Source organism: Clostridium sp. AF29-8BH, assembly GCF_003478145.1.
GTDB classification, from domain to species: domain Bacteria; phylum Bacillota; class Clostridia; order Lachnospirales; family Lachnospiraceae; genus Otoolea; species Otoolea fessa.
In genome coordinates this window covers 1-115,343 of the sequence record NZ_QUEL01000008.1, presented here as the reverse complement: position 1 = coordinate 115,343, position 115,343 = coordinate 1, and the positions used below count along the sequence as shown (strand labels likewise).

Annotated in this window: 102 protein-coding genes and 7 pseudogenes; 87 read left to right on the top strand and 22 right to left on the bottom strand. The window is 49.1% G+C overall.

The features are described from left to right. The first annotated feature begins 90 nt into the window (after positions 1–90). Positions 91–294: a hypothetical protein gene (locus DWZ16_RS07420; RefSeq protein WP_118522524.1), complete on the top strand. Its 204-nt coding sequence runs from the start codon at positions 91–93 to the stop codon at positions 292–294. Here DWZ16_RS07420 and DWZ16_RS07415 read toward each other — a convergent pair. Continuing rightward, positions 271–1,635 (bottom strand): MATE family efflux transporter, encoded by a 1,365-nt coding sequence (locus DWZ16_RS07415; protein ID WP_118522523.1) that lies wholly within the window; start codon positions 1,633–1,635, stop codon positions 271–273. The two genes, DWZ16_RS07420 and DWZ16_RS07415, sit on opposite strands and share 24 nt — an antisense overlap. 327 nt (positions 1,636–1,962) lie before the next feature. Here DWZ16_RS07415 and DWZ16_RS16705 point away from each other — a divergent pair, with 327 nt between their 5' ends. The 21 genes and pseudogenes from DWZ16_RS16705 to DWZ16_RS07310 all read left to right on the top strand — a co-directional run bounded on the left by DWZ16_RS16705 (position 1,963) and on the right by DWZ16_RS07310 (position 22,827). Then, positions 1,963–4,017 carry a GNAT family N-acetyltransferase gene (locus DWZ16_RS16705; RefSeq protein ID WP_118522522.1) on the top strand — a complete coding sequence of 685 codons (2,055 nt, stop codon included), beginning with the start codon at positions 1,963–1,965 and terminating at the stop codon, positions 4,015–4,017. A gap of 102 nt (positions 4,018–4,119) precedes the next feature. Next, complete coding sequence (locus tag DWZ16_RS07405; protein WP_118522521.1) at positions 4,120–4,842, top strand: NAD-dependent protein deacylase; 723 nt, start codon at positions 4,120–4,122, stop codon at positions 4,840–4,842. 23 nt (positions 4,843–4,865) lie between these two features. Continuing rightward, positions 4,866–5,060: a DUF951 domain-containing protein gene (locus DWZ16_RS07400; RefSeq protein ID WP_118472507.1), complete on the top strand. Its 195-nt coding sequence runs from the start codon at positions 4,866–4,868 to the stop codon at positions 5,058–5,060. 240 nt (positions 5,061–5,300) lie between these two features. Next, complete coding sequence (gene rpsF, locus DWZ16_RS07395) at positions 5,301–5,588, top strand: 30S ribosomal protein S6 (protein WP_107001800.1); 288 nt, start codon at positions 5,301–5,303, stop codon at positions 5,586–5,588. Positions 5,589–5,613: 25 nt separating this feature from the next. After that, a complete protein-coding gene (locus tag DWZ16_RS07390; protein WP_022358894.1) occupies positions 5,614–6,075 on the top strand; it encodes a single-stranded DNA-binding protein in 462 nt (153 codons plus the stop codon). A gap of 77 nt (positions 6,076–6,152) precedes the next feature. Further along, the gene (rpsR, locus tag DWZ16_RS07385) at positions 6,153–6,419 is read left to right on the top strand and encodes a 30S ribosomal protein S18 (RefSeq protein WP_022358893.1); all 267 of its coding nucleotides are present in this window, start codon (positions 6,153–6,155) and stop codon (positions 6,417–6,419) included. Positions 6,420–6,709: 290 nt separating this feature from the next. Continuing rightward, a pseudogene (locus DWZ16_RS07380) lies at positions 6,710–7,566 on the top strand (amino acid ABC transporter substrate-binding protein). 199 nt (positions 7,567–7,765) lie between these two features. Beyond that, positions 7,766–8,416 (top strand): amino acid ABC transporter permease, encoded by a 651-nt coding sequence (locus tag DWZ16_RS07375; protein ID WP_333489850.1) that lies wholly within the window; start codon positions 7,766–7,768, stop codon positions 8,414–8,416. Between the two features lie 20 nt (positions 8,417–8,436). Continuing rightward, positions 8,437–9,201 carry an amino acid ABC transporter ATP-binding protein gene (locus tag DWZ16_RS07370; protein ID WP_022358890.1) on the top strand — a complete coding sequence of 255 codons (765 nt, stop codon included), beginning with the start codon at positions 8,437–8,439 and terminating at the stop codon, positions 9,199–9,201. Positions 9,202–9,707: 506 nt separating this feature from the next. Further along, positions 9,708–9,974 (top strand): TM1266 family iron-only hydrogenase system putative regulator, encoded by a 267-nt coding sequence (locus DWZ16_RS07365; RefSeq protein ID WP_022358889.1) that lies wholly within the window; start codon positions 9,708–9,710, stop codon positions 9,972–9,974. 90 nt (positions 9,975–10,064) lie between these two features. Then, positions 10,065–11,120: a [FeFe] hydrogenase H-cluster radical SAM maturase HydE gene (hydE, locus tag DWZ16_RS07360; RefSeq protein WP_243015261.1), complete on the top strand. Its 1,056-nt coding sequence runs from the start codon at positions 10,065–10,067 to the stop codon at positions 11,118–11,120. A gap of 165 nt (positions 11,121–11,285) precedes the next feature. Beyond that, positions 11,286–12,713, top strand: a complete 1,428-nt coding sequence (gene hydG, locus DWZ16_RS07355; protein WP_022358886.1) for a [FeFe] hydrogenase H-cluster radical SAM maturase HydG — start codon at positions 11,286–11,288, stop codon at positions 12,711–12,713. Positions 12,714–12,732: 19 nt separating this feature from the next. Beyond that, positions 12,733–13,931, top strand: a pseudogene (hydF, locus tag DWZ16_RS07350) ([FeFe] hydrogenase H-cluster maturation GTPase HydF). Between the two features lie 469 nt (positions 13,932–14,400). Further along, positions 14,401–15,354 (top strand): biotin synthase BioB, encoded by a 954-nt coding sequence (bioB, locus tag DWZ16_RS07345; protein WP_118522518.1) that lies wholly within the window; start codon positions 14,401–14,403, stop codon positions 15,352–15,354. 18 nt (positions 15,355–15,372) lie between these two features. Continuing rightward, positions 15,373–15,948 carry a biotin transporter BioY gene (locus tag DWZ16_RS07340; RefSeq protein ID WP_118522517.1) on the top strand — a complete coding sequence of 192 codons (576 nt, stop codon included), beginning with the start codon at positions 15,373–15,375 and terminating at the stop codon, positions 15,946–15,948. 319 nt (positions 15,949–16,267) lie between these two features. Next, positions 16,268–16,882, top strand: a complete 615-nt coding sequence (locus DWZ16_RS07335; protein WP_107001807.1) for an AAA family ATPase — start codon at positions 16,268–16,270, stop codon at positions 16,880–16,882. Between the two features lie 608 nt (positions 16,883–17,490). Beyond that, the gene (locus tag DWZ16_RS07330) at positions 17,491–19,539 is read left to right on the top strand and encodes a DHH family phosphoesterase (RefSeq protein ID WP_107001808.1); all 2,049 of its coding nucleotides are present in this window, start codon (positions 17,491–17,493) and stop codon (positions 19,537–19,539) included. Between the two features lie 2 nt (positions 19,540–19,541). Next, positions 19,542–19,988 (top strand): 50S ribosomal protein L9, encoded by a 447-nt coding sequence (gene rplI / locus DWZ16_RS07325; protein WP_022358874.1) that lies wholly within the window; start codon positions 19,542–19,544, stop codon positions 19,986–19,988. Positions 19,989–20,004: 16 nt separating this feature from the next. Beyond that, entirely contained in the window at positions 20,005–21,336 is a 1,332-nt protein-coding gene (dnaB, locus tag DWZ16_RS07320; RefSeq protein ID WP_118492760.1) for a replicative DNA helicase, read from the top strand. A gap of 78 nt (positions 21,337–21,414) precedes the next feature. Beyond that, positions 21,415–21,897, top strand: a complete 483-nt coding sequence (locus DWZ16_RS07315) for a GNAT family N-acetyltransferase (protein WP_107001809.1) — start codon at positions 21,415–21,417, stop codon at positions 21,895–21,897. A gap of 207 nt (positions 21,898–22,104) precedes the next feature. Next, positions 22,105–22,827 carry a helix-turn-helix domain-containing protein gene (locus DWZ16_RS07310; RefSeq protein WP_107001810.1) on the top strand — a complete coding sequence of 241 codons (723 nt, stop codon included), beginning with the start codon at positions 22,105–22,107 and terminating at the stop codon, positions 22,825–22,827. Positions 22,828–22,910: 83 nt separating this feature from the next. Here DWZ16_RS07310 and DWZ16_RS07305 read toward each other — a convergent pair whose 3' ends face one another. Together DWZ16_RS07305 and DWZ16_RS07300 are read right to left on the bottom strand one after the other, a co-directional pair. Continuing rightward, positions 22,911–23,081, bottom strand: a complete 171-nt coding sequence (locus tag DWZ16_RS07305; protein WP_107001811.1) for a DUF362 domain-containing protein — start codon at positions 23,079–23,081, stop codon at positions 22,911–22,913. Positions 23,082–23,220: 139 nt separating this feature from the next. Then, on the bottom strand, positions 23,221–23,970 hold the full coding sequence (locus DWZ16_RS07300) for an adaptor protein MecA (protein WP_107001812.1): 750 nt from the start codon (positions 23,968–23,970) through the stop codon (positions 23,221–23,223). A gap of 323 nt (positions 23,971–24,293) precedes the next feature. Between DWZ16_RS07300 and DWZ16_RS07295 the strand changes: the two genes are divergently transcribed. The 4 genes from DWZ16_RS07295 (at position 24,294) to DWZ16_RS07280 (ending at position 28,697) form a co-directional block, all read left to right on the top strand. Further along, positions 24,294–25,715, top strand: a complete 1,422-nt coding sequence (locus DWZ16_RS07295) for a serine/threonine protein kinase (protein ID WP_118522516.1) — start codon at positions 24,294–24,296, stop codon at positions 25,713–25,715. Between the two features lie 72 nt (positions 25,716–25,787). After that, the gene (locus DWZ16_RS07290; RefSeq protein WP_118482014.1) at positions 25,788–26,405 is read left to right on the top strand and encodes a hypothetical protein; all 618 of its coding nucleotides are present in this window, start codon (positions 25,788–25,790) and stop codon (positions 26,403–26,405) included. A 91-nt stretch (positions 26,406–26,496) separates the two neighbouring features. Continuing rightward, entirely contained in the window at positions 26,497–26,751 is a 255-nt protein-coding gene (locus DWZ16_RS07285) for a hypothetical protein (RefSeq protein WP_022358865.1), read from the top strand. Between the two features lie 260 nt (positions 26,752–27,011). Continuing rightward, on the top strand, positions 27,012–28,697 hold the full coding sequence (locus DWZ16_RS07280; RefSeq protein ID WP_107001815.1) for a glycosyl hydrolase family 18 protein: 1,686 nt from the start codon (positions 27,012–27,014) through the stop codon (positions 28,695–28,697). A 322-nt stretch (positions 28,698–29,019) separates the two neighbouring features. On the opposite strand, the gene DWZ16_RS07275 is transcribed toward DWZ16_RS07280, so the two are convergent. Then, a complete protein-coding gene (locus DWZ16_RS07275; RefSeq protein WP_181357266.1) occupies positions 29,020–29,904 on the bottom strand; it encodes a gamma-glutamyl-gamma-aminobutyrate hydrolase family protein in 885 nt (294 codons plus the stop codon). Positions 29,905–30,315: 411 nt separating this feature from the next. On the opposite strand from DWZ16_RS07275, the gene DWZ16_RS07270 reads away from it, so the two are divergent. Then, on the top strand, positions 30,316–32,277 hold the full coding sequence (locus DWZ16_RS07270) for an aconitate hydratase (RefSeq protein WP_118522515.1): 1,962 nt from the start codon (positions 30,316–30,318) through the stop codon (positions 32,275–32,277). Positions 32,278–32,507: 230 nt separating this feature from the next. On the opposite strand, the gene DWZ16_RS07265 is transcribed toward DWZ16_RS07270, so the two are convergent. Beyond that, positions 32,508–33,653 (bottom strand): Fic family protein, encoded by a 1,146-nt coding sequence (locus tag DWZ16_RS07265; protein ID WP_118522514.1) that lies wholly within the window; start codon positions 33,651–33,653, stop codon positions 32,508–32,510. 487 nt (positions 33,654–34,140) lie between these two features. Further along, a complete protein-coding gene (locus DWZ16_RS07260; RefSeq protein ID WP_107001820.1) occupies positions 34,141–35,694 on the bottom strand; it encodes a PucR family transcriptional regulator in 1,554 nt (517 codons plus the stop codon). Positions 35,695–35,898: 204 nt separating this feature from the next. Between DWZ16_RS07260 and DWZ16_RS16070 the strand changes: the two are divergent. The 18 genes and pseudogenes from DWZ16_RS16070 (at position 35,899) to trmL (ending at position 54,277) form a co-directional block, all read left to right on the top strand. Then, positions 35,899–37,085 (top strand): annotated as a pseudogene (locus DWZ16_RS16070) (amidohydrolase family protein). A 39-nt stretch (positions 37,086–37,124) separates the two neighbouring features. After that, entirely contained in the window at positions 37,125–38,534 is a 1,410-nt protein-coding gene (locus DWZ16_RS07245; RefSeq protein WP_182427311.1) for a sodium:solute symporter family protein, read from the top strand. 427 nt (positions 38,535–38,961) lie between these two features. Further along, positions 38,962–39,180: a hypothetical protein gene (locus tag DWZ16_RS07240; protein ID WP_118522510.1), complete on the top strand. Its 219-nt coding sequence runs from the start codon at positions 38,962–38,964 to the stop codon at positions 39,178–39,180. 411 nt (positions 39,181–39,591) lie between these two features. Next, on the top strand, positions 39,592–40,761 hold the full coding sequence (locus DWZ16_RS07235; protein WP_118472522.1) for an alanine dehydrogenase: 1,170 nt from the start codon (positions 39,592–39,594) through the stop codon (positions 40,759–40,761). 153 nt (positions 40,762–40,914) lie between these two features. Continuing rightward, positions 40,915–41,508, top strand: coding sequence for a sodium/glutamate symporter (locus tag DWZ16_RS16065; protein ID WP_243015251.1), 594 nt, complete (start codon positions 40,915–40,917; stop codon positions 41,506–41,508). Beyond that, complete coding sequence (locus DWZ16_RS16060) at positions 41,505–42,281, top strand: hypothetical protein (RefSeq protein ID WP_243015252.1); 777 nt, start codon at positions 41,505–41,507, stop codon at positions 42,279–42,281. The genes DWZ16_RS16065 and DWZ16_RS16060 overlap by 4 nt, the downstream gene beginning before the upstream one ends. A gap of 149 nt (positions 42,282–42,430) precedes the next feature. Further along, on the top strand, positions 42,431–43,885 hold the full coding sequence (locus DWZ16_RS07225; RefSeq protein ID WP_118293786.1) for a sigma-54 interaction domain-containing protein: 1,455 nt from the start codon (positions 42,431–42,433) through the stop codon (positions 43,883–43,885). Positions 43,886–43,995: 110 nt separating this feature from the next. Further along, positions 43,996–44,466 carry a YitT family protein gene (locus DWZ16_RS07220; protein WP_284525736.1) on the top strand — a complete coding sequence of 157 codons (471 nt, stop codon included), beginning with the start codon at positions 43,996–43,998 and terminating at the stop codon, positions 44,464–44,466. After that, positions 44,466–44,867 (top strand): YitT family protein, encoded by a 402-nt coding sequence (locus DWZ16_RS16055; RefSeq protein WP_284525737.1) that lies wholly within the window; start codon positions 44,466–44,468, stop codon positions 44,865–44,867. Before DWZ16_RS07220 ends, DWZ16_RS16055 begins: the two co-directional genes overlap by 1 nt. Positions 44,868–44,954: 87 nt before the next feature. Continuing rightward, the gene (locus tag DWZ16_RS07215) at positions 44,955–45,692 is read left to right on the top strand and encodes an N-acetylmuramoyl-L-alanine amidase (RefSeq protein WP_333489847.1); all 738 of its coding nucleotides are present in this window, start codon (positions 44,955–44,957) and stop codon (positions 45,690–45,692) included. Between the two features lie 204 nt (positions 45,693–45,896). Then, positions 45,897–46,949 (top strand): L-threonylcarbamoyladenylate synthase, encoded by a 1,053-nt coding sequence (locus tag DWZ16_RS07210; RefSeq protein WP_242995804.1) that lies wholly within the window; start codon positions 45,897–45,899, stop codon positions 46,947–46,949. A gap of 4 nt (positions 46,950–46,953) precedes the next feature. Further along, complete coding sequence (locus DWZ16_RS07205; RefSeq protein ID WP_118522509.1) at positions 46,954–48,756, top strand: B12-binding domain-containing radical SAM protein; 1,803 nt, start codon at positions 46,954–46,956, stop codon at positions 48,754–48,756. A 263-nt stretch (positions 48,757–49,019) separates the two neighbouring features. Next, positions 49,020–49,745: a PolC-type DNA polymerase III gene (locus DWZ16_RS07200; RefSeq protein ID WP_022358853.1), complete on the top strand. Its 726-nt coding sequence runs from the start codon at positions 49,020–49,022 to the stop codon at positions 49,743–49,745. 127 nt (positions 49,746–49,872) lie between these two features. Beyond that, a complete protein-coding gene (locus DWZ16_RS07195) occupies positions 49,873–51,390 on the top strand; it encodes a VanW family protein (RefSeq protein ID WP_243021951.1) in 1,518 nt (505 codons plus the stop codon). Between the two features lie 115 nt (positions 51,391–51,505). Beyond that, on the top strand, positions 51,506–52,123 hold the full coding sequence (locus tag DWZ16_RS07190; RefSeq protein WP_243015256.1) for an AIR synthase-related protein: 618 nt from the start codon (positions 51,506–51,508) through the stop codon (positions 52,121–52,123). A 14-nt stretch (positions 52,124–52,137) separates the two neighbouring features. After that, positions 52,138–52,620, top strand: coding sequence for an Lrp/AsnC family transcriptional regulator (locus DWZ16_RS07185; RefSeq protein WP_022358850.1), 483 nt, complete (start codon positions 52,138–52,140; stop codon positions 52,618–52,620). Then, positions 52,617–53,791 (top strand): annotated as a pseudogene (locus DWZ16_RS07180) (aminotransferase class I/II-fold pyridoxal phosphate-dependent enzyme). Before DWZ16_RS07185 ends, DWZ16_RS07180 begins: the two are co-directional and overlap by 4 nt. Further along, positions 53,785–54,277 (top strand): annotated as a pseudogene (trmL, locus tag DWZ16_RS07175) (tRNA (uridine(34)/cytosine(34)/5-carboxymethylaminomethyluridine(34)-2'-O)-methyltransferase TrmL). The pseudogenes DWZ16_RS07180 and trmL overlap by 7 nt, the downstream one beginning before the upstream one ends. Positions 54,278–54,328: 51 nt before the next feature. Here trmL and DWZ16_RS07170 read toward each other — a convergent pair. Further along, the gene (locus DWZ16_RS07170) at positions 54,329–54,760 is read right to left on the bottom strand and encodes a NifB/NifX family molybdenum-iron cluster-binding protein (protein ID WP_117796726.1); all 432 of its coding nucleotides are present in this window, start codon (positions 54,758–54,760) and stop codon (positions 54,329–54,331) included. Positions 54,761–54,871: 111 nt separating this feature from the next. Here DWZ16_RS07170 and DWZ16_RS15430 point away from each other — a divergent pair, with 111 nt between their 5' ends. Beyond that, positions 54,872–55,012, top strand: coding sequence for a hypothetical protein (locus tag DWZ16_RS15430; RefSeq protein ID WP_181986255.1), 141 nt, complete (start codon positions 54,872–54,874; stop codon positions 55,010–55,012). Positions 55,013–55,094: 82 nt separating this feature from the next. Here DWZ16_RS15430 and DWZ16_RS07160 read toward each other — a convergent pair whose 3' ends face one another. Genes DWZ16_RS07160 through DWZ16_RS07145 form a run of 4 tightly spaced genes read right to left on the bottom strand, consistent with a single transcriptional unit; the run spans position 55,095 to position 59,509 of the window. Further along, entirely contained in the window at positions 55,095–57,023 is a 1,929-nt protein-coding gene (locus DWZ16_RS07160; protein WP_118522508.1) for an extracellular solute-binding protein, read from the bottom strand. Continuing rightward, positions 57,023–57,844, bottom strand: coding sequence for an ABC transporter permease (locus tag DWZ16_RS07155; protein WP_022358845.1), 822 nt, complete (start codon positions 57,842–57,844; stop codon positions 57,023–57,025). The genes DWZ16_RS07160 and DWZ16_RS07155 overlap by 1 nt, the downstream gene beginning before the upstream one ends. An 18-nt stretch (positions 57,845–57,862) precedes the next feature. Next, complete coding sequence (gene potA / locus DWZ16_RS07150; protein ID WP_107001835.1) at positions 57,863–58,939, bottom strand: spermidine/putrescine ABC transporter ATP-binding protein; 1,077 nt, start codon at positions 58,937–58,939, stop codon at positions 57,863–57,865. Positions 58,940–58,975: 36 nt separating this feature from the next. Then, complete coding sequence (locus DWZ16_RS07145) at positions 58,976–59,509, bottom strand: helix-turn-helix domain-containing protein (protein ID WP_107001836.1); 534 nt, start codon at positions 59,507–59,509, stop codon at positions 58,976–58,978. A gap of 397 nt (positions 59,510–59,906) precedes the next feature. Here DWZ16_RS07145 and DWZ16_RS07140 point away from each other — a divergent pair, with 397 nt between their 5' ends. The 14 genes from DWZ16_RS07140 (at position 59,907) to DWZ16_RS07075 (ending at position 72,452) form a co-directional block, all read left to right on the top strand. Beyond that, positions 59,907–60,983: a lactonase family protein gene (locus DWZ16_RS07140; protein WP_107001837.1), complete on the top strand. Its 1,077-nt coding sequence runs from the start codon at positions 59,907–59,909 to the stop codon at positions 60,981–60,983. A 25-nt stretch (positions 60,984–61,008) separates the two neighbouring features. Next, on the top strand, positions 61,009–62,112 hold the full coding sequence (gene aroC / locus DWZ16_RS07135) for a chorismate synthase (protein ID WP_118522507.1): 1,104 nt from the start codon (positions 61,009–61,011) through the stop codon (positions 62,110–62,112). A gap of 91 nt (positions 62,113–62,203) precedes the next feature. After that, positions 62,204–62,794 carry a TIGR01440 family protein gene (locus DWZ16_RS07130; protein ID WP_022358840.1) on the top strand — a complete coding sequence of 197 codons (591 nt, stop codon included), beginning with the start codon at positions 62,204–62,206 and terminating at the stop codon, positions 62,792–62,794. A gap of 30 nt (positions 62,795–62,824) precedes the next feature. Next, the gene (gene rlmD, locus DWZ16_RS07125; protein ID WP_118522532.1) at positions 62,825–64,327 is read left to right on the top strand and encodes a 23S rRNA (uracil(1939)-C(5))-methyltransferase RlmD; all 1,503 of its coding nucleotides are present in this window, start codon (positions 62,825–62,827) and stop codon (positions 64,325–64,327) included. 45 nt (positions 64,328–64,372) lie between these two features. Beyond that, on the top strand, positions 64,373–64,684 hold the full coding sequence (locus DWZ16_RS16050) for a hypothetical protein (RefSeq protein ID WP_227589665.1): 312 nt from the start codon (positions 64,373–64,375) through the stop codon (positions 64,682–64,684). Between the two features lie 207 nt (positions 64,685–64,891). After that, the gene (locus DWZ16_RS16700) at positions 64,892–65,026 is read left to right on the top strand and encodes a hypothetical protein (RefSeq protein ID WP_255646893.1); all 135 of its coding nucleotides are present in this window, start codon (positions 64,892–64,894) and stop codon (positions 65,024–65,026) included. A 156-nt stretch (positions 65,027–65,182) separates the two neighbouring features. Further along, positions 65,183–65,776, top strand: coding sequence for a type IV toxin-antitoxin system AbiEi family antitoxin domain-containing protein (locus DWZ16_RS07115; RefSeq protein ID WP_118469317.1), 594 nt, complete (start codon positions 65,183–65,185; stop codon positions 65,774–65,776). 492 nt (positions 65,777–66,268) lie between these two features. Continuing rightward, positions 66,269–67,135 carry an NYN domain-containing protein gene (locus DWZ16_RS07110; protein ID WP_022358838.1) on the top strand — a complete coding sequence of 289 codons (867 nt, stop codon included), beginning with the start codon at positions 66,269–66,271 and terminating at the stop codon, positions 67,133–67,135. A gap of 159 nt (positions 67,136–67,294) precedes the next feature. Next, positions 67,295–67,933, top strand: a complete 639-nt coding sequence (gene nth / locus DWZ16_RS07105) for an endonuclease III domain-containing protein (protein WP_107001840.1) — start codon at positions 67,295–67,297, stop codon at positions 67,931–67,933. Positions 67,934–67,994: 61 nt separating this feature from the next. After that, positions 67,995–68,801 (top strand): CPBP family intramembrane glutamic endopeptidase, encoded by an 807-nt coding sequence (locus DWZ16_RS16045; protein WP_243021950.1) that lies wholly within the window; start codon positions 67,995–67,997, stop codon positions 68,799–68,801. A 113-nt stretch (positions 68,802–68,914) separates the two neighbouring features. Next, positions 68,915–69,970 carry a threonine aldolase family protein gene (locus DWZ16_RS07090; RefSeq protein ID WP_118492809.1) on the top strand — a complete coding sequence of 352 codons (1,056 nt, stop codon included), beginning with the start codon at positions 68,915–68,917 and terminating at the stop codon, positions 69,968–69,970. 2 nt (positions 69,971–69,972) lie between these two features. Next, positions 69,973–70,716, top strand: coding sequence for a YkgJ family cysteine cluster protein (locus DWZ16_RS07085; RefSeq protein ID WP_118522505.1), 744 nt, complete (start codon positions 69,973–69,975; stop codon positions 70,714–70,716). Positions 70,717–70,811: 95 nt separating this feature from the next. Further along, a complete protein-coding gene (locus DWZ16_RS07080) occupies positions 70,812–71,627 on the top strand; it encodes a histidinol-phosphatase HisJ family protein (RefSeq protein ID WP_118522504.1) in 816 nt (271 codons plus the stop codon). Between the two features lie 234 nt (positions 71,628–71,861). Further along, positions 71,862–72,452 carry a 50S ribosomal protein L25 gene (locus DWZ16_RS07075; protein WP_118522503.1) on the top strand — a complete coding sequence of 197 codons (591 nt, stop codon included), beginning with the start codon at positions 71,862–71,864 and terminating at the stop codon, positions 72,450–72,452. 172 nt (positions 72,453–72,624) lie between these two features. Here the strand turns inward: DWZ16_RS07075 and DWZ16_RS07070 are convergent, their stop codons facing one another. The 5 genes and pseudogenes from DWZ16_RS07070 to DWZ16_RS07045 all read right to left on the bottom strand — a co-directional run bounded on the left by DWZ16_RS07070 (position 72,625) and on the right by DWZ16_RS07045 (position 78,057). Next, positions 72,625–73,671 carry a TRAP transporter substrate-binding protein gene (locus DWZ16_RS07070; RefSeq protein ID WP_118522531.1) on the bottom strand — a complete coding sequence of 349 codons (1,047 nt, stop codon included), beginning with the start codon at positions 73,669–73,671 and terminating at the stop codon, positions 72,625–72,627. Positions 73,672–73,871: 200 nt separating this feature from the next. Further along, positions 73,872–75,092 (bottom strand): TRAP transporter large permease, encoded by a 1,221-nt coding sequence (locus DWZ16_RS07065; RefSeq protein WP_412694215.1) that lies wholly within the window; start codon positions 75,090–75,092, stop codon positions 73,872–73,874. Beyond that, on the bottom strand, positions 75,092–75,712 hold the full coding sequence (locus tag DWZ16_RS07060) for a TRAP transporter small permease (protein WP_118492817.1): 621 nt from the start codon (positions 75,710–75,712) through the stop codon (positions 75,092–75,094). Before DWZ16_RS07060 ends, DWZ16_RS07065 begins: the two co-directional genes overlap by 1 nt. A 335-nt stretch (positions 75,713–76,047) precedes the next feature. Beyond that, positions 76,048–76,811, bottom strand: a pseudogene (gene aroD, locus DWZ16_RS07050) (type I 3-dehydroquinate dehydratase). Between the two features lie 31 nt (positions 76,812–76,842). Beyond that, complete coding sequence (locus tag DWZ16_RS07045; RefSeq protein WP_107001849.1) at positions 76,843–78,057, bottom strand: MFS transporter; 1,215 nt, start codon at positions 78,055–78,057, stop codon at positions 76,843–76,845. A gap of 458 nt (positions 78,058–78,515) precedes the next feature. Here DWZ16_RS07045 and DWZ16_RS07040 point away from each other — a divergent pair, with 458 nt between their 5' ends. The 5 genes and pseudogenes from DWZ16_RS07040 to aroE all read left to right on the top strand — a co-directional run bounded on the left by DWZ16_RS07040 (position 78,516) and on the right by aroE (position 84,412). Continuing rightward, positions 78,516–79,472, top strand: a complete 957-nt coding sequence (locus DWZ16_RS07040; RefSeq protein WP_118492819.1) for a LysR family transcriptional regulator — start codon at positions 78,516–78,518, stop codon at positions 79,470–79,472. A 72-nt stretch (positions 79,473–79,544) separates the two neighbouring features. Continuing rightward, a pseudogene (locus DWZ16_RS16695) lies at positions 79,545–81,564 on the top strand (FAD-dependent oxidoreductase). A 98-nt stretch (positions 81,565–81,662) separates the two neighbouring features. Beyond that, a complete protein-coding gene (locus DWZ16_RS07030) occupies positions 81,663–82,550 on the top strand; it encodes a shikimate dehydrogenase (protein ID WP_022358823.1) in 888 nt (295 codons plus the stop codon). Positions 82,551–82,714: 164 nt separating this feature from the next. Next, positions 82,715–83,494: a shikimate kinase gene (locus tag DWZ16_RS07025; protein ID WP_118522530.1), complete on the top strand. Its 780-nt coding sequence runs from the start codon at positions 82,715–82,717 to the stop codon at positions 83,492–83,494. A gap of 48 nt (positions 83,495–83,542) precedes the next feature. Continuing rightward, positions 83,543–84,412: a shikimate dehydrogenase gene (gene aroE, locus DWZ16_RS07020; RefSeq protein ID WP_117796709.1), complete on the top strand. Its 870-nt coding sequence runs from the start codon at positions 83,543–83,545 to the stop codon at positions 84,410–84,412. Positions 84,413–84,481: 69 nt separating this feature from the next. Here the strand turns inward: aroE and DWZ16_RS07015 are convergent, their stop codons facing one another. Further along, entirely contained in the window at positions 84,482–86,401 is a 1,920-nt protein-coding gene (locus DWZ16_RS07015) for a hybrid sensor histidine kinase/response regulator (RefSeq protein WP_118522502.1), read from the bottom strand. A gap of 260 nt (positions 86,402–86,661) precedes the next feature. On the opposite strand from DWZ16_RS07015, the gene clpB reads away from it, so the two are divergent. From clpB to glyA, 4 genes are all read left to right on the top strand, one after another. Beyond that, positions 86,662–89,253: an ATP-dependent chaperone ClpB gene (gene clpB / locus DWZ16_RS07010; RefSeq protein WP_118522501.1), complete on the top strand. Its 2,592-nt coding sequence runs from the start codon at positions 86,662–86,664 to the stop codon at positions 89,251–89,253. 210 nt (positions 89,254–89,463) lie between these two features. After that, positions 89,464–89,907 (top strand): ribose 5-phosphate isomerase B, encoded by a 444-nt coding sequence (rpiB, locus tag DWZ16_RS07005; protein WP_022358818.1) that lies wholly within the window; start codon positions 89,464–89,466, stop codon positions 89,905–89,907. Between the two features lie 129 nt (positions 89,908–90,036). Continuing rightward, positions 90,037–91,185: an FprA family A-type flavoprotein gene (locus DWZ16_RS07000; RefSeq protein ID WP_117796706.1), complete on the top strand. Its 1,149-nt coding sequence runs from the start codon at positions 90,037–90,039 to the stop codon at positions 91,183–91,185. A gap of 150 nt (positions 91,186–91,335) precedes the next feature. Beyond that, the gene (gene glyA / locus DWZ16_RS06995; RefSeq protein WP_118522500.1) at positions 91,336–92,583 is read left to right on the top strand and encodes a serine hydroxymethyltransferase; all 1,248 of its coding nucleotides are present in this window, start codon (positions 91,336–91,338) and stop codon (positions 92,581–92,583) included. Between the two features lie 156 nt (positions 92,584–92,739). On the opposite strand, the gene DWZ16_RS06990 is transcribed toward glyA, so the two are convergent. Next, positions 92,740–93,726, bottom strand: coding sequence for an ornithine cyclodeaminase family protein (locus DWZ16_RS06990; protein WP_181986253.1), 987 nt, complete (start codon positions 93,724–93,726; stop codon positions 92,740–92,742). 85 nt (positions 93,727–93,811) lie between these two features. On the opposite strand from DWZ16_RS06990, the gene DWZ16_RS06985 reads away from it, so the two are divergent. The 3 genes from DWZ16_RS06985 to DWZ16_RS06975 all read left to right on the top strand — a co-directional run bounded on the left by DWZ16_RS06985 (position 93,812) and on the right by DWZ16_RS06975 (position 95,699). Continuing rightward, on the top strand, positions 93,812–94,183 hold the full coding sequence (locus DWZ16_RS06985; protein ID WP_107001857.1) for an L-serine ammonia-lyase, iron-sulfur-dependent, subunit alpha: 372 nt from the start codon (positions 93,812–93,814) through the stop codon (positions 94,181–94,183). Between the two features lie 225 nt (positions 94,184–94,408). Then, on the top strand, positions 94,409–95,086 hold the full coding sequence (locus DWZ16_RS06980) for a DUF3990 domain-containing protein (RefSeq protein ID WP_107001858.1): 678 nt from the start codon (positions 94,409–94,411) through the stop codon (positions 95,084–95,086). Further along, the gene (locus tag DWZ16_RS06975; protein WP_022358806.1) at positions 95,067–95,699 is read left to right on the top strand and encodes a helix-turn-helix domain-containing protein; all 633 of its coding nucleotides are present in this window, start codon (positions 95,067–95,069) and stop codon (positions 95,697–95,699) included. The genes DWZ16_RS06980 and DWZ16_RS06975 overlap by 20 nt, the downstream gene beginning before the upstream one ends. A gap of 29 nt (positions 95,700–95,728) precedes the next feature. Here DWZ16_RS06975 and DWZ16_RS06970 read toward each other — a convergent pair whose 3' ends face one another. From DWZ16_RS06970 to DWZ16_RS06960, 3 genes are all read right to left on the bottom strand, one after another. Then, positions 95,729–97,147, bottom strand: a complete 1,419-nt coding sequence (locus DWZ16_RS06970) for a sensor histidine kinase (protein WP_118522499.1) — start codon at positions 97,145–97,147, stop codon at positions 95,729–95,731. Between the two features lie 52 nt (positions 97,148–97,199). Further along, positions 97,200–97,913 carry a response regulator transcription factor gene (locus DWZ16_RS06965; RefSeq protein ID WP_118522498.1) on the bottom strand — a complete coding sequence of 238 codons (714 nt, stop codon included), beginning with the start codon at positions 97,911–97,913 and terminating at the stop codon, positions 97,200–97,202. A gap of 65 nt (positions 97,914–97,978) precedes the next feature. After that, positions 97,979–100,384 carry an endonuclease MutS2 gene (locus DWZ16_RS06960; protein ID WP_118522497.1) on the bottom strand — a complete coding sequence of 802 codons (2,406 nt, stop codon included), beginning with the start codon at positions 100,382–100,384 and terminating at the stop codon, positions 97,979–97,981. 279 nt (positions 100,385–100,663) lie between these two features. Between DWZ16_RS06960 and DWZ16_RS06955 the strand changes: the two genes are divergently transcribed. The 14 genes from DWZ16_RS06955 (at position 100,664) to DWZ16_RS06890 (ending at position 114,267) form a co-directional block, all read left to right on the top strand. Then, positions 100,664–101,938 (top strand): S1C family serine protease, encoded by a 1,275-nt coding sequence (locus DWZ16_RS06955; RefSeq protein ID WP_243021948.1) that lies wholly within the window; start codon positions 100,664–100,666, stop codon positions 101,936–101,938. Positions 101,939–101,961: 23 nt separating this feature from the next. Further along, positions 101,962–102,912 carry a 3'-5' exoribonuclease YhaM family protein gene (locus DWZ16_RS06950; RefSeq protein WP_118522496.1) on the top strand — a complete coding sequence of 317 codons (951 nt, stop codon included), beginning with the start codon at positions 101,962–101,964 and terminating at the stop codon, positions 102,910–102,912. Positions 102,913–103,304: 392 nt separating this feature from the next. Continuing rightward, on the top strand, positions 103,305–104,969 hold the full coding sequence (locus tag DWZ16_RS06945) for an ABC transporter substrate-binding protein (protein WP_118522495.1): 1,665 nt from the start codon (positions 103,305–103,307) through the stop codon (positions 104,967–104,969). Continuing rightward, positions 104,962–105,948, top strand: a complete 987-nt coding sequence (locus DWZ16_RS06940) for an ABC transporter permease (RefSeq protein WP_182427308.1) — start codon at positions 104,962–104,964, stop codon at positions 105,946–105,948. Before DWZ16_RS06945 ends, DWZ16_RS06940 begins: the two co-directional genes overlap by 8 nt. Continuing rightward, positions 105,945–106,754 (top strand): ABC transporter permease, encoded by an 810-nt coding sequence (locus tag DWZ16_RS06935; RefSeq protein ID WP_118522494.1) that lies wholly within the window; start codon positions 105,945–105,947, stop codon positions 106,752–106,754. The genes DWZ16_RS06940 and DWZ16_RS06935 overlap by 4 nt, the downstream gene beginning before the upstream one ends. Positions 106,755–106,844: 90 nt before the next feature. Beyond that, a complete protein-coding gene (locus tag DWZ16_RS06930) occupies positions 106,845–107,684 on the top strand; it encodes an ABC transporter ATP-binding protein (RefSeq protein WP_243021947.1) in 840 nt (279 codons plus the stop codon). Position 107,685: 1 nt separating this feature from the next. Next, entirely contained in the window at positions 107,686–108,315 is a 630-nt protein-coding gene (locus DWZ16_RS06925; protein ID WP_118522493.1) for an ABC transporter ATP-binding protein, read from the top strand. 134 nt (positions 108,316–108,449) lie between these two features. Then, positions 108,450–109,223, top strand: a complete 774-nt coding sequence (gene larB / locus DWZ16_RS06920) for a nickel pincer cofactor biosynthesis protein LarB (RefSeq protein WP_117796697.1) — start codon at positions 108,450–108,452, stop codon at positions 109,221–109,223. Positions 109,224–109,302: 79 nt separating this feature from the next. Beyond that, a complete protein-coding gene (gene larC / locus DWZ16_RS06915) occupies positions 109,303–110,703 on the top strand; it encodes a nickel pincer cofactor biosynthesis protein LarC (protein WP_243021946.1) in 1,401 nt (466 codons plus the stop codon). 67 nt (positions 110,704–110,770) lie between these two features. After that, the gene (gene larE / locus DWZ16_RS06910; RefSeq protein WP_207663378.1) at positions 110,771–111,625 is read left to right on the top strand and encodes an ATP-dependent sacrificial sulfur transferase LarE; all 855 of its coding nucleotides are present in this window, start codon (positions 110,771–110,773) and stop codon (positions 111,623–111,625) included. Positions 111,626–111,707: 82 nt separating this feature from the next. Continuing rightward, a complete protein-coding gene (locus DWZ16_RS06905) occupies positions 111,708–112,346 on the top strand; it encodes a DUF5714 domain-containing protein (RefSeq protein ID WP_333489846.1) in 639 nt (212 codons plus the stop codon). Positions 112,347–112,550: 204 nt separating this feature from the next. Then, positions 112,551–113,381, top strand: coding sequence for a 4Fe-4S binding protein (locus DWZ16_RS06900; protein WP_118522526.1), 831 nt, complete (start codon positions 112,551–112,553; stop codon positions 113,379–113,381). Between the two features lie 29 nt (positions 113,382–113,410). Further along, on the top strand, positions 113,411–113,854 hold the full coding sequence (locus DWZ16_RS06895; RefSeq protein ID WP_118522490.1) for a GNAT family N-acetyltransferase: 444 nt from the start codon (positions 113,411–113,413) through the stop codon (positions 113,852–113,854). A 149-nt stretch (positions 113,855–114,003) separates the two neighbouring features. Beyond that, positions 114,004–114,267 (top strand): VOC family protein, encoded by a 264-nt coding sequence (locus DWZ16_RS06890; protein ID WP_243021952.1) that lies wholly within the window; start codon positions 114,004–114,006, stop codon positions 114,265–114,267. A 112-nt stretch (positions 114,268–114,379) separates the two neighbouring features. Here the strand turns inward: DWZ16_RS06890 and DWZ16_RS06885 are convergent, their stop codons facing one another. Beyond that, positions 114,380–114,733, bottom strand: a complete 354-nt coding sequence (locus DWZ16_RS06885; RefSeq protein WP_118522489.1) for a cupin domain-containing protein — start codon at positions 114,731–114,733, stop codon at positions 114,380–114,382. 142 nt (positions 114,734–114,875) lie between these two features. Here DWZ16_RS06885 and DWZ16_RS06880 point away from each other — a divergent pair, with 142 nt between their 5' ends. Beyond that, entirely contained in the window at positions 114,876–115,208 is a 333-nt protein-coding gene (locus DWZ16_RS06880) for a winged helix-turn-helix transcriptional regulator (RefSeq protein ID WP_008373705.1), read from the top strand. The last annotated feature ends 135 nt before the right edge of the window (positions 115,209–115,343 follow it).

Below are 115,343 nucleotides of genomic sequence, written 5' to 3'. Positions count from 1 at the left end.
GCGGGTGATCTCACGGTAGAATCCGGTGATGGGGAGAGAATGCTCCCGGATAAATTGCAGAAGAGTTTTATATGGGGCAGGAGCTTCCTGATGTCTGCCGCGAAAGCGGACAACCATGCAGGTAGTTTCCTGCCATTTGTCTGTGCTCGGAATGGAGGGAGCTTCCGGCGAAATGCCGACACCGACCTTTCCAGGCCAGACCGCTGTTTCAGTCTGAGACTTGTCGAACTGGCGGATGGAAGTTTCAAGATCCAGATGGGAATGCAGCATTTATTCAGTTTCAACTGGATGTAAATTCATAACCAGATTTTCCGGATGCCGTCTAATCCACCGCAATGCAATCAGGCAGATGGCAACGGAGATGAGAGATCCGATCGGCGCGGCGAGTCCCATTGGATACAGTGTTTCCGGGAAATAGCGGCATGCGAGCCATGCGAGCGGGATGCGCGCTACCACGATCGAGATGCAGTTGTGCAGGAACGACAGCCCGGACAGTCCGCAGGCGCAGAAGAAACCGCTGCAGCAGAAATGGATACCGGCGATCATGCAGTCCAGCACATAGCTCTTCATATACTGGGTTCCGAGCCGGACAACCTCTGCCTCATCAGTAAAGAGGGAGACGGCGGCACCGGCAGCAAACTGCATGGCGATTGCGATGATCAGCCCGAAAGAAAATGTGATGCAGATCGCGTAGCGCAGCGTCTGACGGGCACGCTCAGGTTTTCCGGCACCCAGATTTTGAGCGGAGAGGGCGGAAACCGTGGAGAGAAGCGAGGATGGAACCAGAAACAGGATTCCGATCAGCTTTTCAACGATTCCGACCGCCGCCGCATCATTTAATCCGCGCTGGTTGGCAAACATGGTAATAACCAGAAAAGAAACCTGTATAAAGCCGTCCTGAACTGCAACTGGGATTCCGACCTGCAGGATGGAGGCTATGGTAGTCTTATGTGGATGGAGGTCACGGAGACGAAAACCCGGAAACATCCGTTTTTTAATGATTACGACCAGGGCGATCAGGACACTGCACATCTGTGACAGGGTCGTGCCGAGCGCCGCGCCGGACGGACCGAGCGAAAACACGCCCATTAAAAGGTAATCAAGCGCAATATTGATAATACAGGCGATTGCAACGAAATACATCGGACTTTTGGAGTCTCCCATGCCGCGGAAAATAGAGCTGATGATATTGTAGGCGGTGATGAACGGGATGCCGGCAAAGCAGATCATCAGATATGCCGCGGTGCCGTTTACCGCTTCCTCCGGGACAGACAGCAGCCTGATAATGCCGTGAACCGTCGTCAGCAGAAGTCCGGTCAGAAGAATGGACAGACCTGCAAATAAGGAAATCGTGTTACCGATGCCGCGCGCCGCAAGCTTCCGGTCACCCGCGCCGACCGCGCGTCCGATGAGAACCGTTGCGCCCATCGCCAGACCAACGATCATAACCGTCAGCATATGCATGACCTGACTGCCGACCGAGACCGCCGTCGTCCCATCCACACCGCCAAACTGCCCGATAATAAACAGATCCGCCATGCCGTAGAGTGTCTGCAAAAAATAAGATAACAAGTATGGCAGGGAAAAATAGATAACTGTTTTCAGCACACTGCCGGAGGTGAGATTCTTTTCCATGAATAAATCCTCGTCTTTCTGGTAAAAATAGATGACTCCGCCGTCGGCCGTCAGAAAGAAAACGCCGTAGAAATCATTTTCTGAGTATAGTTTATCAGAAATAACTATAATGTCTACAATAATTATAGAGTCAGGGAAGAAAATCCTTGTTTTTAAGTAGGAAATTTGTGGTATAATATGAGCACTTAGCGAGGTGTTTTCGAGCTTAGTGCGAGTCATACCTAAATACTTAATGAAGCAGAGCCAAAGGCGATAGCTGAATTTAGTATTTATGGTATAATATGAGAAGGCAAATAAAACCCACTTTGATTTTACACAGGAGGTTTCATGAGTTTAGAGTTTAAAAAAATTGAAGTTAACAGTATCCAGGAGATGCTTCCGTTTTACGCGATGCGCCACAATATGACGTGCGACAGCGTATTTCTGGAGAGCTATGTCTGGAAAGATTATTATAATGTCCGTTATGCAATCTGGGAAAATAAGGCGCTTTTATGGCTGATGGAGAATGAAGGACGTTGTTTTTCCGCGATGCCGCTGTGCCGGGAGGAAGACCTGCCGGGGGCGTTTGCGGCGATTGAGGAGTATTTTAATGAAGAACTGGGATATCCGCTGGTTATCAATCTGGCGGATGAGTATGCAGTGAAATATTTAAATCTGCCGGAGGACAAATATCTGGTGGAAGAGCAGGTCGATTCGAGGGATTATCTCTACAACGGCGATGCGATGCGTTCCCTGGCGGGAAAGAAACTGCATAAGAAGAAAAACCGCGTCAACGCATTTAAGCGCGAATATGAGGGGCGCTATGAGTACCGCCGTCTGTGCTGTTCGGACAGCCACGATGTCTGGGTTTTTCTGGACCGCTGGAGACAGCAGAAGGGCGAGGAGGTCGAGGAACATCTCGATTATGAGGTAAAGGGCATTCACGATATTCTGAAAAACTGTTCAGAATTCAGCATCCACATGGGCGGTGTGTATATCGACGGTCAGATGGAGGCATTTACGATCGGAAGCTACAATCCGGTGGAACATATGGCGGTTATCCATATTGAGAAGGCAAACCCGGAGATCAACGGTCTGTACCAGTTTATCAACCAACAGTTCCTGATAGAGGAATTTCCTGAGGCTGAGTGGGTCAACCGCGAGGACGATATGGGCTTAGAGGGGCTCCGGAAGGCGAAAATGACGTATTATCCGGCGGATTATGCACGCAAATATCTGGTAGAACAGCTGTTAAACGGCAGCAAGGGCTATCACTGGGCGGAGCAGATCGCCAATACGACGGCGGGAAGTGTGCTGACGTATCTGGATGCGGAGGATAAGGACGAGACGAAGCATCTCTGGCATATGTGTTTCCCGGAAGATTCGGAGAGTTTTATCGAGTATTACTATAAGGAAAAGACGAAGGATAACGAGATTCTGGTGAAAAAGGATAATGGACTTCTGATTTCGATGGTGCAGTACAATCCGTATGCGGTGAAGTTGCGTGGACGCCTCTGGAAGCTTGATTACCTGGTCGGAGTAGCAACCGAGGAGAGCCGCCGCCGCGAAGGACATTTCCGGGACGTATTTGTGAAAATGCTTCACGACGAGGAGGCAGCCGGAAAGCCGATCACGTATCTGGTTCCAGTCAACCCGGCTGTGTATGCGCCGATGGGATTTACCTTCATCGGAAATGTGGCATCCTATGAGCTGACCGAGGAGGCGAAAAAGACGCTGACGCGCACGGTGTGCCAGGATACGCCGGAGGACTGCGGGCGGGCTGCTGTCTATATGGAACAGTGGCTGGGCGCACGGTATGAGATGTATACGCGCCGGGATGCGGCGTATGTGAGCCGTCTCATCAAGGAGCTGGCTTCTGAAAATGGCACGTTGGAATTCCTGGAACAGGACGGCAGGCTGGTTGGCCTGGATGCCTACTGGGGCTGGGAAGTCCGTGAACACCGGCTTTTGTATGCGGAGGACGCATACACGGTCAAGACGGGCGAGAAACCGTGGAATATGGCGCGCCTGACGAATATCGGGGCGCTGCTGGCGGCATTTGGCTTAAAACAGGCAGAGCAGCAGGGAGAAGAAAAACGTATGCTCACACTGGGCATCCGTATGAATGATCCGATTCTGGAAATGAACAACGGTGAGTTTGTCTGGACGATTGGGGAGACAGGTTCCAGCCTGAAGGCGCGGAAGCCGGAGCCGGATACCTGCGGCTGCACGGAAAATGTTTCCATATGGCTGGAGACGAAGCCGGAAGAGCTGGTGAGCTGGCTGTTTGGCTGCCGGAAAGCGGAAGAAATCTGGGGCGGACAGCTTGAAAATAAGGGGCTGGCAGAGATTCTGGCACAGGTGGATACGGTGAACGGCGTGTATCTGGATGAGATTGTGTAGAGTACGTGCTGTAATTGTATAGGATAGAGAATATGCTGATTTTATGTAAACTAATAGCAACCGCTTTTATGTTTTCAGAAAAAGGAGAGGAGAGTGCGTCAGATGGGAGAGACAGACACATTAAAAAAATGGATTAATGAGTCAAATTATATTGTATTTTTTGGCGGGGCGGGTGTTTCGACCGAGAGCAATATCCCGGATTTTAGAAGCACGGACGGGCTGTACCATCAGGAGTATGACTATCCGCCGGAAACGATTTTAAGCCACAGCTTTTATATAAGAAAGCCAGAGGAATTTTACCGGTTTTACCGCAATAAGATGCTGTTCCCGAATGCAAAGCCGAACCGGGCGCATCTGGCGCTGGCGAAGCTGGAGCAGGAAGGAAAGCTGAAAGCGGTCATTACCCAGAATATCGACGGGCTGCACCAGGCAGCAGGCAGCAAAGAGGTGCTGGAGCTGCACGGATCGGTGCTCCGCAACCATTGTACGCGCTGCGGCAGGTTTTACGGATTGGATGATATTTTGAAGATGAAGGGCGTGCCGAAGTGCGGCTGCGGCGGCGTGATCAAGCCGGATGTCGTGCTGTATGAGGAAGGACTGGACAATGAGGTAATTGAGCGGTCAATTGCCCATATCCGCAAGGCAGATATGCTGATCATCGGCGGCACCTCGCTGGTGGTGTACCCGGCAGCGGGGCTGATTGATTATTATCATGGAAATAAACTGGTTCTGATCAATAAATCAGCGACCTCGCGCGATGGTCAGGCGGATCTGGTTATCAGCGACACCATCGGGAAGGTGCTGGGGGACGCGGGCGGAGTATAAGGTAGTAACAGGGGAGAGAGGAAATGGTATACGAGGTTGGAGATATTGTAAAACTCAAAAAGCCGCACCCGTGCGGCAGCCATGAGTGGGAGATCCTGCGGGTTGGCGCGGATTTCCGTTTGAAATGTGCCGGCTGCGGGCATCAGGTGATGATGGCACGACCATTGGTAGAAAAGAGTACCAGAGGATTGAAAAAAGCGGGAGAGAAGCCCGAATAAGAGCGGCGGGTGGGCGTACAGATGCAGGCAGCTTCATGATCTGGCAGCCAGTAAAAGAATGCTGCAAGAAGGGGCAGAAAGCCCGGAAAAAACGAGAAAATTTACATAGAAAATCTCGAAAAAGTGCTTGCCAAGCCGTTCCTTTTTTGGTATCATAGATATTCGGTAATATATAACACAAAAATCCTTACTCCCTGCTGGAGTCAGGGGGTCAGTGACCACAAGGAGGTAAGAAAGAGCATGAACAAATATGAATTAGCAGTTGTTCTTAGCGCAAAACTCGAGGACGAAGAGAGAGCCGCAGCGATGGAGAAAGTAACAGGTTACATCACACGTTTCGGCGGTACAGTAACTGACATTGATGAATGGGGCAAGAAGAGACTTGCTTACGAGATTCAGAAAATGAAAGAAGGATTCTACTACTTCGTACATTTCGAGTCTGATTCCGTATGCCCGAATGAGGTGGAGAACCACATCCGCATCATGGAGCCGGTTATCAGATACTTATGCGTAAGACAGGATGCGTAAGAGTAGATAAAGAAAGAGTGATCGTATGAATAAAGTAATTCTGATGGGCAGATTAACGAGAGATCCGGAAGTGAGATACTCTCAGGGCGAGAGAGCTATGGCAATCGCCAGATACACGCTGGCAGTAGACCGCAGAGGCCGCAGAGGCGGAAACGGAGACGACAGCGCACAGACAGCGGATTTCATTCCGTGTGTTGCATTTGACAGAGCAGGCGAATTCGCTGAGAAGTATTTTCATCAGGGAACCAAGCTCGTAGTAACCGGAAGAATTCAGACTGGCAGCTATACCAATCGTGACGGCCAGAAAGTATATACGACAGAAGTGATTGTAGAGGATCAGGAATTTGCAGAGAGCAAGAATGCGGCATCTGGCAACAGCGACGGCGGTTACCGTCCGGCAGAGCGCCCGGCTCCGTCCAGCGCAATCGGCGATGGATTCATGAATATTCCTGATGGAGTAGAAGACGAAGGCCTTCCGTTCAACTAGGTTCGGGAATCGGTCCCCCGGCGGACGGAGTGCGCGAGAGCGCCATCAGGCTGATGTGTGTGAAGGAGGAAAGACCAATGGCATTCAATAAAGGCGATAAAACAGACGCTTCCAAGATCAGAAGAGGCGGTATGCGTAGAAGAAAAAAAGTTTGTGTATTCTGCGGCGAGAAGAACGGCGAAATCGATTACAAAGATACAAATAAATTAAAGAGATACGTATCTGAGAGAGGAAAAATCCTTCCGAGACGTATCACTGGCAACTGTGCTAAACATCAGAGAGCTCTGACTGTAGCTATCAAGAGAGCAAGACATCTGTCCCTGATGCCGTATGTTTGCGAGTAATCCTTGTAAAATAAGGGTTTTTTAAGGGTAAAGGAAGATTTTTACTCAAATTTCACTCAATTATTGAGGATAAAAATGATTGGGATTCCATGTGAGAGATCATATGGGATCCCTTTTTGTATAATAGGAAATTCCATGGAATTCCCTATTACACAAAAAAACAGATTTCGAAAATAAGTGCTTTACAAAAACACTTTAGTATGCTAATATGGTAGCATATTAAAAAGCAAGACGGAAACCGGCAAAGGGAGAACGGCTTCCACTGTCTGAAAATGAGGAGGACACTAATTATGAAAAAGAGATTTGTGAGCGCGGCGCTGGCTGCAGTAATGGCACTTTCCATGACCGCATGTGGCAGCAGCAACAGCGCAGCAGAGACAACCGCAGCAGACACAGAGGCGGCTGAGAGCCAGGCAGAGGAAACCACCGCAGAAGAGGCGAAGACAACCGACGGCGGCACTCTGATTGTTGGTTTTGATCAGGATTTCCCGCCGATGGGATTTGTAGGCGATGACGGCGAGTACACCGGATTTGACCTGGAGCTGGCACAGGAAGTTGCAAAACGTCTGGGTCTGGAATATAAGGCACAGCCGATTGCCTGGGATTCTAAAGATATGGAGCTTGAGTCCGGCAATATCGACTGCATCTGGAATGGATTTACGATGACGGGTCGTGAGGATGATTACACCTGGACTGAGCCGTACATGGCAAACCAGCAGGTATTTGTCGTAGCCAATGATTCGGATATCAACAGCCAGGCGGATCTGGCAGGCAAGATCGTAGAGGTTCAGGCAGATTCTTCCGCAGAGGCAGCTTTAAAAGAGGCACCGGAACTGACCGCTACTTTCAAGGAGCTTCTGACAACCGCTGATTACAACACCGCATTCATGGATCTGGAGCAGGGCGCCGTTGATGCCATTGCGATGGACGTAATCGTAGCTGGCTATCAGATTCAGCAGAGAAACGCTGATTTCAAGATTCTGGACGATTCCCTTTCTGAGGAAGAATACGGCGTAGGCTTCAAGAAGGGCAACACCGAGTTAAGAGATAAAGTTCAGAGCACTCTGGAAGAGATGGCAGAGGATGGACCTTACAGGAAGTTTCTGAGAAATGGTTTAGCAAGGACGTAACTACCATCGGCAAATAGTAATTAATCGTTGATTGTAAAAACGAAACATTATTAAATAATAGGAATAGGGACGGCTGTGAATGATTTCATGGCAGTCCCCATTCGCGGTTTATGTGTTTAACTGTGAAGTCACAGCACATTCCGTTACCGGGCACGTATGCGTGAACAGTAACGAATCTACATTTTAGAAAGCAGGTATGGAATAATTATGGGTAAGATGACACTCCAGCAGATGATTACACAGCTTGCGGGTGGTATGGCAGTCAGCACACAGATTTTTGTGATCACACTGCTATTTTCACTTCCGTTAGGACTCGTGATCGCGTTCGGGCGTATGTCGAAGAACAAGCTGATCCAGACGATTGTAAAAGTATATATTTCGATTATGCGAGGCACGCCGCTGATGCTGCAGCTGATGGTGGTGTATTTTGGACCGTATTATCTGTTCCGCATCAAAGTCGGCAGCAGTTACCGTCTGTGGGCTACCTTCATCGGTTTTGTCATTAACTATGCGGCATATTTTGCCGAGATTTACCGCAGCGGCATCCAGTCGATGCCGGTCGGACAGTATGAGGCAGCGGAGATTCTGGGTTATGGAAAGGCACAGACCTTCTTCAAGATCATCCTGCCGCAGGTAATCAAGCGGATTCTTCCGTCGGTGACGAATGAGGTCATCACGCTGGTAAAAGATACGTCTCTGGCGTTTACGTTGAGCGTGGCGGAGATGTTCTCAATCGCCAAGGCGCTGGCGGCATCCCAGACGAATATGATGCCGTTTGTAGCAGCAGCCGTCTTTTACTACATTTTCAATCTGGTTGTGGCAGTTGCAATGGAATGGATTGAGAAAAAGCTGGATTATTACCGATAGAAGCGGGAGGAATGTGGAAAATGAACTTGTTAGAATTAAATCATGTGGAAAAATCATTCGGCGATCTGTCGGTTTTAAAGGATATTTCACTGAGTGTGAGCGAGGGCGAGATCGTGTCCATCATCGGACCGTCCGGTTCGGGTAAATCGACGCTTCTGCGCTGCGCGACGATGCTGGAGACGATGGACCACGGCGAGATCGTATATTTAGGAAAGAGAGCAGCCTGGACGGGCGCGGATGGCAAGGTCAGCTATGCGGACAAGAAGGACATGAAGGAGATCCGCAGCCAGTACGGTCTGGTATTCCAGAATTTTAACCTGTTTCCGCACTATTCTGTGCTGAAAAATATCACAGACGCGCCGATCCATGTGCAGAAGCGCGACAAGGAGACGGTTTATAAAGAGGCGCGCGAGCTTCTGAAAAAAATGGGTCTGGAGGATAAGGAGGACTATTATCCGTACCAGCTCTCCGGCGGTCAGTGCCAGCGTGTGGCGATCGCCCGTGCATTGGCACTGAATCCGAAGATTCTGTTTTTCGACGAGCCGACCTCCGCACTGGATCCGGAGCTGACGGGAGAAGTATTGAAGGTTATTAAGTCGTTAGCGGATCTGCACATCGCGATGGTGATTGTTACCCATGAGATGGCGTTTGCGAAAGATATCTCCCACCGCGTGATCTTCATGGCAGACGGACTCATCGTCGAGGAGGGCGCGCCGGAGAAGGTGTTTGCTTCGGATAATGAGAGAACGAAGAGCTTTTTGGGACGGTATGGGAAGATTCTGTAAGAAATAATTAGGAAAATGGAAGATGGGCGTTGCTGGTTTTGGAGTGGAAAATCGGCGACGCCCGTTTTTTATGGGGAAGCATTTTATGGGGAAGCATATAAGTCTTATTTGCAATTTTACAGTAAATGTGATACGCTTTTATCAAGTATTCCGATTTGCGAGGCAGTAGATACCTTTCAAAAAGGAATGGAACAGAAATAATCGAGTGTTCCGGTGATGCTGGAAGTGGTGAAAAGCGATGCTGACGTTTGAGACGGGTCTTGAAGGAAAGGGGAGCGGTTCATGGAGATTCGTATACCCTTTTTGAGATGGATGGAGTCCGCGTCTGCGCGGGCTCTTTTTGATCCATTTGCTCTATAGAAAGGCGGGGCTGGAAAAAGTGGTGCCTGTGGATGGAAGATTTTGCAGGACAGGATCGCAGCATGGTTTTTAGCGGAGATATTTGAAATGGTATCTGTTGTAGAGAAAAATTTGGACAGATAAACAGGAAGATATGAGGGAAAAACATGGAGACAGAATCAAGAGTTGCCGTGATCGGTATTGTGGTCGATCAGACGGGAGATACGGAAGAGTTGAATAAGGTGCTGCACCAGTACGGGCAGTATATCGTAGGGCGGATGGGGATTCCTTACCACAAACGGAACGTGAATATTATCAGCGTCGTGATTGACGCGCCGGGTGATGTGATCAGTGCGCTGTCCGGGAAGCTGGGGATGCTGCGAGGGATTTCTTCGAAGGCGCTGTATTCGAAGGCGCCGGAAGCACAGGAATGAAAACGAGGTGACGGAATGGCAGATTTTACACGCGCGGGGCTTCGACCGTCTGACTGGTGGCGGGAGGCGGTCCGTCCAGGCGCTGAACAGATAGAAACGATTACAGAATTAAAGAGATTGATTGACCGTCTGGAAGCGGGGGAGTCCCTGACGGAGGATGAGTGGGTCAGTCTGATCGAGGGACGTTCACCGGAGCTGGCGGACTACCTCTTTGAAAAAGCGCGCTGCATCCGGGAAAGAGAGTACGGAAAAGCGGTGTATGTGCGGGGACTCATTGAGTGCAGCAATTATTGCAAAAACGACTGTCTTTATTGCGGCATCCGAAGGAGCAATCGAAATGCAAGCCGGTACCGCCTGAGTCGGGAGGAGATTCTTTCCTGCTGTGAGAATGGTTATCAGCTGGGATTCCGCACCTTTGTTTTGCAGGGCGGTGAGGATCCGGCGATGACGGACGACTGGGTGCTGGAGATGGTGCAGGCGATCCGGGCGGAATTCCCAGATTGTGCGATTACTTTGTCGCTCGGAGAAAAGAAGTATGATACGTTGAAACGCTGGAAAGAGGCAGGGGCGGACCGGTATCTGCTGCGCCATGAGACGGCGGACGCGTGCCATTACGCGAGACTGCATCCGGCAGAGATGTCATTTGAACACCGGATGCAGTGCCTGCGTGATTTAAAGGCGCTTGGTTATCAGACCGGATGCGGTTTTATGGTCGGTTCTCCGCACCAGACGGCGCGCTGTCTGGCGGGAGATATGCGTTTTATCGAAGAACTGGATCCGGAAATGGTGGGAATCGGTCCGTTTATTCCGCAGCACGACACTCCGTTTGGCGGGAAGGCAGCAGGAACGTTGGAAGAGACACTGTTTCTTTTAGGGCTGCTTCGCCTGCTGAAGCCGAAAGTGCTGCTTCCGGCGACGACAGCGCTCGGAACGATTCATCCGATGGGACGCGAACTGGGGATTCTGGCAGGCGGAAACGTCGTGATGCCGAACCTGTCTCCGGTCGGGGTGCGCGCCAAATATATGCTTTATGACAATAAAATCTGTACGGGAGACGAGGCGGCGGAGTGCATCAACTGCATGAAGAGGCGCATGGAAAGCATCGGGTACGAGGTAGTCATCGACCGGGGAGATTATAAGGGGTAAAAGCCTGCGATTTGGTTTGTTGGCATCGAAAAATGCTTACAGATAAATAAACTGACGGGGAAGGACGCGATGGACGGCTGATCATGCTGGCATTTTTGAAATTGATAATTCCGGAGGAAAACATGACAGCTATCATCCTGACCTGTAAGAAAAGGAGAAGAAACTATGAGTTACAATTACAACCCATCATCCCAAAAGGCAGAGGAATTTATCAACCATGAGGAAATTTTAGAGACTCTTTCCTATGCCGAGAAGAACAAAAACAACGTGGAACTGATTGACCAGATTCTGGCGAAGGCGCGGCTTCGAAAAGGGCTGAGCCACCGCGAGGCGGCAGTGCTTCTTGACTGCGAGATCCCGGAAAAGGTGGAGGAGATCTTTGAGCTGGCGCGCCAAATCAAGCAGGATTTCTACGGAAACCGGATCGTCATGTTTGCGCCGCTGTATCTGTCGAATTACTGCGTGAATGGCTGCGTGTACTGTCCATACCACATGAAAAACAAGCACATTGCCAGAAAGAAGCTGACGCAGGAGGAAATCCGGCGGGAGGTAATTGCGCTTCAGGATATGGGACATAAACGTCTGGCGCTGGAGACGGGCGAGGATCCGGTTAACAATCCGATTGAATATGTGCTGGACAGTATCAAGACAATTTACAGTATCAAGCATAAAAACGGGGCGATCCGCCGGGTCAATGTCAATATTGCGGCGACGACGGTGGAAAATTACCGGAAACTGAAAGAGGCGGGAATCGGAACATACATCCTGTTCCAGGAAACGTACCACAAGGAGAGCTATGAGCGCCTGCATCCGACGGGACCAAAGCACAATTACTGTTATCACACGGAGGCGATGGACCGCGCGATGGAGGGCGGTATCGACGATGTAGGAATCGGCGTTTTATTTGGTCTGGAGTTGTACCGGTATGAATTTGCAGGACTTTTGATGCACGCGGAACATCTGGAGGCAGTTTTTGGCGTTGGTCCGCACACCATCAGCGTGCCGCGCATTCGCCGGGCGGACGATATCGACCCATCGACCTTTGACAACGGCATCAGCGACGATATTTTTGAGAAGATCGTAGCCTGCATCCGGGTGGCAGTTCCGTACACGGGCATGATTATCTCAACGAGAGAGAGCAAAGCCTGTCGGGAGCGGGTGCTGCGGCTGGGCGTATCGCAGATCAGCGGCGGTTCCCGCACCAGTGTCGGCGGATATGCAGAGGAAGAGCCGGAGGAGGAAAATTCGGCGCAGTTCGATGTGAGCGACAACCGGACACTCGACCAGGTGGTCCGCTGGCTGATGGAATTAGGCTATATCCCAAGCTTCTGTACGGCGTGCTACCGGGAAGGACGGACGGGCGACCGATTTATGAGCCTGTGCAAGAGCGGGCAGATTCAGAACTGTTGTCATCCGAATGCGCTGATGACGCTCAAGGAGTATCTGGAGGATTATGCGGCGCCGGGGACGAAAGAGATTGGAGAGAAGCTGATTCAGGCGGAGATCGGTTCGATTCCGAAAGAAAAAGTGCAGGAGATCGTGAGAAAAAATCTGGTTGAAATTGAAAAGGGGCAGCGGGATTTCAGGTTTTAACTAAATCAGGAGGATCAAAATGGGAATGAATGAGACGCCGTCCGGCGAGCGGGTACATATCGCGTTTTTTGGACGGAGAAATGCGGGAAAATCGAGTCTGGTCAATGCGGTGACCGGGCAGGAGCTGGCGATTGTGTCGGACATCCGGGGGACGACGACCGATCCGGTCTATAAATCGATGGAGCTTCTGCCGCTCGGTCCGGTGGTTATCATCGACACGCTGGAATCGACGATGAGGGCGAGCTGGGCTTAAAGAGAGTTGGCAAGACTCGTCAAGTCTTAAATAAGGCGGATCTGGCAGTCCTGGTGGTGGATGCGGTGGAAGGAATCAGCAGCTGGGAAGAAGAGATGATCCGGCTGTTTGAGAAGAAGGAAATCCCGTATCTGGTGGTTTACAATAAGATGGATTTGCTGACGGGAAAATCGGAACAGGAACCGGTTGTGGAACATACCGCCTATGTGAGTGCCCGGACGAGAGAAGGAATCCAGCAGTTAAAAGAGCAAATGGCACGTCTTACGTCACAGGAGACGGATGAAAAACGGCTGGCTGCTGATCTAGTAAAACCGTTTGATACGGTAATTCTGGTTGTTCCGATTGACAAGGCGGCGCCGAAGGGGCGGCTGATTCTGCCGCAGCAGCAGGTCATCCGGGATCTGCTGGACATCGGTGCGATGCCGTTTGTCTGCCGGGAAAGTGAACTTTCGGAGACGTTTGCAAAATTGAAAGAAGCTCCGGCATTGGTAATCACGGACAGCCAGGTATTTCCGCTGGTAGACCGGCTGACGCCGCCGCAGGTGCGTCTGACTTCCTTTTCCATTTTGTTTGCGCGGTATAAGGGGGATCTGAAACAGGCAGCGGAGGGCGCCAAAGCGCTGGAAATGATACAGGACGGAGATCCGATTCTTATTTCTGAGGGCTGTACGCATCATCGCCAGTGCGGAGACATCGGCACGGAGAAGTTGCCGGACTGGATCCGCCAGTACACGGGAAAAGCGCCGGAGTTTCATTTTACATCGGGGACGGAATTTCCAGAGGATGTGTCCGGTTATAAGCTGATCGTTCATTGCGGCGGCTGTATGCTGAATGAGCGGGAGATGAAGAGTCGTCTTCGAAGCGCTGCCGATCAGGAGATCCCGATGACCAATTATGGGATTTTGATTGCCTATATGAAGGGAATTTTGAAACGGAGCATGGGGGCACTGGAGCCGGTCAGGTAGGAAATTTTTAATGGATTTTTGCGCGTGACTGTGAAGATACTGAACAGTTACGAAACTTAGAAATAAAGGCTGACAAAGCTGCTGGACGATGGGAATGCCTGTCGGACAACAGCTTTGTTTCATAGGAAATTCCCTATTACACAAAAAGGCACTAACGTGCCAATGATGCGCACTCGTGCGAAGATGTAGGTTGTCGCAAGCGACCGCGCGAGACGCCCGGATGTGCCAAGGCACATTTTTTTTGCTGCCATGAGTCTGGAAAATAGCTGGAGAATATTTGGAAAAATGCAGGTTTTTTGGATTTAGCAGATGCCAGAATGTAAACTATATTAATCTGGTATGTTGACATTTAAAAATCAACGGTTTATAATAGCGAAAGTTAGCTAAATGAGAAAAATGGGATATTTTTGAGTTTGACCGAAGGATAACTAAAGAAAAAGTGTTTTGATTTTGATAAGGAGTAGAAGATATGAGTTTACAACTGGCAGAAGAGATTATAAAAGGACGCCGTCTGAAACGGGGCGAGGATTTAAGCTTTTTATTGAGTGAGGATCTGGATGAGCTCTGTGCGGGAGCTGATAAAATCCGAAAGGAGCTCTGCGGCAACCATGTGGATCTGTGTTCTATCATTAATGGACGAAGCGGACGCTGCGGCGAGGACTGCAAGTTTTGCGCGCAGTCAGCCTGTCATCATGCGAAGGTGGAAGAATATCCATTTCTGGAGCCAGAGGAGATTCTGGAGGACTGCAAGCGTCATGAGGCGAAGAAGGTACATCGTTACTCCATCGTGACGGCGGGACGTGCGCTGACGGGAGCGGAGATGGAGAAGGCGCTTCAGGCATACCGCGCTATGAAGGAGGAATGTAAGGTAGAGCTCTGCGCCTCCCATGGACTTCTGTCACAGGAAGATTTCAACCGTCTGAAAGAGGCGGGCGTGGGACGGTATCATGCTAATATTGAGACTTCCCGGAGAAATTTCCCGAATATCTGTACCACACATACATTTGAGGACAAGCTGGAGGTCATCCGGCGTGCGCAGGCGGCGGGACTTTCCGTTTGTTCCGGCGGTATCATCGGCATGGGAGAAACCTGGGAAGACCGGATCGACATGGCAATCACGCTGAGCGAGCTTGGAATCAAGTCAATTCCGATCAATATCCTGCGTCCGATTCCGGGCACACCGCTGGAACATCAGGCAGCGCTTTCGGAGAATGAGATCCTGCGGACGATTGCTATTTTCCGCTATATCAATCCGACTGCGATGGTCCGTCTGGCAGCAGGACGAAATTCAATGGAACATTCCGGCGAACGGGCATTCCGCTCCGGCGCGAATGCAGCCATCACCGGAGATATGCTGACAACTTCCGGAAACCGCATCAGCGAGGACCAGGAGATGCTGGCGGCTATGGGTTTCACATTATAAAAAAGGAGTATCCATATCATGAGTAAAACACTTTCCGCAGAAGCGGAGCACAAACCTTACTTTACAACCAAACGGATGGCGCTGATTGGCGTGATGACGGCGGTAACCTGTATTCTGGGACCGTTCTCGATTCCGCTTCCATTCAGCCCGGTTCCGATTTCCTTTACAAATCTTGCCATTTATCTGGCAGCATATGTGCTGGGAATGAAAGCCTGCACGGTGAGTTACCTGATTTATATGCTGCTTGGCATGGTGGGCGTTCCGGTATTTTCCGGATTTACAGCAGGAGTCGGTAAGCTGGCAGGACCGACCGGTGGCTATCTCGTCGGATTTATCCTGATGGCGCTGATTGTTGGATTTTTCGTGGATCATTTTCCGGGCAAAGTAGCCCTGCATATCGTTGGCATGGTACTGGGACTGGCGATTTGCTATATTTTCGGAACGGTATGGCTGGCAGGTCAGCTTAACATGACCTTTGTAGCCGGACTGGGTGTGGGCGTTATCCCGTATCTGCCGGGCGATGCAGTCAAAATCATTTTCACAGCTTTGATCGGACCGAAGCTGCGCCGGGAAATTTACCGGTTAGGAGACTAAAAAGCGTTTGGCTGTAAAAACGACAGTTTAGATAAAATGATAATTTAAAATGAAGACCAGATGGGTGAAAGTGGAATACATAAAACGCTTTCACCCATCTTTTTTGTGAATGAAACGAAGAAGTTAGTTGGAATTTCATAGAAAGTAAGAAGAAAAGAGAAAAATAAAAGCAAGAGAAAACAGAAATAATTACATATATGGAATAAAATACAGAAAAATAAGAAGGGTGTGCGACTAAACTTGAACAATTTTGAGGCATATGTTATACTAAAGACAGAAAAAGAGGGAGTCCACGGAGGAACAGGGAGGAGGCAGTTGTATGGAAAAAAAGATTATCACTATCAGTCGTGAATATGGAAGCGGAGGTCGTCAGATTGGTCTGACAGCGGCAAAAAAACTGGGAATGGAATTTTATGATAAGGAATTGATCGATGCTGCTGCGAAGGAGATCGGTTTTCCGGCGGAAATTATTGCGGATCGTGAGCAGCGCCTGACAAATAGTCTGCTTTACAATTTCGCGATGGGAACTTTGTATGGACTTTCCTATCCGAAGGAGCCGAAGCTCAGTGAACTGCCATTGACAGAGCAGATCTATGTGGCGCAGAAGAAGGCGATCGAGGAGGCGGCAAAGCGCGGAAGCTGCGTATTCATCGGCAGATGTGCCGATTATATTCTGAAAAGCCGTCCGGATGTACTGCGTGTCTTTGTTTATGCGGATCGTGATATCCGGCTTCGCCGCGCGATTGATGAGTACGGGGATCTGGAAGAGCATATTGATGAATTTATGCACCAGACCGACAAACGCCGCCGGATCTATTATGAAAACTATACGAATCAGCGCTGGGGCGACAGAGAAAACTATGATCTGATGCTGAACAGCGGAGATTTGGGAATTGAGAAGTGCGTGGAGTTGATTTGCCAGGCGGTGAAGTAAAAGAAGAGTGGCATTTATAGTTTCATGCAGTCGATATGAGGATATCTAAGATAACAGATGCAAAGAAGATGATTGAAATTTTTTGTAGTTATGTTATCTATATATAAAGGATCTCACCGATAGACGGTTGGACCCTTAAATGATAAGTTAAAAATAACCGCTCAAGTTTGCAGGACCGGGGCGGTTATTTTTGTGTCTTATTACTAGCTCGACCAACTTTATAGCCGAGACTAAAGCATATAAAGCATTTCGTAAAAGATATACGAGCGCAGGTTACTGTACACGTATGCGTGAATAGTAACTAGCACGTTATTGTTCGCGGGTAGCACTTTTGGAACCGAAAGTGCCGTAAGAAAACGTGGTGGCAGCAGGAATTTGCCGTATTTAAATGCGAAGCCACGGCAAATTCCGTTACTGGGCACGTATGCGTGCACAGTAACTAGCACGGCGGCTCTGGCTTGTCAATGGGGGATTGTCTGGACGAATCCCCCTCACTATGCTATAATAAGGGGCATCAAGTCATTTTGGTTGCTTTATCGTTACTGCTCATGGCAGGTATTTTGAAAACCGGCACATGGACAGCAACATTGTATGCACGGGAGAATGAGATGAAAGAAAATATGAAAATACGAGGTCAGCTGCGGACGTATCTGCAGTGGCCGATTATACTGTCGGTATTCCTGTTGGCGGCGAACCTGGCAGTTGGGATCGTGAGCCCGGCTGCCGGTCTTGTGATGTCCGGATTTACGGTTATATATGTGCTGGTGGCACTCTGGCTGTTCATGTACCGGAGAAAACGTCTGATGGGCGGACTGGTGGAGTTTTCGGCGGAGTATGCGTGGGTGCAGAAACAGCTCCTCTATGAGATGGCGGTGCCGTATGCCATCGCGGACACAGAGGGACATTTCCTCTGGTTGAACCACTCCTTTTCGGAGATCGTCGGGGAAGATAAAAACTGCCGTAAGAATATCGCAGCGGTCTTTCCGGAACTGACGCGGGAATTTTTGGATGAGATGGACGAAAAAACGAGCGTTCATTCTTCATTTGACGGCAGATTTTACCGGATCGATATCCAGCAGGTGGCGCTGAGCGAGACGGAAGGTATGAAGCTTGGCGCGGTGGACGAGGACAGCGGCGAGATGCTTTTAGTGCTGTATCTCTGCGATGAGACGGAGATTCTGCGCTGCAAGCAGCAGATCAACAATCAGCGTCTGGTGGCGGGACTTATCTATCTCGACAACTACGACGAGGCGCTGGAGAGTGTCGAGGAGGTACGCCGTTCCCTGCTGGTTGCCCTGATTGACCGGAAAATTACGAAGTATTTCATGGCGATGGAAGGTATCGTCAAGAAGCTGGAAAATGACAAGTATCTGTTTGTGATCAAGCAGCAGTACACGAAAGAGATTCAGGAGAGCCGCTTTTCGATCCTGGAGGATGTCAAGACGGTTAATATCGGAAATGATATGGCTGTCACGCTGAGTATCGGTATGGGTATGAATGGCGACAGCTACATCCGCAACTATGAGTATGCGAGAACGGCGATTGATATGGCGCTGGGACGCGGCGGCGATCAGGCGGTTGTCAAGGATGGCACGAAGATCCGCTATTACGGCGGCAAATCGCAGCAGCTGGAAAAAACGACCCGTGTCAAGGCGCGTGTCAAAGCGCATGCGATGCGCGAGCTGATGGATACGAAGGATAAGATGTTGATCATGGGACACAAGATCGGCGATACGGATTCCTTTGGCGCGGCGATTGGTATCTGGCGGATTGCGACCTCTTTTAATAAAAAGGCGCGGATCGTCATCAATGGGGTCAATTCTTCCGTGAAACCGATGATGGCGCGGTTTGAAAACAGCTCTGATTACCCGGAGGATCTGTTCTTAACCGGCGAGGAAGCGGCAGAGTGGGCGGATTCCAACACGATGTTAGTTGTGGTTGATGTCAACCGCCCGAGTATCACGGAGGCACCGGAATTGCTCAAGCAGATCAAAACGATCGTGGTGCTCGACCATCACCGCCAGAGTAGCGAGATCATCGACAATGCGGTGTTATCTTATGTCGAGCCGTATGCGTCTTCGGCGTGTGAGATGGTAGCCGAGGTATTGCAGTATATCGGCGACGACGGCATCAAGATCAAGCCGGCGGAGGCGGATGCGATGTACGCCGGTATCGTGATTGACACAAACAATTTCATGAACCAGGCAGGCGTCCGCACCTTTGAGGCGGCGGCGTTCCTGCGTAGAAACGGCGCGGATGTCGTGCGTGTGAGAAAGCTGTTCCGCGACCGGCTGGAGGACTACCGGGCGAGAGCTGAGGCGATCCAGAAAGCAGAGATTTATCACGGCGCATTTGCGATTTCCGTGTGTCCGTCCGAAGGACTTGAAAGTCCTACCGTGGTTGGTGCACAGGCGGCAAATGAGCTGCTGGATATTGTAGGCATCAAGGCGTCATTTATCCTGACGCAGATGGGCGACACGATCTATTTCAGCGCGCGTTCGATCGATGAGATCAACGTGCAGATTATCATGGAGCGCTTGGGCGGCGGCGGACACCGCACGATTGCGGGTGCACAGCTTAAGGGTGCGACGATCGATGAAGCCAGAGAGAAATTAAAAGATCTCATTACGGATATGATGGAGAAAGGAGAAATATAACGATGGAAGTTGTATTATTAGAGGATGTAAAGGCACTTGGCAAAAAAGGTCAGATTGTAAAGGTAAGCGACGGCTATGGACGCAACTTTATTCTGACAAAGAAACTGGGAATCGAGGCAACACCGAAGAACTTAAATGATCTGAAGCTGCAGAAGGCAAATGAGGCGAAGATCGCGGCAGAGCACCTGGCAGCAGCGAAGGATCTGGCAAAACATCTGGAGGATAAGTCCATCACCCTGTCCATCAAGGCAGGCGAGGGCGGAAAAGCATTCGGCTCTGTTTCTTCCAAGGAGATTGCAAAGGCGATCAAAGATCAGTTAAATCTGGATATTGACAAGAAGAAACTGGTTCTGCCGGAGCCGATTAAGACCTTTGGCACACACGAAGTTCCGATCAAGCTTCACAAAGAAGTAACCGGAAAACTGGCAGTAAAGGTTGTAGAAGCTTAATATGGAGGACTGAATCATGGAGGAAGCCCTGATAAAGCGGGTTCTCCCGCACAGTGTAGAGGCGGAACAGTCAGTCATCGGATCCATGCTTATGGATCGGGAAGCAATTATCGCGGCGTCTGAGATTATCACAGGCGCCGATTTTTACCAGCACCAGTACGGCGTCATGTTTGAGTCGATGGTCGAGCTTTTCAATGAAGGGAAGCCGGTCGATCTGGTGACGCTTCAAAATCGGCTACGCGAAAAAGATGTTCCGCCGGAGGTCAGCAGCCTGGACTTTGTCCGGGATATCATGACATCTGTGCCGACCTCGGTCAATGTCAAATCGTATGCCAATATCGTGCGGGAAAAGGCAGTCCTGCGCCGTTTGATAAAAGTGAATGAGGAGATTGAAAACCTCTGTTACGGCGGAAGGGACAAGCTGGAGGATATTCTGGCGCACACGGAGAAATCGGTGTTTGACCTGCTCCAGAGCCGCGGAGGCGGAGAGTTTGTGCCGATCCGCCAGGTGGCGTTGAATGTTCTGGAAAAGATTGAGGCGGCGTCGAAGAGCAACAGCACCGTCACGGGTATTCCGACCGGATTTATCGATCTGGATTACCGGACGTCGGGATTCCAGCCGTCCGATTTTATTTTGATTGCGGCGCGTCCTTCGATGGGTAAGACGGCGTTTGTTCTGAATGTCGTCGAGCATGTGGCGGTCAAAAAAGGGCTTCCGTGCATGGTATTCAGCCTGGAAATGTCGAAGGAACAGCTGGTCAACCGTATGCTGTCGATGGAGTCGAATGTCGATTCCCAGAAGCTGCGTACCGGTACGCTGACGGATTCCGACTGGGATGCCGTCGTGGAAGGCATCGGTACGATCGGAAGTTCCAAGCTGATCATCGATGATACGCCGGGTATCTCGATCTCGGAGCTGCGCTCGAAATGCCGCAAGGTGAAGCTGGAGTACGGTTTAAGCCTTGTCATTATCGACTATTTACAGCTGATGAGCGGCAGCGGAAAGAGCGGAGAGAACCGCCAGCAGGAGATTTCGGAGATTTCCCGTTCACTAAAGGCGCTGGCGCGAGAGCTGAATGCGCCGGTTATCTCCCTGTCGCAGCTTTCCCGTGCCTGCGAGACACGTCCGGACCATCGCCCGATGCTTTCGGATCTGCGTGAGTCTGGTGCGATTGAGCAGGATGCCGATGTGGTTATGTTTTTGTACCGTGATGATTATTACAACAAGGATACGGATACGCCGAATATCGCGGAGGTAATCATTGCCAAACAGCGTAATGGTCCGATAGGAACGGTGCAGCTGATGTGGAGACCGGAGCTGACGAAGTTTGCGAATTTGGCGAAATAACGATAGAATCGTGTAAGGGACGGGACCGGATAAATATATGATTGATAAAAGATTATTATGTAAAAAGGAATATGAGAAATGTTTGAATTGATAAAAGAATCGGATCTGGACACCGTCCGCCATTTTTACCGTGCCTTAGCTGGAACCGAGTTTTGTGCCTGGACGGACATCTATCCAGGGGAGCCGGAGCTTCAGTCGGATTTTTCCAGGGATTCGCTTTTTTGTATCCGGGATGATGTGTCGGGGGAGATCGCGGGGCTGGTTTCGATCGATGATGATCCGGAGGTGGAATCGATTCCGTGCTGGTCGGAAGAGCTGCAGCCGTCGGCAGAAATTTCCAGACTGGGTGTGGCGGAGAAGTACCAGAACCGAGGCATCGCACGCGAGCTTCTGGCAGGCGCGATGGAGGAACTTAGAAGACGCGGCTGCAAGAGTGCCCATATGCTGGTGGCGAAGGATAATGTGAAAGCGCTGCGGTCATACGCGAAACTGGCCTTTGAGAAGGTCGGTGAGTATGTGCTGCAGGGGCATGATTACTGGTGCTTTGAGAAGAAGCTGTAGAATGGAGAGGGGAAATTTAATCCCCTCTTTTTATTTATGTCATTCATTCGCCTTCTACCGTCAGCGAGCTGGCATTTAGCTACGATATGGTAATCGCTCCGATCGATGGTGAAGGAGTTCCGGAACTTGTTTTTTATGTAAATGCTATTCATATTTAGTTTGAACCCCGCATATAGTAGTAGTAAGGTACCGGGGAGGACAAGCAGAATGAATAAGAACAAGCATTACCTGATTTCGGATGCTTCCAGACAGGTGCAGGTGGAGGCTCACGTGCTCCGGTACTGGGAGGACGAGCTGGGGCTTCCGATTCCGAGAAATGAACTGGGGCATCGGTACTATACGGAGTTTCATATCCAGCTGTTCCGTCAGATCAAGCAGTTGAAGGAACAGGGGTACCAGTTGAAAGCCATACGGGGAATCCTCGGAAAAGTGGAAGAAAATCAGAAAACAGAACCGGAAGCGCTTTTGGAAGCGCAGGCACAGGCGGTTTTCCGGGAAACGGGAACAGGAGAGCGTAACATGAGCAGGCAGGAAAATATGGAAATGAAAAAAAATACAGAGGTAGAAAACAAGGAAACAGAACTGCCGCAGGCAGAGGTTTCCCAGCCTCTGGCGGGGGAGAAAATGCGCCAGTTTCAGGAGATCATGAACCAGGTCATCGGGCGCGCGATCGAGGAAAACAGTGAAAAACTGAGCCAGGATGTTAGCTATCTGGTGCATGATAAATTGATGAAGGAGCTGGAATACCTGATGCGGGTCTCTGATGAGCGGGAGGAAGAGCGCTTCAAGCGCCTCGACGAGGTCATCCGCGCGTATCAGCGGGAAAACCAGGGGCGAGCGGAAGCAGCAGCGGCTGCGCCAGGGCGGTTTCCATTTTTCCGGTCCCGTGTAAAGAAAAAGAAATTTGGACGGAATGGGAATAAGATGTGATAAGTTCTGCAAAAGGGCATAAAAAAACCTGTCGGAAACGACAGGCTTTTTTATGTAGATATTTCGTTTTTGTTTGTGTTTAATTAGCCCTGCTCGATAGCGCCGGTCGGACATACGCCTGCACATGTACCGCAGTCGATGCAGCTGTTAGCGTCGATATCGTATTTGCCATCTCCCTGAGAGATTGCTCCAACTGGACATTCGCCAGCACAGGAACCACAACTTACACAAGAATCAGTAATTACAAATGCCATGATAAAATCCTCCTTTTATATTTATGCGTTTGGCTATATTCTATACTAAAAATGCGAAATATTCAAGGAGAAATTGATGGTTTTCATGTTCTAAAATAAAAGCAATGGAAAAAACCGATTTTTCTGGAAGTCAGTATTCCTACAGGGTCGAGAGCGTTGAGAGCGCGTGCTCCCGGACGATCGTCTCATAATGCTCCTCATAGTATGCCTCAAATGCATTCGGGGCAGCGGCAGTCTTTAATGGTTCGCTGTACTCGGACAGGAGATTGCACAGGCGGTTGAATGCGTCGGTGCTGTCGGCTGTCTGGCGGACAACAAGGTAGTAACGACCATCGGACGGGTGTTTATAAAGCGTGTTCGGTGTTTCGCAGACTGGAGCTGCGATGCGCGCTGCCCGGCAGACCTCGTCGAGGGAGCCGAAAGTAAAAATACGCGCTGCCGGCAGTTTGGAACCTGGCTCTGCATTTTCAGTGGAAGGCGCGTCCGAACCGGTCAGCGGGCTTGCGGCGGTATTTTTGCCATTGTCAGTAAATAGGCTTAAAAGCCCGTCCGCGCCCTCTAAAAGCTCGTTGGCAAGCGCTGTCAGAGGCTCGTCCTCGTTTCCCGGGGAAAAGCGTGAAAAGCGGGTGTCCAGCTCTTCCGGGTCCTCGATCTTGGTAATGATCAGCATGATGCTCTCACTGGAGAGCGGAATTGCTTCCACCATCAGAGGAATATCGTCCGCCTCGAAGCCGACTTCATTCGATGCCTTCTGGATCATTTCATGGAACAGTTTTTTCGCCTTTTCCGTGCCATAGGCGAGTTCGCCCAGATTTAAGTTGCGGGCGCTCAGATCGCTGCTTGTCAGGGTGCAGCGGATCTGGTTTTCGTTGATGCGTTCTATTTTCATGGATTTTCACTTCCTTGTCTTTTGGGTGGTTAAGATACCGAATGCTTCGTGCTTCGCACTTCCGCAATTTTGCAAGACATTCGTAAGCCGCTCATTTTTCTGCGGAAAAAGGCTGCTTACTCATGTTTTGGACTTTGGAACCTTGGTATTCATCATACTATATAATATAATCACTTGGCAATTTGAATATGAAAAAAAAGCATAAAATCTTTCTAAAAACGGTTGCGGGAACCGAGGGGATCGTATACAATGAATCTTGAGAGGTGGTATAGACCGAAAGGAGGCGCGGTACGGAAGCAGCCGTTCTATTTGGAAAATACCAGCTGGAACGTGTGATCGGACGCGGTCGGAGCGGAACTGTTTTTTTAGCCAGGCATCTGGGGCTTGATGAAGAGAGAGCGATTAAGCGTGTCAGGCGGACAGAGAGCGGTTTCATTCAGGAAGCAGCGCTTTTGAAGCGGCTGCGCCATCCGGGAATCCCGATCATCTACGATCTGGAAATTGACGAAAATTATTATTATCTCATCGAGGAATATCTGTGCGGTGAGTCGTTGTATGCCCGAATTGAGAGAACGGGCAGTCTGCAAACGGGAGAGCTTATCCGTCTGGGAATTGAGCTTTGCCGGATCATGAATTATCTGCATTCATTCAAACCAAATCCAATCTTATATTTAGATCTCCACCCCGGGAATCTTCTAATCTGCCGGGAACAATTAAAATTGATTGATTTTGATCAGGCGGCACTGGCGTCTTTGAGCCAGGAACGATCTGTTTGCTATGGAACAAAAGGCTTTGCAGCCCCCGAACAGTACGAGGGAGGGACTCTGGATGAGAGGACCGACATCTATGCCATTGGCGCCCTCCTGTACTATATGGGGACAGGGCATGCCCCAGAGGGGGAGATAAAAGCAGGACAGGGAAGCTGTCGGGGAGATCTGTACATTCTTATGGGGCGATGTCTCAGAATAGAGAAAAAAGAGCGCTGCCAGAGTGTCCGGGAAGTGTTAGAGGCATTGGAAAAACTGGAGGCGCGCATATTTGCAGAACGTCATATACCACTTCTCAGGATTGCCGTAGCAGGCAGCCGGAGCGGAATCGGGGTTACACATACCGCACTTGGCGCGGTCCGATATCTGCGGCAGAAAGGAGTTTCCTGCCTTTACAGGGAGCAGAATGACACGGGGGCAGTCCGCAGGCTGGCATCCTGGTATGGGATGGTGCCGGATGAACATGGAATTTATTACATGGACGGTCTGGCGTTGGAACCCAGATACAGCGATGTGGTGCAGCTGGAACAGCCAGTGTTTGAAGTGATTTTAGATGACTGCGGAACCGAGCTCCAGACGGTTCTGGATGGGGAGTATGATTTGATTCTTTTCGTCTGTGGATTGCAGCCGTGGGAGAAAGAAGATTCTCTGCGGGCGATCCGGTTTCTGGGAGCAGAAGAGGGACTCCAGATTTTATTAAATCACAGAAAATGCGGGCGGGATTATCTTCCGGAGGAGGTCCGGCATCTTAGGTATCTGCGGCTTCCGTTTTTAACCCCGCCGTTCGATGCAGGCGGAAGGCGGGGGCAGGAAAATGAGGCAGCGGAGGAGACAGAATTTTTTGAAAGGATTTTCCGGGAGGAAGCTCTCAAAAAAGGACGGGGGACCAGGCAGGCAGCAAAAGAAGGGGGACTCTGGCGGAACATCCGGCGAAGGTGGGAGCGCTTTATGGGTGGATTCCCGTGGCAGTGGAAATAGGAGGAAATACAGATTAAAATCGGAAAACGGGGCGAAAGCTCAAAAGTGGGGCGAAAATTCAGGCAAAAACCAGTGCCAGACACAAAGCAGGCCGGGACAGAACGCCTGGAATGTATCGGGATAGCCGGGAGCGGACCATCGGTTGGGGTGACACACTTTTCGCTTATGACGGCAGCATATCTGTCCGGGGTTCTGTGCCGGCGAACGGCGGTTCTGGAACAAAATGAGAGCGGCTCATTTGCACAGCTTGAAAAGATATTCCGGACGGGAAAAAGAAGGGAAAAACCGGTTATAGACGGGGCAGGACAGCCGTTTGAAATTAGGGGAATTTTTTTCTATCAAAAGGCTGAACGTGCAGAATGGTACGATTGTTCGGAAAGGGGGATGGAGGCGATGGTGATCGACTTCGGAGCCTTGACACAGAAGAATCAGGATGCCTTTTTTCGATGCAGCCGCTGTTTTCTGGTCGGTTCGGTCAGCGGATGGCAGCTGGCAGATTTTGCGGCATTGGCAGCAGAAAAGCAAAAATGGAAAAAATGGTGTGAGTATTTCGTCTCATTTGGAGAAGAGGAAGCTGTAAAAATGGCAGAGCAATATCTGGATATCCGGATCCGGCGAATCCCACTGCAGAAGAACGCATTGATGGTTACGGGAGAGTCCATGACTTTTTTTGGAAAATTCCTACGATAAGCGAGGCAGACCTGGGGTTATAAATTACCGATTATCTCCGAAAGGTCAAAAGTTAGAAGGGGCTGTTTTCGCGGAATGGAGAAGGTGTGGAATGGTAGTGAGAAAAAGTAAAAAAGAAGAGGCAGAGAGGAGGCGTAGGGAACAGCAGAGAATATTTGTCGAGGGATTACAGCGATATAAAAGCAAAGGAATCCAGATTTTAATTGATGGGAGGGAGTGCAGACCAGAAGAGTACAGGAAGCTGTGTGAGTTCCGGGAGGACGGCTCGTTTTATATGGCTGATTACGTCGGAGCGGAGACAGGAGTGCTGACAGAGATACATTTTGACCGGGTTTACAACCGGTGATAAGAGAGGTGCCGTTTTGTCCGTATCTGGACAGTCCGCCGGATTTTTCTTTCGGAGAAAATGGTGAGAACTGTTTAGATGGTGCTATTACAGTTACTGGGTACGTATGCGTAAACAGTAACCTATTACAGGGAAAATGAAAGAGGAGTTAAGAAAAAAGTCAACATTCCATGGAGCTGGTGTGATATAATAAGGGCACTTAGCGAGGTATTTTGAGCTTAGTGCTTATGGTATTACCTTAACATACACCGGAGGAAAACATGGAAAGAGGAAGATCAAGGAAAGCACGTTCGGGCTGTCTGGGACGGATTTTTGGGTTTGTGCTGTTTTTAATCGTGGCAGCCGTTGGCGTGATTGCAGCGGTCAAATATATGCCAAGCCGGGAGAGGGCGGATTTGGATGCTCTGTACGCGGCGGGCGGCAGCGACCGGGTGGCGCTGTATCTGAACTATGAACGTCAGGAGGAGAGCGGTGTCTACGTGGACGGGCAGACGTATCTGCCGGCTACGTGGGTAGATGCGAACTTAAATGAACGTTTTTACTGGGATGCCAATGAGGAAATACTGGTGTACGCCCTGCCGGAGGAGATCGTGAAAAGCGACGAGACGACAGTGGATGAGGACGGAAAAAAGATCCTTTACCGGGATGGCGATGCAGTTTATCTTTCACTGGCTCTGATTCAGAAATACACCGATGTGCGTCTGCAGGCGTATGATGGTGAGGCACAGAAGCGGGTTTTCGTGGAAAATAACTGGGATCCGGTCACGGTGGCAGATGCGGCGTGGAGCGCCAAGATCCGCTTAAGAGGCGGCTTGAAAAGCCCGATTGTGACTGAGATAAAGCGCGGCGGGACAGTGACGGTGCTGGAACAGTATGACAACTGGGCGAGAGTCATGACACCGGACGGTCATATCGGATATATGCACAAGTGGAAGATGAAAAATCTGCATGAGGAGACGTTAAAGAGTGATTTTACTGCTCCGGTCTACCAGAATATTTCACTGGATCAGAAGATTGTGATGGTCTGGCATCAGGTAACGATCGCGGCGGCAAACCAGGCGATGGATTCTCTGATTGCAAAGACGAAAGGTGTCAATGTCATCGCGCCGACGTGGTTTACGCTTAGCAGCAACAGCGGCGCGTATGAATCTCTGGCAGATAAGTCCTATGTGGATCGGGCGCATGAAAAAGGTCTGCAGGTCTGGGCGGTACTCGACAATTTCAGCCGCGAATGCAGCAAGAACGTGCAGGCGGAGGTGCTTCTTTCCAGGACGTCTGTGCGCGAAAAACTGATTGAAAATATGATGACAGAGGCGGACCGTTATGGATTTGACGGTATCAATCTGGATTTTGAGAGTTTGAAGACGGCGGCGGGCGTCCATTACATCGAGTTTATCCGCGAGCTGTCGGTTTCCTGCCGAAAGAAAGGGCTGGTGCTGTCGGTCGATAACTATGTTCCGGCGGTATATAACCGTTTCTACAACCAGAAAGAGCAGGGCAACGTCGCAGATTATGTGATTATCATGGGTTATGATGAGCACTATGCAGGCGGTGAAGCCGGTTCTGTTTCTTCGATCGGATATGTCGAAAACGGCATCAAAGATATGCTTTCCCTGGTTCCGAAGGAAAAGGTAATCAACGCAGTCCCGTTCTACACAAGGCTCTGGACGGGAAGCGGCGACAATGCGTCCTCCCGTGCGATGGGAATCTCCGAGGCGACAAAATGGGTGTCGGAGAGCGGCATGGATCTGACCTGGGATGATTCGGCTGGTCAGTATTACGGCAGGCTGGACAGCCAGAACGGCGAACAGCAGCTCTGGATGGAGGAGACAAGGTCTCTGGGACTCAAGATGGATTTAATCAAGAAATACGACCTGGCAGGCGTAGCCGGATGGCGGCTGGGGCTGGAAACCAGCGACGTCTGGGATGTGATTGGCTGGGAGTAGAGACAATTTAATTAAGATTCAATGATTCAAAGTAGGGTGGAAGTCTCATGCGGGAGCGTGAGGCTTCTGCTTTTTTATGTAATAGGAAATTCCTTGGAATCCCCTATTACACAAAAAGGCACTAACGTGCCAATGATGCGCACTCGCGCGAAGATGTAGTTTGTCGCAAGCGACCGCGCTCGGCGCGAGAATGTGCCAAGGCACATTCTTCTTTATAAAAAAAGAGCGTCTTGGACAAAAAACCTCCGGGCGGAAAGATTGATTCATCCGCCTGGAGGTTATTAAAACATCAAAAATATTGTTTTGTCTGGGAGAAATGTGATTATTCTGCCTCTTTTGCCTGATCGATCAGGTTGGTGTAGAAAGCAAGGAAACTGTCATCACCTTCAGCGATCATAGCTTCCGGATGGAACTGTAAGCCCATCACGTAGTCTTTATCTTCTCTGACGATTGCTTCGATGATTCCATCTGGAGCAGTAGCAACGACTTTCAGGTTGTCACCTAACTGATCGACTGCCTGATGATGCCAGGAGTTTACAGTGTAGGTGCCTTCTCCGCCAAATGCGGCAGCAACGATGTTATCTTTGTCTACGGTAATCTCATGTTTTGCGAATACCTTACGGTCCGGATCGCGATGTTCGATATCGGACGGATTCTGAGTCGGAAGATCCTGATATAAGGTACCGCCGCTTAATACGTTTAAGAACTGCATGCCACGGCAGGTGCAGAGCATCGGGATATCCTCATCGAGAGCTGCCTTGATTAAAAGAGAATCAGAAGTATCTCTGACTTCGTTTACAGTCTCTAATTTTTCGTTTGGCTCTTCGCCGTAGTAGCTCGGATCAATATCTTCGCCGCCGGTCATAACCAGAGCATCGATTTCTGCCAGAGCATTTTTCGCGTCATCCTCGGTTTTGATCTGAGGAAGATAAATTGCTTCGCCGCCAGCTTTGGTAACGGCATCTATATATAACTGTGCATCTTCGTCGATTTCGTCTGCATTCCATGAAACGCCGACTTTGACTTTCTCTTCTTCGTCATTCGCCGCTTCTTCGGCAGTCTCTGCTTCGCCTTCTGTCTCGGTTACTTCGGCTTCAGCCGCTGTTGTATCGGCTGCCGGTTCAGACTTTGTTCCACAAGCTGTTAAAGAAAAAGCCAGGGATAAAGAAAGAAGCACTGCACTGGTCATCATTTTAATTTTTCTCATTCGAATTTCCTCCCTAATACAAATTGTCCTCCCAAACATGGCTGGATTCTAACATAAAACAGTCAGAAAAATACAAAAAGATACATAAAATTACATAATAAAATAAAATAATTTTTAATGACACCTAAAAGATATAATATAATTTTGTAGATATACGAAAAATGAGCGAAAATAAGGAGGCGTAAATGGAAGCGAAGAATTGAGTAGGGAGGAGTACGGGGAAAAGCCCTGATAACAGAAAGTTATACCTTCATTCCCTTTCTTAATTGGATTTTCCCCGCAGGCAGGCGTTACAATAAGGACGGAAAAAACAGACGGGCAGCCGGGTCAAGGCTGCGGGGCTGATAGAGATGGCGGAGTGCAGGAAAGACTCCGAGAGAATATGACAAACCAAATGGAGGAAATCAAAACATGGGGAAATCACTTACCAGAAAGATTATTGAGTCACATTTCGTATCGGGCGATATGACGCCGGGCAAAGAAATTTTTATCAAGGTGGATCAGACATTGACACACGATATCAATGCCGTTATGACTTATCTGGCATTCGAGGCGATCGGGCTGGACCGTGTCCGCACGGAGTGCAGCGTCAGCTACCTCGATCACAATTTATTATATGTAGATAATAAGACGCCGGACGACCACATTTATTTGCAGTCCGCAGCAAAGAAATTCGGCGTGTATGTGTCCAGACCGGGCAACGGCATCTGCCATACCGTTCATGTATCCCGTTTTGGTGTGCCAGGCAAGGTATCGATGGGCGGAGACAGTCACACACCGCATGGCGGCGCGATCGGTATGCTGTGTATCGGTGTCGGCGGCATGGATGTAGCAACGGCGATGACGGGTGTTCCGATGCGTCTGACGATGCCGAGAGTCGTCCGTGTCAACCTGACCGGTAAATTAAGACCGGGCTGCAACTCGAAGGAAGTTATCTTGGAAATGCTTCGCCGCGTGACCATCAAGGGCGGTCTGGGAAATGTATATGAGTACGTGGGACCGGCAGTTGCCGAGATGGAGATTCCGGCACGTGCGACTATCGCAAACATGGGTGCGGAAATGGGCGCGACCACTTCCATTTTCCCGGCAGATGCACAGGTAAAGAGATTTCTGGCTGCACAGGGACGTCCGGAAGCATACACAGAGCTTCTTCCGGATGAGGACGCCGAGTACGACGAGACGATCGATATCAATTTAAGCGAGTTAGAGCCGTTGATCGCATGTCCGCACCAGCCGGACAATGTTATGCCGCTGCATCAGGCGGAAAAGAAGAGAGTACAGCAGGTATTTATCGGAAGCTGTACCAATGCAAGCTATGCCGATATTGCAAAAGCAGCACTTGTATTTAAGGGACATCATGTGAATGAGGATGTAAGCTGTACCTGTGCGGTTTCTTCCAAGCAGGTGTACCGTCAGCTGATGCGCGATGGATATGTGGAGATGCTTCTGGATGCAGGTGTCCGTCTTTTGGAGATTGCCTGTGGTCCGTGCTGCGCAATCGGTCAGACTCCGGCGACCGACGGTGTGGCAGTCCGCACCTCCAACCGTAATTTCAAGGGACGTGCCGGGAATCCGACTGCTAAGATCTATCTGGTAAGCCCGGAGAGTGCTGCAGCGACAGCGATTATGGGGACCTTCGCAACGGCAGAAGATATTATGGGTGAAAATGTGAAGATCCTGGATTCAATTCACGAGCCGGATCAGTACGATATTGATGATTCGATGATTCTTCCGCCGCTGTCTCCGGAGGAAGCTGCGAAGGTGGAGATTGTCCGCGGACCGAACATCAAGTTTCTTCCGGTTCCGGAGCCGCCGCAGGAGACACTGGATGCTCCTATCAGCTTAAAAGCCCGTGATAATGTATCCACCGATGATATTACACCGGCAAGTGCTGAGTTCAGCAGTATGCGTTCCAATATTCCGTTGATGTCCCAGTATTGCTATCATCGATATGATCCGGAATTTGCAGCTCGCGCAAAAGAAATGGGACAGAGCGTTATCATCGGCGGTGAAAACTATGGACAGGGTTCCTCCCGTGAGCATGCGGCTATTAATCCCATGTATCTGGGTGTAAAAGCGGTCATTGCCAAGAGTATTGCCCGTATCCATAAGGGAAACCTGGTAAATCATGGCGTAATTCCAATGTTGTTTGAGGATGGAGCTGATTATGACCGCCTGGAGCAGACAGATGAGCTTCATATCGATAACCTGCGGGAGCAGATTGCAGCACGCCGTGTACAGATTACCGATAAGACAAAAGGATTCTCCTTCTGGGCTAAATTAGAATTGACGGATAAAGAAATTGAAGTTGTCTTAAATGGCGGACAGCTGAGAACACTGAAAAAACAGCTGGAAGCGGAGAAAGAAGCGTAGTCATTTATTAATTATGCCTCCATTATATTTTTTATATACAATAACTACTTATTCACCAACTTATTTATTTTGGGAAAAGGCGCCTGTGCGGATGTGCAGGCGCTTTTTCGTGCGACTTGACGGAAGAAAGACATTTGTAGTAATCTTGTGGTAGAATAAGAGTGAAAATTGTGAAAGAAATTGAGAAAAAGACATTGTTTGGAGCGCTTTTAGCGGTGGTAGTCAAGGTGTTAAGTGTCCTTACGGAGAATATCGAGGTATTCGGTATAAGAATATATCTTCGCCTTTCCAGATTTGGCTGTTTGCTCCAAGATTCCATCATCGACCAAAATGGAGACCACCTTTGACACAGTATTATAGGACATTTCAAGAGCCGTAGCGGTTTTCTGAATATCAATAATAGGATTTGATTCCAAATAGGCAAACACTTTAAGAACGCTGGTACGCTGTCTCTTTGTGAGAGCATCAAATAATTTCGTGCTTTTATCGTGTAATGCAGTAAGATAATCAATTGTATGAATCGCATCTTCTGCAGAATCTGCAAAAGCCTGAAGGAAGAAAGAAATCCATTGCTCATAATCACCAGTACGTCGCACCTGAGTCATACGGTCATAGTACTCAATACGGTTCATCTTGAGGTAATAAGAAATATAGAGTGCGGGAGTAGACAGAATGCCTTTTTCCATTAGGAAGAGCGTAATGAGAAGTCGTCCAACACGTCCATTACCATCAAGGAAAGGGTGAGTGGTTTCAAATTGATAGTGGATTAATGCGGCTTGAATCAAAGGGTCAAGAGTATCATCACAATTGATATATTTTTCAAGGTCGGACATGGCTGTTAGCATATCTTCAGGATTTGGCGGAATATATCGAGCGTTTTTGAGAGTACTTCCCTGACCGCCAATCCAGTTTTGTGAATACCGGAATTCGCCAGGATTCTTTTCCTGTCCTCGCGCGCTTTCCAAAAGAACTGCATGAGTTTCTTTAATTAGACGATTGCACAGAGGCAGTGTTTTCAGCCGCTCAAGCGCAAACTCAGTCGCGCGGATATAGTTAACAACATCGGAAATATCTCGATTGGTGTTGTCTTCAATCAGAGGATTCAAGATATCCTCAAGGGTGCATTGTGTACCTTCAATCTGTGAGGAAAGAAGGGCTTCCTTACGGACATACATGGAAACAAAAAGCCCCATGTTTGGTATACGGGAGGAAAGCCCTTCAAGTGTTGCTAATTTTTTGTTTGCATCAATAAGTTTCGTGAGAAGCTCACCAGATACCTCAATAGGAGGATTTGGTGGAAGCGGAGCTGGCCGAAAGGATTCATACGCCATTTCGCCTGATAGATTACTCACGAGTGTTCCTGCTCGGTTTGTCATAATTGTTTTTTTCCTCCGAAAAATGGAAATTGAAATTTTTGAGGCTATTTTAGCATAGAAATTTCAAGAAATCAACTTATTGTGAAAATAAAGAACGGAATAAATTTCAGAAAAACGGCTTTTTGTGAAATTACTCAAGCAAAATTACCTTGGAAATTTCAAGTTTAGAATTTTATATTTTGATTTTGCCTTGACCCGGACGGATTGCCGCTGGAGCTGCATGAATAATTATGGGAGAGAAAAGAGCATATAAAGTCAGAAAGCCCGGTGGAGACCGGAAGAAGCTGAAGCCGGAGCAGGAAGGTCTGAAAGTCGGGATACGGCTTATGGTGGAAGTGTATAGTTTATGACGGAAATAAAATGAACTCCTGGAGTGCAAAAAAAGCCCTCGCTGTGTGTGATACACAGTGGGGGCGTTGGTCAGATTCTTTGCATGGTATTTCATTCTTTAAGAAACGCTGCATGGTAAAGAAAAAGTGATTCAAAGTTAATGGGGGCAGAACCCATTAACACCAAGAATGAGGCAGCTAAGCCATATTTTATACAAATCCTCGCCTTCGGTAAGCTTTAACCCCGTAATTTCAATGATTTTTTGGATTCTGTAATTCATAGTGTTCCTGTGAATGTGAAGATGATTTGCTGCAGTTATTACATTGCGGAAGAAGAGGTAGGTTTGTAATGTATCTAAATAATCGGTTCCGAATTCTTGATCATAGGCCTGTAATCTGAGTATTTCTGGAAGGCAGAAATAGTTCGGCTGACTATATTTTTTCAAAGTGGAAACCAGGTAAGGCATATTGTATTCCTGAAATCGATAGATATTCTGCCTTGGATTCTGTTTCATTCCAATTCGTAGAATCTCTAAGGATTGTTCTACAGATGCACTAAATTCAATGATATTTGAAAAATGGTGACTGCAACCAGCGGCCAGATGATAAGTTTGAAAGAAGTTATCCAAGTTATTGGCAACTGATTCCAGATCTTTGGTTTCAAGAAGCAGATATAAGATATTGCCGATACAGACTGCTTTATAGGTTGGATAAATCATACCAAGATGATTTTTGTAAGCAGTGATGGAACGTTCTTGATTGTCCGATTGGTACGCGTCCCGGAAGCCAATAGCCATGGTATAGAAGTGTTCTCCCGGAATCCAGCCAAATCCTTTTGCCCGTAAATTAAATTCTTCCTGATTGCGGATGCGTCCGGAAATAAGTTCAAATAGAAGATTTTCACGATAACTGAGTGCAAAGCCTATTTTATTTCGCTCTAATTCTAACGATAGGACGTTTGCTAAAATATCTAGTATTTGACAATCGCCGTCTTCAAAGGGACGTTTCTGTGGAATCACTACGATCCAGCCAAAATATCGGTGTTCAATAACAATTTTTACAATCAGACGTTCTTTCTTCTTCTGGTAATTAGAATGTTCAATAAAGGCATGTTCGGTTTGTTCGATACTGGGCAGAAGAGTTTTATAGTCGTATTTTTCGAATAGATCGGAGGTTACAAAATTGTGTTTGATGATGCATTGAATCAGTTCGTCATCAACTTTCTTTAGTTCTTTCAGATCAGACCAGTGAAGAACACGGGTGGATGTATCCGATAAAAATAAGGGGTTTTTGAGAAGTTCTGCACCTGTAGATAGGATGGTATTCACATCTTTACGGTTTATCAGGCATTGGCTGAGTTTGTAATGAGCTTCTTCAATTCGTCGCTCTACTTTTAGTATATGCTGCAGCTGGAATGTAAGCTCAGTTTGAACGGTAGGTTCAGCCAGCATAACATAGTTTTCGATCCAATCAGGGATTTCTGTGTCATCTGTGCCGTTCGGCAAAATGATCCAAAGTATATTTTGGTTGTCTTTGGGGATTTGAAGGCAATCATCAGAATGAATAATATATGCGGTAGCTTCTGTAAATGTTTCTCTTACAGGGAGGTTGTTTTGAACGTGAAAAATTGGGGAATCTGGATAGAGGATGCTTTCTTTTTTTAAAGCGTGATAAGCAGAAAGCTTTTGCATGAATGATAGGAATGATAGCATAAGGGACTCCTTTCTACTTGTGCATTCTGCACAAGATGTTTTTTTGATATTGTATCAGATATACGAAGTAATCAGTTTATATTTTTTTTATAATCTGTTCATCAAAATAATTATTCTTAATCCTCATTTTATTACATTATTTTGATTTTAGCTACGGATATTTATATTCAACATTGATTGAAAAATCAGGAAGGAGTTGGAAGTATGGAAGAATTCTATTTGGTTAATGGTACAATTCTGGATGTAAGAACAGGAAAATTTATCAAGGCAGATTTAAAAATTACTGGTAAGCAAATTGCATCAGTTCAGGAAAAGGCGCCGACTGAAGCAAAGAAGGTGGACTGCAGTGGAAAATATCTGATTCCAGGTATTATGGATGCTCATGTGCATCTTGTATGGGAAGGAACAGCCAAGGACCCCATGTATGAGACTGTACGGGACGGAAACTATTTAAATTTTGCCAAAGGTGTTTCTTCGGCGGAAAAATCCTTAAAGAACGGGGTAACGACTGTACGCGATTTGGGCTGTAATGATGATTGCTCAATTCCTCTGGCAAAAGCTGTGAATATTGGACTGATTAAAGGAAGTCATATTGTTCCGGCGGGAAGTGCAATTCAAGGTTCCTATGGACATTGTCCGATGATTGGCTATATTGCGAATACAAAGGAGCAGTTGATTGATAAAATTAAACGTTTGAAAGGTTATAATATCGAGATGAGCATTCCACCACTTCATTGGATTAAGATCATGGCGAGTGGAGGCGCAGCTGGATTGGAAGATGTAGGTCCATGTATGTATTCACCGGATGAGTTGAAGGCGATTACATATGAAGCACACCGTCTAAATATGAGGTCGCAGCACATGCGCTTTCACGAGATGCTATTTCAAAATGTATTGATGCCGGAATTGATACAATTGAGCACGGAGGTGCATTAGATGAAGAACTTCTTCATAAGATGAAAGAAAATGGGCAGGTATGGGTTCCGACTCTGCAGGTATATAAAGAACTGGCTCGAGGAAAAGGAATGATCGCAGATGTTATCGTAGAGAAGGCATCAGCTGTTGAGGAAAATCAAAAAAAGGCTTTTTCAGCAGCCATGAAAATCGGTACGAAGATTGTTGCGGGAAGTGATGCAGGTTCTCCGAATTTCGGCCCGCACCCATCCATATTTAAAGAATTAGTTGCAATGCAGGAAAATGGAATGTCAGCTGCTCAGGTGATTCGCTGTGCAACTTTGGCTGCAGCGGAGGAACTTGGGGTGAAAGACAGAGGTGTTTTAGAAGAAGGAAAAATTGCAGACATTGTAGTTCTGGATGCCAATCCATTGGTAGATTTACATGCGTTTACAGAACATTTATCGGCGGTATATAAAGAAGGTCTTTTAGTATAGAATATGGAAAATGATATTGACATTAAAGGAGGATACATTATGCATGAATTAATTGCTCAGCCTAAAATGCTTCTGGTTGTTATTGTTTATTTACTTGCTCTGGTTGGAACGGGAGCTTATTTCGCAAAGAAAGCAGCTGTAAAAAAAGAAGGAAAAGAAGATTTTTTCTTAGCAGGAAGAGGTCTTGGAAAGATTGTAGCAATTGGTACGATTTTGGCTACATATACAGGTGGTGGTACAGTAACCGGTGGTGGAAATAGCCTAGCTTTTAATTATGGATTGTGGAGTGGTTTGTTTTTTACGATTTGCCCGGTTATCAGTATGAGTGTTTTATGTTATCTGACCCCTAAAATCCGGGAAAGCAACTGCTACACGGTATCACAGCTTCTTGAAACGAAATATGGTTCTAAAGCTAGAACAATATCAGCGGTTATCATAGCACTTGCGATGGTTTCTATCGTTTCTTATCAGTATCGAGGTCTTGGATTTATTTTAAACGCTACAACTGGTATTCCAACTACTTATTGTACAATAATCTGTTGTGCACTTGTTATTGTACTAGCCCTTTCTGGTGGATTGAAGACAGTTGCTACGACAGATGCGATGTCCGCATTTTTGATGGTAGGTGGCCTTGCAATTGGCTTACCGGTTCTGATTAGTACAGTAGGTGGCTGGGATTGGGTTATTTCTTCTGCACAGGCTAACGATCCGGAAAGCCTTACGTTCTTCGGCGGTCAGACGCTTCTTAAATGGGTTGGCGGATATCTTCCGCTGATTCTTCTGACTTGTTCCGATCAGAACTATTATCAGAGAATTGTTGCAGCGAAGGATGTAAAAACAGCTCGTGTTGGTCTGATGGGCACTATGCTTGCTTGTTTTGTTATTATGCCGGTTGTTGCATGCTATGCATTCATTTCGCGTCAGTATTTTGGAACCAGTATTGCAGCAGGACAGGCATTGATCGGTGCGGCAACACTTCTTCCTACGATTGTGGGCGGCATCGTACTTTCCGCAGCAGCAGCATTTACCATTACAACAGGTGATTCATATCTGTTATCTGCAGCAGCTAACTTCTGCATCGATTTATATAGTAAAATCAATCCGAATGCAACAGAGAAAGAAGAGCTTAAAGTCAGCCGTGCGTTCATTTTGATTGCAGGTGTTGTCGCTTATATTATTCTGACTTTCTTCCCATCGATTCTTGCAATTCAGTATTGGTCCTATACTATTTATGGAGCAGGAATTACACCGGCAGTTGTTGGAGCACTTGTATGGAAAAAAGCTACAAAAGCGGGAGGCATTTCATCTATGATTATTGGATGTGGATTAAGTATTATCTGGGAGGCAACCGGTTCTCCATTTGGATTACAGACAATTTTTGTTGCATTCCCGATTGCTTTGATTACATTAATTGCGGTATCCTTAGCTACACAGCCAAAAAGTGAATGAAGTTAATGGGGTCAGATCCCATTAAGCGTTCAAGATTTCTTGGGAGAAATACTTCAAAGACAACATCAAGGTATAAGAAAAGCAGGTGAGGGGATCTTAAATGGTTTGCTCACCTGCTTCCTTTTTTGCGGATGCAATGACCGAATCCGGCAAATCCATCTTTTGAACGGATGGACAATTTAGGACCATATACCTTGCATCATGGGTTCGGATATGTTACATTTATCATATCAAGCATATATTTTTCTTTGTAAACATTTCAAGTATATCTTACATTCCAATCTAATTATGAATCTGAGAAAATCTTATGCATATCCAATTAAGTAACAATTGAAAAGCAGGAGATTTTCGATGGATTTTGCTCTGACTGTGAGGTGACGGGAGTGTTACAAAGCAGAAGAAATTCTCCTGACAGAAAGGAGGATTTATGAAAAAAGGAACTTACGCAAGAGCAAGGCGGGATCACAAGGACACGTTATTTCGGATGATATTCAGTATGAGGGAAAGTCTACGGAGTTTGTACAATGCAGTGAACCATTCGAATTATGCAGATCCGGCGGAACTGGAGCGCGTGGTGGTTCATCTGCGCGAGGGAAAGACGCTGACGGAGTCGCGAAAGCTGGCAGCGGCGGAAGCTGGGCAGTAGGAATCAAACTGGGTGAAAAAAATAAAAGGTTTATCAGCGAAAGCGCAGAAATGAAAATGAGCACCCTAGAAATGAAGGACTCAAAAATCGGCATATGACTTAAAAATAAAATTTGAATGACTCATTTATGAGCACATAAAAGCTCATAAATGAGTCATTTTTTTGCATTATGAAAAAAATGAGACAAGAACGAGTCATTCCTGGAAGGTTATCAAAAAAATAAATAAAAATTTTAATTCGACAAAAACCTTGTATTTACAAGGAAAACCTCGAATTTTTTGGAAAATAAAAAAGAAAAATATTAAATAAAATCGAAAAACGTAAAAGTTGGCACGGAACTTGCTGTATATATGAGTATCAAGCAAAAGTATCAAGCAAAAAGAAAAATATATTACATGGAGGGAACACATTATGAAAGTTGGCGTATTGAAAGACATCAAAGTAGGCGAGTACCGTGTCATCGCAACCCCGGCAGAGGTAAGCATGCTGGTAGGTGACGGCAATGAGGTTTACGTTCAGAAGGGCGCGGGCGAAGGTTCTGGATTCTCGGATGAGGCATATGTGAAAGAGGGCGCGAAGCTGGTTGATACAAAGGAAGAAATTTATGCAACCTGCGATTTCGTCGCAAAGGTAAAAGAGTTTGAACCGTGCGAGTACAAACTGCTCCGTGAAAACCAGATCGTATTTACCTGCATCCATCCAGCAGCACATCCGGAGGAGGTACAGGCACTTCTCGACAGCAAGTGTATTGCATTTACCGCAGAAGATTCCCACCGTTACGGTTCACCGAACTGTGAGGCAGCTGGTAAGGCGGGTGCACTCTTTGGCCTGGAATCCCTGCTCTCCATCAACGGCGGCAAGGGCAAATTCGTCAACGGTCTCGGCGGTGCTCCGGGCGTTAAGGCGCTGGTCATTGGAGGCGGCGTGGTAGGACGCGCAGCAATCTCTGTTCTTCATGCGCTGGGCGCGTGGGTAACGGTTATGGATATTAATATCGGAACCCTGCGTGATATCGGAAAACAGTTCAATGAGGAAGTCAACACCCAGATTTCCAACCGTTATAATCTGAAAAAGATTTTACCAGAGATAGATGTCGTATATAATTGTGTTAGATGGCCGAAGGATGCCAAAGAATACATGATCGACCGCGAGATGGTCCGCTCGATGGAGAAAGGTTCCGTTATCGTAGATATTAGCAACGATTATGGTGCAATCGAGACATTCCATGAGACCACCCATGAAAATCCGCGCTACATCGAAGAAGGTGTCGTACATTATTGCGTAAGCAACATTCCGGGCGCAATTTCCCAGTCTACCTCGATCGCATACGCAGCATCCGTACTGCCGCACTTCAGAAGCATCATCAACAATGGTGTGGCGCAGGCGTGTGCAAAGGATGGTTTCCTGCGCCGCAGCTTAACTGCCTACAAGGGATACTTAACCCATGAGGAGACAAGTGCTATCCAGGGCAGACCGTGGGTTCGTCCGGAAGACATCTTAGAGATCGCAGATCAGAAACTGGATCTGGCTCCGTCGGCAACCAAGAGCCATTCGGATAACTTTATCAAATTAGAGAAGTGATTTTTCAGATAAAGGATACCGGCAGAACGCTTTTCGTGAAACGTATGGGGATACGGATGAAAAGCGCTCTGCCATTTGAGGGGAGAATAGAAGCGCTTCCGGATGGGAAATAGCTGGAGGCGCATTTGATACAGAAGAATAGGAGGGGTATCTGTGAGTGTTACAGACATTTTAGTGGACTTTGCGATCGCATCGTTTTTTATCGCGGTTGGTCAGCTTTTACGTGCAAAAGTGCCGTTGGTACAGAAATTTTTCATTCCGCCAAGCATGATTGCCGGATTTATCGCGCTGGCACTCGGGGCGCAGGGACTGGGAATCCTGCCGTTTTCTGAAAATATTGGTTCTTATGCAAGTGTTCTGATTATCCTGATTTTCGCAGGTGTCGGAATTAATGGATTTTCTTTCAACAAGAAAGATTTTAAAGCGGAAATTGACCGGATTGGTTCTTATTTTTCCTATAAAGTGTTGGCACAGGCGATTCAGTTCTCACTGGCACCGTTGTTTAGTATTTTAGTAATTTCGAAATTATTCCCGAACATTAACTATGGCTTCGGTCTGCTGCTGGCAGCTGGTTTCTCCGGCGGACACGGAACGGCAGCGGCTGTTGGTACCGCGTTTGAGAGACTGGGTGATCTGGATGCAATGGATATCGCGATGACCTGTGCAACTGTTGGTATTTTATCGGGTATCTTTGGCGGTCTGTTCTTCATCAAGCTGGGAACGAAAAAGGCTGGACCAAATATATGAAAGGCTTCAATCAGATCTCCGATGATCTGCGCTGTGGTCTGGTGCCCAAAAATGAGCGCAAGTCGATGGGCGAGGAAACTATTTCATCCAACGTCCTGGATCCGCTGGCATGGCATCTGGCAGTGATGCTGATCGCATCCGGTATCGGTGTGGGACTCAGCAAGGGAATCTATGCAGCGATCGGTCTGGATCTGCCGAATTACCTGATGGCATTTTTGACCGCGATCGTGATGTTCCTCGTTTTCCGAAAAGTCGGCGTCGGTGATTATATTGATGAAAATGTAGTGGGACGTATCTCCGGTACTGCGACGGATTATCTGGTGTTTTTCGGAATCGCTTCCATCAAACTGGCAGTTATCGTTAAATATGCAGCTCCGCTGGCACTTCTTCTGCTCTGCGGTATTGTAATCGTAGTGGCAACCCTGATGTTCTTTGGTCCGGCGATGAACCGCGGCAGCTGGTTTGAGCGCGCGATCTTCGTATTTGGCTATTCAACGGGCGTTTTTGCGATCGGCTTCATCCTTCTTCGAATCGTTGATCCGGAAAACCGCTCCAAGACGCTGAACGATACTGCATTTGCAGCGCCGTTTACAACTCCGGCAGAGATGTTTGCGTGGTCGATGGGACCGATGATGCTCTTAAATGGCAGCCATTGGAAGTTTATCGGCATCTATTTGGTAATCATGGCAGCATGCATCATCGCAAATATCGTATTTAAATGGTGGTGGCTGAAACTTCCGCTGGATCGCCCAGGTGTGGAGGAGATCGGATAAACTTGTCTTTGCCTGTTTCCTCTGATACACTTGGAACAGGTGTAAACATAACACCGTTGTCAGGCCGGATGAACGCAGATTCAAGTCGAACGTCCGTGAGACTTGGCGCGTGATTCCGGTCAGCGGTGTTTCAGACAGGGGAGAAATGCATGGAGTTTTTAAGACAGTTATTTCATGGAAAAGGATATATTGACGGAATCACGATCATCAACCTGGATGGCGAGATTCTGTTTTCAGCAAAGTTAAATAGTAAATTTTCAAACCGGAAAGAGAGAGAAGCTTACCAGGCGCTGGTGGGACAAAATTTTTTCGATGTATTTGAAAACCTGAACGCTAAGAACAGCAGCATGATCCGGGCGATGGAGGTCGGACTGCCGGTTTACGTGGAAAATCAACTGCTTCAGACCAAGGGGCAGGAGGGCATCCATATCAGCTCTCTTTCGATTCCGATCAAGAGCGGGCGCGCCGTGGTGGGCGCGATCGATCTGTCGATGGAGGAGATGACAGACGGCGAGGAAGAGCCGGAGAGTGTGGAACTGACTTCGGAACAGATCCCGGTCGGCGGCGCTGGAAAGCTGAAAAAACACAGCGGCGCATCTTTTACGATGGAAGATATCATCGCAGTGGATGAAAAAATGAAAAATGCCAGAGACTATATACCGGTGGTGGCGGCGTGCGATCTGCCGGTTATGATCTATGGGGAAACGGGAACCGGAAAAGAGGTGTTTGCACAGTCGATCCACAATGCCAGTGAACGGAGGGATAAACCGTTTATCGCGCAGAACTGTGCGGCGTTGCCGGATACCTTGCTCGAAAGTATCTTATTTGGAACGTCCAAGGGCGCGTTTACCGGGGCAATGGAAAATAAGGGACTCTTTGAGCTGGCGGACGGCGGAACACTGTTTCTCGACGAGATCAATTCGATGCCTCTGTTTTTGCAGTCAAAGCTTCTGCGGGTTCTGCAGGACGGCAGTTTCCGCAGCCTGGGCGGCAGTGAGACGAAACGCACGAATGTGAAGATCATTGCGGCGACCAATGTGGAACCGCTTGAGGCGATCGAGAAAGGACAGCTTCGGCGCGATATTTATTATCGTCTGAGCATGATGTCGATCCGGATTCCGCCGCTGCGGGAACGGAAGGCGGATATTGGACATTTTGTCAAGTTTTATGTAAACAAACACAATGGCACGTTCCACAAGCAGGTTCAGTATGTGTCAAAGGATCTGCTAAAAAAACTGGAAGAATATGACTGGCCAGGCAATGTCCGGGAGCTGGAACACGTGATCGTTTACGGCATGAGCATGGTGGATGAGACGAGCGCCCTGCTCCAGTATAAAGACATCAAGGGAAAGCTTCTGCTGGAAAAGCAGGCGGACAGGAAAAAGACGCCGGAAAGCCTGGAAGAAGTTCCAAAACTCTGCTCGTCGCTTCGTGAGGCGGTGGCTGCCTATGAGGAAAAACTGATTTGGCAGGCGTTGGAGGCGGCGCACGGAAATATATCTGAGGCAGCGCGGATTCTGGATGTGCCGAGGCAGACGCTGCAGAGAAAGGCGAGCCAGCTGCGGGGCGAAAAGGCGAAGGAAAAACAGGAAAAAGAAATCTGAGCGATGGAGGATAGATACGGAAAATTGAGGACGATGCGGGAAGCAGAACCAGCAGAATCAGCCCGGAAAGGATGGAACGCTCAGACAGAATAACAGGAGGAAATGCAGAAATGGAGAAATACATTGGAAAATATTCTGTAAAAGATTTTTTATATCTGATTCTGGGCGCATTTATCTACAGTATCGGCACGCACAGCTTTATTGAGACGGCGAATATTGCGCCGGGCGGTGCGGTCGGCGTGGCACTGATGTTAAACCATGTGACGAACCTGCCGGTCGGACGGCTGACACTGATGGTCAATGTGCCGCTTTTAATATTGGCGTGGTTTCATTTGAGCCGTGCCTTTGCGCTGCGGACGGCGTTTGCGTGCGGAATCTGTTCGGTGGTGCTTGACTACGTGATCGCCCCGGTCTTTCCGGTTTATATGGGCGACCAGCTTATGGGAAGTCTCTACGGCGGCATTCTGGTCGGCGTCGGCATGGCGTTCATCTTTCTGTCCGGTTCGACGACGGGCGGCAGCGATGTGGTCGGCTACCTGCTCCAGAAGAAATATCCGCATGTCTCGATCGGGCGCGCCTGATGATGATCGATGGAATCATCCTCTCCACCTCGATCTTCGTCTTTGGAAATGTCGATGCGGCACTGTTCGGACTGATTTCCCTGTACGCGCAGACGAAGGTCATCGACATGATCATCTACGGAAATGATGCCGGAAGCGAGGCGTCGATCGTGACGAAATACCCGCAGAAAATCGCAGAACGTGTCATTAAGGAAATTGACCGTACGGTAACGCTGCTTCCGGGCAAGGGCGGCTACAGCGGCGAGGACACAACGGTGGTTTTATGTACCGTCCGCAAAACGGAGTTCAATCGTTTAAAACGCATTATTGCGGAGACGGATGAGAATGCGTTTGTGATTGTGAAGGAAACCTCGGGCATTTTTGGACTTGGGTTTAAGGATGTAGCGGAGGCACAGCAGTAGGAGCCGGGATTGGAATTAGAAAATAGCGGGATATGCCGCGAACAAGGCGAATATAGATATTATAAGAATGCATCAGGAGCGGTGCACTTGAACGAATGGTTTGAAACACACCCGTTTCTAAAACAAATGCGAAGGCGGCTGTCAGTGGAATTGGCAGTCTGCCTTCTTTTATTTTGCGGCGTCTTTCTGGCGGCACGGTATGCGGGGCTGGCATCAGCGGGGGCGGACGCTGTGCTTGGAAAGAAAAAGCCGGTTGTTTTCTTGGACGCCGGGCATGGGGATTTTGATCCGGGAAAGGTGAGTGTGGACGGAAGCCTGGAAAAGGACATCAATCTGGCAATCGCGAAGCGCCTGAAATGGTATCTGGAGCAGTCGGATGTGGAGGTCGTGATGAGCCGGGAGGATGACCGGGGACTTTACGATACGTCAGCCGGAAGCCGGAAAATGTCCGACATGAAAAACCGCTGCGCCCGCGTCGAGGAATCCGGCGCGGATCTGGTCGTCAGCATCCACCAGAACAGCTACCACCAGGAGGACGTATCTGGCGCGCAGGTATTTTATTACCGGAAGTCAGAGAAGGGGAAACGGCTGGCGGAAATACTGCAGAAGCGCTTCGACTATGCGCTGGGAGACCAGAACCGCAGAAAAGCCAAACCGAATGACAGCTATTACCTCCTGCTCCACGTCAAATGCCCGATTGTTATTGTCGAGTGCGGATTTTTGTCTAACTGGAAAGAAGCGGCGCTGCTGAAAACAGAAGAATATCAGGACCGCGTGGCGTATACGCTGCATATGGGGATCATGGAGTATCTGAATGGGCGCTGAAACCTTGAACTGACGGGGAATCTTGTGTATACTAGGAGTACTTAGCGAGGTATTTTCGAGCTTAGTACGAGTCATGCCGCGCATACTAGGAGTACTTAGCGAGGTATTTTCGAGCTTAGTACGGAAAATAGATTTATTCATTGTGAGATAGTAGAAAGAAGAATCAATATGCAAAACGAAACGAAAAAAGAACTTCATACCCAGATGTGGAAGATAGAAAATCCAAAGGACTTTACGGCGCATGACCGGGAGGTGCTTGAGAAGGCGGCAAAGATCATCCGCGCGGGCGGTCTGGTGGCATTTCCGACGGAAACTGTGTACGGCCTGGGGGCGAATGCGCTGGATGAGGCGGCAGCGAAGAAGATTTATGCGGCGAAGGGACGCCCGTCTGACAACCCGCTGATCGCGCATGTGTCCTGTCTGGAGGAGATCGCGCCGCTGGTATCGAATATGCCGGAAAATGGCAAAAAGCTTGCAAAGGCATACTGGCCGGGACCGATGACGATGGTATTTCCTAAGAGCGCGATCGTGCCGTATGGAACGACCGGCGGGCTTGACACGGTGGCAATCCGGATGCCGTCTGATCCGATCGCGGCAGAGTTAATCCGTCTGTCCGGCGTGCCGATCGCGGCTCCGAGTGCGAATACATCGGGACGCCCAAGCCCGACGCGCGCTGATCACGTGCTTCAGGATATGGACGGAAAGATCGATGCGATCATCGACGGCGGTCCGGTTGGAATTGGTCTGGAATCGACGATCGTGGATGTTACGGAGGAAATGCCGATGGTTTTAAGACCGGGTGCGATCACCGTGGAGATGCTGCGTGAAACGGTCGGGGAAGTCGGCATTGATCCGGCGATTTTAGGACCGGTCAGCGCGGATGTGCGCCCGAAAGCACCGGGAATGAAATACCGCCATTATGCACCGAAAGCCGATCTGACACTGGTCGAGGGCGAGACGGAGGCAGTTGTGGAGACGATCAACCGCCTGGCAGGCGAAAAGCTGGCAGAAGGGCGCAAGGTTGGAATTATCTGCACGGACGAGACGAAAGACCGTTACCCGGCGGGGATGCTGGAAAGCATCGGTGCGCGGGCGCGTCAGGAGACTGTTGCACACAACCTGTATGCGGTTCTGCGCGATTTCGACGATCGTGGCGCGGAATATATCTTTTCGGAAGGATTTTCGGAAGACAATTTAGGACGGGCGATTATGAACCGGCTCAATAAGGCGGCTGGCTATCATATTTTGAAGGTGTGAGACGATGCGGTACTTATTGGCGGCGATTAATGCCAAATATATACATTCAAATCTGGGAATTTACAGCCTGAGACGGTATGCGATGGAGCGGCTGGGGCTGGGACAGAAGGATGAGCAGGGTGCGGCTGTTGGAATGGAAATGGTTTCGGAGGCAGCAGAAGGTGCGAATCGAACGAAAACCGTGTCGGAAATCCAGATCGATCTCGGCGAGTACACCATCAACCACCAGATGGATCAGATTCTGCAGGATATTTACCGGAGAAAACCGGATGTGGTGGGATTTTCCTGTTATATCTGGAATATCGTTTACGTAAAGGAACTGATCCACGATTTGAAAAAGGTTCTTCCGCAGGTCCGCATCTGGATGGGAGGTCCGGAGGCTTCGTATGACGCGGTTCACCTGATGGATGAGCTGCCGGAGGTCGAGCTGATCATGCAGGGCGAAGGCGAGGAGACCTTTACGCGGTTGGTGGAGGCGTGTGAGTGCGGGACGGAGGTTTGTTTTTCAGAGCTCCCAGGCATTGTCCTACGCCGTTCGGATGGCACCATCGAGGTCCATCGTCCGGCGCCGCTCATGAATCTGGACGACATTCCATTTTCCTACGGAGATTTAAGCGGGCTGGAACACCGCATTATCTACTATGAGAGCAGCCGTGGATGCCCATTTTCCTGTAGTTACTGTCTGTCCTCGATTGATAAAAAAGTGCGGTTCCGCAGCCTTTCGCTGGTGACGAAGGAACTGCAGTTTTTCCTTGACCGGAAGGTGCCGCAGGTAAAGTTCGTAGACAGGACGTTTAACTGCAAAAAGAGCCATTCGATGGCAATCTGGCAGTATTTGCTGGAACATGATAATGGAATTACCAACTTCCATTTTGAAATTTCATCGGATCTTCTGGATGATGACGAGCTGGCGCTGATGAAACAGATGCGTCCGGGGCTGATTCAGTTGGAAATCGGTGTGCAGACGACGAACCTGGTGGTTGTGAAGGAGATCCGGAGGACGATGGATCTGGACAAGGTGGCGCGCCGTGTGGCGCAGGTCAACACCTTTGGCAACATCCATCAGCATCTCGACCTGATTGCGGGGCTTCCGTATGAGGATATCGAGAGCTTTCATCGTTCCTTCAACGATGTATACAAAATGGAGCCGGAACAGCTTCAGCTTGGCTTTCTGAAGGTGCTGAAGGGTTCCTATATGGAAGAAATGAAGCAGAAATACGGTCTGCTCAGCCAGAGCAAGCCGCCGTATGAGGTGCTTAGAACCAACTGGCTTTCCTATGAAGAGGTGATCCGTCTCAAGGGTGTGGAAGAGATGGTCGAGGTCTATTACAACAGCGGGCAGTTCCGCCGCACGATGAAATGCCTGTCGCAGGAATGGGGCGATGCGTTTGATTTGTATGACCGCCTGGCGGCATTTTATGAGGAAGAGGGACTGAATGGAGTGAGCCATAACCGGCTGGCACGGTATGAGATTTTGTATCTGTTTATTCAGAAATGGGGGAACAAAGAAATTTCCTATCAGGATCTTCTCATTTATGACCTCTACCTCCGTGAAAACGTCAAGAGCCGTCCATCTTTTGCCCCGGATCCGTCGGAGTGGAAGAACGAGACGAAGCAGTTTTTCATGCGCGAGGCGAAGGAACGCCGTTATTTGAAGGGCTACGAGGCATACGATTCCAGGCAGATGGCGAAAATGGCGCATTTAGAGCGGATGGAAGACGGAAGCTTTGTGCTGTTTGATTACAAAAACCGGGATGCTCTGTTTGGCAATGCGGCGGCATTTTCCATTTCACAGGATGAAATATAGTGAGAAATGGGATTTTCCAGAGAAAGACAGGAAAAAGAAATTGCGGATGGCGGCAGTCTGAACATCTGCGAACGAGAAGAAATGTAGGACAGCCATATTTTAAATTAGATGGATAGTAAACTGTTCAGTAGGTCTGTGCATTTACTGCGCTGACCGTACGAAAACATGGGCCAGCAGGCAAAAATCCCATTGCCGTAGGCAATTTTTAATGGATTTTTGCGCGTGACTGTGAAGGTACTGAACAGTTACGATGGATAAATAAAATGGAAAAAACAGACAATTCTTATATAGCGATTGACCTGGAGACAACAGGGTTAAATCCCAAAACCGAGCGGATCATCGAGATTGGCGCGGCGCGGGTGGAAGATGGAACCGTGGTGCAGACGTATTCGACGTTTGTCAACCCGGAGCGGGAACTGGATGCGCGCATCCGGGAGCTGACGGGAATCTGTGACGATGATTTGAAGGATGCGCCGGTGCTGGATACAGTTTTGCCGGAACTTCTGGCATTCTGCGGGGAGCTGCCGCTTCTGGGGCATCATGTTATCTTTGATTTCAGCTTTCTCAAGCGGGCGGCGGTCAACCGGAAGTATACATTTGAGCATGCGGGGCTTGATACCTTGAAAATCTGCCGCCATTTTATGCCAGAGGAGGAAAAAAAGAATCTGGCAGCCGCGTGTCGGTATTTTGCGGTGGATCCGGGCGAGAGCCATCGGGCGCTTTCGGATGCGCTGGCGGCGCACCATCTGTATCAGGAGCTTAAAAACAGGTATTTTCTGGAAGTGCCGGAGGTGTTTGCACCGCAGCCTTTGATTTACAAGGTAAAACGCGAACAGCCCGCGTCAAAAAAGCAAAAAGAAGTCTTGCGGGAATTACTAAAATATCATAGAATAAATTTATCTGCGCAGATTGATTCGCTTTCGAAAAATGAGATTTCGAGACTTACGGATCAGATTATCGCGCAGCATGGCAGAATGCAGAAGAGGTGAGAGATATGTTTAAATTTTCAAATCAGAAAACACGCCAGATCGTATCAGCGGTTGTTATTATAATCGTAGTAGTAGCGATGGTAGCGGGAACCATTTTGGCAGGTCTTATGATGTAAAGGTTCGGTAGATGATGAAAAAAAGAAATTGGATGGCAGGCGTATGCGGTGCGGCAGTGATGGGACTGCTTATAGCCGGTACGGGCACCGCGTCAGCGGGGACGATTCCCACGGGTTTTCAGGTCGGTGGGTTTGATCTTTCCGGGATGACGCGGGAAGAGGCGGATCAGACGATTGAAAAATCCATCGGGGAGATGGAAAATCAGACCATTTCGATCCGGGTAGAAGGTCATGAGGTTCAGACGAAGGCGGCGGAGCTGGGATTTTCCTGGGTCAACCAGAACGAGATTGATGAGGAAGTGGAGAAACTTTCCGGCGGAAATCTTCTGCGCCGGTATCTGAATCAGAAGGAATTAGAGCAGTCCGGTGTGGATCTGCAGATTGAGACAGCGGTCGATGAAGCGAAGGTTGCCGAGTTTGTGCAGACCCGGTGCGCGGAATTTACGACAGCGCCGCAGGACGCCGTGATCACGCATGAAAATGGAGTCTTTCAGGTCAGCCAGTCTTCGGCGGGACAGGAAGTGGACATAGATGCGACGACAAAAGCACTGAATGAGGCGCTCGCGGGCGGTCTTTCGGAACCGGTTTCGGTGGATGCAACAGTCAAAAATGCAGAGCCGACCCGCACGACAGAGGCATTATCTACGATTCAGGATGCACTTGGAACATTCAGTACCGGATTCAACCCGGGAAATGTGTCGCGTTCCAAGAATCTGCGGAACGGTGCGGCGAAGATCAACGGCACGGTTCTGATGCCGGGAGAAGAATTTTCGGCTTATACATGGCTGACCCCATTTACGGTGGAAAATGGCTATGCATCGGCAGGTTCCTATGCGAACGGTCAGGTAGTCGATACGGTCGGCGGTGGCGCCTGCCAGATCTGCACGACGCTCTACAATGCAGCGCTTCTGGCGGAGATGGATATCACCCAGCGCCAGAATCATTCGATGATTGTTACTTACGTTCCGGCATCGCAGGATTCGGCGATCGCGGGTACTTATAAGGATCTGAAATTTAAAAATCCATACGATACCCCGATCTATATGGAAGGGGCAGTGAACGGCGGGACTATTTCATTTACGATATATGGAAAAGAGACACGACCGGCAAACCGGACGATCAAATACGTTTCGGAGACACTGTCGAAGAAGGATCCGGGCGAGCCGATCACAAAGGTGGACGCATCTTTGAAGCCGGGTGCGAGGGTGAAGGAACAGTCGGCGCACTATGGGCTGCAGTCACGGCTCTGGAAATACGTCTACGTGGACGGCGTGGAGATGGAGAAAACCTTGCTGCAGACGGATACCTATATGGCATCGAAGGCAATCTACCGTGTAGGTCCGGCCGTTGCAGCTGCGGCACCGGCGGTTCCGGCTGGACCGCAGCCTGAGACACCGCAGCCTGAGACGCCACAGCCGGAAAATCCGGTTCCGGCACCGACGGAAGCACCGGCAGCACAGGAGCCGACCCCGGCACAGCCGCAGGGACCAGCCGGTCCGGCGCAGGAAGCAGCGCCGCCGATGGAGTGATAGCTTATATCGGATCATATATAGTGATGGTATGAGAGCAGAGATTTGTGGTAACATGGCGTGGTAAACGCAGAAAATTACTGTACTTGAATGTGAAGCTGGGAAAGGAATCAGAATGAACATAAAAGATGAAATTTTCGAGGCATACGGGGAGATGAAAGCCGAGCAGGATCTTCTGGCGGTCGGTTACACCGCGCTTCTTGGTACCTCGATGGCGGCAAAAAGCGGCGAGGCGGCGCTTTTGAACCGATTTTCTGCACGGTATGTGAGAGAATGCCAGAATCTCTATGAGAAATGGAATCCGTCTCCGCTTCTGGAGGCATTTGCTGCACATAAAGAGCGGAAAGTGCTGACCCGTCTCGGCGCATCTGCGTGGTATCCGGCGGGCGGGGGCGGCGTCATGGCAGCGCTGTGGCATTTTTTTGATGGATTCGGACTCGGATTTGAGATGGATCTTAGGAAACTTCCGATCCGCCAGGAGACGGTGGAGGTCTGCGAGGTATTTGACCTCAATCCATACCGTTTACAGTCCCAGGGCTGCATTCTGCTGACGGCGTCTAGCGGTCCGAAACTGCTAAAGAATCTGGAGAGAGAGGGCATTCCGGCGGCGCTCATCGGTCGGACGCGCACAGCGATCGGACGCGAGATTTACAGCGGCGAAGTACATAGCTTTCTTGACCGGCCAAAACCGGATGAGATAGATAAAATGAAAGACTTACCAAAATCCCATTAACAGGAGGTAGTAAAGTGAGAGAGAGAATTTTAGCGGTCATTGAAAAAAACAGCCGCATCAGCGTCAAAGAGCTGGCGGATTTACTCGGGGAAAATGAAGCTGCGGTCGCGGCGGAGATCGCCGAAATGGAAAATGAACATATCATCTGCGGTTACCATACCCTGATTAACTGGGATAATACAGATGAGGAGAAGGTCATTGCACTGATCGAAGTAAAGGTAACGCCGCAGCGCGAGATGGGCTTTGACAAGATTGCCGAGAGAATCTATCAGTACAGCGAGGTGACCTCGGTATACCTGATGTCCGGCGGCTATGATTTTACCGTTATGATCGAGGCGAAAACCATGCGTGCAGTTGCACAGTTTGTGGCAGAAAAGCTTTCCACGATCGATTCTGTGCTGAGTACCGCGACCCATTTTATTCTTAAAAAATACAAAGACCATGGTACCGTTCTCTGCGACGGTCCTCAGGATGAAAGGATGTTGATTGTTCCGTGAGAAACCCATTATCAGATACGATTGTAAATATTCCGCCGTCCGGAATCCGGAAGTTTTTTGACGTTGTCAGCGAGATGAAGGGCGCGATCTCCCTGGGCGTGGGCGAACCGGATTTTGATACACCGTGGCATATCCGCGAGGAGGGCATTTATTCGCTGGAAAAAGGACGTACCTTCTATACGTCGAACTCTGGTTTAAAGGAACTGCGCCAGGAGATCTGCCATTATCTGAAACGTCGTCAGCGTCTTGAGTATGATCCGAATACAGAAGTGATGGTAACAGTCGGCGGCAGCGAGGCGATTGATATCGCCCTGCGCGCGATGCTCAATCCGGGCGATGAGGTTCTGATTCCGCAGCCGAGTTACGTTTCCTATGTGCCGTGTACGGTGCTGGCGGGCGGTACGCCGGTCATTATCGAGCTGGAGGAGAAGGATGAGTTCCGTCTGACGCCGGAGAAGCTGCTGGAGAAAATCACACCGAAAACAAAGGTGCTGATTCTTCCATTCCCGAACAATCCAACGGGCGCGATCATGAACCGCACCGATCTGGAGCGATCGCGAAGGTGATTGAGGAGAAGGATCTGTTTGTGCTGAGTGATGAAATTTATTCCGAGCTGACCTACAGTGGCAAGCACGTTTCCATCGCGGAGATTTCCGGGATGCGTGACCGCACGGTGTTGATCAACGGATTTTCCAAGGCATATGCGATGACCGGGTGGCGTCTCGGCTATGCGGCGGCTCCAGCGCTTATCTTAAAACAGATGTTGAAAATCCATCAGTTTGCGATTATGTGTGCGCCGACCACCAGCCAGTATGCAGCGGTTGACGCCCTGCGGAATGGCGATGAGGACATTGCCCGCATGAAGAAAGCCTACGATGAGCGCCGCCGCTATCTTTTGAGAGAGTTCCGGGGGCTCGGCATGGACTGTTTCGAGCCGTATGGAGCATTTTATATGTTCCCGTGCATCAAACGGTTTGGCATGACCTCGGATGAATTCGCAAACCGCCTGTTACAGGAAGAGAAGCTGGCGCTTGTGCCGGGCACCGCGTTTGGAGACTGCGGCGAGGGCTATCTGCGTGTTTCCTATGCGTATTCGCTGGAGGATCTGCAGAAGGCGATCGAGCGCATCAAGCGGTTTGTGGCACGGCTGGATGGAGAGAAGAAATGTTAAATATTGTACTCTATGAACCGGAGATGCCGATGAATACAGGAAATATAGGACGAAGCTGCGTGGCAACGAACACGCGGCTTCATCTGATCGAGCCTCTCGGTTTTAAATTGAATGATAAAATGGTAAAAAGAGCGGGTCTTGATTACTGGCCACATCTGGACGTGACAGTTTACAGCGATTTTAAAGATTTTCTGGAGAAGAATCCGGCGCGCGCCCGTATATGGCGACCACGAAGACGACGCAGGTGTATACGGACGTTCACTACGATCCGGACTGCTATATCATGTTCGGACCGGAAAGCCGCGGCATCCCGGAAGACTCCTGATCGAAGACCCGGAGCGCTGCGTCCGCATCCCGATGTGGGGTGAGACGCGTTCTCTGAATCTGTCAAACTCGGTGGCGATCATTCTGTATGAGGCGCTGCGGCAGAATGGGTTTGAGAAGATGAATACGGAGGGGCATCTGCATCACCTCCAGTGGAAATAAGGTGGATTCTGTCCCACACGTGCGTCATCAACGTCTCAGATGAAACAGGAATTAGTGGCACCAAGTCCCACAGGCACTGATATTTCCGTCGCATTCGGCGTCGGAGTCAGTGCCATTTTTATTGTTGTCCGGCAGGTGGACGCCGCAGGATGGTCCGTTATTTCCGCTCCGGTCAAAGTGAAGCATTCCGTTTAAGAAGTCTTCGATGCGGTCTTTAGGAGCGCCTTTGGCGCCGCCGAGAACCTGAATGCTGGTTTCGCGCAGGGCGATCATCATCGGGATCGGAAGGGCGTCGCAGAGGAGAACGGCAGTATTTTCTTTTTTCAGAAACTCGACCAGCGCGCCGGGATCGTTTGCATAGGTCTGTTTCACGGTTTTGGTGGAAATAATCTCATCGTCAACTACATCAAAAATTAAAAATTCTTTCACCTGAGCCAGGTGGGAGCAGATTTCTCCGTTTTCATAAGGGACTGCAATTTTCATGAGTGACCTCCTTTTTTAGAGATAGTATAGCGCTTAGAATTGAAAAATCAATATAAATGTATATGTTATTTATGAAAAAATATATAATAGACATATATGTAGGTGGCTTGTATGGATGAAGTAAATATTGAGAAGAATGAAAAGAAGGATGCGTTACTGATAGCAATCGAAGAAGGAAGAACGATTGTAAAAGATCCAAATGCACCGAGATATTCCAGTATGGAAGACTTAAAAGCGGCATTGGAAGTATAATATCTTTGATAGAAAAAGAGAGCCAGCAGAATGCACTTCTGTTGACTCTTTTTTACAATTATGATTTGAAGCAGCAAGCCCCTTAATCCGACTTAACTTCTTTCCACAAACTATTATAAAGCTCGTCCGCCTCATCCCCAAGATACCGGTAAACCTCGCAGTTTTTCAGCTGCTTCGCATCTGGGAAGACGGCTTTGTTGTTCTGGATTTCTTTGTCCAGCATTTCCTTGGCTGCCTTGTTTGGCGTCGCGTAGGTAATGTACTCAAAGTTTTTGACTGCGACATCCGGGCGGCAGAGAAAATTGATCCATTTTTCTGCGTTTTCCTTATTTTTCGCATTTTTCGGAACTACCCAGGAATCGAGCCAGACGTTGGTTCCCTCTTCCGGGATCACATATTCCAGGGAGAATGGGAGGTTCTGTGCGGCTACCTCATCCTGGATGTACATGATCTCGCCGGAGTAGATGACGCCGATGGCTGCCTCGCCGCCGATCATCTTGTCACGCACCTGATCGATGACGTAAGCCTGTATGAGCGGTTTCTGGTCAATCAGATCCTGCTTTGCCTGCTGGAGTTCGGTTTCGTCGGTCGAGTTGGCAGAGAAGCCGTCTTTTTTGAGCGCTACCATGAAGGCATCGCGGACGCTGTCCTGCATCAGGATCTCGCCTTTATAAGCCGGATTCCAGAGATCGGACCATTTGGCCGGAACTGGAAGTCCTTTTTCTTCGATGAGCTTCGTATTATAAAGAATACCGACGGTTCCCCAGGTGTATGGCACGGAATATTTGTTTTCCGGGTCGAACTGCTTGGACATTTCCATGTACTGCGGGTCAATGTTTTTGACATTTGGAATATTGTCAAAGTTGAGTTCGGCAAGCAGGTCATTTTCCTTCATTTTCTGAATCATGTAGTCGGATGGGCAGACTACATCGTAGTTGACGCCGCCGGCTTCGATGACCGGATACATTTCTTCCAGTGTCTCAAATACGTCGTAGGTAACCTTGATTCCGGTTTCCTGTTCAAATTCCTCAATCAGGTCTGGATCAATATATTCGCCTGCATTGTAGACGTACAGTTCGTTTGAATGAGTTGTGGTGTAGCGGCTGTAGGTGCTGACACCAACGACAAGCAGAATCAGCGTGCAGGCAAGTCCCAGAACGCCGTTCTTGATCTGGTTGTTGCGTTTGCGGCGCTTGATGGTCTCTGTGTCAATCACAGTCGCATTGCCGGTGGATTTTTTCTCCGGGGCAAAGTTGGTGATTACCAGGAGCACCAGGACTGCCACGAAAATCAGCGTGGACAGGGCGTACATCGTCGGCTGGATGCCTCGGCGCACCTGGCTGTAGATCAGGGTGGATAAGGTATCCATACCGGCACCTCTTGTAAAGTGCGTAATGATAAAATCATCGAGGGACATCGTAAATGCCATCAAAAAGCCGGAGAGGATACCTGGGACGATGTCTGGAAATACGACCTTGAAGAAGGCATATAGTGGGCTGGCACCGAGATCCAGAGCGGCTTCGTAGGTGTACCGGTTCGTCTGCTTGAGTTTCGGCATGACACTTAATATCACATATGGAATGTTAAATGTGATATGCGCGATCAGCACGGTTTTAAATCCGAGAGAGATACCGAACGCGATAAATGCCAGCATCAGGGAGATACCGGTTACGATATCGGAGTTCAGCATCGGGATGTTGTTGATTCCCATGACGATGGTGCGCGGAATCCGTTTCATGCTGTTGATGCCGATGGCGGCGATCGTGCCGATGACGGTCGCGATCAGAGCCGACGCAAACGCGATGAGTAGCGTATTGTTTAAGGCATTCATGATGGCGGAATCCTGGAACATCTGCGTATACCAGCGGGTGGTAAAACCGCCCCAGACGGTTCTCGATTTTGTGTTGTTAAAGGACAAAACGATCATGGTCACGATCGGGATGTATAAAAAGAGCAGGATGAGCGCCAGGTAAAAGTCCTGGAAAAACTGTTTTAAGCGGTTATGTTTCATCAGAACGCATTGCCCTCCCCTTCTTTATCGTATTTGGCGATGAGCGCCATACTCAGTAAAATGAAAATCATCAGAACCAGCGAGAGACCGGAACCTAAGTGCCAGTTGCTTCCCTTGGTGAACTCCTGCTCGATGACATTTCCGATGAGCAGGATCTTGCTGCCGCCTAAGAGACTGGAAATAACGAAGGTTGTCAGCGCCGGGACAAATACCATGGTAATGCCGCTGATGATGCCCGGGATGCTGAGCGGAATCCAGATGTGAATGAGTGTCTGGAAATTGTTTGCACCCAGGTCTTTGGCGGCGTTGATGGTATTGTCGTCGATCTTTGCCAGCACATTATAAATCGGGAGAATCATGAAAGGCAGGAAGTTGTATACCATACCCAGAATGATCGCCCACGGGGTATTGATGATGGCAATATTTGGCAGATGGAGAAAGGAAAGAATGCCGTTGATAACGCCATTTTTCTCCAGGAGCGTCTGCCACGCGAGGGTGCGGAGCAGGAAATTCATCCACATCGGAAGGATGAAGACGAATACCATGAAGCTGCCTGCCCCAATGCCGCGGCGGCGCAGCACCAAAGCCAGCGGATAGGACAAAAGCAGGCAGATGGCGGTCGCAGCCAGAGACAGACCCAGGGATAAGAGCAGCGCCTTCATATGCTCCGGTGTCGTGATGGAACAGACATTTGCCAGTGTAAATGCCCCGCTTTTGGTTGTCAGACCGTAGTATACGATCAGCAGGAGCGGGATGATGGTAAAACCGATCATCCAGAGAATATAAGGACCGGCGAAGAGCCGTTTCACGTTTGATTTCATGCTAAGTCCGACTCCTTTCTATTCATTGACGCCCACAGCTTCCTCGTCCTCTGACGCCGGCTTGTTCATGATCTGGATGTCAAACGGGTCTACATGGATGCCGACCTTCTCGCCGACCGGGAACATATCCGTGCTGTGAACCAGCCATTCATAGCCGTCCGGTGTGGTGACTTCCATCTCATAGTGGACGCCCTTGAAAATCAGGTGGGTGACAATGCCCTGCAGCGTGCCTTCCTCCGGTTTTACGAGGTCGATGTCCTCCGGGCGGATGACAACGTCTACCGGTTGGTTTGTTCCGAATCCCTTATCGACGCAGGCAAATTTCGCACCGAAGATTTCAACCAGCTCGTCGTGGATCATCAGACCGTCCACAATGTTGCTCTCGCCGATGAAGTCGGCAACGAATGCGTTTTCCGGCTCGTTGTAGATCTGTTCCGGGGAACCCATCTGCTGGATATAACCCTGGTTCATGACAACGATGGTATCGGACATCGTCAATGCCTCTTCCTGATCGTGGGTAACATAGATAAAAGTGATGCCTAACTCATTTTTCAGACGGATCAGCTCATACTGCATGTCCTGTCGCAGTTTTAAATCTAGGGCACCGAGCGGCTCATCGAGAAGCAGGACCTTTGGCTCGTTGACAATCGCACGCGCAATGGCGATACGCTGCTGCTGACCGCCGCTCAAAGAGTCAATGCTGCGATGCTCAAAGCCGTTTAGGTTTACAAGCTTTAAAGCGTACTTAATTTTATCATCAATATATGCTTTTGATTTATTCTTAATTTTTAGCCCAAATGCGATATTATCTGCGATGCTCATATGCGGAAACAGTGCGTATTTCTGGAATACGGTGTTTAGCTGGCGCTTGTTTGGCGGAAGTTTGGTGATGTCTTCGCCGCCGAAAATTACTTTTCCTGTATTTGGGGATTCAAATCCGCCGATGATGCGGAGCGTGGTCGTCTTGCCGCAGCCGCTGGGACCTAAGAGCGTTACAAAGGAATTTTCCTTTACTGAAAGGCTCAAGTCATCCAGGACCAGGGTGTCGTCAAAGCGTTTCGAGATATGCTGTAAATCGATTAATGGCTGGCTCATGCGTTTCCTCCGTAAATAGTAAAATAATGTGTAGTATTAGAAACTTGGCGGCGAGCTGACCCAGAGGATCGTCGCGCCGGAGCGGCTTTCAAGGTAATGCGTCTTGTCGCTCGTATAGTAAAAAGATTCGCCCTTTTTGGCTTTGTACGTCCGGTTCCCCAGATGAATCAGGATGCTGCCGGAAAGAACGTAGCCAAATTCCTCACCCTCATGCGGGCTGTCCGGATAGGTGGAGCCGCCGACACCGAGTGTCAGGCGGATCGGTTCCATCGTGTTCTTCTGGGCGTTCGGGATGATCCACTGAATCTCATTTTTCAGTTCCGGATCTTCCTTGATAAAATAGTCGTTTTTTTCAAATACAATCTGCTCTTCCGGAGCCTCGTTGAAAAACTCCCCTATGGTTGTGCCGAGACACTGGAGAATATCCATCAAAGTAGCGATGGACGGGGAGGTCAGATCGCGCTCTACCTGGGAGATAAATCCCTTCGAAAGCTCTGCGCGGTCAGCCAGCTCTTCCTGCGTCAGACCCTTTAAAATTCGCAGTTCCTTTAATTTTCCTCCTATACTCAACAGAGGGAACCTCCTTTCCTGGTTTCATAGGAAATTGCGTCCTATGAAACAAAAAACGCTCCACGAGGATGCGCCAGGGCACATTCTTTTTTATAAAAACCGGGTGGGAAAACCATCCGTCCGGCGTTTTTTAGAAACATGCAAAAGTAAGATGAAAGTTTAGAAATTCTAAAATGAATGTAAAATTAATCTTTTTGTTTAGAAATAATAAACTTGCTTCCGAGTATCTATTATACAGAATGTGGGGAAGGTGTCAAGGAAAAAAACGGGAAAATCCGGGGGTTCTCAAATTGTGTGAAAAAAGAGTGCAAAAATGGCGGTATGATGATAAAATAGGGGCAGATAATTTGATAGAAACCGTTATAACGGTTCTGGGGGATCAAAGGAGGAACATTTCATGCAGGATAAGTATATGGCATATGTGGGTTCTTACTCATACAACGGTCAGGCAAAGGGAATTACCGTGTATGATGTGGATGTAAAAAAGGGAAAATTTATCTACCGGTGCGAGGTGGAAGTGGACAACTCTTCCTATTTAACTGTTTCACATGACGGGCGGATGCTCTATTCCATCGCGGATGAGGGCGTTGTGGCGTTCCGGATTCTGGAAAACGGCGCACTCAGCCGTGTGAACAGCGCAAATATCAAGGCGATGCGCGGCTGCCATATTGCGACCGATGCGGAGGACAAGTTTATCTTCGTATCCGGCTATCATGACGGCAAGGAGACGGTGGTCCGCCTGAAACCGGACGGTTCTATCGGGGAAGTGACCGACGGCGTTTACCACAAGGGACTTGGAAGCGTGGCAGAGCGCACGTTCCGCCCGCATGTGAGCTGTGCGGAGCGCACGCCGGATGGCAGATTCCTGCTGGTAGCCGATCTGGGAATTGACCAGGTCAAGATTTACAGGTTTGATGGCGAGAAGGGAACCCTTTCATTGGTGGACGCGATCCGCTGTGATTTGGAATCTGGTCCGAGACATTTCATGTTCAGCAAGGATGGAAAATTCTTGTATTTGATGTATGAAATCAAAAATGTGATTGATGTATACACGTATGAAACGGGCGATCGTGTGCCGAAGATCGAGAAGATCCAGACGATCCCATCGACCGCACCGGAGCGCACTAGCCAGCTGACTGCAGCGTGCACGATCCGGATGTCCGAGGACGAGACACATCTGTTCTGCAGCAATGCGGGCGATAATTCAGTCAGTGTCTACGAGCGCGATGCACAGACGGGGCTTTTGAAGCTGCTCTGCTGTCTTCCGATCAGTGGAGATTACCCGAAGGATATCGCGATTTTTCCGGATGGAAACCATCTGGCGTCGATCAACCACGGCAGTAACAGCATTTCTTTCTTCCAGGTGGAATATAAGGAGAAACTGCTGGTGATGAGCGGACGCAGTATTTCGGTGAATGAGCCAAACTGCTGTGTGATTACAAAGGTACCTACGAGAGGAAAGAAAGCAGACTAAATGGCAGAAGGAGTTAATAGCGAGAATGGCAGGATCAACATACGGAAAAATACTGACAATGACAACGTGGGGCGAATCCCACGGCGCAGGCGTGGGCGTGGTCGTAGATGGCTGTCCGGCGGGGCTTGCGCTTTGTGAGGAAGACGTTCAACGTTATCTGGACCGCCGCAAACCGGGGCAGAGCCGTTTTACGACGAAGCGCAGCGAGAGCGATACGGTGGAGATCCTGTCAGGCGTTTTTGAAGGGCGGACGACGGGCACGCCGATCTCGATGTTGGTGCGGAACCAGGATCAGCATTCGAAGGATTACAGTGAGATCGCCAGTTATTACCGTCCCGGACATGCGGATTATACCTTCGATGAAAAATACGGTTTCCGGGATTATCGGGGCGGCGGACGTTCTTCGGGACGCGAGACGATCGGACGCGTGGCAGCAGGCGCTATCGCGGCAAAGCTGCTGGAATCCTTGAACATTCAGGTAAAAGCATACACGAAAGCGATCGGACCGGTGGAAGTGGCGCCGGATCGGTTTGATCTGGCGGAATGTGAAAAGAATAAGCTGTATATGCCGGATGCTGCCGCAGCCGCAGAGGCAGAGCAGTATCTGGAAAGGAAGATGGCGGAGAAAGATTCTGCTGGCGGTATCGTGGAATGCGTGATTGCCGGTCTTCCGGCAGGGCTTGGTGAACCGGTTTTTGATAAATTTAATGCGAACCTGGCAAAGGCAATCTGCTCGATCGGTGCTGTTAAAGGCTTCGAGATCGGAGAGGGTTTCCATGCGGCGCAGATGGCAGGAAGCGAGAACAACGACGCATTTGTCATGGATCCGGATGGAAGCATCGGCAAGGCGACGAACCATGCAGGTGGCATTTTAGGCGGTATAACGGATGGAAGCGAAGTTGTGTTCCGTGCGGCATTTAAACCGACCCCGTCAATTGCCGCAGAGCAGAGAACCGTCAATAAGAGCGGCGAGGAGATCGGTATCAGCATCAAGGGACGCCATGATCCGATCATTGTGCCGAGAGCGGTTGTCGTGGTTGAGACGATGGCGGCATTTGCGGCGGCGGATATGCTGCTGGGCGGCATGACGGCGAGGCTGGATCGGATTCAGGAGTTTTACCGGAAGTAAGGGAATGTAAATAAAAATTTTGGAAAAGCTGCGGCGGGCTCAGCCTGTTTGGTCCGCGGCTTTTTCTGGCATTAAATCAGGAGGCAGCAGGATGAGTGCAACAGGAATTTCAAAAGAAATAGAGACAGCAGGACAGTTAGAGGAGCTGCGCCAGGAGGTACGGATTGCCGCAGAGGAACTTCTCAGTGCGGCAAATATGAAGCCGGGACAGATTTTGGTGGTCGGATGCTCGTCCAGCGAGATTGCATCGCATAAGATCGGTTCCTATTCCAGTGCCGAGATCGGAAAAGCGGTGTTTGAGGAGCTGTATGCAGTTACCAAGTCGCAAGGGCTTTATCTGGCGGCACAGTGCTGTGAACATCTGAACCGGGCGCTGATTGTGGAAGAAGAAGCGGCGGAAAAATATGGTCTGGAGATGGTAAACGTCGTGCCGCAGCTAAAAGCAGGCGGTTCCTTTGCAACGGCAGCCTATGCGGGATTTGAACATCCGACAGCCGTAGAGCGGATTCAGGCACACGCGGGCATCGATATCGGAGACACTTTCATCGGTATGCACCTGCGCCCGGTTGCAGTTCCGGTGCGGACCTCGATCCGTGCGATCGGCGGCGCCCATGTGACGTGTGCGAGAACGAGGCTGAAATATATTGGCGGAGAGCGGGCGCATTATCTGGATGCGAAATAAAGAAAATGAGGAGTACAAAAAAACGTGGAAATCAGGAAAAATGATGAATTTGAACTGACAATCGAAGATATGAGCGAAGATGGAGCCGGGATCGGAAAGCAGGACGGTTATATCTGGTTTGTAAAAGATGCCGTGATCGGGGATCGGATCCGGGCGCGGGCGATGAAAATGAAGAAAAATTACGGCTTTGCCCGTCTGATGGAGGTGCTGGAAGCATCCAAAGACCGTGTGATGCCGGAATGCCCGGTCGCAAGACAGTGCGGCGGCTGCCAGCTTCAGATGATGAGTTATGAGGCGCAGCTTCATTTTAAGGAGCGCAAGGTCTACAATAACCTGCGCCGGATCGGCGGGATGGAGAACCTGCGGCTGCCGGAGCGGGCGGATGAAGTGAGTGTGCCTGAGAATGTATCTGAAAGAAATACATCCGAAAGGATGGAGACAACCGATGCGGGGGTGAAAGCAGAGAACGTGTCGGGGAAAAGTGCCGGGGAAGGTGTGGATAAAACTATCACCATGGAGCCGATCCTGGGGATGGAGCACCCGTGGCGCTACCGCAACAAGGCACAGTTTCCGTTTGGACGCGATAAGGATGGAAGAATCATTGCCGGATTTTACGCGGGACGCACCCACCATATTGTGGAAGCGGAGGATTGCCTGCTGGGTGTCGAAGAAAATGCGGTAATTCTGGATATTATCAAGAAAATCATGGAAGAATACCAGATTGCGCCATATGACGAGGAAACGCATAAGGGTCTGATTCGCCATGCATTGATTCGGAAGGGATTTTCAAACGGCGAGCTGATGGTCTGTCTCGTCATCAATGGAAAGAAGCTGCCGCACGCGGATATTTTTGTGGAACGCTTAAAAGAAGTCCCTGGCATGACCGGTATTTCCTACAACATCAATCAGGAAAAAACAAACGTGATTCTTGGTGCGGAGCTTGTAAACTTATACGGACCGGGCTATATCACAGATAAAATCGGAAATATATCGTACCAGATTTCGCCGCTTTCTTTCTATCAGGTCAATCCGGTGCAGACGGAAAAACTCTATGGAACGGCGCTGGAATACGCGGGGCTGACCGGTGGGGAGACTGTATGGGATCTGTACTGCGGAATCGGAACCATTTCCCTGTTTCTGGCGCAGAAAGCGAAGAAAGTGTACGGTGTAGAGATCGTCCCTCCGGCGATCGAGGATGCCCGCCGGAACGCGGCATTAAATGGCATGGAAAATGTCGAGTTTTTCGTCGGAAAAGCTGAAGAGGTACTTCCAAGGGAGTATGAAAAAAATCAGGTCTATGCCGATGTCATCGTCGTCGATCCGCCGCGCAAAGGCTGTGACAGCGTCTGCCTCGACACGATCGTCCGGATGCAGCCAAAGCGGGTAGTCTATGTCAGCTGCGATTCCGCCACATTGGCGCGCGATGTGAAGTATCTGAATGAAAGAGGATACGCGGTGGAGCGCGTGAGATGCTGTGATATGTTCGGGATGAGCGGGCATGTGGAGACGGTAGTTCTTTTGTCCCAACATTGAGACAAGAGTACTTGTCTCGATGAACGCGGCAGTCGGCAAATCGAGATGCAAGCATCTCGGCTTGCCTCGTTGCTCGCGCAAAAACCAGATGACACGATAGAGATCGATTTAGACCTGAACGAGCTGGATGCAACCAGTGCAGAGCCGAAAGCGACCTATCAGGAAATCAAAGATTATGTGCTGAAAGAATTTGGCTTGAAGGTTTCAAATTTATATATTTCTCAAATCAAAAGGAAATGTGGAATCGAAGTAGGAGAGAACTATAATCTGCCAAGTAGGACGAAAAATCCTGTTTGTTCAGCTTTTGTGTTTATAAGGGGTCAAAGAAGAAGCAAATTACAATTCTATAGCAAGTGATCTTTTCTAAGTTTTGGAAGGCTGGTTTTTCCGTCATAGCTAGTTAAGATTGAGTATATCTATCATAACACGAACATATATTTGATTAAAGAAAATGCGGATATTTTTAAAGTGATTGTGTCAATTTACAATCAATTTCTATTCAATGTGGTTTTCCGGTAGGTTTTGTAAAATAAGCTCAGATCAAAACAATGACGGGAGGAGCTTATGCAACAGAATATTGAATTTGAACGGTGCATTGATTTTCTGGTACGGATGATTGATAAGTACGGCGATGAAGTCCTCCGAGAGTTGGAGGAAGAAAAACAGAATAAGGAAGAAAAAGAAGCGGCAGTTTCCTGAAATACAAAATGTAAATCAGACTGTCGCTTTTTTGTGAAATTATTCGGCTGCGTTACCTTTTACTTCTGCAAGCATATAAGGATTGAATTTACTTTTACGCTTAAATATAATATAATTTAAGCACAAAAGCAAATATCAAGGATAAGGAGGACAACTATGTCAATATCAGATATTTTGGAATCGCTAATTGAAAAAGACAATGGATATTTGATTACATCGAAGGCCGTTGAATCAGGTGTATCAAAGCCATCTGTCTCAAAATACGTCAGAGAGCATGATATGGAAAAAGTGGCACATGGCATTTATATTTTAGATAATGTGTGGCCAGATGAGTTGTTTGTACTCCAGCAACGAAATAAGAATATTATTTATTCGGGCGAGACCGCCCTTTATTTGCATGGTCTTATCGACAGAGAATACAGTCATATTTGTTTCACTGTTCCTACCGGATATAATGCAACACATATCAAAAAGAAAAACAAAAAAGTTCGTTACGCAAACCCAGAGATTCTTGATATGGGGACCTGTGAAATCCCGTCAAGCAGCGGTAATTTGGTTAAAGTATATGACAAGGAAAGATGTATTTGTGATTTGATTAAAGATCGAAAGAAATATGAAATTCAGTTATATCAGACAGCAATCAAGGAATATATGTCCTCGAAGGAAAAGAATCTTTCAAGATTGATTGAGTATGCGGTTAAACTTGGAGTAAGGGATGAAGTGATGATGTATGTGGAGGTAATGATATGATTCATACAGCGGAACAAGTTTTGAAGAAATATCCTCTAAGAGATAGTGAAATATCTATTGTCTTAGAGGATTTTTGTTGAAGAATTTTAATATTCAAGAGTTTGTTTTTTCCTCTTTGACATTAAGCTATGGTTTAAGCCGTAGCTGGCTTTATGTTAGTAATTTTGGAGTAGGATTCGTGAGAGTTCTACCCTGTTGTTGATTTTGACAGTGATGTAAGAGAACGACGGATATGTAGTGAAACCATAATACAATAAAAAGAATATTTGCTGATTTCTCATGAACGTGATACACTTATAGATAAGCTGTATCGGCTGTCGATCACGACCGTTTCGGCGGTGTGAAAATGAGAAATTCCGGCACCGGAGGCTTTCAGAGTCACGATCATGCGACCGTGCGAAAGTTCCGGTGCCTTTTTATTTCAAAGGAAAGTGCGCCCTGATGAAAGCGGCAGAGAATATTTTGAGCGGTATTTGAGAAAGGAAACAGGAGATGGATGACAAAAAAATAGCCGTACTGATCGATGCGGAAAATGTGTCCGGCAAGTATATCAAGCTGATTTTAGATGAGGTCAGCAATTATGGAAGTGCGACATACAAGCGCCTTTACGGCGATTTTCAGACGCCGAGCGTGCGGGCGTGGATGAAGAACCTGCGCGACTATGCGATCACGCCGGTTTTCCAGTACAATTATACGCAGGGGAAAAATGCCTCCGATTCGGCGCTGATCATCGATGCGATGGATATTTTATATTCGGGCAATGTGGATGGCTTCTGTATCGTCACCTCGGACAGTGATTTTACGAAGCTGGTGCTGCGCCTGCGTGAGTCGGGCATGACGGTGATCGGCATGGGAGAGCGCAAGACGCCGAATGCATTTGTCTCGGCGTGTGAGACATTTAAATTCCTGGATATTTTATTAAACGATGAAAATCCGTCGCAGAATCCGTCCCTGCCGCAGACGCGCAAGGAGAGTGAGGCGGATGGTTCCAGAAAAGAGGCAGAGAAAGAAAGCGATCCGAATGCAGTCAGCAATATTCCGAACATGGAGGAGATGGAGAAAGAGATTATCTCGATCATCAACACACATGCGGACGATGACGGATGGGTGGATTTATCGGAGCTGGGAGACAACCTTCCAAAGCGTGTGCCGGGATTTGACCCGCGAAATTATAAATGCACGAAGTTGAAGCAGTTTATCGAGCTGTTTGATTCCGTTGAGGTTCGGTCAGCGCGCAATCCGCACAATAAGATTCTGTCGATCATCTATGTGCGTGTCAAACAGAAAGAAGAAAAGCCGGTACTTTCCAAGGTACGGCGCGGCGGAAAACGGAAGAAGGATGCGGACGCGGAAGAATAGTAAGCATATGCGGTTCGTATGAGAATAAAAAGTTGCAGAAGCGGCTGTGATTCGTATGAGGCTGGAAGAATGCAGCAGTGGTTGTAGTGTTGTGTCAGCTGTTACAAAGACAGACTGTAAATTGAAAAGTGAAGGATAGCAGATAGGAGAGACAAGAACATGACAAAGGAAGAGCTTGCATTAGAGGTAATTGACCGCCTGAAAAAAGAATATCCGGATGCGGGTTGTACGCTGGACTACAATCAGGCGTGGAAGCTGCTGGTCAGTGTCCGTCTGGCGGCGCAGTGTACCGATGCGCGTGTCAATGTGGTAGTCAAGGGATTGTTTGAGAAATATCCAAATGTGGCGGCATTGGCGGATGCCCCGGTGGAAGACATCGAGGCGATTGTGAAGCCGTGCGGTCTGGGACACAGCAAGGCGCGGGACATCAGCGCCTGTATGAAGATGCTGCGCGACGAGTACGGCGGGCATGTGCCGGATGATTTTAACGCTCTGTTAAAGCTTCCGGGAGTCGGCAGAAAGAGCGCCAACCTCATTATGGGGGATGTGTTTGGAAAACCGGCGATCGTCACGGATACGCACTGCATCCGCCTGGTAAACCGGATAGGGCTGGTGGAAGGAATCAAGGACCCGAAGCGCGTGGAAATGGCACTCTGGAAGCTGATTCCACCGGAGGAGGGCAGCGATTTCTGCCACCGCCTGGTGTATCACGGGCGTGAAGTCTGTACGGCGCGGACGAAGCCGTACTGTGACAAGTGCTGTCTGCAGGATATCTGCGCGAAGGCAGGCGTGGAGTAGAAAGTCTGAAAAAGTCATGGAAACAGATGCAGATAGGAAAAGGATGACAGGAGGCAGAAAAATGGACGAAGAACGGCAGGAGACAGCGGATTGGCGTATCGTCTGGCAGATGTTTTTTCCGTGCGTCATCAGCGATTTAATCGGCGGATGTGTGGAGGCGCTGGGACATCTGGAGGGAAATGTGGGAAGAACCGTGTCGTCGTTTCTTACATTTGCTGTGATTTATCCATTTTACTGGCGGAGGATCCAGAAAAAGAAAGAAAACAGGCGCATAGCAGAGGCAGACGGGATGAAAGAGCAGGTCTCTCCACAGATAAAGACGACAAAGGAAGAGAAATGTGGATATTTCTGGGAAAAAGTGTCGGATGTGTGGAAAATCCTGCTGGGGGCAGCTGCGTTCAGTGCTGTGTTTAACATGATTTTCTGGGCATTAGAAAAAAAGGAGATTTTCCTGGGAGTGCTGCATATTGCAGTGCAAAAGGTTCGGATGACTGGGCAGGCAGCTGAAGCGGTGTCTCTGTGTTTGAAAATGCCTCAGGGGGATATGCTTGCGGTAGCTCTGGGAAAAGGTGCGTCGGAGGGCACCGCCGCTTTATTTTCCGGCGCCCTGTGGCAGCAGTTCTTTCTCATGGGCATTGCCGCCCCACTTTCCGAAGAACTGCTGTTTCGCGGCATTATATTTGAGCGCCTGCGTATGGCGCTCCCATTTTTCTGGGCGCACTTGGGTCGGCGGCATTTTTCGGGTTGGTGCATGGAAACTGGGCGCAGGGGATTTATGCGGCGCTCATGGGACTTATACTGGCGTGGTTGTATGAAAAAAAGAACCGTCTGTGGGAACCTGTGTTATTTCACAGTGCAGCAAATTTGACGGCGATGCTGATGCGGGGGCTTCTCTGGCACTGGTGAGGACATAAAAATACAAACAATTTCGAGAACGCAGGATTGTGTTTGCTCGAAGAAAGAACAGGAGGAGATACTACGATGCTTTCATTTGCAAGCGATTATACAGAGGGCGCCTGCGAGGAGATACTTCAGAAGCTGGCGGAGACGAACCGGGAGAGTCTGCCGGGATATGGCATGGACCGCTACTGCCAGAGTGCCGCCAGAAAAATACAGGAGGCGACCGGATGCCCGGAGGCGGAGGTTTATTTTCTGGTGGGCGGTACCCAGACGAATGCGGCCGTGATCAGTAGCATGCTTGCACCGTATGAGGGCGTAGTGGCAGCGCAGACAGGGCACGTGAGTATTCATGAAGCCGGGGCGATCGAGTACACCGGGCATAAGGTGTTGCAGCTTCCGGAAAAAGATGGGAAGATTGATCCGGCGGATCTGCAGGAATATCTGCAAAATTTCGAGGCGGACGCAAACCATGATCATATGGTATTTCCGGGAATGGTGTATCTTTCCCATCCGACGGAATATGGAACCTTATACAGCCGGAAGGAGCTGCAGGCGATCTCGGAGATCTGCCGTTCGTATGAAATCCCGCTCTATCTGGACGGGGCGCGTCTTGGATATGGTCTGGCGGGAGAGGAAAATGACCTGAGTCTTTCGGAGATTGCGCATCTGTGTGATGTATTTTATATCGGCGGCACGAAGGTTGGCGCATTCTGCGGAGAGGCAGTTGTATTTGGTGAGAAAAAGAATGTTCCGGCGCATTTTATTACCCGGATCAAGCAGCAGGGCGCGCTGCTGGCAAAGGGACGCCTGCTGGGAATCCAGTTTGATGTGCTGTTTACAGACGGGCTGTACGAGCGCCTGGGACGCCATGCGGTAGAGATGGCGGCGGCTTTAAAGAAAGGATTAAAACAGCGCGGTTATACGTTTTTCCGTGAGTCCCCGACCAACCAGCAGTTTGTGATCTTGGAAAATGACCGGATGGAGCAGATTGAAAAAGAGGTTTCCGTGAGCTTCTGGGAGCGGTATGACGAGGATCACACCGTTGTCCGTTTTGCGACGAGCTGGGCGACCAGAGAGGCGGATCTGGAACATTTGTGGGAGATTTTAGATCGGATTGAGGCAGAAAGAGAGAAGTAGAGATGGAACGTAATGTAACGATGGCGGAGATTTCAGATGGAAAGCTGTACAGCCGGGACGATATGGTAAAAGCCGGATGCGATGATTGCCGGGGCTGTTCGGCGTGCTGCCACGGAATGGATAATTCGATCGTGCTGGATCCATATGATGTGTACCGTCTGACCACCTTGCGCGGGGATACGCTGGAACATCTGCTGGAGGAGAAAAAGGTGGAGTGGAACGTCGTGGACGGACAGATTCTGCCGAATCTGGCTCTCCGGAGCGGGGCGGATGAAGCCTGTGGGTTTCTCGATGAAGCAGGGCGCTGCCGGATCCATGCATACCGGCCGGGTATCTGCCGCCTGTTTCCACTGGGGCGCTTTTATGAAAATGGAAGTTTCCAGTATTTTCTCCAGATTCATGAGTGTAAAAAGGAAAACCGGACGAAAGTCAAAGTGAAAAAATGGATTGATACGCCAGATTTAAAGCGGTATGAGGCGTATATCAGCCGGTGGCATTATTTCTTAAAAGATATAAGAATGGCGGAAACGGAGGCGGCGCAGAAACTTTTGGCAGAACCATGCATCGGAACGTCGGAGGAACAGGAGATACAGAAGAAAAACCGTGCCGCTGCGGCAGCCGGGCGCGAAAAACGGCGCAATCTGTTGATTATGAAACTGTTCTATCTGCTTCCGTATGATGGAGAGAAGGACTTTTACGAGCAGTTTGAAAAGCGGATGCAGATGGCGGAGCGGAGTTTGCGATAAATCCTTTGTTGAAGACAAATCCGCAAGGATGTTTGCCCCCAGCTGTGAAGAGGCTGAACCGTTTTGACAGAGTGAAATAAGAAAGGAGATTACCGATGCTTCATACGGATTTTCACACCCACACCACGTTCTGCGACGGAAAGAGTACGCCGCGGGAGATGGTGGAGGCGGCATACCGGATGGGAATGACCGATTTGGGCGTTTCAGGACATGCTGATTTTTCGATGTTTGAGCCGGGATTCGGGATGGACGACGAGAAGCTTCGCCAGTATACCGAAGAACTTCAAGAACTCCAGGAGGAATACCGGGGAAAGATGAATCTCTATATCGGGATCGAGCTGGATGGACTGGGACCGGTGCAGAAAGCAGAGTACGCGATCGGCTCGACCCATGCGCTCATCAAGGATGGCGAGTATGTTTGTGTGGATGATACGGAAGAGAAACTGGTAAAAGCAGTCGAGACGCTGTGGCATGGTGACTGGTACGCGTTTGCACGGGAGTATTTCGAGGCAGAGGCGCAGATTTATGACCGGACAAAATGCGATTTCATCGGACATTTTGACCTGTTGACAAAATTTAACGAGGGATATAAACATTTTGACGAGACGAAAGACGCCTATCTGGAACCGGCGATCACGGCGATGCACAAACTGGCGGCTCTGGGGATTCCGTTTGAGATCAACACAGGCGCCATGTCCCGCGGCTACCGGAGTGCGCCGTACCCGTCCGCAGCCCTGTTAAAAGAGCTGTGTGCCTGCGGCGGACGTATCCTCATCAACTCCGACAGCCACAGTGCCGACACGATCGGATATGGGTTTAAGCAGGCGCAGGAGCTGGCGGTGGTGTGTGGATTTAAAAGTGTGTGTGCCCTGAAACTGGGTGGCGGATTTAGGGAGATACTTCTTGTATAAAAAAGATAGAAAGAAAAATATACAAATTCTAAATTTCAACCTTAAAAATGCTGAAAATAAAGCCGAAATATTTTTATTTTTAGTGAATCGTTTTCAGAGAACCCTGCTATAATATGAGCCGTAGCAAGGAGATAGATACTTAACAAAACCCCATGGCTGAGGGCTGCTAAGCACAATGTGTTTTCCACACAGGCGTGCGGAAGGCGCAGATCAGATTTTTGGAGGAAAAGACAAATGACTACTTTAAAAGCTGAAAAAAGAAGCATGGATGTTAAGGCAAAGAGACTCAGAAGAGAAGGCTATGTAACAGGCAACGTATTTGGCAAGAAGATTCAGGGCTCCATTCCTGTTAAGATGGAAAAGAAAGACGTGGATCGTCTGCTGAAGACCGAGACCAAGGGCGGACAGATTATGCTGGATGTAGAAGGCGAAGTCTACGATGTCCTGATCAAGGAAGTTGACTATGATGCAATGGCAAATCAGGTTGTAGAGATAGATTTCCAGGCGCTGGTAAGCAATGAGAAGGTTCATTCCGTTGCAGAGATTATCTTCGAGAACCACGACAAGGTAGAAGCTGGCGTTCTGCAGGAGGTACTGAAAGAAGTATCGTACCGCGCATTACCGGCTGCACTGGTTGAGAAAGTCAAAGTTGATGTTGGTGAGATGGAGATTGGTGATACAATTCGTGTCAAAGACCTTTCGATCGCAAAAGATAAAGACGTTGATATTCTGACCGATCTGGAGGCAGTAGTTGCTACCGTCACAGCGGTTCACAACAATGTACCGGAGACCGATGAAGAGGCTGACGCAGAAGAAGCTAAATAATTGAAGCGCAGTGCTAGGATGAAGCGAAACGGGATGCTGTCCGCAAGGCAGATAAAAAGTTTCGCGGAATGATTGAAACATGAGAAAAGGCGGATGTACTGACCAGATGGTCGGTATATCCGCTTTTGAATTTTGTATGAACTTTTTTTGCAGACGGTAAAAGAGGATGAGGTTATCGCTCCATATATGCGTCATAAATTTCCGGATCAATATTCTCGCGGATATTCTCATATACGCTTCCAGCCGCCTCCCGGATGGCATCGCGCGTTTCATCCGAGAGAGTTAAAATCGCGGTGCCGCTCGCTTCGATCGTAGCGATACGGTTGGAGATGCGCGCGTCGGACTGTTCTCTGGCATACTCGGTCGCGGTTTTGGCTGCCTGCGTCATGATTTCCTGTTCTTCTGGAGTCAGGTTCTGGAAGAAATCGTCATTGACAATCAGGGAGATCAGATGCGGCAGGTGGTTCGTCTCGACCACATAATCCTGCTGTTCGTAGAGACGGTTGGAGACGATGACCTCATACGGGTTCTCCTGCGCGTCGATCGTGTGCTGCTGGAGACCGATATACACCTCGCTGAAGGTCATTGGCGTCGGATTGGCGCCGATTGCTTTCCAGAATGCGAGATGATAGCTGTTTTCCATGGTACGGATTTTCTGCCCTTTGAAATCTGCCAGGGAGTAAACTGGTTTATTTGTGCTCATGATGCGGAATCCTTGATCTGCCATGCCGAGCAGGTGGTAACCGCCGTCGGTGTACACCTGGCTGATGAGATTGTAAAAATCCGGATCATCCAGCTTTTTGCGGCAGTCATCCAGCGAATCAAAGACGCATGGAAGGTCAAAAACGGCGAGATCCTTCATGAAAGAAACCTGAGGGGCGGTGTTCTGCACGACAAACGGGATATCGCCGTCCGCGCACGTTTCGAGCAGGTCGCGGTCACCGCCGAGTGTGGAGTTGGCGTAAACCTGAATCCGCATTGCGCCGTTGCTTAAGTCATGTACTTCCTCCGCAAATTTTTCGGCAAACAGCTGCGTTACCGTGTCCTCCGGGCTGGCGGTCGCCAGTGGCCAGGAATAGCGCTGTTCTTCCTGGCTGGAGGCGCAGCCGCTCAGCGCGAGCGAGGCACCGAATAAAAGAACCGAGGAAGAAATGAGCGCCGCAGCGAATCGGGAAGAAGTCCGGCATCGGCGGGACACTAGGTTTGAAATATAAATCATAATGGGAGATCCTTTCAAATTTAAAAACATCCATTTCATATGTGAAATATTCCATTCACAGCCTGAAAGCGTGAAGCAAGTCGTTATATGAAATCTTTCAGAACTTCAACATTTCCAAGCGTCCATTCAGCATTATAACAATCCCAGCGACAAAGTCGGTATAAACGTAATCAGCAGCAGCGCCAACAGGAACAATCCAATCATCGGCATCGCTTTTTTGGCGATCGCATGATCGGGACGTCGGTCAGGGAGCTGGCGACAAAGAGGTTGACGCCGATCGGCGGGGTTACGAAGCCGATTGCCAGATTGACAACCATGATCACACCGAACTGGACCGGATCCATGTTGATCGCTGTCACGATCGGGAGCAGGATCGGGGTCAGAATCAGGATCGCCGGGGTTGTATCCATGACCATTCCCACGATAAGCAGGAACAGGTTGATGACAAGCAGGATCATGACCGGGCTGTTGAAATGTTCCAGGATAAAGCTGCTGACCGCCTGCGGCACCTGCATCAGGGTCAGGACTCTGGAAAATGCCGTGGAAGCTGCCAGAATAAAGAGGATCGGTGTGAATGTGCGGATCGCTTCCACAAAAATCGGCGGGATATCCCGAAATTTCATGGTCCGGTAGAGGAACAGGCTGACAAACAAGGCATAGAAAACGGAGATAACTGCTGCTTCCGTGGGGGAGGCGATGCCGCTGTAGATACAGCCAAGGATGATGACCGGGCTTAAGAGAGCGAAAAAGCTTTCGCGCAGCACCCGGAACAGTCCTTTTTCGTGCAGCAGATGGATTTCAGCGTGGATTTTTTCTCTATCTTCACCGTAACGTCGGCAGTGATAGATGGCATACAGCATCAGGAGCAGACCAATCATCAGACCCGGAATGACGCCGGCTAAGAACAGACTGCTGACAGAGGCACCGGACGCCATGCCATACATGATAAACGGGATACTCGGCGGAATGATAACGCCCAGACCGCCTGCGACTGCCACGATCGCGGTAGAGAAAGTCCGGTCATAGCCGAGGGCGCTTAAAATCGGGATCGTCATGCTTCCGACGGCTGCGACGGTTGCCGGGGCAGAGCCGGAGATAGCGCCGTAGAAGAGGCAGGTCACGATGACCGCGCATGGCATACCGGCGGTAAAATTGCCAAGAAAGAAGGCGAATACGTCAAACAGCTTCTTGGAAATACCGCCTTTTGCCATGATGATGCCGGATAAGACGAACATCGGCACGGCGAGCAGGGGAAAAGAATCCAGTCCGCCGAACATGGCGCGGATCAGATACTTAGCGCCGACCGTGAAGGACGGGTCAAAAACGGAAGGGAGAACCGAGGCGATACCGAGCGTGATCGATACCGGGATTGCGATGACAAGCAGCACGACAAAGATAACAAATAAGAGAGCAGCAGGCATCAGTGTTCCTCCTTTCCAGATGGTGTGTTTGCCTCGATGAGCGATTCGATTTCATTGGATTCCGTTTCCGGTATATCTGCATTTGCATGGATAAAGGATTCCGGTGTATTGCGCTCTGGGTGGGCCGGATCGTAGACATCTTCGCCGCGGGCAACCTTAAATTCGATGATCCAGCGCTGCAGAATGCGGAATGTTACCAGAAGAAAGGAAACAAACGGCGCTGCCTGAATATAGTACATCGGAATCCCGCAGGCGGGGGATAACTGTCCGCTGTGAATGGCGGACATCATGTAAGAGTATGCAAATGGGATCATATAGAGGAAAAAAATCAGCTCAAAGGTGTGGTTGACAACCTTAAAAAGAGCCTTACCTCTGCGTGGAAAGGCAGCGACGAACTGTTCGATCTTGATAGACAGGCACTTTTTGCTGCAATAGCTGACGCTTAAAAAACCGCTCCAGATAAAGAGAAAACGGGTAACCTCCTCGGACCAGGACAGAGACTGCCCAAGCGCGTAGCGGGAAAATATCTGGATTCCCATAATGAGTGTCATCGCAGCCAGCATGACAACCAGCAGAAATTCTTCCAGGTTTTCATCCAGCCAGTGAAGTGTTTTTTTCATGAATAATCCCCTTGTAAATACGGATAATAGGTTGCTGTTTATGCAGGCACGTTTGAAAACGGATGTGCCGCTTGATAACAATAATAGACCTGCGATGGAGGTAGCAGGTCTTGAGTGTCTCGCGGAGAATCCCTCCGTACCCGCAGGTACAGGGATTTCCGGGAGTAAAAAAATAGGTGGCTAAAAGTATAATATAGGCACTTTTGGAACCGAAAGTGCCGTAAGATAGCGTAGTGGCAGCTGGAATTTGCCGTATTTAAATGCGAAGCCACGGCAAATTCAGTTACTGGGCACGTTAGCGTGAACAGTAACCGAATAACCGGATAAGCCAGATATTACATCGCACTGTGAAGCAGTCCCAGTACAGTCTCCAGATCCTTTACGCCCATCTGACCCGGTGCGGATGCTTTCTTGGCAGCGCCGAAGGTCATGGAAGAACCAAATACCTCGCCGCAGAGACGGCTGATAACGCCGGTGCCAGCCATCGACATGGTAATGATTGGACGGTCCGCATAGAGGGAAGTCATTTCCTCAGTGGCAGAGAGAAGTGTTAAAACATCTTTCTTGTTCTGCGGCATAACTGCGATCTTCGGGATATCTGCATTCATATCCTGCATCTTACGCAGGCGGTAGATGATGTCGGATTTCTCCGGCGTCTTGTGGAAGTCGTGGTTGGAAGCGATGACTTTCACGCCAGCCGCATGTGCGCCGTCGATGATCTTGGTTACAATCGCGTCGCCGGTAAAGATCTCTACGTCAATGAAATCGACATAGCCGGTCTGAGCTGCTTGATGTTCAGCTTTGCGTAATCCTCCGGCTCGATGGATTTCTCGCCGCCCTCTTTGGAGGTACGGAAGGTCATCAGAATCGGAGTCTCGCCGAGAACGGCACGCAGTTCCTTTAAGACGTCTTCTACCTTCTCAAAATCAAAGACATCTTCGAACCAGTCTACACGCCATTCTACCACATCAACCGGAATAGAATCAAACGTTTTGGCCTCGTCGATGATTTCCTGTTTGGTAACGCCTACGATCGGAACGATGATCTTCGGTGTGCCGGAGCCGATTTCGATATTTCTAACTTTGATAGTATTCATAATCAGAGAATCCTTTCATTTTATCAATAAATATTTATTCGTCGCTTTCTGCCAGAGACACCATTTTCGCGTAGCGGGCATTGACAAAGAGTCCTAAGAGAACGCCGATGGCAGTCAGTACGATATTCATTATCATAACATGGGATGGTGCCATTTTGGAAGCGGCAGTCAAAATTGTGTAATTACATAAGGAAGAAGCAATCATAACCAGTGCGGTTACGGTTCCCTTGATCTTCGGGAACAGCATGTTGCAGACGGAGGTTACAATCTGTAACAGACCGCCCGCGCCTGCCCAGCCGATGATGAAAGCGCCTGCAATCATAAGGGTCTGGCTGTGACCGATGAGTACGGCAACCAAAGTAACGAGGCAGATAACCGGGTAAACGAGGATGAAACGTACATCCTTGATTTTACGGGTCAGCAGGGAGGTGACAACGAGCGCCATCAGGGTACCTGCTGAATAGTAGGTCTGCATGATGGACGGGTTCGCCCAGCCTGCATTTTCTTTTGCGAAGTTCTGCGCGCAGTTTAACCATAGCTGGAAGGTACCGGTGCAGGTGAAACCAATCACGATCATGGCGATGGACTCAAACGAAAAATTTGTGTGTTTTAAGCTGGCGATGAGTCCCTCGGATTTGCCCTCTGCCTTCTGCTCAGAATCTGGCAGCGGGAACAGGAAAATAAGTACAAATAAAACAGCGTAAATAATACCGCATCCGATAAATAACGGATTGTAAGATACCATGCCGGTGGCGGTGGTTGTCACAGCAACACCGAGTACGAACGGCAGAAGCATCTGCGCGATCGCAATGAAAAATTTGATTCCCATGGTAGCGACACCCGGAGCGCTGCTGATAATCTCGGCAACCGCCGGATAGATACCGGTATCAAGGAACGAATTGGAGATACCTCCGATGATTGCACATACATAAGCGATTTGATAGCCGCCGTTTTGTCCGGCGCTGAAAGCGAAAGCAAGTCCAATCAGGTAAACCGCGTAGGAGGCGCTGCCGATCGCGGTTGAGATGCGGCGTCCCAGTTTGTCGGAAAGTGGTCCGGCAAATGGAAGTGCAATCAGACGTCCGAGTCCTAAAGCAGCGGAAATCGCGGTGATCGCCATTGCCTCAACGCCCCAGGCTGCGGCAAGCGCTTCCTTGATGACTGCCTGTCCGAGAATCGAACAGCCGACGCCATGGATAAAGTAGTTTAAGTACATGATAAGTGCACTTGGCAGATATTTCTTGTTCATGATTTTCTCCTTAATTCAAGATCCGCCTGTCGTGCTGCCGTTTCGGAAACCGGGCGGATGATGGCTGATGTTCTGTCACAAACACAAAGGAGATGCCGATATAAAAAGTTCTGTTTTAGTGTTAGAAAAATAACACGTTTGATGCCTTTATTCTAATAATTATTATAGCCGAAGTCTAATACTTTTATAGCAAAAAAACAATGCATTTTAAGCATTAATGTGTTATAAATATGATTATGGGTTACTGTTCACGGGTAGGCACTTTTGGAACCGAAAGTGCCGTAAGAAAACGTGGTGGCAGCAGGAATTTGCCGTATTTAAATGCGAAGCCACGGCAAATTCCGTTACTGGGCACGTATGCGTGAACAGTAACGATTATGAACGTTTGGTGCGATGCATTTACGGTTGATATTGCGAAGAGTTAATACTAGGATACATAAAGATGGGGGACGTTAGGAATGACATTGAATCAGATTTTATATTTTCAGAAGATAGCGAATCTGGAAAATTATCATCAGGCGGCGGAGGAATTATATATATCACAGCCATCCCTGAGCCGGTCAATGGCATCACTGGAAAATGAGCTGGGCGTGACGCTCTTTGAAAAAGAAGGACGCGGGGTGACCCTGACGAAGGCGGGGAGGATGTTTTTGGAGTACGCGGACCGGATTCTCACAGACTGCCACATCGCGGTCGGGAAAATGCGGGAAATTTCGATGAATGGGGGAAAGATCGACATCGGTTACGTGTTTCCGCTGGCCGGTCACTATATCCCGCACCGGGTCAAGCTCTTTTTAGAACAGCCGGAAAATCAAAAGGTTGTGTTTAATTTCTGGCAGAATCACACACCGGCGATTGCAAAAAAGGTAAAAACGGGTGAATTAGATGTAGGCTTTGGCGGCTGTCTGGAAAAGGATGACATGGAATTTTTCCCGGTGGCGAACCAGAAGCTTGTCATCATCACGCCGAAGGATCATCCGCTGGCAGAGCGGGAGAGTATTCCATTTGCGGAGCTGAACCGGTATCCGGTAATTGGATACGATAAGGACTCCTGGATGGGGACGCGCACCCGCGCGCTCTATGCGAAATACAACATCCAGCCGGACATCATTGTGGAGTGTCCGGACGAATATTCGATCGTCGCACTGGTGCGGGAGAGTTTTGGCATCGCACTGATGCCGCGCACGGACATTCTGGAGCTTTCTCAGGGAGTCTGCATTCACCCGATTGAAAATCTGGACATTTATCACCAGATTTTTATGTTCTGGATGAAAGAACGCTACCGGCTTCCGGCGGTGGAACGCTTTATTGAATATATGAAACAGCAGGCGCGTCAGGACGGTCTGCAGGCGGAACGGGAAACCGATAGCAAAAACGTATTGAAAATTTACTTGAAAGATATTGTTAATTTTTAAGCAAAACGGTTAAGATAAAAGTGTCACAAACACAGGGATGCCTCTCATGCAATGGAGAAGGAGAATTTCATCATGAAGAGCAAATACCCGAAAATTTTTGAACCGATTACCATTAAGCGCATGACGATCAAAAACCGTGTTGCCATGACGCCGATGGGTACTAACTATGGCGAGACGAGCGGTGAGATGAGCAACCGCCATATGAATTATTATTCCCTGCGTGCCAAGGGAGGAACTGGTCTGATTATTCTGGAGAATGCCAATATCGAATATCCGGTTGGTTCCAATGGCACAAGCCAGATCCGCATCGATCACGACAGCTTTATGCCGCGTTACTATCAGTTAGTCGAGAATCTTCACAAGAATGGCGCGATGGTAGCGATTCAGGTCAACCATGCGGGCGCTTCTGCATCCTCTGCCAGAACCGGTATGGAGACGGTGTCTTCCTCCAATATCCCGACCAAGGCAGGCGGTGAGATTCCGCGTCCGATGACAAAGGAAGAGATCCTGACGACCGTAAAAAAATACGGCGAGGCGGCAAAACGTGTACAGGCGATCGGATTTGATGCGATTGAGATCCACTGTGGTCATTCTTATCTGATGAGTCAGTTTATTTCCCCGTATTACAACAAAAGAACCGATGAATTCGGCGGATCCGTCGAGAATCGTCTCCGTTTCCCGAAGATGGTTCTGGAAGAGGTGCGGAAAAATGTAGGTCCGTGGTTCCCGATCATCGTCCGTATCTCTGCGGAAGAGCGCGTGCCGGGCGGCAACACGCTGGAAGACGCACTGGAATACCTCGAATATCTGGATGAGTACGTAGATATGTACGATGTATCCTGCGGTCTGAACCCGTCCTTACAGTATCAGATTGACTCGAACTTCCTGCCGGATGGCTGGCGTTCCTACATGGCAAGAGCGTGAAGGATAAATTTGGTAAACCGGTTATCAATGCGGGCAACTACCGCGATCCGGAGGTCGTTGAGAAAGTATTGGAGAGCGGCGATGTGGATATTGTCGGCATGGGACGCGGACTCATTGCAGAGCCGAACTGGGTCAGCAAGGTGCAGAACGGCGAGGAAGAGATTCTCCGTAAATGTATCTCCTGTAACGTTGGCTGTGCGGGCAACCGAATTGGCGTCAACCGTCCGATCCGCTGTACCGTCAACCCGGCTGTTCCGGAGGGCGATATCTACAAGAAGCTGAAAGTCAATAAAAACTGCAACGTAGTTGTAGTAGGCGGCGGTACAGCCGGTCTGGAAGCAGCCTGCACGGCAGCCGAGGTTGGATGCAACGTATTCTTATTAGAAAAGAGTGGTAAATTAGGCGGACTTTCCACCTTTATCTCCGACCTGCCAAGCAAGAACCGTATGAAAGACTTCCCGAAATATCTGGAAGCACGTGCGAAGAGACTGAAAAATCTGTATGTATTCCTGAACTGCGAGGCAACCGTGGACAAGATCAAACAGTTCAAGCCGGATATCATTGTCAACGCAACCGGTTCCGTTCCAGTCGTTCCGCCGATCAAGGGACTCAAGGAAAACATCGCAGCCGGTCATGTCGATACCATTTTCGAGATGATTCAGAAAGTAAAAGCCGGAGAATACCCGGATGATTTCTGCAAGGGCAAAAAAGTGGTTGTAGTCGGCGGCGGCTCCGTTGGTCTGGATGTTGTGGAGTATTTCGCACCGCGCGGCGCGAAGTGTACCATCGTGGATAGCTTCCGCAGATTGGTATGATGGCAGATCCGATTACGAAATGTTCCATGCGTGAGACACACGACAAATACGATGTGAAAGAGTATGTGAATACTGCGCTGCAGGAAGTCAAAGAGAACGCATTTACCGTGAAGCTGCCGGATGGTACGATCGAGGATCTGAACTTTGACCTCGGTTTCAACTGCCTGGGAATGCGCGCCAACAATCCGATTCTGGCACAGCTCGAAGAGGCATTTGACAACACAGATACATTCATTTACCCGATCGGAGATTCCGTCCGCGCCCGCCGTATCATGGAGGGAACGATGGAAGGACGTGCGATTCTGAACGTGCTGGAAGCGAGAGGATTTTTAGAGCTGGCACCGTTGGAGTAAGAAATTGAATATTGCATTTGAAAGATTCTGACTGTTCGCTGAACGAATGATATCGTTTTATTTGATTATAAAAATAGAGAAGAAAAGAGGAAATTATCATGCCAAACATTACAGGACATACCGAATTAGTAGGATTAATGGCTTACCCGATCCGTCATACACAGTCTCCGACCACCCACAACCTTGCCTATGACAAAAATGGAGACGATGTTATCCAGCTTGCGTTCGAGGTAGACAACGATACCCTGGAAGCAGCGGTTGAGAGTATCCGTGCGCTGAAGATGCTGGGCTCCAACATCTCCATGCCGAACAAGACCGTCGTTCACAAATATCTGGATGAGGTAGACGAGGCTGCAAAGCTGTGCGGCGCGATCAACACTGTAGTCAACACCCGTGACAAAGACGGCAATGTAACCGGATACCTGAAGGGTTACAACACCGACGGTATGGGCTACTGGCAGGGAATCAAGGAAGAAGGTATTGATTTCAAGGGAATGAAGATGGTTCTCATCGGTACCGGCGGCGCAGCAACCGCCATTGCAGTACGCGGCGCACTGGACGGCATTGCAGAGCTGCATATCTTCAATATCAAAGATAAGTTCTATGCACGCGGAGAGGAGATCGTTGACATCATCAACAAGAACTCTAACTGCAAGGCCGAGATGCATGACCTGGGCGATCTGGCACTCTTAAAAGAGAAAATGCACGAAGCAGACATTTTCTGTGATGCAACCGGCGTTGGTATGCACCCGCTGGAGGATCTGTCCAATATCCCGGATCCGTCCTATTTCCGCAAGGATCTGATCGTAACTGATACGGTATATGCACCGCGTGAGACCGTGATGATGAAGCAGGCCAAAGAAGCTGGCTGCACCCGTGTATACAACGGTATGAGCATGATGCTGTTCCAGGCGCTGATCGCGATTGAACTGTATACAGGAAAATCAACACCGGTGGATTACATGAAGGAGAAGCTGGGAATCTAATAAAAATATAGCTCGAACAGCAACACCTATCCCCCACAGTTATACCTGCTATTCCGCATTAGCACTTGCGTTCATATCCTGATTCGGGTATAATAATAAAACACACTTTCAATGTAAAGTGCAAAAGTGATCTGAATGAATACAAGTGGAGAAGGATGAGACAGATGGATGAATTAAAGAAGCTGCGAAATGATCTGGACATGTGCGACGAGATTCTGATCGACGCCCTGCGGATGCGCTGCCAGATTATCCAGGAGATTACAAATTATAAACAGAAAAACGGACTTCCGATTTACCAGGCAGAGGAGGAAGAGCGCAAGAAGAGCAAGATGCTTGCGAAGCTGGATGATTATGAATACAAAAAGTCAATCATGGCAGTTTACGACAGCGTCCTCTACCGGAGCAAACGGATCCAGTCCCATGAGTTGTTTGGATTCAATATTTTCCTGATCGGATTTATGGGAGTCGGAAAGAGCACCGTTTCGAATGCACTGCAGAATACCTTTGCGATGGATGTGGTGGAAATGGATGAAATGATCGCGAAAAAGAACAACATGAGCATTTCCGAGATCTTCGATCTGCACGGCGAGGCATATTTCCGCAACGAGGAGACAAAACTGCTTAAAGAGGTAGGAAGCGAGAAGAACAAGATTGTATCCTGCGGCGGCGGCGTAGCGATGCGCGAGGTCAATGTACAGGAGATGCGAAAGAGCGGCAAGGTTATACTTCTGACCGCGAAGCCGGAGACGATTCTGGAGCGTGTCAAAGAGAACCATGACCGTCCGCTTCTGGAAAATAATAAGACAGTGGAATATGTTTCCGAACTGATGGAGAAGCGCAGACCGGCGTATGAAGCGGCAGCGGATATTGTGATCGCGACCGATGGAAAATCAGCGAATGAGATCTGCGAGGAGATCATTGCACAGGTGAAGAAGTTTAAATAATGTGACTGCTCAGAAAGTTCTGACAGAGAAAACGAAAGGGGAAAAAAGATGTCGAATCATATCACAGGACACACAGGTTTACTTTGTTTACTGGGAAGCCCGGTCGCACACAGTGTTTCGCCGGAGATGCACAACGAGGCGTGCAGCCAGTTGGGTCTGGATTATACATATCTGGCGTTTGATGTGCCGGAAGAGAAGATGCCGCAGGCGGTTGAGGGACTGCGGACGATGGGCGCGCGCGGCTGGAATATCACGATGCCGGGCAAAAATATCATGTGCAAGCTGGCAGACAAGGTTTCACCGGCTTCCGAGATTTCCGGCGCCTGCAATACGATTGTCAACGACGACGGTGTTCTGACTGCTTATACGACCGATGGTGTCGGATTTATGCGTGCAGTTGCAGAAAATGGTGTAGACATCATTGGCAAGAAAATGACGCTTTTAGGTGCTGGCGGCGCCGCAACCGCGATTCTTGTACAGGCAGCTTTAGACGGCGTGGCAGAAATTAACGTATTTAACGTCAAGGACGCGTTCTATCCGAGAGCCGAGGAGATTGTAAAGAAACTGAACGAGCGCACAGGGTGCAAGGTAACCCTGCATGATTACTCCGATCCGGAGATCCTGCGCCAGTCCATCGCAGACAGCGCGATTCTGGTAAATGGTACTTCCGTCGGCATGGCTCCGAAGACAGACAACACGATCATTACTGATACAACGATGTTCCACAAAGACCTGTTCGTATTCGATGTCATCTACAATCCTCAGGAGACCCGTTTACTGCGCGAAGCAAGAGCGGCAGGCTGCAAGACCAGCAACGGTATGTACATGCTTCTCTATCAGGGAGCTGCATCCTTTGAACTCTGGACAGGACAGCAGATGCCGGTGGAGATCATTAAAGAGAAATATTTTACAAAATAGGATTTGAAGAACGGCACACCGCATTCTCGTTACTTAGTGATGAGAATGCGGTGTGCCGTTTTTCATCATTTATAAACCTTTATGCCCACAAATCTGCTCCTCCAGCACACTCATCAGCACCTTCATATCAATCGGCTTCGCCATATGATCATTCATTCCGGATTCCAGCGCCCGCTCTTTATCCTCTGTAAATGCATTCGCTGTCATCGCAACGATCGGAATGCCAGCCTTCTTCTTATCCGAAAACCGCCGGATCGCCCGCGTTGCCTTGTAGCCGTCCATGATCGGCATCTGGATATCCATCAGAATCAAATCATAATAATCTTCCGGCGCTTTTTGCAGCATTTCCAGGCAGGCAACCCCGTCATTTGCCCGTTCGACCAAAAGCCCCTCGCGGGTCAAAAGTTCGATGGAAATTTCGGCGTTCAGATCATTATCCTCCGCAAGAAGAATCCGGCAGCCGGATAGAGTCTGGGCAGCTGTTTCATCGAATGCGGTAGGCTCTGTTTCCTCCCGCGAGGAAATCCGGCATGGGATCCGGACGGTAAACGTTGAACCTTCTCCGAGCTTGCTCTTTACCTCGATCGTTCCATGCATCAGATCCACCAGATTTTTCACGATTCCCATGCCAAGCCCGGTGCCTTCAATGCCGCTGACGGTGGAAGAACGCTCCCGTGAAAATGATTCAAAAATATGCGACTGGAATTCCTCGGAAATGCCGATGCCGGTATCGGTGATTGCGATTTCTGTGATACACCAGCCGTCCGTTTCACCAGGCTCCTGGCGGAGGGCACAGGAGATCGTCCCGCCCTTTGCGGTATATTTGATCGCATTGCTCAAAATATTCAATACAATTTCGGACATATACGTCGTGTCAATGTAGATATATGGGTACGAAATGTCCTTAGTCACATGAAAATGCTGCTGTTTTTCTTCCAGGGCAGTCTGAACCATGACGATACAGGAATCAAAACTTTTCTCAGTCTGGATGGAGGTTTCTTCAATGTGTATCTGGTTATTCTCAATCTGTGAAAACTGAAGAATATTGTTGATGATAGAGAGCATCTTTTCACCGGAAATATGGATCTTGTCCATATATTCACCGATTTTTTCCGGTTCCTGCAGATGGTTTCTGGCAAGTTCTGCGTAACCGAGGATCGCATTCATCGGTGTCCGGATATCATGCGACATATTGAACAGGAAGGTCGATTTCGCCTTGTTGGCTGCCTCTGCTGCTTTTGCGGTCTGTTCCAGCAGCTGCTGCTGGGTGAGTTCTCTGGACTTCTGTTTCTTTGTATAAAAATAGGAAATAACAATTAGCAGAAGTGCTATCATGCTCGCGGCAGCGGCGATTCCAAAGGAGGAACGGTTGATCGCCTCAATCGATCGGTAAGTGTCTTCCATATCAATCTCGATACAGAGGGCACCGAGAATGTCATTGGTTCCGTCGGAGGCAATGACCGGATAGCAGGCGGTAAAAATATGCCCCCATGTGGTATCAATGATCTTTTGTGAGTGGATCGTTTTGCCGGAGAGGGCAGCTTCCAGATACGGAACCATTTCCTCTTCCAGGTAGGTGCCCGGATAAGCAAAATCAGGTGCTTCCAGATCCAGGCCATCGATCAGGTAGATAGGTTTTCCGCCCGGTCCACGCTTGGCAGTGTATAAGTAGCGCGTCGAATTGAGGCTGCGAAGCTCATTTAAATAAGACTGCAGGCTTCGATACTGCGCGGAGCTCATATCGGATTTTGTGTTGATCTGTTCAAAATCTGCCCGCGTCAGCCGGCTCGATATCGCCCGGTGAACCGCGTCCGAACAGGAAATATTCCGTTCTACGGCGGCGCTCAGGGTGATGCGGCTGTTGCTTTTCAGCAGTGCAACGGTGTATAAGGAAATGAAAAATACTGCCAGAAGAAGCAAAAAGGTAAAGTTAAAGGCATGATAAGAAAAGCTTCTTGATGGGATATTTTCGTTGGATGGATGATTCATAAGTTAGATTCAACTTTCATGTAAATGCAGGGTTTATAGTTAAAAAACAGATCGAGTTGTTGATAATAAATGTAACATAAAACAGGTAAATCAGCAAGAAAGATATGCTTACATGAAAATTTTAAAAAAAAAGTTTTCACAAATTCTTCACAGAAAATTAGCACTCTACTCTTGACAGTGCTAACAACAAGTGTTATATTACTGCTAGAACAAAAGGAGACCAAAAGGTTTTCACAGATTGTTCGAAAGGAGGCAGGTTTATGAATATCAGTAAATTTACCCAGAAGTCTCTGGAAGCCGTTCAAAATACGGAAAAGCTGGCGTATGAATATGGAAACCAGCAGATTGATCAGGAACATTTGCTGTACAGTCTTTTGACTGTGGAAGACAGCTTGATTTTTAAATTAATAACAAAGATGGGAATCTCGGGCGACCAGTTCCGTGATGAGGTGCAGCAGGCGATTGGAAAGCTGCCGAAGGTATCCGGCGGTCAGGTGTATTTCTCCAACGATGCCAACAAGGTGCTGGTGAACGCGGAGGACGAAGCCAAGGCGATGGGGGACGAGTATGTTTCCGTCGAGCACTTATTTCTGGCGATGTTAAAACAGCCGAATAAGGCGGTCAAGGAACTGTTCCGTCTCTACGGCATTACGAAAGAGAGCTTTTTGCAGGCGCTTTCGACAGTGCGCGGCAACCAGCGTGTTGTCAGCGATAATCCGGAGGCAACGTATGACACTTTAAATAAATACGGTTACGATCTGGTGGAACGTGCGAGAGATCAGAAGCTCGATCCGGTCATCGGCCGTGACGGTGAGATCCGTAACGTGGTTATGATTCTCTCCAGAAAGACGAAAAACAACCCGGTTCTGATTGGTGAACCTGGCGTCGGTAAGACAGCCGTTGTCGAAGGACTGGCACAGCGTATCGTGCGCGGCGATGTCCCGGAGGGCTTGAAGGACAAGAAATTGTTTGCCCTGGATATGGGCGCTCTGATGGCGGGCGCGAAGTACCGCGGCGAGTTCGAAGAGAGACTGAAAGCGGTGCTTGACGAGGTCAAGAAGAGCGAGGGACAGATTATTCTGTTTATCGATGAGCTGCATACGATCGTCGGCGCGGGCAAATCCGAGGGCGCGATGGACGCCGGGAATATGCTGAAGCCGATGCTGGCGAGAGGTGAACTGCACTGTATCGGTGCGACGACCCTGGATGAGTACCGTAAATACATCGAAAAAGACGCAGCTCTGGAACGTCGTTTCCAGCCGGTTCACGTTGATGAGCCGACCGTGGAAGATACGATTTCCATTCTGCGTGGTCTGAAAGAGAGATATGAGGTTTACCACGGGGTCAAGATTACCGACTCTGCGCTTGTATCGTCGGCAATCCTCTCGGATCGTTATATCACGGATCGTTTCCTTCCGGATAAGGCGATCGACCTGGTTGATGAAGCGTGCGCGATGATCAAGACAGAGATGGATTCAATGCCGGCGGAGCTGGATGAACTGTCGAGACGTATCATGCAGCTGCAGATTGAAGAGGCTGCGCTTAAGAAAGAGACTGACCGCTTAAGTCAGGATCGCCTGGCAGAACTGCAGAAAGAACTGGCAGAGCTCAAGAGCAGCTTTTCGACCCAGAAAGCCCAGTGGGAGAATGAAAAATCTTCCGTTGATAAGCTGTCCAAACTGCGTGAAGAGATTGAGCATGTAAATGGCGAGATTCAGGCAGCGCAGCAGGCATATGACCTAAACAAAGCGGCTGAACTCCAGTACGGCAAGCTGCCGGAACTGCAGAAACAGTTGGCGGAAGAGGAAGAGAAAGTGAAAAATCAGGATCTCAGTCTGGTACATGAGAGTGTCACCGAGGATGAGATTGCCCGGATTATTTCGAAGTGGACCGGTATTCCGGTTGCCAAACTGACCGAGAGCGAGCGCAGCAAGACCCTGCATATGGACGAACTGCTGCATAAACGTGTCATCGGACAGGATGAGGGCGTTACCAAGGTAACGGAGGCGATTATCCGTTCCAAAGCGGGCATCAAGGATCCGACGAAACCAATCGGTTCGTTCCTGTTCCTAGGTCCGACCGGTGTCGGCAAGACAGAGCTTGCAAAAGCGCTGGCGGAGGCATTGTTTGATGATGAGAACAACATGGTTCGTATCGATATGAGTGAATACATGGAGAAACATTCCGTTTCCCGTCTGATCGGAGCGCCGCCAGGATATGTCGGATATGACGAGGGCGGTCAGCTGACCGAGGCAGTACGGCGCAAACCGTATTCTGTTGTCCTCTTCGATGAGGTTGAGAAAGCGCACCCGGATGTATTTAACGTCCTGCTGCAGGTTCTGGATGATGGACGTATCACGGATTCGACCGGCAAAACTGTCGATTTCAAGAATACGATCCTGATTATGACCTCCAACATCGGTTCCCAGTATCTGCTGGACGGCATCGATGAAAAGGGACAGATCAAGCCGGAGGCGGAAAGCTCCGTTATGCATGACTTGAGAGCTCACTTCCGTCCTGAGTTCCTGAACCGTCTGGATGAGATTATTCTCTTTAAGCCGCTGACGAAAGGCAACATCGGAGGCATCATTGAGCTTCTGATTGCAGATGTCAACAAACGTCTGGCGGATAAGGAGTTAAAGATTGCCCTGACGGACGAGGCAAAGGATTTCATCATTGAAAATGGCTACGATCCGGTTTACGGTGCAAGACCGCTGAAACGGTACCTGCAGAAGAACGTCGAGACACTGGCAGCGAAGCTGATTCTGGCGGACGGCGTCCGTGCGGGCGATACGATAGAGATCGGGCTTTCGGATGGCAAGCTGACGGCTTCGGCTGTCCATAGCGCGTAAGCGGAAAACGTCTTACGGCGGATTTATAACTATTATATAGAAGAAACAATAGGGCGCGGAGAAGTGCGAAAGAGCTTCCTCTGCGCTCTTTTTATGTATTTCTGAGATTTTCATAGTCTTGACATTGCCCGGCAACTTTACTAAAATGATTCCATAATGACCGGACTATATCATTTGTTCCGGAAGTCAGTCAGATGAGGAGAAGATGAGATGAAAATTGCGATTGGAAATGACCATTCGGCGGTAGAACTGAAGAACATTATTGTGGATTTCCTGAAAGAAAAAGGAATCGAAGTGTTAAATCTGGGTACAGACAGCAGCGAGAGCTGTGATTATCCAGTTTACGGAGAGAAGGTAGGCCGTGCAGTTGTTTCCGGCGAAGCCGATCTGGGTATTGCAATCTGCGGTACCGGTCTTGGTATTTCACTGGCAGCTAACAAGGTAAAAGGCGTGCGCGCCTGCGTATGCAGCGAGCCGTACACAGCGGTGATGTCCCGCCGCCACAACGATGCCAATGTACTCTGCTTCGGCGCCCGCGTGGTAGGAAGTGAGCTTGCGAAGATGATCGTTGACGAGTGGATCAACGCAGAATTTGAGGGCGGACGCCATCAGAGACGCGTGGATATGATTATGGCGATTGAGGAGAAAGACTGATTCAGAGTCAGAGGTAACGGATGAAATCATAAGGCAGGCTGACAGCAGGATGCGAGATGCCTGTGAGAACAAAAAGAGGCAGCTGTAAAGAGATGGAGCAGCTGCGAAAAGAACAGGAGGAAGCAGGAGATGATCACAGAAGATATTCGCTACATCGGTGTAAACGACCATGACATTGACTTATTTGAGGGGCAGTATCAGGTGCCAAATGGTATTTCATATAACTCATACGTGATTATGGATGAAAAGATCGCGATCATGGATACGGTAGACAAGCGCAAACAGACAGAATTTCTGGAAAATCTGGAAACCGCACTGGCTGGAAGAACCCCGGATTATCTGATAATCAGCCACATGGAGCCGGATCATGCATCAAGTATCCAGGCAGTCTTAGAACGGTACCCGGAAATCACACTGGTAGGCAATGCGAAGACATTTCCGATGCTGAAACTGTACTTTGATCTTGATACCAGCTGTGCGCTGACGGTCAAGGAGGGCGATACCCTGAAACTGGGGCGCCATGAGCTGACGTTCGTCATGGCACCGATGGTACACTGGCCGGAGGTTATGGTAAGCTATGATTCCTGCGACAAGGTGCTGTTCAGCGCCGACGGTTTCGGCAAGTTCGGTGCGCTTGATGTGGATGAGGACTGGGACTGCGAGGCGAGACGGTATTATTTCAATATTGTAGGAAAATATGGAATGCAGGTGCAGGCACTTCTTAAGAAAGAAGCCGGTCTTGAGATCCAGATCATCTGCCCGCTGCATGGACCGGTTCTGAAAGAGACGATCGGTCATGTGCTTGAAAAATACCAGATTTGGAGCAGCTACGGCGTCGAGTCTGAGGGTGTATTTATCGCATATGCGTCCCTGCATGGCAACACCGAGGATGCGGCGAAGAAATGCAAGGAAATTCTTGAGAAAAAAGAATGCCCGAAAGTGGCAATCGCGGATCTGGCGCGCGGTGATATGGCGGAGGCGCTGGAAGATGCATTCCGGTATGGAAAAATTGTATTGGCAGCACCGTCCTATGACGCGGGTGTGATGCCGGTTATGGCAGATTTCCTGCACCACTTACAGAGCAAGAATTACCAGAAACGCACCGTTGCCCTGATTGAAAACGGTTCCTGGGCGCCGAGTGCAGCGCGCACGATGAAGGGAATGCTGGATGCGATGAAGGAGATCACGGTGGTTGAACCGGTCGTTACGGTTCGCGGGGCGCTCAAGGAGAGCGATATTCCGTCGCTGGAGCAGATGGCGGAAGCGCTGCTGGCATAAGAAGCGTCTGGTGACAGTATTTAATGAGACCTGAAAAAGGCTTTTTTAAATAAAAAATCCGGAGAGACAAAAGTGTGGTTTTATATTTATATATGAAAAATCCACTTGATGATTTTGTATGGATGACAGAAAAGAATAGGAGAAACAGACATGGTAGATGAGGTAATGAAGTTCATTACAGAGGCAGACCCGGAAGTGGGAAAAGCCATTGAAGCAGAGGCAGCCCGTCAGAGAAGAAACCTGGAGCTGATCGCGTCGGAGAATATTGTATCGGAGCCGGTTATGATGGCGATGGGATCGGTATTAACCAACAAATATGCGGAGGGATATCCGGGAAAACGTTACTACGGCGGATGCCAGTGTGTCGATGTTGTAGAGTCCATCGCGATCGAGAGAGCGAAAAAACTGTTTGGCTGTGATTATGCAAACGTACAGCCGCATTCCGGCGCGCAGGCAAACATGGCGGTATTTATCGCAATGCTGAAACCGGGTGATACTGTTATGGGCATGAACCTGGATCACGGCGGACATCTGACACACGGAAGCCCTGTCAATTTCTCCGGTTTATATTTCAACATTGTGCCGTATGGTGTCGATGACAATGGCGTGATTGATTACGAAGAGGTAGAGCGCATTGCACTGGAAGCAAAACCGAAGCTGATCATTGCAGGTGCAAGTGCCTATGCAAGAGAGATTGATTTCAAACGTTTCCGTGAAATTGCAGACAAAGTAGGCGCATACCTGATGGTCGATATGGCTCATATCGCTGGTCTGGTAGCAGCCGGTCTTCACCAGAGCCCGATTCCGTATGCAGATGTTGTTACGACAACCACACATAAGACACTGCGCGGACCGAGAGGCGGTCTGATTCTGGCAAATAAGGAAGCAGCTGAGAAGTTCAACTTCAACAAGGCGATTTTCCCGGGAACCCAGGGCGGTCCGTTAGAGCACATCATTGCTGGCAAGGCAGTCTGCTTCGGCGAGGCGCTGAAACCAGAATTTAAAGAGTATCAGCTTCAGGTAAAGAAGAATGCAGCAGCGCTGGCAGCCGCACTTCAGAAGCAGGGATTCAAGATTCTAACCGGCGGAACCGATAACCACCTGATGTTAGTTGATCTGCGCGGCATGGATATTTCCGGTAAAGAGCTGCAGAACCGCTGCGATGAAGTATACATCACCCTGAACAAAAACACCGTTCCGAACGACCCGAGAAGCCCGTTTGTTACTTCTGGTGTCCGCATCGGTACTCCGGCTGTTACCACCCGTGGACTGAAAGAAGAGGACATGGAAGTGATTGCAGAGTGCATCTGGCTGGCAGCTACCGACTTTGAGAACAAGGCTGATTACATCCGTGCGGAAGTGACGAAGCTGTGTGAGAAGTATCCGTTATATAAATAAGTAGAGAAGAATATGGAGCGAAAAATTTGCCGGTCTATAGATTCAGAAAAATGCTGGAAAATTAATGCACATATAACAATAAGAAAAAGGCTGTATTGCCTGCCGCATGGAAGTGCGCGGTAGGTGATACAGCCTTTTCTATACCAACCATTTTTTCTAGAAATTAAGTTTTTGTCCAATTCCTTTGCCCAATGCTTTTTCATAGATAAGCTGTGCCGTCCGCACATCAAAGAGTCCCATGCCGACTGATTTAAAGCAGCGGGTCTCGTTCTGCTCATGCGGATGTCCCTGCTTGGTATCTTCGATCAGATCCTCGATAAAGTGGACGCGCTCCTGTGTCAGAACGCCCTTTTCCAGCGGAATTTTCAGATCGCCGCTCTCCTCGCAGGCATACGGAAGCTCGGTGTACGCGTTCTTGACGAGTTTCCACACCGCATCCGGCAGTTCGCGCCGTTCCGGACGCCAGGAGCCGATGGCAACAAAGCATTTGCCGCGAAGCAGCTCTTCATCATCCGGGTAGACCGGATCGACCGCCTGGGTGGCGGAGATCAGGACGCGGCTGTGCTCAGCCAGTTCACGGGTATCCGCGCAGGTATGAATCTGGATGTCGTTTTTTCCAAACGATGCCAGACGCGCCGATAAGCGCTCGATAAAGCCGGAAAGATCCTTAGCGTATGCGTCATACAGATAAATATCTGTGATCGGGCGCACCTCGCAGGCATAGAGAAGCTGGTGTAGTCCCTGCATACCGCAGCCAACCAAACCAACTGAGGCAGCATCCTCTGGAGCCAGATAGCGCAGTGCGACACCGCCGACCGCACCGGTCCGCATTGCGGTCAGGACACTTCCGTTCATAATCGCCTTCGGCAGACCGGTCTTTGCGTTATTTAAAATCATAAGTCCGTTCAGATACGGAATTCCCAGAGAGGAATTGTCCGGAAATTCGGATAACATCTTTGTACCGATGACGGAATCCAGAAAACACGGCATATAGAGCATCATATTTTTATCACGCTGTGCGATAAAACGATCCGGCATCTTATAATTGCCGCTTTTGTGAATCGCATACGCATCTTCGATCGCGTCCATGACATCCTCTAAGGTGATGGACTGCCACATTTCTTGTTCGCTGAGAAATAACATATCAAAACCTCCTGAATATTTATGAATGAAATAAAACATATATACTAAAAATAGATTTATCACAAATCAAATGTGGTTTGTATAGCTGGATTGTAGCAGTTTCACGTTTCATTGTCAAGATGAAAACAGAATAAACCGGCAATCTCTGGATGCGGCGTCTGTAGGGCTTCAGAATATCACAGGGCTTGCCTGCGATCCGGTTGGAAACCGTGTTGAATGGCCGTGCCTCGGCAAAAATATCATGGGCGGAAGCAATGCGCTCGCCAGCGCCAATATGATTCTGGCAGGCTACGACAAGGTGATCCCGCTGGATGAGACGATCGGCGCGATCTATGAGATCGGTCTGTCGCTGCCGCTGGAACTGCGTTGTACCTTTGGTGGTCTTGGAAAGACAAAGACTGCCCGGGAGATTCTGAAGCGATCCGACGCGCATTTTCCGGGGGAAGAGGCGCGGTAGGTGTAATTCGAAACATCGTGAAAGGACAGTTACAGTTTGTGTAAGGTACGTACTGTAAGGTGGCATATCTTTTTAAGATCTGAAATAAAAATTGATTAAATAACTCTATAGAGATATAATATTAATAAAAATATCTCTATAGAGTTATTTTCATTAAAACGAATCTATTTTTTATATACCACATGTTTCTACTTGCTCCCATAATAGATAAGGAGGTTCCTCAGAATGAGAAAAATTTTATATCACGGTTCCTTGGAAATTATTTCTACTCCTATGTATGGTCAGGGAAAGGTCTATAATGACTACGGACAGGGCTTTTATTGTACGGAGAGTCTGGAGCTGGCGAAGGAGTGGTCGTGCGCCGAGCGGGAGGACGGCTATGTGAATCAGTATGAAATGGATGAAACCGGTCTTTTGATTTTAAATTTGATGGAGAAGCACTACAGCGTTCTTCATTGGCTGGCGATTTTGATGAAATACCGGAAAATCCGCCTTTCTTCGGCGGTCATGAAACGGGGAAGAGAGTGGCTGCTGGAACATTTCCTCCCGGATGTGGACGGATATGATGTGGTGATTGGGTACCGGGCGGATGATTCGTATTTTTCATTTGCAAGGGCGTTTGTAAATAATGAAATATCGTTAGAGCAGCTTTCGTATGCGATGCGGCTGGGAAAATTGGGAGAGCAGTATGTATTAAAGAGTCAGAAGGCATTTCAGGCGATACACTTTCTTTCTTATGAAGGAGTAGATTCAGTGGAATATTATGTAAAACGAAGAGCCAGGGATGAGCAAGCTAGAAATGCATACCGGAAAAAGGTGGAAGAGGATGATATCGACGGTATTTATATGCGGGATTTGATTCGAGGGGAGGTGTCGGCTGAGGATGAGCGCTTATGGGATTGAATATCTGGATGATGCGATGAGAAATCTGGGGGAAATGACAGATTATGCGGTCAATGCCTGTGGGATGGATCTGGAAGATTTTTGGAAATTGTTTCTTACAACCGGGTATGCAGAAAAATTTGGGGAAGGTGTACCAAGAGTAGTGAGCGGCTTTTCTGGAACGGAGCTTGCGGAGGAAGTGCTTCGAAAAGCGGGAAAAAAGGACGAACTGCCGGAACCGCAGGTAGAATTTACCTGTTCCAGAGAGTATTGGAGTGGCTGGATACTGGCGTATTATCAGTGGTACAGTGAGAAGAAATTTAAGGAAATTGAAGCAGGGCTTCCGGTCCGGGAGGTTGTGGAAATGTATCCGGCACTTCATGAAGCTCCGGAGGATAAATTTGTTGAGGCGGCAGACAGAATCATTCGAAGAAAAGAGCAGGGGAAAAACGCGTTGCGGCGGATCCGGAAGATGGCGGGATATACCCAAAAGGATCTTTCAGAGCAATCGGGGGTTACGCTGCGGAGTATTCAGCAGTATGAACAGGGAAAAAAGAAGATTCAAAAAGCATCCGCAGAAACCGTGCGTGCGCTTGCACGGTCACTGGGATGCCAGATGGAAGATTTGCTGTAATTGCGAAGGGATTGGACAGTTTCAATTTGCTATAGCGCCGTCGCCTTCGGCAGACTAAAAATAAATTCCGTCCCCACGCCCTCGGTGCTGACAACGTCGATATTTTCCCCATGTGCCTGAATAATCTCTTTGACAATCGCAAGCCCCAGCCCGGTGCCCTTTTTATCTTTTCCGCGCGATAAGTCGGTCTTGTAGAAACGTTCAAAGATTTTCTTCTGGCTGTCCTTCGGGATGCCGATGCCGGTGTCTTTGACGGAAATGAAGATTTTTTCATACCGGATGGAGGTCTGGATGTAAATGATCGAATCCTCGTGGCTGAATTTGATCGCGTTGTCGATCAGGTTGTAGAGAACCTGCTGGATTTTTCCGAGATCGGCGTAGACCATCTGGATGCTATCCGCAAAGGTCAGGTCAAACGTGATGCCTTTTGCGCTGCACGTGCCCTCGAAGGTTGCGGCGGTATCCTTGATCGTCCGGTTGATATCGAAATTTGTCCGAGTTAAGTAGCCTTTGCTGTCCAGGGAGTTGAGTGTCAGCATGCCCTGTGTCAGTTTGTTAAGGCGCTCGGTCTCGGAAATGACGATGTGCAGGTATTTGTGATAGAGTTCCTGCGGGATTGTGCCGTCGAGAATTGCCTCGAGATAGCCTTTGATGGAAGTCAGAGGCGAGCGGAAATCGTGCGATACGTTCGCGATGAAATTGTGCTGGTACTGTTCCATTTCATTTAACTCGCTGGACATATAGTTTAATGTGCTGGCGAGATAGCCGATCTCGTCGTGGGTGGTAATCGGGATATTGTGTGCCAGGTTTCCGGCTGCATATTCATTGGCTGCGACCGTAATCTTTTTGAGCGGGAAATAGACCACTTTTGTAAAAACAAGAAGCACCACCAGGGATAGGAAGAACAGGATGATCGATGTTATGTAAATAATATTCAGAAATCCGTTCTGTTCCGCCTCAATGTTCTGGATTGGCATATGAATCACGATGTAGCCGTAGGTCTTCATATTGCCTGTGATCGGGGCGGAAACGGAGAGTACCTTGCTGTCAAACAGGTTGTAATACTGTCCGATGGAATAGAGCCGGTTGCCCTGTGCGGTCGGGTCGAAATCGTCGATTGCGATGCCGGTACGACTGTCGCTGCTGTCCGCAACGATGGTGCCTTCATGGTTCAGGATCCAGATATCCGACTGCAGATAAGCGGAAACCGCCTCGATCTGTGGGTATGCCGAGTCGAGATTGATGGTTTTGCCCTCGTAGGCTTTGCTGCACCGATCGGCAATCATGGTCGCCTCGTCATACAGAACCTCCGATTCGCGTTCCACCAGATGGTGGTAGGTCATCTCAGATGAGATGGTCGCGATCGTGATGAATCCAAGCAGACCGAAGATGAGATAGCCGATCAGCAGTTTATAATAAAGAGAATGTGTGTAGTGGTTTGATTTCATGGTAAACCTCCGGTTACCTCTTCGCGCAACAGTTCAGTTCCTTTACTAACAGTTACCGTTTTACCTCAAATTTATATCCAATCCCCCAGACGGTCGTCAGCGCCCACTTGTCGTTGCCCTTGATTTTTTCACGGAGCCGCTTGATATGGACATCTACCGTCCGCGTGTCACCGATGTATTCATATCCCCAGATATGGTCGAGAAGCTGCTCCCTTGTGAATACCTGGTTTGGTGAGGACGCGAGGAAATAGAGCAGTTCCAGTTCCTTCGGCGGCAGCTCGATCGAGTGTCCGTTGTAAATGACGGAGTAGTTCGTCAGGTTGACGATGAGATCCGGATATTCGACAAAATTGCCATGCTGTTCGCTCACGGACGATGCAGGCATCTGCACCGGCAGCTGGTAGCGCCGCAGAACGGCTTTGACTCTGGCAACCAGCTCTTTCGAATCGAATGGTTTGATCATGTAGTCATCGGCGCCCAGCTCCAGCCCCAGCACCTTATCAAAGATTTCGCCCTTGGCGGAGAGCATGATGATTGGCACCTGGGAGGTACTTCGCAGTTCCCGGCAGACCTGATAGCCGTCGATGCCCGGAAGCATCAGATCAAGGAGAATCAGGTTGGGCTGAAATTCGGGAAATACCCGGAGAGCTTCTTCCCCGTCTCCGACAATTTTCGTTTCAAAACATTCTTTCGTCAGGTAAAGTGAGATTAGTTCAGCAATGTTGTAGTCGTCATCTACGATGAGAATGCGCTGCTTTTCAGCCATGTTGATTCCTCCTGTTTTTTTGGATATTTGTAACTGTTCAGTACCTTCACAGTTATGGATATTTCTTATTTAAATGTCACGATTGTAACGCCTGTATCGCCTTCGCCAAACTCGCCAAGCCGGTATTCCTTGACATAGCTTAATTTCTTCAAGTGGCGGTGTACGCCCGCTTTCAAAGCGCCGGTTCCACGACCATGTACGACGCGGACCTGCGGAAGATGCGCCAGGTAGGCATCATCCAGGTATTTGTCGAGTACCGGGATCGCCTCATCGACGGTCATGCCAATCAAGTTGACCTCCGGCGATACGCTGAAGGACTTGGACATCTTGATCTTGCTGCTTCCGCTTCCGGAGCCGCGGGAACCGCCCGTATGCGTGCCGGAAAGTCCTGGTCCGGTGATGGATGCTTCCTCGACCATTTCCAGATCGCGGATATTGACGAGGGAGCGCAGAATTCCCATCTGTACATACAGATCGCCCTTGGCGTTCGGCAGGGAGCTGACGGTTCCCTTTAAATTCATCGAGAGAACGCGCACGGTATCGCCGAGACGCAGCTTTTTCGCGGAAACGGCTTTTTTCGGTGCGGCGGTTTTCTTAACTGCCAGTTTCTTGTCTACATCCTGGATCTTGCCGCGCAGCTTGGTCCGCTCAGCTTCCAGTTCTTTATTGACGCCGGAAGACTTGGCAAGCTTGTTGATGTTGCGGATCGTCTGATCGGCGGTGTCCTTCGCATCCTGAAGGATCTTCTGAGCTTCCTCGCGGGCTTTGGAAAGCATTTTTTCCTTCTGCTCGGAGAAACGTTCTTCCTTCTGCTGGAGGCGGTTCTTCAGCGTTTCAATTTCCTGTTTATAGGAGGCGATCTCTTCGCGCTCTTTTTCAATGGTCACGCGGCTGTTTTCCAGATTGGCAAGCAGATCCTCGAAGGATTCGTCCTTCTGCTCCATCTGGTTTTTCGCCTCGTCGATGATATAATCCGGCAGCCCCAGCTTGCGGGAAATGGCAAATGCATTACTTTTTCCTGGAATACCGATGAGCAGGCGGTAGGTCGGGCGGAGAGTCTCGACGTTGAACTCGCAGCAGGCATTTTCAACGCCTGGAGCGGTCAGCGCAAAGACTTTTAATTCGCTGTAATGCGTGGTTGCGATCGTCCGACAGGTCATGTTGTGCAGGAAATTTAAAACCGCAATCGCCAGCGCCGCGCCCTCGGTCGGGTCGGTACCGGAACAGAGCTCATCGAAGAGACAGAGCGAATTGGCGTCCGCCTCATTTAAAATCGAAACGATATTCGTCATATGGGCGGAGAATGTACTCAGATTCTGCTCGATGCTCTGCTCATCGCCAATGTCGGCAAATACATTGTCAAAAACAGCCAGCTCGGATCCCTCAAATGCCGGGATATGGAGTCCTGACTGCCCCATCAGGGTAAAGAGTCCGACGGTTTTTAAAGAAACGGTTTTACCACCCGTGTTTGGACCCGTCACAATCAGAAGGTCAAACGAATCGCCAACCCAGATGTTGATCGGAACGACCTGTTTCGGATTTAAGAGCGGATGGCGTCCGTCCTTGATATTGATATACCGTTTGTTGTTAAATTTCGGTTCCACGCAGTTATAGTGGCGGGAAAGAGCTGCCTTTGCGAAAATGAAATCGAGCTCTGCCAGAATCGAAAGATCCGAGAGGATCGCGTCGGTGTAAGGCATAAGCTGGCTGGAAAGAGCTGCCAGAACGAACTCAATTTCCCGTTTTTCCTGGATTTCCAGCTCGCGCAGTTCGTTGTTCAGCTTGACGATCGCGAGCGGCTCGATAAATACAGTCGAACCGGTCGAGGACTGGTCGTGCACCATGCCTGGAACCTGGGATTTATACTCAGCCTTGACCGGCAGGCAATAGCGCCCGTCGCGCATTGTGATGACGGCATCCTGTAAATAGGTCCGGCTGGAATTTAAAATAGAATTTAACTGGGTATGGACGCGTCCGCCCACGATCTTCATGGAGCGGCGCACTTTGGCAAGTCCCGGACTTGCGTCATCGCTGACCTCATCCTCGGATGGCAGGCAGCGCTTGATCTCATTGTTGACCGGCGTCAGCGGATCCAGGGCGCGGAAGCGCTCATCAAGGGAATCATCTGGAAATTCTTCGGATTTCTCATGGCGTCCGTAGCTCTGCGCGCGGGCAGCGACTGTCAGCAGGGAGCTGACAGAGAGAAGCTCCGGGATCCCCAGGGAACTTCCGATTTCCAGACGTTTCATGGAACCACGCACATCCTTCACGCCGCCGAAGGAGAGACTTCCCTTCATGCGGACGCGCGTCAGGGCATCGGTCGTCTCCGTCTGGCTCTGCCGGATCGTCCCCAGATCACAGGACGGCTGCAGTTCCCGGCACATCTGTTTTCCCATCTCCGTGGAGGCGTACTCCGTGAGCTGGTCGATGATCTTTGTATATTCGAGAGTTTTTAATGCTTTTTCATTCATGTTGTGGTAATCCTCTTAATTTAAATGGTGTTCACATGATACCGTGACCACTAAATTCGTGAAAGACCTCATTAAATGGTCAGGTATAAGTTCTCACTAGACTCGAAAAGACCTCGTCAAGTGTTCACATTATATCACATTCCCCGCCGTCTAGCCAAGCATTCGCACTTTTTTCTTGCATAACCTTAAGAAGGAAAGTATAATTAGGATATGTTATGCAAAGGGGAAAGTGAAATGCCGGATTCAGAAGAACTTGAAAAAAAGGAAAAACGGGAATTCATGAGAGAAACGATAGTGAAGCCGCCGCTGACCAGAAAACAGATTGCGAAGCGGGTGGCTCTCTTTGTATGCGCGTCAGCCGCATTTGGAGGAGTCGCGGCGGTTTCGTTTGCGGCGGTAAAGCCGTTTGCGGATCGGTGTTTTCAGGAAAATGGGATGCAGGAGACATCCTCAGTCGAGTTTTCCAAGGACGATCCGGACTCTGTTTCGCCGTCGGACGGTGCAGATGCGGATATGACAGCGCAGCCGGAACAAATGGAGCAGGAGATTGATGAGGCGGTCAGCGAGGCGCTTTCCAGCTATCAGTTTTCCGTAGACAATTTCAATTCGATGACGTCGGTGCTGCGTGGAATCGGGGAACAGGGTGATAAGTCGATCGTGACGGTCAGCTCCGGCAAACAGGATACGGATATATTTGGAAATCCGGTGGAAAATACGGGTGATTATGCAGGTGCAGTCATCGCGGAGAGTGATGGAGAATTTCTGATCTTTACTTACGCCGATGCGGTGCGGGCGGCAGATTCGATCAATGTGAGATTTTCGGATGGAACGAAGATCGCTGGTACAGTGCGCCAGATTGACGAAGTGCTCGGAATGGCAGTTGTGGCGGTGCCGTCCGGCAATCTGCCGGAAGAAGAGCGGAAAAAGGTGCAGGTGCTTTCACTTGCCAATTCATATACGGTCAAGGCAGGCGATGTCCTCGTAGGTATCGGCGGTCCGTCCGGACAGGTGCATTCGCTTTCGTTCGGAACGGTATCCTACGTGGCGCGCAATGTGCAGATTACAGATGGACTGACGCGGATCCTGTATGCAGATATCAGCAGCAATTCGCAGACGGGTACCTTTTTGATCAATACAGCCGGAGAGATGGTCGGCTGGACATCGGAGTCCTGCCGCAGCGAGAGCTGTACGGATCGGACGGCGGCGTACACCATTTCCAGCTACAAGCCGATTCTGGAGCGGCTGACGAATGGCGCTTCGGCGGCATATCTGGGCATCCTGGGACAGGATGTGAGCCGTGCGATGCAGGGGAGCGGCATTCCGGCGGGCGTTTACGTGACGGAGGCAGTCTCCGGCAGCCCGGCATATGACGCTGGCATCCAGCCCGGCGATATTATTGTGAAATTTGGCACAAAGGAGATCGGAAGTTTCAAAGATCTCCAGGCGCAGATTGAAAATTCCGCGAGCGGCGTGTCTGTATCGGTAAATGTGATGCGGAAAGGGCGCGACGGATACACGGAAATTCCATTTTTGGTATCTCTGCGCGCCAGATAGAAATTCAGGAGGATATAGGCAGAATGAGATATATTGAACAGTTCCGGGAAGGAATGAGAGTCTCGGACGTATATTTATGTAAGACGAAACAGCACGCGGTGACGAAAAACGGAAAAGAGTACGCTTCCGTGCTGCTTCAGGATAAAACAGGCACGGTAGACTGCAAAATCTGGGATTTAAGTTCCCCGGGCATCAATGATTTTGAGCCGCTGCAGTACGTCTATGTGGACGGCGATGTGACGGTTTTCCAGGGTTCCAACCAGTTAAATATCAAGCGCATACGCAAGGCGGACGAGGGCGAGTATCAGGAAAGTGATTACCTTCCGGTCAGCTCAAAGGATATCAAGATAATGTATCAGGAGCTGACGGCTCTGGTGCAGTCTTTCCAGAATCCGTACCTGAAAAAGCTGGCATCCAGCTATTTCCTGGAAGATAAGGCATTTGTGAAGAAATTCTGCTTCCATTCGGCGGCGAAGAGTGTGCATCATGGTTTTGTGGGCGGACTTTTGGAACATACGTTAAGTGTTATGAAACTCTGTGATTTCTACACGAAGTCATATCCGGCGCTGAACCGCGATCTGCTTCTGACGGCGGCGCTGTTCCACGACATCGGAAAAGTGCAGGAATTATCCGCATTTCCGGAAAATGATTATACGGACGACGGTCAGCTCTTAGGTCATATCGTGATCGGCACGATGATGGTTGCAGACCGTATTAAGGAGATTCCGGGATTCCCGGCAAAGACAGCGGCGGAGTTAAAGCACTGCATCCTTGCGCACCACGGCGAATTAGAGTACGGTTCCCCAAAGAAACCGGCGCTTCTGGAGGCGCTGGCATTGAATTTCGCGGACAATACCGATGCGAAGATGGAGACGATGCTGGAAGTCTTAAAGAGCGGCGGGGAGAATCCGGGCTGGCTCGGATATAACCGTTTCCTGGAGACGAATGTGAGAAGGACGACGCCGACGGAATAATAATAAGATAACAGACATCTAAAATGAGTCTAAATGTATATAAGAAAAAGAAAACAGCGCTGCACAAGCAGATGCTGCCTTGCAGAAGCGGGGGAACGAAAAAATAGGAATCAGGACTCACCACCTAAAGAGGTGGGAGTCTTCTCGTTTCATAGGGAATTGCGTCCTATGAAACAAAAAACGCTCCGCGGGATGCGCACTCGCGCGAAGAAGAAACATGTCGCAAGCGACCGCGCTCGGCACGAGAATGTGCCAAGGCACATTCTTTTTTAACTGAGATAAATAAGAAAAATGGAGAAGGATACCAGGAAGGTACGGCGGTTCAGCAGGGATCGCGCTTTTCTGATATCCTTTTGTTTCATAAAGAAAGATATAGGAGTACAACAGAAAATATGAAAAAACGAGAAAATACAGGCAAAATCACTGGAAAAGTGTTCGGAGAAGCCAGAGCGCTTGGCGTCACTGCCTTAGCGGCGGCAGTCATGCTTTCCGGATGCGGAAACGCTGGAAATCAGGCGCAGAAAGGCGGTTCCGGCGCAGAACAGACGGAAAATACCCAAACAAGCGTTATTATCGCGATGCCGCCGACTTCAGAGCCGGAGGCGGGCTTTGATCCGGCATATGGCTGGGGCGCGGGCGAGCATATGCATGAACCGCTGATCCAGAGCACCCTGACGGTGACAGAAGCAGATTTGAGTATCGGGTATGATCTGGCGACAGATGTGGAGACCTCCGAGGATGGAATGACATGGACGGTGACGATCCGCGACGATGCGAAATTCACGGATGGCGAGGCGCTGACCGCGGAGGATGTGGCATTCACTTATAACACATTGAAAAAGACGAGTTCCGTCAACGATTTTTCAATGCTGAAACAGGCGGAGGCGATCGATGATGTGACGGTTGTGTTTGAGATGGAACGCCCGTTTGCTATCTGGTCATACACGATGGCGGTGACGGGAATTGTGCCGGAGCATGCATATGGAACGGATTACGGCACACATCCGATCGGTTCCGGGCGATATATCCTGAAACAGTGGGACAAGGGGCAGCAGGTGATTCTGGAAGCCAACCCGGATTATTATGGGGATGCGCCGAAGATGCGGCAGGTCACGATTCTCTTTATGGAAGAGGATGCGGCATTTGCGGCGGTGCGCGCCGGGCAGGTGGATGTGGCGTACACGGCGGCGTCCTATGCAGACCAGTCGGTTCCAGAATTCAGTCTTTTGGATTGTGAGACGGTGGACAACCGTGGATTTAACCTCCCGGCAGTGCCGGAGACGGTACGGGGGGATGGCGTAAAAATCGGCAATGATTTTACCGCGGATGTGCAGGTGCGCCGGGCGATCAACCTGGCGATTGACCGGCAGGAAATGATCGATCATGTGTTAAATGGTTACGGCAGCCCGGCATATAGTGTCTGTGACAAGATGCCGTGGTACAACGATGAAATGGAGAACATTTCCTATGATGTGGGGAAGGCGGAAGAGATGCTGGATGCGGCGGGATGGAAGAAAAATGCCGACGGCATCCGCGAAAAGGATGGAGTGAAAGCCATTCTGGAATTTCTCTATCCGACCGGGGATTCGGTGCGTCAGGCGCTGGCAGCCGATACGGCACAGCAGTTAAAAGAGATTGGAATTGACGCATCGATCCGCGGCACCGGCTGGGATACTGCGTATGACGAGGCACAGGCGCAGCCGCTTCTCTGGGGCTGGGGCGCGCACACGCCGATGGAATTTTATAATATTTACCATACAAAGGCAGATACGGGGCGGGCAGAATATTCGCCGTATGCGAATGAGACCGTGGACGCTTATATGGATGAGGCCCTGGCAGCACCGGATCTGGAAAGTTCGTATGAATTGTGGAAAAAGGCGCAGTGGGACGGCGAGACGGGCGTTTCAGCCGAGGGTGATCTTCCGTGGATCTGGCTGGTGAATGTCGATCATCTGTACTGGGTGAGAGACGGGCTTCATGTCGCAGAGCAGAAGGTGCATCCGCACGGTCACGGCTGGTCCATCGTCAACAATGTCGATCGGTGGTACTATGAGTAGGATGAAATGGTTTGGGCGCAGTCTGCTGCACCTGATGCTGCTGCTTTTGGCAGTCAGTCTGGTATCGTTTCTGCTGGTGTCGATGTCTCCGGTCGATCCGCTGCAGACGAATGTCGGGCAGACGGCGCTCGGCTCGATGGCGCCGGAGCAGATCGAGAAGCTGCAGGCGTACTGGGGCGTTGGTGTGCCGGTCTGGAAGCGCTTCTTTAACTGGATTTCGGGCATCTGTCATGGTGATTTTGGCATTTCCCTTCTGTACCGCAGACCGGTGCTGGAGGTGATCGCGGAAAAGGCGTCTGCGTCAGTGTGGCTCCTTCTGTCTGCGTGGCTGTTTTCGGGAATCGTGGGGATATTTTTAGGAATTGCAGCGGCGGCAAAACGGGGCAAGTGGACGGATCGCCTGATTACGGGCTATTGCATCGTGATCGCGGGAACGCCGTCCTTCTGGCTGGCGCTGGTGCTGCTGCTTCTCTTTACAGTGCAGCTTCCCGTCTTCCCAATCGGGTTCAGTGTCCCGGTGGGAATGGCGGCGGACGAGGTCAGCCTGGCGGATCGCCTGTATCACGCATTTCTGCCGGCGTGTACGCTGGGACTGACAGGGATTTCTTCGATTGCGATGCACACGCGCGAAAAAGTGATTGAGATTCTGGAAAGTGATTACGTACTCTATGCGCGGGCGCGGGGCGAGAGCGGCTGGCGGCTGATTTTTCGGCATGGACTCCGCAACCTGCTTCTCCCGGTAATTACGTTGCAATTTGGCTCGATCAGCGAGATTTTCGGCGGTTCGGTGCTGGTGGAACAGGTCTTTTCCTATCCGGGACTCGGACAGGCGGCGGTCACGGCGGGGCTGGGAAGCGATATCCCGCTTCTGATGGGAATTACACTCATCAGTGCCGTGCTTGTATTTGCAGGAAATGCAGCGGCGGATGGGCTGTACCGGCTGGTCGATCCGAGACTTAGGAAAGGAGGCAGGGCATGAGAAAGAAAACACTCTGGCTGCTGGGAATTTCCCTCCTTTTCCTGATTCTGGTGACAGTGCTTGGAATCGTCTGGGAGGATGCCGCACAGCAGGTCGATTTTGCGAGAAAAAACCTGCCTCCGGGAACCGGCGGGCTGTTTGGAACCGACTGGATGGGGCGGGATATGCTGAAACGGACGGTTGCGGGGCTTTCTTTAAGCATCCGGCTGGGGCTTCTGACCGCGGCGATCAGCGCCGCGGTGGCATTGGCGCTTGCATTGCTGGCGTCGCTTGGCGGGGGACTGATGGATTCATTGGTATGCGGGCTGATTAATCTGGTAATGGGAATCCCGCACATGCTTCTCCTGCTCCTGATTTCCTACAGTCTGGGAAAGGGATTCCGGGGGGTAGCAGCCGGGATTGCCCTGACGCACTGGGCGTCGCTGGCGAGGCTTTTGCGGGCGGAAATCTTACAGATCCGGGAAAGTCCGTATGTGCAGATCTCCGAAAAACTGGGGAAAAAGCCCTGGTGGATTGCCTGGAACCACATCGTCCCGCAGGTATCGCGGCAATTTGTGACCGGGTTAATTCTTCTCTTTCCCCATGCGATTCTTCATGAGGCGGGCGTGACCTTTCTGGGCTTCGGTCTTTCCTCCGAGCAACCGGCGATCGGTGTTATTTTATCCGAGAGTATGTCGTACCTGATTACCGGAAAATGGTGGCTGGCGCTCTTTCCGGGCGCGGCACTGGTGCTGGTAACGCTGGGATTTCAGGCGATCGGGCAGAGCCTGGGGCGGCTGATGGATCCGGGGAGCGCGCATGAGTAGAGGATGCTGGGAATGAGGCAGAAAAACATATATTTTGATAAAATGATGCGATTAAGACAAAAACAATCAAAAACGATGCGGCTATCAGATTTGGAACAGACAGACGTTATCAAAGAACGGAGATTGCGTGAAAATTGTGATTCCATGGAAAAGCCGATATTGAAAATTCAAAATCTAAACTTATATTTTACGCAGTACGCGCGTGGGCTTAGACGGCGCGAACTCCATCCGCTCCGCGACCTTTCCTGCAAACTTTTCAGTGGGGAGCTGACGGCGGTGGTCGGGGCGAGTGGTTCGGGAAAAAGCCTGCTGGCGCACGCGATTCTGGGAATCTTGCCGTACAACTGCCGGATGGAAGGAAAAATTTCCTATCAGGGAGAGGTTCTGGATGAGACGCGGCTTGCCGGGCTGCGGGGCAATGGGATTTCTCTGATTCCGCAGGGGGTTTCCTACTTCGATCCGTTGATGCGGGTCGGGGATCAGATCTGTGGCGGCAGAAAAGATGAAGCGACGCGGGCAAAATGCCGCCAGCTTTTGAAGCGGTACGGGCTGGATGAATCAGTGGAAAAATGTTATCCATTTGAGCTGTCGGGCGGCATGGCGCGGCGCGTCCTGATGGCAGCGGCACTGATGCAGGAGCCGAGGCTGATTGTGGCGGATGAACCGACACCGGGGCTGGAGGCGATGACCGCGCGCCATGTAATCCGTCATTTAAAAGAGATGGCACAGGACGGGGCAGCGGTGCTTCTGATTACTCATGATCTGGAACTGGCGATTGAGATGGCGGACCGGATTCTGGTGTTTTATGACGGGACGATTCTGGAGGAAGTAAAGCCGGAGAACTTCCGGGAGGGACGGAATCTGAAAGAGCCATACACGCAGGCGCTCTACCGGGCACTGCCGGAACATGAATTTTTTGGAGGAGAATGAGATGTCACTAAAGGCGGAAAACCTATCTTTTTCGTATGAAAATGGCGGGCGCCACGTGCTGACGCGTATTTCCCTGAAAATTGAGCCAGGAGAGCGCGTGGGTCTGGTGGCGCCGAGCGGATATGGAAAAACGACGCTGTGCCGCCTGCTAGCGGGATATGAGAGACCGGAGGAGGGAACGGTAGAGATTGACAGCATACCAATTGAGAATATCCGGGGCTGTATGCCGGTGCAGTTAATCTGGCAGCACCCGGAGCAGGCGCTCAACCCACGCTGGCGGATGCGCCAGGTTCTCAGTGAGGGCGGTCAGGTGGATGAGGAGAGCCGGGGACGGCTTGGCATCCGGGAAGAATGGCTGGATCGGTTTCCATCGGAGCTTTCCGGCGGCGAACTGCAGCGGTTCTGTATTGCCAGAGCGCTGGCGGCAAATCCGCGGTATCTGCTGGCGGATGAGATCACCGCGATGTTTGACGCAGTGACCCAGAGCCAGATCTGGCAGGCGCTTTTGCATGAGGCAAAGGGGCGGGAGCTGGGAATGGTGATTGTGAGCCATTCGGAATCTCTTTTGAAGCGGATTTGCACGCGGCAGATTGATTTAAAGGCATTGCAGGAAAAGATGGCAGCAGTTTAGCCGGTTCACATATTGACAGAGAAAATCGGGATTGACCGAGCTCATAAGAGCGAGGGATGCTTCTTGTCCAAAGGACAAGAAGATGGGCGATAGTAAGAGATTAATAATTCGGGATTTGGTAAGGAGGAGGAAAAATGGATGTTCGGAAGCTGTTGGAAGAGGTAAAACGGGGGGATACAAGTATTGAGGAAGCGGAGAATGCGTTCAAGAATCTTCCTTACGAAGATTTAGGGTATGCGAAGCTGGATCTGCACCGGAAATTGCGTTCGGGATTCCCAGAGACGGTGTTCTGCCAAGGAAAGCCGGATGCCTATCTGGCGGATATTTTCGAGACGCTGTACCGGGAAAATGGGGAAGTACTCGGAACGCGGGCGACGCCAGAGCAGTGGAATCTAGTGCGGGCGCGCATCCCGGAGATAGAATACGATCCGGTTTCAAAAATTTTGCAGGCGAGAAAATCATCGGAGACACCGTGGAAGCTGGAAGGGCTGGTGGCAGTCTGCACAGGCGGAACCGCGGATATCCCGGTTGCGGAGGAAGCTGCCAAAACGGCAGAATTTTTCGGCTGCCGCGTGGAGCGCTACTATGATATAGGGGTGGCGGGCATCCATCGCCTTTTATCCAAACGCGAGGCGATTGCGCGGGCAAACTGCGTGATTGCGGTGGCGGGAATGGAAGGCGCGCTTGGCACAGTTGTCGCCGGGCTGGTGGAAAATCCGGTCATTGCGGTTCCGACCTCGGTCGGCTATGGTGCAAGTTTTCATGGACTGTCGGCATTGATCACGATGATTAATTCCTGTGCGAACGGCATTTCGGTTGTAAATATAGATAACGGCTACGGCGCAGCATATCTGGCGGCGCAGATCAACCGCCTGGCGGTTCGGGAGCCGAAGAAGACGGCAGAGTGATAGTGGTTTGTGATAATTACATAAAAGCGAAAAACGGAAATGTATCAATAAAATGAGAAAAGTAGAGGGAGAAGTAAAAATGGATGAGAAAATCTTATATCTGGATTGTGCGTCTGGAATCAGTGGAGATATGACGGTTGGCGCACTGTTGGATCTTGGAGCAAGCCGGGAAAAACTGGTACGGGCACTGGACAGTCTGGGCGTATCCGGGTATCATCTGCATTTTGGGCGGACGAAGAAATGTGGAATCGATGCGTATGATTTCGATGTACATTTAGAGGAAGAAGAGCATCATCATGACCACGAACATCATCACGACCACGAACATGGTCATGAGCACGAACATAGCCATGATGAGCACGACCATGAGCATCATCACGATCATGAACACACTCACAACCATGAGCACAGCCATGATCACGCTCACACCCACGACCATGAGCACAGCCATGATCACGCTCACACCCACGATCATATGCATCCTCACGTCCACCGCAACATCCATGACATTTTCGAGATCATCGATCGTCTGGATGCATCTGACCGCGTTAAAAACCTGGCGCGCCGGATGTTTGAGATTGTGGCGGGGGCAGAGTCGAAAGCACACGGAATCCCGGTCAGCGAGGTTCATTTCCATGAAGTCGGTGCAATTGACTCGATTGTGGATGTTATCAGTGCGGCATTCTGCCTGGAGGATCTGGGAATCCACCGCGTGGTGATATCGCCGCTTTCCGAAGGTCATGGATTCGCACGCTGCCAGCACGGTTTAATGCCGGTTCCGGTTCCGGCGACGGCAAATATCGCAGCGGCACAGGGCTTGGAACTGACGCTTCGGGATGTCGAAGGAGAGATGGTAACGCCGACCGGCGCGGCGATCGCGGCGGCATTCCGGACAGAAGCGGCGCTTCCGAAGAAGTACCAGATCGAAAAGATCGGTATCGGCGCCGGAAATAAGGATTTCGCGCACGCGAATATCCTGCGGGCGATGCTTCTGACGGATAAAACGGTGGAAGTAGAAACTGGAAAAGACGGTCACGACGAGAGCTCCATGTGGGTCATGGAGGCAAACCTGGACGACTGCACCGGCGAGGCGCTGGGATATGCGATGGAGGTGCTTCTGGAAGCGGGCGCCAGAGATGTGTGGTACACACCGGCATATATGAAGAAAAACCGTCCGGCGTATGTGCTTCATGTACTGACAACGGCAGAAAAACGGGAAGAATTAGAACAGCTTGTCTTCTCCTGTACGACCACGATCGGTGTGCGCCGCTATCCAGTAGAGAGGACGATACTGCCACGGGAAGTAAAGGAGATCCAGACCCGTTACGGGGCAGCAAAGGTAAAAATCTGCAAGCGCGGCGGCGTGGATACGTGCTATCCGGAGTATGAGAGCGTGCGCGCGATCTGCCGGGAGACAGGGAAGCGCTTCATGGAAGTATTCCACGGAGTAATGGAAGACGGAAGTATTAGTTTACAGTAAGCACTTTTGAGATTGAAAAACGGCACAGTGCATTCTCGTTAGATAATTAAGAGGAGAATCAAGAACCATGGAAAATAAACCAATGATATCAGAGACAGAAAAAAGAGAAGCTTTAAAACAGTTCATGGCAGAAAAAGCGAAGGCACCGGTCTGTGTCGCCTTTTCGGGCGGTGTGGACAGCAGCCTGATTCTCAAGCTGGCGTGTGATACGGCGAAGAAGACGGGAATGCCGGTTTATGCCGTGACATTTCACACCATGCTGCACCCAGCCTGTGATCTGGAGATCGCGGAGCGGGTGGCAAAGGAGCTGGGCGCGATCCATAAAATTATCCAGGTCAATGAGATGGAGCTGGAAGCCATCCGGACGAATCCGGTCAACCGCTGTTATATCTGCAAACACCACCTGTTCGCGACACTTCTGGATTTTGCAAAAGAAGAGGGGATTCCGTGCGTGATGGACGGAACCAATGAGAGCGACCTGCATGTGTACCGCCCGGGTATCCAGGCACTCCGTGAGCTGGGTGTCGTCAGTCCACTTGCACAGTGCGGACTGGAGAAAAAGGATGTCAAGGCATTTGCGGCTGACTTAGGAATTTCCGTTGCATCCCGTCCGTCCATGCCATGTATGGCGACCCGCCTTCCATATGGAACTTCCTTTGACATGGAAGTTTTGAAGCGGATTGAGAAAGGCGAAGATTATCTTCGAAGCGTGTTTGGCGGAAATGTGCGCCTGCGCCTGCATGGCGATATTGTCCGGATCGAGGTGGATGCGGATAAATTTGAAAAAGCGATTGCCGAGCGGGAGACGATCTGCAGGACATTAAAAGAAATGGGATTTCTGTACATTACACTCGATCTGGAAGGTTTCCGGTCGGGAAGTATGGATATAGTGGAGAAACTCAACGCGCTGGTCGGGAAATGAATGTAAAGGAGATGGAAATCCCATGCAAGAAGAATGTATAGTCTGTAAAGCACATCTTATTTATCTGAAACAGGATGAATGGATGGAGTGTGAATTATGTCATAAAAAAGAATTGAGCAAGACCAGATGCCAGAACGGGCATTATGTTTGTAATGATTGTCATACGAAGGGACTGGACACCATTCTTTCCCTGTGTATAGACGAAACATCCAGAAATCCGATCGAGATTGTCCGGAAGATGATGGATGCACCGTTTTGCCATATGCATGGACCGGAGCATCATGTCATGGTGGGAGCGGCGCTGCTTACTGCATATAAAAATGCGGGAGGTGCTATTAATCTGCGGGAATCTGTGATGGAAATGCTGAACCGTGGGAAAGCCGTTCCAGGAGGAACCTGCGGATTCTGGGGTGCCTGCGGAGCGGGAATCAGCGCAGGTATGTTTGTATCTATCTTGTCTGGGGCGACGCCACTGACGGAGGAATCCTGGGGACTTTCGAATCAGATGACATCAAAAGCACTGGAGGCGATTTCGCGCACCGGCGGTCCGAGGTGTTGTAAAAGAGATTCTTATCTGGCGATTCTGGCGGCGGTTGATTTTGTAAAAACGCATTTTGGAATCGAAATGGAATGCACAGAAGTCCAGTGTACGCATTATGCTCAGAACAATCAGTGTATTGGCAAGCGCTGTCCATTTTGGCGATTTGATGATAGTATTTGACTATAAATGGATAAACGGAGATAATAAAGCTGCGATATAATTAGATTGTGCGAGATGGGATTGCAGTTTGCATAATGTGTGAACTGTGATGAGAGAGCAATTTCTCGTGTAATAGGAAATTCCCTGGAATTCCCTATTACACAAAAAGGCACATCCTTTTTTACGTGGAAAAATCGGAATTTGCGTTGGGGTATAGAAAATAGAATGAAGAATTCAAAGGTTAAAATAATCGCTTTAATAATGTGGATTATTTTTGAAATTGTAGCTGTTGTGTTATGGCTATCAAAAGATAATATTTTTTATTTATTGAATTTTAGTTATATTGGTACGTCAATAGCATTAGGTCTAGTGTTGATGGCTAACAATCAACCATATGCAAGAAGAATTGTCCAGTTACTTGTTGGTACATATATGCTGGTTTACCTTGGACTTATTGATAATGAAAATATGCAGATAGAGGGATTCTGGTATTACTTATTTACTGGAGTTTTCGAGGCCGCAACAATTCATTATGCAGTAGCAAAGATATTCGGTCCACTGATATTTGGAAGAGGCTGGTGTGGATTTGCTTGTTGGACTGCAATGATACTTGATTTTTTACCATATAAAACTCCTCAAAGTCATGAAAGACGAAAAATTGGGTGGATAAGGTATATCGCGTTTGCTGTATCATTGATCTTTGTTTCCGTACTTTTCTTGTGTAAAGTGGATAACATTGAACGAATAATGTTTTGGGCATTTTTGATAGGGAATATTGTTTATTATTTAGTTGGAATTACATTGGCTTTTACATTTAAGGATAATAGAGCATTCTGTAAATATATTTGTCCAATAACTGTTTTCTTAAAGCCAATAAGCTATTATTCTCTGTTTCGTATCTGTTGCGATAAAACAAAATGTATTAACTGTGGAAAATGCGAAAGGCTTTGCCCTATGGATGTTGAAGTTACAAATAATTCAAGAAAACGAAAGAATGACACAGAATGCATATTATGTATGGAGTGCGTGAAGAATTGCCCTAAGAAGGCACTTTAATCAAATTCCAATTTGACGGAGTAATATATATGAAAATCCGAGAAGTGAATGAGAATAAAAAGCAGTTTATATCATTATTGTTATTAGCTGATGAACAGGAGAGCATGGTTGATCGCTATCTTGAAAAAGGAACTATGTGTGTGCTTGAAGACAATGATGTAAAAGCTGAATGTGTTGTCACCGATGAAGGTAACGAAATACTTGAAATCAAGAATATCGCAGTCGATCCGGAAAATCAGGGAAAGGGCTATGGCAAAGCACTAATTGATTTTCTTGCCAGTAAATATGCAGATGAATATTCTGTTTTGCAAGTTGGAACAGGTGACAGTCCATTGACGATACCATTTTATGAAAAATGTGGGTTTGTTCGTTCTCACAAGATTCCCAATTTCTTTACTGACAATTATGACCACCCAATTTATGAGAGCGGTGTACAACTAATAGATATGGTATATTTGCAAAGACATATATAACTTCAAGCTTTTCGAATGTATGTTTGTGTCTGAGGAATTGGAGAGTGGATAATGAAAAAACCACCTTTATACACTGCGAAGACCACCTTTGTACACTTTTTTAAAATGTGGATAACTTCTTAAAAACCACCTTTATACATTCTTGTAAAATTGGAAAAAAGCTCAAAAAACCACCTTTATACACTAAAAAATTACCATCTTGCAAAATGCCTGATTTACCTAAAGAACTTGCTCGCACGGGATATGCACATATCGCATTTAGTGTAGGAAGTAAAGAAAAGGTTGATGCCTTGACCGTAGAGTTGAAAACTGCTGGTTATGAAGTAATCAGCGGTCCCCGGACAACAGGAGATGGCTATTACGAAAGCTGTATTGTTGCAATTGAAGGGAATCAAATTGAGGTTACAGTTTGAACCCGACAATTTCAAGTTCGAAAAATTGAGAAATCGTAAAATTGAAGAAAAAAGGAATGCACAGTTCTTAGCATATCGGGAACTGTGCATTTCTGTAAATAAATACTTTTAATTAGCCGATTACGGCATCTTCTGCTGTAAAATGTTCCAGAGAATTTTCTTTTACCTGAATGCAGATATAAGTAATTCCGGAAATATCGGATGCAAAAAACTGACGCTTTGCAGCAGGTGCGATTTTTAGCCAGTCTCCAGTTGAAAGGCTAAATTCTTCTCCATCAATTATGGCTTTGCCGTTACCTGAAAGAATTCCATAGATTTCTTCATTTTCTTTATGAGAATGAACAAATGGGACATTTGCTCCTGCAGGTAGTTCGTTTAAACTGATTTCTGCACCTGTTAAAGACAACTTTTCATGTAGCTCAATTCGGTTTTCCTTTCCAATAGTTGTTTTTGTGTAATTTGCCATAATAATACCTCCATAGTTAATTTGTAGTTTCTGGTTGCTTGGTATTAGTATAGTGTGAGACACATACAAAAACAAGTACGCACCTTTTTGTAACTGTACACTCAAAAATGAATGTGTTACAATAGACTCGGAGGTGAGAATTATGCGAGCAAAAGAAGAATTACCGGAATGCCCAGTTGCAACAGCAGTATCTCTTATCGGAGGAAAATGGAAACTGCTGATTTTGCGTAACTTGAAAGAGCGTCCATGGAGATTCAATGAGCTACAACGAAGTATAGATGGTATTTCACAAAAGGTTTTGACAGATAGTTTAAGACAAATGATGAGTGATGGGCTGGCATATCGCCACGATTACCATGAGCAGCCACCGAGAGTTGAATACGGCTTAACTGAACTCGGAACAAAAATGCTTCCAATTGTTAATTCACTTGCTGACTTTGGTAACTACTATAAATCAATTATTGAACAGAATTAAGGACGTTAGTATTTGAAAAGATCGAACAATTCCAGTTTGTATAACAGGAATTTATCAGAAAATGAGGAATAGTTGAAATGGAGGCGCTATAATAACATGAAGATTGAAGGGAACCAGAAAGAACTGGATGCAATG

Excerpts from the sequence above, each read along its gene's own strand:
- DWZ16_RS07420 (WP_118522524.1), top strand. The coding sequence starts at position 91 with ATGTCTGCCGCGAAAGCGGACAACCATGCAGGTAGTTTCCTGCCATTT.
- DWZ16_RS07415 (WP_118522523.1), bottom strand. The coding sequence starts at position 1,635 with ATGGAAAAGAATCTCACCTCCGGCAGTGTGCTGAAAACAGTTATCTAT.
- DWZ16_RS16705 (WP_118522522.1), top strand. The coding sequence starts at position 1,963 with ATGAGTTTAGAGTTTAAAAAAATTGAAGTTAACAGTATCCAGGAGATG.
- DWZ16_RS07405 (WP_118522521.1), top strand. The coding sequence starts at position 4,120 with ATGGGAGAGACAGACACATTAAAAAAATGGATTAATGAGTCAAATTAT.
- DWZ16_RS07400 (WP_118472507.1), top strand. The coding sequence starts at position 4,866 with ATGGTATACGAGGTTGGAGATATTGTAAAACTCAAAAAGCCGCACCCG.
- rpsF (WP_107001800.1), top strand. The coding sequence starts at position 5,301 with ATGAACAAATATGAATTAGCAGTTGTTCTTAGCGCAAAACTCGAGGAC.
- DWZ16_RS07390 (WP_022358894.1), top strand. The coding sequence starts at position 5,614 with ATGAATAAAGTAATTCTGATGGGCAGATTAACGAGAGATCCGGAAGTG.
- rpsR (WP_022358893.1), top strand. The coding sequence starts at position 6,153 with ATGGCATTCAATAAAGGCGATAAAACAGACGCTTCCAAGATCAGAAGA.
- DWZ16_RS07375 (WP_333489850.1), top strand. The coding sequence starts at position 7,766 with ATGACACTCCAGCAGATGATTACACAGCTTGCGGGTGGTATGGCAGTC.
- DWZ16_RS07370 (WP_022358890.1), top strand. The coding sequence starts at position 8,437 with ATGAACTTGTTAGAATTAAATCATGTGGAAAAATCATTCGGCGATCTG.
- DWZ16_RS07365 (WP_022358889.1), top strand. The coding sequence starts at position 9,708 with ATGGAGACAGAATCAAGAGTTGCCGTGATCGGTATTGTGGTCGATCAG.
- hydG (WP_022358886.1), top strand. The coding sequence starts at position 11,286 with ATGAGTTACAATTACAACCCATCATCCCAAAAGGCAGAGGAATTTATC.
- bioB (WP_118522518.1), top strand. The coding sequence starts at position 14,401 with ATGAGTTTACAACTGGCAGAAGAGATTATAAAAGGACGCCGTCTGAAA.
- DWZ16_RS07340 (WP_118522517.1), top strand. The coding sequence starts at position 15,373 with ATGAGTAAAACACTTTCCGCAGAAGCGGAGCACAAACCTTACTTTACA.
- DWZ16_RS07335 (WP_107001807.1), top strand. The coding sequence starts at position 16,268 with ATGGAAAAAAAGATTATCACTATCAGTCGTGAATATGGAAGCGGAGGT.
- DWZ16_RS07330 (WP_107001808.1), top strand. The coding sequence starts at position 17,491 with ATGAAAGAAAATATGAAAATACGAGGTCAGCTGCGGACGTATCTGCAG.
- rplI (WP_022358874.1), top strand. The coding sequence starts at position 19,542 with ATGGAAGTTGTATTATTAGAGGATGTAAAGGCACTTGGCAAAAAAGGT.
- dnaB (WP_118492760.1), top strand. The coding sequence starts at position 20,005 with ATGGAGGAAGCCCTGATAAAGCGGGTTCTCCCGCACAGTGTAGAGGCG.
- DWZ16_RS07315 (WP_107001809.1), top strand. The coding sequence starts at position 21,415 with ATGTTTGAATTGATAAAAGAATCGGATCTGGACACCGTCCGCCATTTT.
- DWZ16_RS07310 (WP_107001810.1), top strand. The coding sequence starts at position 22,105 with ATGAATAAGAACAAGCATTACCTGATTTCGGATGCTTCCAGACAGGTG.
- DWZ16_RS07305 (WP_107001811.1), bottom strand. The coding sequence starts at position 23,081 with ATGGCATTTGTAATTACTGATTCTTGTGTAAGTTGTGGTTCCTGTGCT.
- DWZ16_RS07300 (WP_107001812.1), bottom strand. The coding sequence starts at position 23,970 with ATGAAAATAGAACGCATCAACGAAAACCAGATCCGCTGCACCCTGACA.
- DWZ16_RS07285 (WP_022358865.1), top strand. The coding sequence starts at position 26,497 with ATGGTAGTGAGAAAAAGTAAAAAAGAAGAGGCAGAGAGGAGGCGTAGG.
- DWZ16_RS07280 (WP_107001815.1), top strand. The coding sequence starts at position 27,012 with ATGGAAAGAGGAAGATCAAGGAAAGCACGTTCGGGCTGTCTGGGACGG.
- DWZ16_RS07275 (WP_181357266.1), bottom strand. The coding sequence starts at position 29,904 with ATGAGAAAAATTAAAATGATGACCAGTGCAGTGCTTCTTTCTTTATCC.
- DWZ16_RS07270 (WP_118522515.1), top strand. The coding sequence starts at position 30,316 with ATGGGGAAATCACTTACCAGAAAGATTATTGAGTCACATTTCGTATCG.
- DWZ16_RS07265 (WP_118522514.1), bottom strand. The coding sequence starts at position 33,653 with ATGACAAACCGAGCAGGAACACTCGTGAGTAATCTATCAGGCGAAATG.
- DWZ16_RS07260 (WP_107001820.1), bottom strand. The coding sequence starts at position 35,694 with ATGCTATCATTCCTATCATTCATGCAAAAGCTTTCTGCTTATCACGCT.
- DWZ16_RS07245 (WP_182427311.1), top strand. The coding sequence starts at position 37,125 with ATGCATGAATTAATTGCTCAGCCTAAAATGCTTCTGGTTGTTATTGTT.
- DWZ16_RS07240 (WP_118522510.1), top strand. The coding sequence starts at position 38,962 with ATGAAAAAAGGAACTTACGCAAGAGCAAGGCGGGATCACAAGGACACG.
- DWZ16_RS07235 (WP_118472522.1), top strand. The coding sequence starts at position 39,592 with ATGAAAGTTGGCGTATTGAAAGACATCAAAGTAGGCGAGTACCGTGTC.
- DWZ16_RS16060 (WP_243015252.1), top strand. The coding sequence starts at position 41,505 with ATGAAAGGCTTCAATCAGATCTCCGATGATCTGCGCTGTGGTCTGGTG.
- DWZ16_RS07225 (WP_118293786.1), top strand. The coding sequence starts at position 42,431 with ATGGAGTTTTTAAGACAGTTATTTCATGGAAAAGGATATATTGACGGA.
- DWZ16_RS07220 (WP_284525736.1), top strand. The coding sequence starts at position 43,996 with ATGGAGAAATACATTGGAAAATATTCTGTAAAAGATTTTTTATATCTG.
- DWZ16_RS16055 (WP_284525737.1), top strand. The coding sequence starts at position 44,466 with ATGATGATCGATGGAATCATCCTCTCCACCTCGATCTTCGTCTTTGGA.
- DWZ16_RS07210 (WP_242995804.1), top strand. The coding sequence starts at position 45,897 with ATGTGGAAGATAGAAAATCCAAAGGACTTTACGGCGCATGACCGGGAG.
- DWZ16_RS07205 (WP_118522509.1), top strand. The coding sequence starts at position 46,954 with ATGCGGTACTTATTGGCGGCGATTAATGCCAAATATATACATTCAAAT.
- DWZ16_RS07200 (WP_022358853.1), top strand. The coding sequence starts at position 49,020 with ATGGAAAAAACAGACAATTCTTATATAGCGATTGACCTGGAGACAACA.
- DWZ16_RS07195 (WP_243021951.1), top strand. The coding sequence starts at position 49,873 with ATGATGAAAAAAAGAAATTGGATGGCAGGCGTATGCGGTGCGGCAGTG.
- DWZ16_RS07190 (WP_243015256.1), top strand. The coding sequence starts at position 51,506 with ATGAACATAAAAGATGAAATTTTCGAGGCATACGGGGAGATGAAAGCC.
- DWZ16_RS07170 (WP_117796726.1), bottom strand. The coding sequence starts at position 54,760 with ATGAAAATTGCAGTCCCTTATGAAAACGGAGAAATCTGCTCCCACCTG.
- DWZ16_RS15430 (WP_181986255.1), top strand. The coding sequence starts at position 54,872 with ATGGATGAAGTAAATATTGAGAAGAATGAAAAGAAGGATGCGTTACTG.
- DWZ16_RS07160 (WP_118522508.1), bottom strand. The coding sequence starts at position 57,023 with ATGAAACATAACCGCTTAAAACAGTTTTTCCAGGACTTTTACCTGGCG.
- DWZ16_RS07155 (WP_022358845.1), bottom strand. The coding sequence starts at position 57,844 with ATGAAATCAAACGTGAAACGGCTCTTCGCCGGTCCTTATATTCTCTGG.
- potA (WP_107001835.1), bottom strand. The coding sequence starts at position 58,939 with ATGAGCCAGCCATTAATCGATTTACAGCATATCTCGAAACGCTTTGAC.
- DWZ16_RS07140 (WP_107001837.1), top strand. The coding sequence starts at position 59,907 with ATGCAGGATAAGTATATGGCATATGTGGGTTCTTACTCATACAACGGT.
- aroC (WP_118522507.1), top strand. The coding sequence starts at position 61,009 with ATGGCAGGATCAACATACGGAAAAATACTGACAATGACAACGTGGGGC.
- DWZ16_RS07130 (WP_022358840.1), top strand. The coding sequence starts at position 62,204 with ATGAGTGCAACAGGAATTTCAAAAGAAATAGAGACAGCAGGACAGTTA.
- DWZ16_RS16050 (WP_227589665.1), top strand. The coding sequence starts at position 64,373 with ATGCAAGCATCTCGGCTTGCCTCGTTGCTCGCGCAAAAACCAGATGAC.
- DWZ16_RS16700 (WP_255646893.1), top strand. The coding sequence starts at position 64,892 with ATGCAACAGAATATTGAATTTGAACGGTGCATTGATTTTCTGGTACGG.
- DWZ16_RS07115 (WP_118469317.1), top strand. The coding sequence starts at position 65,183 with ATGTCAATATCAGATATTTTGGAATCGCTAATTGAAAAAGACAATGGA.
- DWZ16_RS07110 (WP_022358838.1), top strand. The coding sequence starts at position 66,269 with ATGGATGACAAAAAAATAGCCGTACTGATCGATGCGGAAAATGTGTCC.
- nth (WP_107001840.1), top strand. The coding sequence starts at position 67,295 with ATGACAAAGGAAGAGCTTGCATTAGAGGTAATTGACCGCCTGAAAAAA.
- DWZ16_RS16045 (WP_243021950.1), top strand. The coding sequence starts at position 67,995 with ATGGACGAAGAACGGCAGGAGACAGCGGATTGGCGTATCGTCTGGCAG.
- DWZ16_RS07090 (WP_118492809.1), top strand. The coding sequence starts at position 68,915 with ATGCTTTCATTTGCAAGCGATTATACAGAGGGCGCCTGCGAGGAGATA.
- DWZ16_RS07085 (WP_118522505.1), top strand. The coding sequence starts at position 69,973 with ATGGAACGTAATGTAACGATGGCGGAGATTTCAGATGGAAAGCTGTAC.
- DWZ16_RS07080 (WP_118522504.1), top strand. The coding sequence starts at position 70,812 with ATGCTTCATACGGATTTTCACACCCACACCACGTTCTGCGACGGAAAG.
- DWZ16_RS07075 (WP_118522503.1), top strand. The coding sequence starts at position 71,862 with ATGACTACTTTAAAAGCTGAAAAAAGAAGCATGGATGTTAAGGCAAAG.
- DWZ16_RS07070 (WP_118522531.1), bottom strand. The coding sequence starts at position 73,671 with ATGATTTATATTTCAAACCTAGTGTCCCGCCGATGCCGGACTTCTTCC.
- DWZ16_RS07065 (WP_412694215.1), bottom strand. The coding sequence starts at position 75,092 with ATGCCTGCTGCTCTCTTATTTGTTATCTTTGTCGTGCTGCTTGTCATC.
- DWZ16_RS07060 (WP_118492817.1), bottom strand. The coding sequence starts at position 75,712 with ATGAAAAAAACACTTCACTGGCTGGATGAAAACCTGGAAGAATTTCTG.
- DWZ16_RS07045 (WP_107001849.1), bottom strand. The coding sequence starts at position 78,057 with ATGAACAAGAAATATCTGCCAAGTGCACTTATCATGTACTTAAACTAC.
- DWZ16_RS07040 (WP_118492819.1), top strand. The coding sequence starts at position 78,516 with ATGACATTGAATCAGATTTTATATTTTCAGAAGATAGCGAATCTGGAA.
- DWZ16_RS07030 (WP_022358823.1), top strand. The coding sequence starts at position 81,663 with ATGCCAAACATTACAGGACATACCGAATTAGTAGGATTAATGGCTTAC.
- DWZ16_RS07025 (WP_118522530.1), top strand. The coding sequence starts at position 82,715 with ATGGATGAATTAAAGAAGCTGCGAAATGATCTGGACATGTGCGACGAG.
- aroE (WP_117796709.1), top strand. The coding sequence starts at position 83,543 with ATGTCGAATCATATCACAGGACACACAGGTTTACTTTGTTTACTGGGA.
- DWZ16_RS07015 (WP_118522502.1), bottom strand. The coding sequence starts at position 86,401 with ATGAATCATCCATCCAACGAAAATATCCCATCAAGAAGCTTTTCTTAT.
- clpB (WP_118522501.1), top strand. The coding sequence starts at position 86,662 with ATGAATATCAGTAAATTTACCCAGAAGTCTCTGGAAGCCGTTCAAAAT.
- rpiB (WP_022358818.1), top strand. The coding sequence starts at position 89,464 with ATGAAAATTGCGATTGGAAATGACCATTCGGCGGTAGAACTGAAGAAC.
- DWZ16_RS07000 (WP_117796706.1), top strand. The coding sequence starts at position 90,037 with ATGATCACAGAAGATATTCGCTACATCGGTGTAAACGACCATGACATT.
- glyA (WP_118522500.1), top strand. The coding sequence starts at position 91,336 with ATGGTAGATGAGGTAATGAAGTTCATTACAGAGGCAGACCCGGAAGTG.
- DWZ16_RS06990 (WP_181986253.1), bottom strand. The coding sequence starts at position 93,726 with ATGTTATTTCTCAGCGAACAAGAAATGTGGCAGTCCATCACCTTAGAG.
- DWZ16_RS06980 (WP_107001858.1), top strand. The coding sequence starts at position 94,409 with ATGAGAAAAATTTTATATCACGGTTCCTTGGAAATTATTTCTACTCCT.
- DWZ16_RS06975 (WP_022358806.1), top strand. The coding sequence starts at position 95,067 with ATGAGCGCTTATGGGATTGAATATCTGGATGATGCGATGAGAAATCTG.
- DWZ16_RS06970 (WP_118522499.1), bottom strand. The coding sequence starts at position 97,147 with ATGAAATCAAACCACTACACACATTCTCTTTATTATAAACTGCTGATC.
- DWZ16_RS06965 (WP_118522498.1), bottom strand. The coding sequence starts at position 97,913 with ATGGCTGAAAAGCAGCGCATTCTCATCGTAGATGACGACTACAACATT.
- DWZ16_RS06960 (WP_118522497.1), bottom strand. The coding sequence starts at position 100,384 with ATGAATGAAAAAGCATTAAAAACTCTCGAATATACAAAGATCATCGAC.
- DWZ16_RS06955 (WP_243021948.1), top strand. The coding sequence starts at position 100,664 with ATGAGAGAAACGATAGTGAAGCCGCCGCTGACCAGAAAACAGATTGCG.
- DWZ16_RS06950 (WP_118522496.1), top strand. The coding sequence starts at position 101,962 with ATGAGATATATTGAACAGTTCCGGGAAGGAATGAGAGTCTCGGACGTA.
- DWZ16_RS06945 (WP_118522495.1), top strand. The coding sequence starts at position 103,305 with ATGAAAAAACGAGAAAATACAGGCAAAATCACTGGAAAAGTGTTCGGA.
- DWZ16_RS06940 (WP_182427308.1), top strand. The coding sequence starts at position 104,962 with ATGAGTAGGATGAAATGGTTTGGGCGCAGTCTGCTGCACCTGATGCTG.
- DWZ16_RS06935 (WP_118522494.1), top strand. The coding sequence starts at position 105,945 with ATGAGAAAGAAAACACTCTGGCTGCTGGGAATTTCCCTCCTTTTCCTG.
- DWZ16_RS06925 (WP_118522493.1), top strand. The coding sequence starts at position 107,686 with ATGTCACTAAAGGCGGAAAACCTATCTTTTTCGTATGAAAATGGCGGG.
- larB (WP_117796697.1), top strand. The coding sequence starts at position 108,450 with ATGGATGTTCGGAAGCTGTTGGAAGAGGTAAAACGGGGGGATACAAGT.
- larC (WP_243021946.1), top strand. The coding sequence starts at position 109,303 with ATGGATGAGAAAATCTTATATCTGGATTGTGCGTCTGGAATCAGTGGA.
- larE (WP_207663378.1), top strand. The coding sequence starts at position 110,771 with ATGGAAAATAAACCAATGATATCAGAGACAGAAAAAAGAGAAGCTTTA.
- DWZ16_RS06905 (WP_333489846.1), top strand. The coding sequence starts at position 111,708 with ATGGAGTGTGAATTATGTCATAAAAAAGAATTGAGCAAGACCAGATGC.
- DWZ16_RS06900 (WP_118522526.1), top strand. The coding sequence starts at position 112,551 with ATGAAGAATTCAAAGGTTAAAATAATCGCTTTAATAATGTGGATTATT.
- DWZ16_RS06895 (WP_118522490.1), top strand. The coding sequence starts at position 113,411 with ATGAAAATCCGAGAAGTGAATGAGAATAAAAAGCAGTTTATATCATTA.
- DWZ16_RS06885 (WP_118522489.1), bottom strand. The coding sequence starts at position 114,733 with ATGGCAAATTACACAAAAACAACTATTGGAAAGGAAAACCGAATTGAG.
- DWZ16_RS06880 (WP_008373705.1), top strand. The coding sequence starts at position 114,876 with ATGCGAGCAAAAGAAGAATTACCGGAATGCCCAGTTGCAACAGCAGTA.